The 111,055-nt window shown below is 62.7% G+C and carries 111 protein-coding genes and 3 tRNA genes (2 of these 114 cut by a window edge); 53 read left to right on the top strand and 61 right to left on the bottom strand.

Going from position 1 to position 111,055, the window contains the following annotated elements:
- The 3 genes from LCM24_RS09540 to LCM24_RS09550 all read right to left on the bottom strand — a co-directional run.
- A tRNA-Thr gene (locus tag LCM24_RS09540) sits at positions 1–31 on the bottom strand (it extends 45 nt beyond the left edge of the window).
- A gap of 29 nt (positions 32–60) precedes the next feature.
- On the bottom strand, positions 61–942 hold the full coding sequence (locus tag LCM24_RS09545) for a hypothetical protein (protein ID WP_224803815.1): 882 nt from the start codon (positions 940–942) through the stop codon (positions 61–63).
- On the bottom strand, positions 935–2,251 hold the full coding sequence (locus LCM24_RS09550) for a replication-associated recombination protein A (protein ID WP_224803817.1): 1,317 nt from the start codon (positions 2,249–2,251) through the stop codon (positions 935–937). The genes LCM24_RS09545 and LCM24_RS09550 overlap by 8 nt, the downstream gene beginning before the upstream one ends.
- Before the next feature lie 98 nt (positions 2,252–2,349).
- On the opposite strand from LCM24_RS09550, the gene LCM24_RS09555 reads away from it, so the two are divergent.
- Positions 2,350–3,111, top strand: a complete 762-nt coding sequence (locus LCM24_RS09555; RefSeq protein WP_224803819.1) for a PadR family transcriptional regulator — start codon at positions 2,350–2,352, stop codon at positions 3,109–3,111.
- Between the two features lie 74 nt (positions 3,112–3,185).
- Positions 3,186–3,623, top strand: coding sequence for a hypothetical protein (locus LCM24_RS09560; RefSeq protein ID WP_224803821.1), 438 nt, complete (start codon positions 3,186–3,188; stop codon positions 3,621–3,623).
- A gap of 12 nt (positions 3,624–3,635) precedes the next feature.
- Here LCM24_RS09560 and LCM24_RS09565 read toward each other — a convergent pair whose 3' ends face one another.
- The gene (locus LCM24_RS09565) at positions 3,636–4,805 is read right to left on the bottom strand and encodes a glycosyltransferase family 4 protein (protein WP_224803824.1); all 1,170 of its coding nucleotides are present in this window, start codon (positions 4,803–4,805) and stop codon (positions 3,636–3,638) included.
- A 174-nt stretch (positions 4,806–4,979) separates the two neighbouring features.
- On the opposite strand from LCM24_RS09565, the gene LCM24_RS09570 reads away from it, so the two are divergent.
- From LCM24_RS09570 to LCM24_RS09580, 3 genes are all read left to right on the top strand, one after another.
- A complete protein-coding gene (locus tag LCM24_RS09570) occupies positions 4,980–6,137 on the top strand; it encodes a phosphoserine transaminase (RefSeq protein WP_224803826.1) in 1,158 nt (385 codons plus the stop codon).
- Positions 6,138–6,228: 91 nt separating this feature from the next.
- On the top strand, positions 6,229–7,812 hold the full coding sequence (gene serA / locus LCM24_RS09575) for a phosphoglycerate dehydrogenase (protein ID WP_224803828.1): 1,584 nt from the start codon (positions 6,229–6,231) through the stop codon (positions 7,810–7,812).
- A gap of 28 nt (positions 7,813–7,840) precedes the next feature.
- Positions 7,841–8,953 carry an ATP phosphoribosyltransferase regulatory subunit gene (locus LCM24_RS09580; protein WP_224803830.1) on the top strand — a complete coding sequence of 371 codons (1,113 nt, stop codon included), beginning with the start codon at positions 7,841–7,843 and terminating at the stop codon, positions 8,951–8,953.
- Here LCM24_RS09580 and LCM24_RS09585 read toward each other — a convergent pair.
- Genes LCM24_RS09585 through LCM24_RS09595 form a run of 3 tightly spaced genes read right to left on the bottom strand, consistent with a single transcriptional unit; the run spans position 8,950 to position 11,370 of the window.
- Positions 8,950–9,561, bottom strand: coding sequence for a glutathione S-transferase (locus LCM24_RS09585; protein ID WP_224803832.1), 612 nt, complete (start codon positions 9,559–9,561; stop codon positions 8,950–8,952). The two genes, LCM24_RS09580 and LCM24_RS09585, sit on opposite strands and share 4 nt — an antisense overlap.
- Positions 9,554–10,507: a rhodanese-related sulfurtransferase gene (locus LCM24_RS09590; protein WP_224803834.1), complete on the bottom strand. Its 954-nt coding sequence runs from the start codon at positions 10,505–10,507 to the stop codon at positions 9,554–9,556. The genes LCM24_RS09585 and LCM24_RS09590 overlap by 8 nt, the downstream gene beginning before the upstream one ends.
- Positions 10,508–10,554: 47 nt before the next feature.
- On the bottom strand, positions 10,555–11,370 hold the full coding sequence (locus tag LCM24_RS09595) for an aldo/keto reductase (RefSeq protein WP_221562238.1): 816 nt from the start codon (positions 11,368–11,370) through the stop codon (positions 10,555–10,557).
- A gap of 126 nt (positions 11,371–11,496) precedes the next feature.
- Between LCM24_RS09595 and LCM24_RS09600 the strand changes: the two genes are divergently transcribed.
- Entirely contained in the window at positions 11,497–12,786 is a 1,290-nt protein-coding gene (locus LCM24_RS09600; RefSeq protein WP_224803836.1) for an adenylosuccinate synthase, read from the top strand.
- On the opposite strand, the gene LCM24_RS09605 is transcribed toward LCM24_RS09600, so the two are convergent.
- A complete protein-coding gene (locus LCM24_RS09605; RefSeq protein ID WP_224803838.1) occupies positions 12,761–13,315 on the bottom strand; it encodes a hypothetical protein in 555 nt (184 codons plus the stop codon). The genes LCM24_RS09600 and LCM24_RS09605 overlap by 26 nt on opposite strands.
- A gap of 57 nt (positions 13,316–13,372) precedes the next feature.
- On the opposite strand from LCM24_RS09605, the gene LCM24_RS09610 reads away from it, so the two are divergent.
- Both LCM24_RS09610 and LCM24_RS09615 read left to right on the top strand, forming a co-directional pair.
- Positions 13,373–13,885, top strand: a complete 513-nt coding sequence (locus LCM24_RS09610; RefSeq protein ID WP_224803840.1) for a L,D-transpeptidase family protein — start codon at positions 13,373–13,375, stop codon at positions 13,883–13,885.
- 66 nt (positions 13,886–13,951) lie between these two features.
- Positions 13,952–14,923 carry a MarR family transcriptional regulator gene (locus LCM24_RS09615; protein ID WP_224803842.1) on the top strand — a complete coding sequence of 324 codons (972 nt, stop codon included), beginning with the start codon at positions 13,952–13,954 and terminating at the stop codon, positions 14,921–14,923.
- Here the strand turns inward: LCM24_RS09615 and LCM24_RS09620 are convergent.
- The 4 genes from LCM24_RS09620 to argH form a co-directional block, all read right to left on the bottom strand.
- Positions 14,920–15,693 (bottom strand): bifunctional precorrin-2 dehydrogenase/sirohydrochlorin ferrochelatase, encoded by a 774-nt coding sequence (locus LCM24_RS09620; protein ID WP_224803844.1) that lies wholly within the window; start codon positions 15,691–15,693, stop codon positions 14,920–14,922. The genes LCM24_RS09615 and LCM24_RS09620 overlap by 4 nt on opposite strands.
- Positions 15,693–16,952 carry a diaminopimelate decarboxylase gene (lysA, locus tag LCM24_RS09625; protein WP_224803846.1) on the bottom strand — a complete coding sequence of 420 codons (1,260 nt, stop codon included), beginning with the start codon at positions 16,950–16,952 and terminating at the stop codon, positions 15,693–15,695. The genes LCM24_RS09620 and lysA overlap by 1 nt, the downstream gene beginning before the upstream one ends.
- Before the next feature lie 63 nt (positions 16,953–17,015).
- A complete protein-coding gene (locus tag LCM24_RS09630) occupies positions 17,016–17,252 on the bottom strand; it encodes a hypothetical protein (protein WP_090482005.1) in 237 nt (78 codons plus the stop codon).
- Positions 17,252–18,625 (bottom strand): argininosuccinate lyase, encoded by a 1,374-nt coding sequence (gene argH, locus LCM24_RS09635; protein ID WP_224804930.1) that lies wholly within the window; start codon positions 18,623–18,625, stop codon positions 17,252–17,254. The genes LCM24_RS09630 and argH overlap by 1 nt, the downstream gene beginning before the upstream one ends.
- Before the next feature lie 16 nt (positions 18,626–18,641).
- Here argH and LCM24_RS09640 point away from each other — a divergent pair, with 16 nt between their 5' ends.
- Positions 18,642–19,199: a TlpA family protein disulfide reductase gene (locus LCM24_RS09640; RefSeq protein ID WP_224803848.1), complete on the top strand. Its 558-nt coding sequence runs from the start codon at positions 18,642–18,644 to the stop codon at positions 19,197–19,199.
- Here the strand turns inward: LCM24_RS09640 and LCM24_RS09645 are convergent.
- Both LCM24_RS09645 and LCM24_RS09650 read right to left on the bottom strand, forming a co-directional pair.
- Positions 19,200–19,275: transfer RNA gene (locus LCM24_RS09645), tRNA-Val, on the bottom strand.
- A gap of 55 nt (positions 19,276–19,330) precedes the next feature.
- A complete protein-coding gene (locus LCM24_RS09650) occupies positions 19,331–20,104 on the bottom strand; it encodes a Crp/Fnr family transcriptional regulator (RefSeq protein WP_224803850.1) in 774 nt (257 codons plus the stop codon).
- 158 nt (positions 20,105–20,262) lie between these two features.
- Here LCM24_RS09650 and LCM24_RS09655 point away from each other — a divergent pair, with 158 nt between their 5' ends.
- On the top strand, positions 20,263–21,240 hold the full coding sequence (locus tag LCM24_RS09655; protein ID WP_224803852.1) for an asparaginase: 978 nt from the start codon (positions 20,263–20,265) through the stop codon (positions 21,238–21,240).
- Between the two features lie 3 nt (positions 21,241–21,243).
- On the opposite strand, the gene LCM24_RS09660 is transcribed toward LCM24_RS09655, so the two are convergent.
- From LCM24_RS09660 to fmt, 3 genes are all read right to left on the bottom strand, one after another.
- On the bottom strand, positions 21,244–22,353 hold the full coding sequence (locus LCM24_RS09660) for a zinc-binding dehydrogenase (RefSeq protein WP_224803854.1): 1,110 nt from the start codon (positions 22,351–22,353) through the stop codon (positions 21,244–21,246).
- An 82-nt stretch (positions 22,354–22,435) separates the two neighbouring features.
- The gene (gene truA / locus LCM24_RS09665; protein WP_224803856.1) at positions 22,436–23,185 is read right to left on the bottom strand and encodes a tRNA pseudouridine(38-40) synthase TruA; all 750 of its coding nucleotides are present in this window, start codon (positions 23,183–23,185) and stop codon (positions 22,436–22,438) included.
- Entirely contained in the window at positions 23,182–24,090 is a 909-nt protein-coding gene (fmt, locus tag LCM24_RS09670; RefSeq protein WP_224803858.1) for a methionyl-tRNA formyltransferase, read from the bottom strand. Before fmt ends, truA begins: the two co-directional genes overlap by 4 nt.
- 52 nt (positions 24,091–24,142) lie before the next feature.
- On the opposite strand from fmt, the gene recR reads away from it, so the two are divergent.
- The 4 genes from recR to rmuC all read left to right on the top strand — a co-directional run bounded on the left by recR (position 24,143) and on the right by rmuC (position 27,236).
- Positions 24,143–24,739: a recombination mediator RecR gene (gene recR / locus LCM24_RS09675; protein ID WP_160594405.1), complete on the top strand. Its 597-nt coding sequence runs from the start codon at positions 24,143–24,145 to the stop codon at positions 24,737–24,739.
- A 295-nt stretch (positions 24,740–25,034) separates the two neighbouring features.
- Complete coding sequence (locus LCM24_RS09680; protein WP_090482029.1) at positions 25,035–25,601, top strand: peptide deformylase; 567 nt, start codon at positions 25,035–25,037, stop codon at positions 25,599–25,601.
- Positions 25,588–25,785 (top strand): hypothetical protein, encoded by a 198-nt coding sequence (locus tag LCM24_RS09685; protein ID WP_224803860.1) that lies wholly within the window; start codon positions 25,588–25,590, stop codon positions 25,783–25,785. The genes LCM24_RS09680 and LCM24_RS09685 overlap by 14 nt, the downstream gene beginning before the upstream one ends.
- Positions 25,786–25,838: 53 nt before the next feature.
- A complete protein-coding gene (gene rmuC, locus LCM24_RS09690; RefSeq protein WP_090482035.1) occupies positions 25,839–27,236 on the top strand; it encodes a DNA recombination protein RmuC in 1,398 nt (465 codons plus the stop codon).
- Positions 27,237–27,239: 3 nt separating this feature from the next.
- Here rmuC and LCM24_RS09695 read toward each other — a convergent pair whose 3' ends face one another.
- From LCM24_RS09695 to LCM24_RS09730, 8 genes are all read right to left on the bottom strand, one after another.
- Positions 27,240–28,988 (bottom strand): amidohydrolase, encoded by a 1,749-nt coding sequence (locus tag LCM24_RS09695; RefSeq protein WP_224803862.1) that lies wholly within the window; start codon positions 28,986–28,988, stop codon positions 27,240–27,242.
- A 49-nt stretch (positions 28,989–29,037) separates the two neighbouring features.
- A complete protein-coding gene (locus LCM24_RS09700; RefSeq protein WP_224803864.1) occupies positions 29,038–29,868 on the bottom strand; it encodes a TrmH family RNA methyltransferase in 831 nt (276 codons plus the stop codon).
- Position 29,869: 1 nt separating this feature from the next.
- On the bottom strand, positions 29,870–30,148 hold the full coding sequence (locus LCM24_RS09705) for an HPr family phosphocarrier protein (protein WP_224803866.1): 279 nt from the start codon (positions 30,146–30,148) through the stop codon (positions 29,870–29,872).
- Positions 30,145–30,570, bottom strand: a complete 426-nt coding sequence (locus tag LCM24_RS09710) for a PTS sugar transporter subunit IIA (RefSeq protein ID WP_100260748.1) — start codon at positions 30,568–30,570, stop codon at positions 30,145–30,147. Before LCM24_RS09710 ends, LCM24_RS09705 begins: the two co-directional genes overlap by 4 nt.
- A 69-nt stretch (positions 30,571–30,639) precedes the next feature.
- Complete coding sequence (gene rapZ, locus LCM24_RS09715) at positions 30,640–31,536, bottom strand: RNase adapter RapZ (RefSeq protein ID WP_224803868.1); 897 nt, start codon at positions 31,534–31,536, stop codon at positions 30,640–30,642.
- On the bottom strand, positions 31,533–31,991 hold the full coding sequence (locus LCM24_RS09720; protein WP_224803870.1) for an HPr kinase/phosphorylase: 459 nt from the start codon (positions 31,989–31,991) through the stop codon (positions 31,533–31,535). Before LCM24_RS09720 ends, rapZ begins: the two co-directional genes overlap by 4 nt.
- The gene (locus tag LCM24_RS09725; protein ID WP_224803872.1) at positions 31,988–33,553 is read right to left on the bottom strand and encodes an ATP-binding protein; all 1,566 of its coding nucleotides are present in this window, start codon (positions 33,551–33,553) and stop codon (positions 31,988–31,990) included. Before LCM24_RS09725 ends, LCM24_RS09720 begins: the two co-directional genes overlap by 4 nt.
- Complete coding sequence (locus tag LCM24_RS09730) at positions 33,546–34,310, bottom strand: response regulator transcription factor (RefSeq protein WP_224803874.1); 765 nt, start codon at positions 34,308–34,310, stop codon at positions 33,546–33,548. The genes LCM24_RS09725 and LCM24_RS09730 overlap by 8 nt, the downstream gene beginning before the upstream one ends.
- A gap of 132 nt (positions 34,311–34,442) precedes the next feature.
- Here LCM24_RS09730 and LCM24_RS09735 point away from each other — a divergent pair, with 132 nt between their 5' ends.
- Together LCM24_RS09735 and LCM24_RS09740 are read left to right on the top strand one after the other, a co-directional pair.
- The gene (locus LCM24_RS09735) at positions 34,443–36,083 is read left to right on the top strand and encodes a phosphoenolpyruvate carboxykinase (protein WP_224803876.1); all 1,641 of its coding nucleotides are present in this window, start codon (positions 34,443–34,445) and stop codon (positions 36,081–36,083) included.
- Between the two features lie 171 nt (positions 36,084–36,254).
- The gene (locus LCM24_RS09740; RefSeq protein ID WP_160594417.1) at positions 36,255–36,731 is read left to right on the top strand and encodes a DUF937 domain-containing protein; all 477 of its coding nucleotides are present in this window, start codon (positions 36,255–36,257) and stop codon (positions 36,729–36,731) included.
- A gap of 3 nt (positions 36,732–36,734) precedes the next feature.
- On the opposite strand, the gene LCM24_RS09745 is transcribed toward LCM24_RS09740, so the two are convergent.
- Genes LCM24_RS09745 through LCM24_RS09755 form a run of 3 tightly spaced genes read right to left on the bottom strand, consistent with a single transcriptional unit; the run spans position 36,735 to position 40,653 of the window.
- A complete protein-coding gene (locus tag LCM24_RS09745) occupies positions 36,735–38,366 on the bottom strand; it encodes an FAD-dependent oxidoreductase (RefSeq protein ID WP_224803878.1) in 1,632 nt (543 codons plus the stop codon).
- 23 nt (positions 38,367–38,389) lie between these two features.
- Positions 38,390–40,243: a DUF885 domain-containing protein gene (locus LCM24_RS09750; RefSeq protein ID WP_224803880.1), complete on the bottom strand. Its 1,854-nt coding sequence runs from the start codon at positions 40,241–40,243 to the stop codon at positions 38,390–38,392.
- Positions 40,244–40,281: 38 nt separating this feature from the next.
- Complete coding sequence (locus tag LCM24_RS09755) at positions 40,282–40,653, bottom strand: DUF3597 domain-containing protein (RefSeq protein WP_224803882.1); 372 nt, start codon at positions 40,651–40,653, stop codon at positions 40,282–40,284.
- 117 nt (positions 40,654–40,770) lie between these two features.
- Here LCM24_RS09755 and LCM24_RS09760 point away from each other — a divergent pair, with 117 nt between their 5' ends.
- The gene (locus LCM24_RS09760; protein ID WP_318247367.1) at positions 40,771–40,983 is read left to right on the top strand and encodes a hypothetical protein; all 213 of its coding nucleotides are present in this window, start codon (positions 40,771–40,773) and stop codon (positions 40,981–40,983) included.
- A gap of 19 nt (positions 40,984–41,002) precedes the next feature.
- On the opposite strand, the gene LCM24_RS09765 is transcribed toward LCM24_RS09760, so the two are convergent.
- Both LCM24_RS09765 and LCM24_RS09770 read right to left on the bottom strand, forming a co-directional pair.
- Positions 41,003–41,674 carry an energy transducer TonB gene (locus LCM24_RS09765; RefSeq protein WP_224803884.1) on the bottom strand — a complete coding sequence of 224 codons (672 nt, stop codon included), beginning with the start codon at positions 41,672–41,674 and terminating at the stop codon, positions 41,003–41,005.
- Positions 41,675–41,837: 163 nt separating this feature from the next.
- Positions 41,838–42,494 (bottom strand): alpha/beta hydrolase, encoded by a 657-nt coding sequence (locus LCM24_RS09770; protein ID WP_090482077.1) that lies wholly within the window; start codon positions 42,492–42,494, stop codon positions 41,838–41,840.
- A gap of 126 nt (positions 42,495–42,620) precedes the next feature.
- Here LCM24_RS09770 and LCM24_RS09775 point away from each other — a divergent pair, with 126 nt between their 5' ends.
- The 3 genes from LCM24_RS09775 to LCM24_RS09785 all read left to right on the top strand — a co-directional run bounded on the left by LCM24_RS09775 (position 42,621) and on the right by LCM24_RS09785 (position 45,314).
- Positions 42,621–43,667 (top strand): cysteine desulfurase family protein, encoded by a 1,047-nt coding sequence (locus LCM24_RS09775; RefSeq protein ID WP_224804931.1) that lies wholly within the window; start codon positions 42,621–42,623, stop codon positions 43,665–43,667.
- Between the two features lie 217 nt (positions 43,668–43,884).
- On the top strand, positions 43,885–44,991 hold the full coding sequence (locus LCM24_RS09780; RefSeq protein WP_221562210.1) for a cysteine desulfurase family protein: 1,107 nt from the start codon (positions 43,885–43,887) through the stop codon (positions 44,989–44,991).
- On the top strand, positions 44,988–45,314 hold the full coding sequence (locus tag LCM24_RS09785) for a 2Fe-2S iron-sulfur cluster-binding protein (protein ID WP_224803886.1): 327 nt from the start codon (positions 44,988–44,990) through the stop codon (positions 45,312–45,314). The genes LCM24_RS09780 and LCM24_RS09785 overlap by 4 nt, the downstream gene beginning before the upstream one ends.
- 62 nt (positions 45,315–45,376) lie before the next feature.
- Here LCM24_RS09785 and LCM24_RS09790 read toward each other — a convergent pair whose 3' ends face one another.
- Positions 45,377–45,934 (bottom strand): DJ-1/PfpI/YhbO family deglycase/protease, encoded by a 558-nt coding sequence (locus tag LCM24_RS09790; protein ID WP_224803888.1) that lies wholly within the window; start codon positions 45,932–45,934, stop codon positions 45,377–45,379.
- 97 nt (positions 45,935–46,031) lie between these two features.
- Here LCM24_RS09790 and parC point away from each other — a divergent pair, with 97 nt between their 5' ends.
- Positions 46,032–48,329 (top strand): DNA topoisomerase IV subunit A, encoded by a 2,298-nt coding sequence (gene parC, locus LCM24_RS09795; protein ID WP_224803890.1) that lies wholly within the window; start codon positions 46,032–46,034, stop codon positions 48,327–48,329.
- 77 nt (positions 48,330–48,406) lie between these two features.
- Here parC and LCM24_RS09800 read toward each other — a convergent pair whose 3' ends face one another.
- The 6 genes from LCM24_RS09800 to LCM24_RS09825 all read right to left on the bottom strand — a co-directional run bounded on the left by LCM24_RS09800 (position 48,407) and on the right by LCM24_RS09825 (position 53,350).
- On the bottom strand, positions 48,407–48,937 hold the full coding sequence (locus tag LCM24_RS09800; protein WP_224803892.1) for a hypothetical protein: 531 nt from the start codon (positions 48,935–48,937) through the stop codon (positions 48,407–48,409).
- A gap of 276 nt (positions 48,938–49,213) precedes the next feature.
- Complete coding sequence (locus LCM24_RS09805) at positions 49,214–50,398, bottom strand: CCA tRNA nucleotidyltransferase (protein ID WP_224803894.1); 1,185 nt, start codon at positions 50,396–50,398, stop codon at positions 49,214–49,216.
- Between the two features lie 19 nt (positions 50,399–50,417).
- A complete protein-coding gene (locus tag LCM24_RS09810) occupies positions 50,418–51,011 on the bottom strand; it encodes a CoA pyrophosphatase (RefSeq protein WP_224803896.1) in 594 nt (197 codons plus the stop codon).
- Positions 51,008–51,556 carry a DUF1285 domain-containing protein gene (locus tag LCM24_RS09815; RefSeq protein ID WP_224803898.1) on the bottom strand — a complete coding sequence of 183 codons (549 nt, stop codon included), beginning with the start codon at positions 51,554–51,556 and terminating at the stop codon, positions 51,008–51,010. Before LCM24_RS09815 ends, LCM24_RS09810 begins: the two co-directional genes overlap by 4 nt.
- 37 nt (positions 51,557–51,593) lie before the next feature.
- On the bottom strand, positions 51,594–52,115 hold the full coding sequence (locus LCM24_RS09820; RefSeq protein ID WP_224803900.1) for a GNAT family N-acetyltransferase: 522 nt from the start codon (positions 52,113–52,115) through the stop codon (positions 51,594–51,596).
- A 50-nt stretch (positions 52,116–52,165) separates the two neighbouring features.
- Positions 52,166–53,350 carry a PQQ-dependent sugar dehydrogenase gene (locus tag LCM24_RS09825; RefSeq protein ID WP_224803902.1) on the bottom strand — a complete coding sequence of 395 codons (1,185 nt, stop codon included), beginning with the start codon at positions 53,348–53,350 and terminating at the stop codon, positions 52,166–52,168.
- On the opposite strand from LCM24_RS09825, the gene LCM24_RS09830 reads away from it, so the two are divergent.
- The 3 genes from LCM24_RS09830 to LCM24_RS09840 all read left to right on the top strand — a co-directional run bounded on the left by LCM24_RS09830 (position 53,349) and on the right by LCM24_RS09840 (position 56,252).
- On the top strand, positions 53,349–53,975 hold the full coding sequence (locus LCM24_RS09830; RefSeq protein WP_224803904.1) for a ribonuclease HII: 627 nt from the start codon (positions 53,349–53,351) through the stop codon (positions 53,973–53,975). The two genes, LCM24_RS09825 and LCM24_RS09830, sit on opposite strands and share 2 nt — an antisense overlap.
- A complete protein-coding gene (locus LCM24_RS09835; RefSeq protein WP_224803906.1) occupies positions 53,972–54,892 on the top strand; it encodes an oxidoreductase in 921 nt (306 codons plus the stop codon). Before LCM24_RS09830 ends, LCM24_RS09835 begins: the two co-directional genes overlap by 4 nt.
- Before the next feature lie 211 nt (positions 54,893–55,103).
- The gene (locus LCM24_RS09840; RefSeq protein WP_318247368.1) at positions 55,104–56,252 is read left to right on the top strand and encodes a site-specific DNA-methyltransferase; all 1,149 of its coding nucleotides are present in this window, start codon (positions 55,104–55,106) and stop codon (positions 56,250–56,252) included.
- Between the two features lie 30 nt (positions 56,253–56,282).
- On the opposite strand, the gene LCM24_RS09845 is transcribed toward LCM24_RS09840, so the two are convergent.
- Positions 56,283–56,942 carry an FAD-binding oxidoreductase gene (locus LCM24_RS09845; protein ID WP_224803908.1) on the bottom strand — a complete coding sequence of 220 codons (660 nt, stop codon included), beginning with the start codon at positions 56,940–56,942 and terminating at the stop codon, positions 56,283–56,285.
- A 332-nt stretch (positions 56,943–57,274) separates the two neighbouring features.
- Between LCM24_RS09845 and folP the strand changes: the two genes are divergently transcribed.
- Positions 57,275–58,390: a dihydropteroate synthase gene (folP, locus tag LCM24_RS09850; RefSeq protein WP_224803910.1), complete on the top strand. Its 1,116-nt coding sequence runs from the start codon at positions 57,275–57,277 to the stop codon at positions 58,388–58,390.
- On the opposite strand, the gene LCM24_RS09855 is transcribed toward folP, so the two are convergent.
- A complete protein-coding gene (locus tag LCM24_RS09855; protein ID WP_224803912.1) occupies positions 58,387–59,169 on the bottom strand; it encodes an SDR family oxidoreductase in 783 nt (260 codons plus the stop codon). The genes folP and LCM24_RS09855 overlap by 4 nt on opposite strands.
- A 129-nt stretch (positions 59,170–59,298) precedes the next feature.
- On the bottom strand, positions 59,299–60,714 hold the full coding sequence (locus LCM24_RS09860; RefSeq protein ID WP_224803914.1) for a sigma-54-dependent transcriptional regulator: 1,416 nt from the start codon (positions 60,712–60,714) through the stop codon (positions 59,299–59,301).
- Positions 60,715–60,900: 186 nt separating this feature from the next.
- Between LCM24_RS09860 and LCM24_RS09865 the strand changes: the two genes are divergently transcribed.
- The 15 genes from LCM24_RS09865 to LCM24_RS09935 all read left to right on the top strand — a co-directional run bounded on the left by LCM24_RS09865 (position 60,901) and on the right by LCM24_RS09935 (position 73,412).
- The gene (locus LCM24_RS09865; protein ID WP_143089643.1) at positions 60,901–61,026 is read left to right on the top strand and encodes an aa3-type cytochrome c oxidase subunit IV; all 126 of its coding nucleotides are present in this window, start codon (positions 60,901–60,903) and stop codon (positions 61,024–61,026) included.
- 11 nt (positions 61,027–61,037) lie between these two features.
- Positions 61,038–62,159 (top strand): NAD(P) transhydrogenase subunit alpha, encoded by a 1,122-nt coding sequence (locus LCM24_RS09870; RefSeq protein ID WP_224803916.1) that lies wholly within the window; start codon positions 61,038–61,040, stop codon positions 62,157–62,159.
- A 116-nt stretch (positions 62,160–62,275) separates the two neighbouring features.
- Positions 62,276–62,617, top strand: coding sequence for a hypothetical protein (locus LCM24_RS09875; protein ID WP_224803918.1), 342 nt, complete (start codon positions 62,276–62,278; stop codon positions 62,615–62,617).
- Between the two features lie 10 nt (positions 62,618–62,627).
- The gene (locus tag LCM24_RS09880; protein WP_006833497.1) at positions 62,628–62,912 is read left to right on the top strand and encodes an NAD(P) transhydrogenase subunit alpha; all 285 of its coding nucleotides are present in this window, start codon (positions 62,628–62,630) and stop codon (positions 62,910–62,912) included.
- A complete protein-coding gene (locus LCM24_RS09885) occupies positions 62,912–64,447 on the top strand; it encodes an NAD(P)(+) transhydrogenase (Re/Si-specific) subunit beta (RefSeq protein ID WP_224803920.1) in 1,536 nt (511 codons plus the stop codon). The genes LCM24_RS09880 and LCM24_RS09885 overlap by 1 nt, the downstream gene beginning before the upstream one ends.
- Before the next feature lie 3 nt (positions 64,448–64,450).
- A complete protein-coding gene (locus LCM24_RS09890) occupies positions 64,451–64,792 on the top strand; it encodes a hypothetical protein (protein WP_224803922.1) in 342 nt (113 codons plus the stop codon).
- 56 nt (positions 64,793–64,848) lie between these two features.
- Complete coding sequence (locus tag LCM24_RS09895; RefSeq protein WP_224803923.1) at positions 64,849–66,033, top strand: parallel beta-helix domain-containing protein; 1,185 nt, start codon at positions 64,849–64,851, stop codon at positions 66,031–66,033.
- Between the two features lie 2 nt (positions 66,034–66,035).
- Entirely contained in the window at positions 66,036–67,034 is a 999-nt protein-coding gene (locus LCM24_RS09900; RefSeq protein ID WP_224803925.1) for an SO2930 family diheme c-type cytochrome, read from the top strand.
- Positions 67,031–68,008: an alpha/beta hydrolase gene (locus tag LCM24_RS09905; protein ID WP_224803927.1), complete on the top strand. Its 978-nt coding sequence runs from the start codon at positions 67,031–67,033 to the stop codon at positions 68,006–68,008. Before LCM24_RS09900 ends, LCM24_RS09905 begins: the two co-directional genes overlap by 4 nt.
- A gap of 76 nt (positions 68,009–68,084) precedes the next feature.
- A complete protein-coding gene (locus LCM24_RS09910; RefSeq protein ID WP_224803929.1) occupies positions 68,085–68,780 on the top strand; it encodes an aspartate/glutamate racemase family protein in 696 nt (231 codons plus the stop codon).
- A gap of 112 nt (positions 68,781–68,892) precedes the next feature.
- Positions 68,893–70,053, top strand: a complete 1,161-nt coding sequence (locus LCM24_RS09915) for a deoxyguanosinetriphosphate triphosphohydrolase (RefSeq protein ID WP_224803931.1) — start codon at positions 68,893–68,895, stop codon at positions 70,051–70,053.
- Complete coding sequence (locus LCM24_RS09920; RefSeq protein WP_224803933.1) at positions 70,046–70,744, top strand: NAD(P)H-binding protein; 699 nt, start codon at positions 70,046–70,048, stop codon at positions 70,742–70,744. Before LCM24_RS09915 ends, LCM24_RS09920 begins: the two co-directional genes overlap by 8 nt.
- Positions 70,745–70,754: 10 nt before the next feature.
- On the top strand, positions 70,755–71,195 hold the full coding sequence (locus LCM24_RS09925) for an ABA4-like family protein (RefSeq protein ID WP_224803935.1): 441 nt from the start codon (positions 70,755–70,757) through the stop codon (positions 71,193–71,195).
- Between the two features lie 56 nt (positions 71,196–71,251).
- Positions 71,252–72,808 (top strand): fatty acid--CoA ligase, encoded by a 1,557-nt coding sequence (locus LCM24_RS09930; RefSeq protein ID WP_224803937.1) that lies wholly within the window; start codon positions 71,252–71,254, stop codon positions 72,806–72,808.
- 10 nt (positions 72,809–72,818) lie between these two features.
- Positions 72,819–73,412, top strand: coding sequence for a DUF938 domain-containing protein (locus LCM24_RS09935; RefSeq protein ID WP_224803939.1), 594 nt, complete (start codon positions 72,819–72,821; stop codon positions 73,410–73,412).
- A 61-nt stretch (positions 73,413–73,473) separates the two neighbouring features.
- On the opposite strand, the gene LCM24_RS09940 is transcribed toward LCM24_RS09935, so the two are convergent.
- Positions 73,474–73,605, bottom strand: a complete 132-nt coding sequence (locus LCM24_RS09940; protein WP_090482176.1) for an entericidin A/B family lipoprotein — start codon at positions 73,603–73,605, stop codon at positions 73,474–73,476.
- Between the two features lie 122 nt (positions 73,606–73,727).
- Here LCM24_RS09940 and LCM24_RS09945 point away from each other — a divergent pair, with 122 nt between their 5' ends.
- The gene (locus LCM24_RS09945; RefSeq protein WP_224803941.1) at positions 73,728–73,952 is read left to right on the top strand and encodes a hypothetical protein; all 225 of its coding nucleotides are present in this window, start codon (positions 73,728–73,730) and stop codon (positions 73,950–73,952) included.
- Between the two features lie 7 nt (positions 73,953–73,959).
- On the opposite strand, the gene LCM24_RS09950 is transcribed toward LCM24_RS09945, so the two are convergent.
- Positions 73,960–75,492 carry a CpaF family protein gene (locus tag LCM24_RS09950; RefSeq protein ID WP_224803943.1) on the bottom strand — a complete coding sequence of 511 codons (1,533 nt, stop codon included), beginning with the start codon at positions 75,490–75,492 and terminating at the stop codon, positions 73,960–73,962.
- 190 nt (positions 75,493–75,682) lie between these two features.
- Here LCM24_RS09950 and LCM24_RS09955 point away from each other — a divergent pair, with 190 nt between their 5' ends.
- Complete coding sequence (locus LCM24_RS09955; RefSeq protein ID WP_224803945.1) at positions 75,683–77,404, top strand: hypothetical protein; 1,722 nt, start codon at positions 75,683–75,685, stop codon at positions 77,402–77,404.
- Positions 77,405–77,428: 24 nt separating this feature from the next.
- Here the strand turns inward: LCM24_RS09955 and LCM24_RS09960 are convergent, their stop codons facing one another.
- The 5 genes from LCM24_RS09960 to rfbF are packed head-to-tail and all read right to left on the bottom strand — an operon-like array spanning position 77,429 to position 81,927.
- Positions 77,429–78,328 (bottom strand): NAD-dependent epimerase/dehydratase family protein, encoded by a 900-nt coding sequence (locus LCM24_RS09960; protein WP_224803947.1) that lies wholly within the window; start codon positions 78,326–78,328, stop codon positions 77,429–77,431.
- Positions 78,328–79,554: a class I SAM-dependent methyltransferase gene (locus LCM24_RS09965; RefSeq protein ID WP_224803949.1), complete on the bottom strand. Its 1,227-nt coding sequence runs from the start codon at positions 79,552–79,554 to the stop codon at positions 78,328–78,330. Before LCM24_RS09965 ends, LCM24_RS09960 begins: the two co-directional genes overlap by 1 nt.
- A complete protein-coding gene (rfbC, locus tag LCM24_RS09970; protein WP_318247369.1) occupies positions 79,554–80,147 on the bottom strand; it encodes a dTDP-4-dehydrorhamnose 3,5-epimerase in 594 nt (197 codons plus the stop codon). Before rfbC ends, LCM24_RS09965 begins: the two co-directional genes overlap by 1 nt.
- A complete protein-coding gene (gene rfbG / locus LCM24_RS09975; protein WP_224804934.1) occupies positions 80,108–81,160 on the bottom strand; it encodes a CDP-glucose 4,6-dehydratase in 1,053 nt (350 codons plus the stop codon). The genes rfbC and rfbG overlap by 40 nt, the downstream gene beginning before the upstream one ends.
- Positions 81,160–81,927: a glucose-1-phosphate cytidylyltransferase gene (rfbF, locus tag LCM24_RS09980; RefSeq protein ID WP_224803953.1), complete on the bottom strand. Its 768-nt coding sequence runs from the start codon at positions 81,925–81,927 to the stop codon at positions 81,160–81,162. The genes rfbG and rfbF overlap by 1 nt, the downstream gene beginning before the upstream one ends.
- A gap of 108 nt (positions 81,928–82,035) precedes the next feature.
- Between rfbF and LCM24_RS09985 the strand changes: the two genes are divergently transcribed.
- Genes LCM24_RS09985 through LCM24_RS09995 form a run of 3 tightly spaced genes read left to right on the top strand, consistent with a single transcriptional unit; the run spans position 82,036 to position 84,006 of the window.
- Positions 82,036–82,995: a glycosyltransferase gene (locus LCM24_RS09985; protein ID WP_224803955.1), complete on the top strand. Its 960-nt coding sequence runs from the start codon at positions 82,036–82,038 to the stop codon at positions 82,993–82,995.
- Positions 82,996–82,997: 2 nt separating this feature from the next.
- The gene (locus tag LCM24_RS09990; RefSeq protein ID WP_224803957.1) at positions 82,998–83,627 is read left to right on the top strand and encodes a class I SAM-dependent methyltransferase; all 630 of its coding nucleotides are present in this window, start codon (positions 82,998–83,000) and stop codon (positions 83,625–83,627) included.
- A complete protein-coding gene (locus LCM24_RS09995) occupies positions 83,620–84,006 on the top strand; it encodes a GtrA family protein (protein WP_160594463.1) in 387 nt (128 codons plus the stop codon). Before LCM24_RS09990 ends, LCM24_RS09995 begins: the two co-directional genes overlap by 8 nt.
- A gap of 56 nt (positions 84,007–84,062) precedes the next feature.
- Here the strand turns inward: LCM24_RS09995 and LCM24_RS10000 are convergent, their stop codons facing one another.
- On the bottom strand, positions 84,063–85,286 hold the full coding sequence (locus LCM24_RS10000; protein ID WP_224803960.1) for a glycosyltransferase family 2 protein: 1,224 nt from the start codon (positions 85,284–85,286) through the stop codon (positions 84,063–84,065).
- A gap of 149 nt (positions 85,287–85,435) precedes the next feature.
- Between LCM24_RS10000 and LCM24_RS10005 the strand changes: the two genes are divergently transcribed.
- The 3 genes from LCM24_RS10005 (at position 85,436) to LCM24_RS10015 (ending at position 90,642) form a co-directional block, all read left to right on the top strand.
- The gene (locus tag LCM24_RS10005) at positions 85,436–86,335 is read left to right on the top strand and encodes a DMT family transporter (RefSeq protein ID WP_224803962.1); all 900 of its coding nucleotides are present in this window, start codon (positions 85,436–85,438) and stop codon (positions 86,333–86,335) included.
- A 54-nt stretch (positions 86,336–86,389) separates the two neighbouring features.
- Positions 86,390–88,213 carry a glutamine--fructose-6-phosphate transaminase (isomerizing) gene (glmS, locus tag LCM24_RS10010; protein WP_224803964.1) on the top strand — a complete coding sequence of 608 codons (1,824 nt, stop codon included), beginning with the start codon at positions 86,390–86,392 and terminating at the stop codon, positions 88,211–88,213.
- Between the two features lie 140 nt (positions 88,214–88,353).
- Positions 88,354–90,642 (top strand): EAL domain-containing protein, encoded by a 2,289-nt coding sequence (locus LCM24_RS10015; protein ID WP_263618010.1) that lies wholly within the window; start codon positions 88,354–88,356, stop codon positions 90,640–90,642.
- On the opposite strand, the gene purQ is transcribed toward LCM24_RS10015, so the two are convergent.
- The 3 genes from purQ to LCM24_RS10030 all read right to left on the bottom strand — a co-directional run bounded on the left by purQ (position 90,643) and on the right by LCM24_RS10030 (position 94,591).
- A complete protein-coding gene (purQ, locus tag LCM24_RS10020; RefSeq protein ID WP_224803968.1) occupies positions 90,643–91,320 on the bottom strand; it encodes a phosphoribosylformylglycinamidine synthase subunit PurQ in 678 nt (225 codons plus the stop codon). It lies immediately after the preceding gene.
- Positions 91,320–91,553, bottom strand: coding sequence for a phosphoribosylformylglycinamidine synthase subunit PurS (gene purS / locus LCM24_RS10025; RefSeq protein ID WP_090482207.1), 234 nt, complete (start codon positions 91,551–91,553; stop codon positions 91,320–91,322). The genes purQ and purS overlap by 1 nt, the downstream gene beginning before the upstream one ends.
- Before the next feature lie 128 nt (positions 91,554–91,681).
- On the bottom strand, positions 91,682–94,591 hold the full coding sequence (locus tag LCM24_RS10030) for a M16 family metallopeptidase (RefSeq protein WP_224803970.1): 2,910 nt from the start codon (positions 94,589–94,591) through the stop codon (positions 91,682–91,684).
- A gap of 389 nt (positions 94,592–94,980) precedes the next feature.
- Here LCM24_RS10030 and LCM24_RS10035 point away from each other — a divergent pair, with 389 nt between their 5' ends.
- Positions 94,981–97,215 (top strand): TonB-dependent receptor, encoded by a 2,235-nt coding sequence (locus LCM24_RS10035; RefSeq protein WP_224803972.1) that lies wholly within the window; start codon positions 94,981–94,983, stop codon positions 97,213–97,215.
- 94 nt (positions 97,216–97,309) lie between these two features.
- On the top strand, positions 97,310–98,191 hold the full coding sequence (locus tag LCM24_RS10040) for a diacylglycerol/lipid kinase family protein (RefSeq protein ID WP_224803975.1): 882 nt from the start codon (positions 97,310–97,312) through the stop codon (positions 98,189–98,191).
- Between the two features lie 4 nt (positions 98,192–98,195).
- Here the strand turns inward: LCM24_RS10040 and purC are convergent, their stop codons facing one another.
- Positions 98,196–99,002, bottom strand: a complete 807-nt coding sequence (purC, locus tag LCM24_RS10045) for a phosphoribosylaminoimidazolesuccinocarboxamide synthase (RefSeq protein WP_224803977.1) — start codon at positions 99,000–99,002, stop codon at positions 98,196–98,198.
- A 181-nt stretch (positions 99,003–99,183) separates the two neighbouring features.
- Between purC and LCM24_RS10050 the strand changes: the two genes are divergently transcribed.
- A complete protein-coding gene (locus LCM24_RS10050; protein ID WP_224803979.1) occupies positions 99,184–100,080 on the top strand; it encodes a hypothetical protein in 897 nt (298 codons plus the stop codon).
- A gap of 5 nt (positions 100,081–100,085) precedes the next feature.
- Here LCM24_RS10050 and LCM24_RS10055 read toward each other — a convergent pair.
- The 5 genes from LCM24_RS10055 to infA all read right to left on the bottom strand — a co-directional run bounded on the left by LCM24_RS10055 (position 100,086) and on the right by infA (position 102,204).
- Positions 100,086–100,160 (bottom strand) — tRNA-Phe (locus LCM24_RS10055).
- 92 nt (positions 100,161–100,252) lie between these two features.
- The gene (yacG, locus tag LCM24_RS10060; protein WP_090482216.1) at positions 100,253–100,441 is read right to left on the bottom strand and encodes a DNA gyrase inhibitor YacG; all 189 of its coding nucleotides are present in this window, start codon (positions 100,439–100,441) and stop codon (positions 100,253–100,255) included.
- Positions 100,434–101,384 (bottom strand): ribonuclease, encoded by a 951-nt coding sequence (locus LCM24_RS10065; RefSeq protein WP_224803981.1) that lies wholly within the window; start codon positions 101,382–101,384, stop codon positions 100,434–100,436. The genes yacG and LCM24_RS10065 overlap by 8 nt, the downstream gene beginning before the upstream one ends.
- Positions 101,377–101,952 carry a Maf family protein gene (locus LCM24_RS10070; RefSeq protein WP_224803983.1) on the bottom strand — a complete coding sequence of 192 codons (576 nt, stop codon included), beginning with the start codon at positions 101,950–101,952 and terminating at the stop codon, positions 101,377–101,379. The genes LCM24_RS10065 and LCM24_RS10070 overlap by 8 nt, the downstream gene beginning before the upstream one ends.
- Before the next feature lie 6 nt (positions 101,953–101,958).
- Entirely contained in the window at positions 101,959–102,204 is a 246-nt protein-coding gene (infA, locus tag LCM24_RS10075) for a translation initiation factor IF-1 (RefSeq protein ID WP_007163491.1), read from the bottom strand.
- A gap of 235 nt (positions 102,205–102,439) precedes the next feature.
- On the opposite strand from infA, the gene LCM24_RS10080 reads away from it, so the two are divergent.
- Positions 102,440–105,151: a hypothetical protein gene (locus LCM24_RS10080; protein WP_224803985.1), complete on the top strand. Its 2,712-nt coding sequence runs from the start codon at positions 102,440–102,442 to the stop codon at positions 105,149–105,151.
- 13 nt (positions 105,152–105,164) lie between these two features.
- Here the strand turns inward: LCM24_RS10080 and LCM24_RS10085 are convergent, their stop codons facing one another.
- The 4 genes from LCM24_RS10085 to LCM24_RS10100 form a co-directional block, all read right to left on the bottom strand.
- Positions 105,165–105,953, bottom strand: a complete 789-nt coding sequence (locus LCM24_RS10085; protein WP_224803987.1) for an esterase/lipase family protein — start codon at positions 105,951–105,953, stop codon at positions 105,165–105,167.
- A complete protein-coding gene (locus LCM24_RS10090) occupies positions 105,950–107,560 on the bottom strand; it encodes a WS/DGAT/MGAT family O-acyltransferase (protein WP_224803989.1) in 1,611 nt (536 codons plus the stop codon). The genes LCM24_RS10085 and LCM24_RS10090 overlap by 4 nt, the downstream gene beginning before the upstream one ends.
- A gap of 120 nt (positions 107,561–107,680) precedes the next feature.
- Complete coding sequence (locus tag LCM24_RS10095; protein ID WP_224803991.1) at positions 107,681–108,868, bottom strand: NAD(P)/FAD-dependent oxidoreductase; 1,188 nt, start codon at positions 108,866–108,868, stop codon at positions 107,681–107,683.
- Positions 108,869–108,875: 7 nt separating this feature from the next.
- Complete coding sequence (locus LCM24_RS10100) at positions 108,876–110,150, bottom strand: APC family permease (protein WP_224803993.1); 1,275 nt, start codon at positions 110,148–110,150, stop codon at positions 108,876–108,878.
- A gap of 77 nt (positions 110,151–110,227) precedes the next feature.
- On the opposite strand from LCM24_RS10100, the gene uvrC reads away from it, so the two are divergent.
- Positions 110,228–111,055: the start of an excinuclease ABC subunit UvrC gene (uvrC, locus tag LCM24_RS10105; RefSeq protein WP_224803995.1), read on the top strand. It continues 1,140 nt past the right edge of the window; the window shows 828 of its 1,968 coding nt (coding positions 1–828); it begins with the start codon at positions 110,228–110,230; the stop codon falls past the right edge of the window.

Raw genomic sequence — 111,055 nt, forward strand, 5'->3', positions numbered from 1 at the left:
TCAACTGCTCTACCAACTGAGCTAAGCCGGCCTGTTCACCCAACGACGCGCGCCTTTGGGCTAAAATGCGCCGAAGGTCCAGCCCTCTGTGCGTGCAATTTCATCGGTAAGCCCTGGCGGCGCCCAGCGTTTCCGTTCTCCGGCCACTTTGCGCAGCCATGCGGCCGTTAGCAGCGCGTCGGACGCGTGGTCGTCGATTGCCCCGCTGCCGGGGACCGAAGGCGACCCGAGGACGGTGAGCGCTGTATTCAACTCCTCGACCGTGCGCATCTTTGCTCGCCCTGCGCTGCGGCCTGCCTCCAGCGCGGCGAGGCTGGTGTAGATCTCGACCAGAGCCGAACCGGAGGGGGGTAGCGGGTCGACCGGCCACACGGGCAGGCGACCGCGCAGCTGGTGCAGCATCCGCATGCCGGTGAGGCTGGACTTGCCGACCTGCGCCGCGCCGACGAGGTTGAAGTTGGAATAGGGTTTGCAGCCCATGCTGGCCTGGACCTGCTCGGTCACGCGAAAGCGCCCGCGCCGGTGGTCGGCATTGTCGCAGAAAAAGTGTGCGCCGGTATCGGTGCCATCGCGGAAATAGGGGCGGTAGGACGGGTGATCGACAAAGGCCTGTGCGCCGAGGTTCGCTTCATGCGAGCAGATGTCGTCGATAAGTGCCCAAAGGGCAGGCGCGTGCGGGAGGAGCACGTCGTTCGCAGGGAAGAACGCGCCGCAATCGGAATGGGGGAGCGAGATGCCCAGATCCACCCCGACCAGCGTGTCGTCCGGCAGATCGTCGCGCAGGATGGCGAGCACGTCTTCGCGGCCCCAGCCTTTTCCGCGCTCGACCAGAACCGGCGGGCCGCCTCCTACATCGGCGATGGCGACGGCAATGCCTTTCTGCTTCGCCCCTTTCGCCCCCGACCAGTCGATCGCCACGAAATGGTCGAAGCGGTCAGTCACGTTCGCGCCTTAGCTTATCCCAATAGTCGAGGCGCTTCTTTACCTCGCGCTCGAACCCGCGTTCTACCGGCTGGTAATAGCTTTGCGGCTCCATTTCCTCGGGCCAGTAATTGTCGCCCGAAAAGCCGTCTTCGGCGTCGTGGTCGTAGCTGTAGCCCGAGCCATAGCCGATATCCTTCATCAGCTTGGTTGGCGCGTTGAGGATGTTCTGGGGCGGCATCAGGCTGCCGGTTTCCTTCGCGCTCTTGAACGAGGATTTCTGCGCCTTGTAGACCGCGTTCGATTTGGGCGCGGTGGCGAGATAGGTGCAGGCCTGCACCAGTGCCAGTTCGCCTTCCGGGCTGCCAAGAAACTCGTATGCGTCCTTCGCGGCCATGCATTGGACCAGCGCTTGCGGGTCGGCCATGCCGATGTCTTCCACCGCCATGCGCACGAGCCTGCGTGCAAGGAAGCGCGGCTCCTCGCCAGCAGTCAGCATGCGCGCGAGGTAATAGAGGCTGGCCTGCACATCGCTGCCGCGCACCGCCTTGTGGAGCGCGGAAATGAGGTTGTAATGGCCCTCGCGATCCTTGTCGTAGACCGCGACGCGTCGCTGGAGGAACTTGCCGAGCGCCGCGGGATCGAGCGGTTCGTCGATCTTCGCATTGTAGAGCGTTTCGGCCTGGTTGAGCAGGAAGCGCCCGTCGCCATCGGCGCTCGCCACCAATGCATCGCGCGCTTCTTTCGTCAGGGGGAGGGGGCCTTCCAGCTCCTCTGCCCGGTCGAGCAACTGGCCGAGCGCCTCGCGGTCCAGGCGCTGGAGGATCAATACCTGCGCGCGGCTGAGCAATGCCGCGTTGAGCGCAAAGCTGGGGTTTTCCGTCGTGGCGCCGACCAGCGTCACCGTGCCGCGTTCGACGAAGGGGAGGAAGCCGTCCTGCTGGGCGCGGTTGAAGCGGTGGATCTCGTCCACGAACAGCAGCGTGCGCTGGCCAGCCTCGGCAGCCTTGTCTGCGGCGGCGAAGGCTTTCTTGAGGTCGGCCACGCCGGAGAACACTGCACTGACGCTTTCGAAGCGCATGCCCACGCTGTCGGCCAGCAGGCGCGCGATAGTCGTCTTGCCGGTGCCGGGCGGCCCCCACAGGATCATGCTGGAGAGACGCCCGGCCGCGACCATGCGGCCGATTGCGCCTTCGGGTCCGGTCAGATGGTCCTGCCCGATAACCTCGGCCAAGGATTTGGGACGCAGCCGGTCGGCGAGCGGCGCATCTTCGCGCATGCTGTCGGTCGCGGGGCTCTGGGGGAGATCTTCGGGAAACAGGTCGGCCATTGATCGGATCACATAGTGCGTTCGCCGACAAATTGCAGGGGGCGCTTGCGAATAGGGCAATAAGATATATCTTAGTAATATCTAAAAGGAGATTCGATATGACTTGCAGCGGTGATCGTGACGAGCCGATGGAAGGCGACATTCCCGAACGGCCCGAAGGCGAAGATTTCGATGTCGAGGTGGAGATCGACGTGGATGTCGATCCCGATGCCGACGGCAGCTTCACACGGACCTATGGCGCTTCGGGAGTATTCGGACCCGACGGCATTTTCGGCCGTCGCGGCCCATTCGGCCCTGACGGACCTTTTGGCCCGAACGGTCCGTTCGGCCCGCGCGGCCCCTTTGGCGAGGGCGGAGGAAAATCGGGCCGCAAGCACAGGTCGCGGCGTCGCCGGATGTTCGCGAGCGGCGAGCTGCGCCTTTTGCTTTTGCATCTGATCGCGGAAGAGCCGCGTCACGGCTACGAGCTGATCAAGGCCGTCGAAGAAATGACCGGCGGCACCTATTCGCCAAGCCCCGGGACGGTCTATCCGACCCTATCCCTGCTGCAGGATGAAGGCCTGATCCGCGAAGTCGATGGCGACGAAGCGCGAAGGGCCTATGGCGCGACCGAAAAGGGCCGCGGCGAACTGGCTGACCGCAAGGACGAGATCGAAACGCTCATCGGCCGGATCGAAGGGCAGCGCAGGCACCGCGCGAAGTCGGGCAAGGCCTTTGCTACGCCCGAAATGTTCCGTGCGGTCGGCAATCTCGCCACAGTGCTGAAGAACCGCGCCAAGAGCGGCCAGCTGGACGAGGATACGATGCGCGAAATCGTCGACCTGGTGGACGAGCTGGCGAAGAAGATCGAACGGCTCTGATCTGCCTCAATCTTGCGTCTTTCGGCCCCGACGCTAGTCTGGTGGCCGAGGGACGCGAGAGGGAGGATCATCAAATGGATAGTGCGACAAAGGCACCCTGGCACCTATGGGTGGTCGGGATCGTGACGCTGTTGTGGAACGGCTTCGGCGCGAACGATTACACACAGACGCAGCTGCGCAACATGGATTACCTCAATTCCATGGGGTACCCGCAAGCGGGGATCGATTATCTCGACCAGTTCCCCGCCTGGGCGGAAGCCGGATGGGCACTGGGCGTATGGGGCGCCGTGATGGGATCGGTCCTGCTCCTGCTGCGCAGCCGCTTCGCCGTCTGGTCCTTCGTCATCTCGCTCATCGGGATTGCGCTGACGACGGTCTATGAAGCAGGGGCGGACATGCCTGCCGAACTGGCTGAAATGCAGCCCGGCTGGTTCCCGATCCTGTTGTGGTGCCTAGCCATATTCCAGCTCTGGTATGCCTGGTCGATGAAGAAGAAGGGTGTCCTGCGCTAGGACCAGCACCTGCTATGCGGCTGTGCGCGAGGCGTGCAGCCGCAGATAGGTATCGACCACGGCCTGGTTGATCGCGTCCCACGAATAGGCGCGCGCGGCTTTTTCGCCATTCGCGCCGTGGGCGAGCCGCAGGGCGTCGTCGGTGCAATAGGGCGCCAGCGCCTCGGCGCAGCCTTTCGAGAACGCATCTGTCTTGCTGGGCGGGACGAGTTGCCCGGTCTCGCCCGGCGTGACGAGGCTGGCGGCGCCCGTTGCGCCGGCGGCGACCACGGGCAGTCCGCAGGCCATCGCTTCCAGCGTCACATTGCCGAAGGTCTCGGTGATCGAGGGATTGAAGAAGATGTCCCCGCTGGCGAGCGCACGGCCAAGATCCTTGCCGGTCTGGAAGCCTACGAATGTGCCGCCGGGCAGGGCTTTTTCGAACCAGCCGCGCGCCGGACCGTCACCGATGACCAGCACCTTGTGCGGAACCTGCATACGCCGCAATTCGACGATGGTGTCGGCAAAGACGTCGAGACCCTTTTCCATGACCAGCCGGCCCAGGAAGACGATTGCCACATCGTCGTCCGCAAGGCCGTTGGCGCGGCGCCATTCCATGTCGCGGCTGGAGGGATCGAAAATCTCGCGGTCGACCCCGCGCGACCAGATGGAGATGTCTTCGTGCATCTCCTGCGCTTTGAGTTCGGCGATCTGGCTCTCCGACGGCGCGACCAGCGCGTCGCAGCGATTGTAGAATCGCCGCAGGCCCGCCTCGACGACAGGTTCCAGGAAGCCGAGGCCGTAATAGCGCGGATAGGTTTCGAACCGCGTGTGCACGCTGGCGAGCACCGGGATGTCCTGCGCCCGGGCCCATTTAAGCGCCTTGTGCGCCGACGGATCCGGTGAGGACAAGTGCATCACATTGGGCGCGAAACGTTCGAGATCGGCCTCGACCTTGCTGCCAAGCCTCAGGGGCAGGCGATATTCGCCGCGGCCCTTCACCGGCATGCGCACATTGGGCACGTTGACGAGATCGCCGGTCGCCTCGAAGTCGGGATTGTCGACCACCGGCGAATAGACACGCAGCTTTGCGCCCTGCCTGAGCAGGTAGTCGGCCAGCCGGTTGAGCGCCTGGTTCGCCCCGTCGCGGGTGTAGTTGTAGTTCCCGCTGAACAGCGCGATGCGTAGATCCGTAACGTCCATCAAGGCGGGCTTTAGGCAAGTGGAACGATTTTGGCGAGAGGGCGCTTCATTCAACACAGCCGCCCTTTTCCGACGCATACCTATTTCGCATTGACTCGCCGCACCGCAACATTATTGCCGCCGATGGGCCACGCGGTCCCAACGCCGCGCGAGCTCTCTGCAAGGAGAGAATACATGACTGCCGAACCGACGCTCAAACCCGAGCGCCCTTTCTTTTCGTCCGGACCGACTGCCAAGCACAAGGGCTGGTCCGCTTCCAACCTCAAAACCGAATCGCTCGGACGCTCGCATCGCAGCGCCCTTGGCAAGTCGCGGCTCAAATATGCCATCGACCTGTCGAAGGAGATGCTCGGCGTGCCAGAGGATTACCTCGTCGGCATCATGCCGGCATCGGACACCGGCGCGCTTGAATGCGCGATGTGGACGATGCTGCGCCCCGATCGCCCGGCCACGGTCGCGGCGTGGGAAAGTTTCGGCAACGTCTGGATCCAGGACGCGGTCAAGCAGCTCAAGCTGCCCAAGCTGACCACGCTCGACGCCGATTACGGTGAAATCCCCGATCTCGCCTCGATCCCGCAGGAAAACGACGTCGTCTTCACCTGGAACGGCACGACTTCGGGCGCGAAGATCCCGAACACCGACTGGCTGGCCGAAGGCCGCGAAGGCGTGACCATCAACGATGCCACCAGCGCCGTTTTCGCGATGGAGATGGACTGGGCCAAGCTCGATGCCACGACCTATAGCTGGCAGAAGGTGATGGGCAGCGAAGCCCAGCACGGCATGCTGATCCTCAGCCCCAAAGCCATCGCCCGAATCGAGGAATACGATCCCCAGTGGCCGCTGCCCAAGCTCTTCCGCCTCAAGAAAGGCGACAAGATCAACCGCGGCATTTTCGAAGGCGCGACGATCAACACGCCGTCCATGCTGGCGACCGAAGATTACATCGATGCGCTCGAATGGGCGCAGGCGATGGGCGGGCGCAAGGCGATGTTCGAACGCGCCGATGCCAATGCCAAGATCGTGCTCGACTGGATCGAGGCGACGCCGTGGCTGCGCAACATGGTCTCCGACCCTGCAAAGCGGACCAACACCGGCGTATGCTTCGTCTTCCAGGGCGACTGGTACGATAGCCTGTCCGACGAGGACAAAGCCGGCGTGCCCAAGAAGATCGTCAAGCTGCTCGAAGAGCGCGACGTGGGCTATGACTTCAACGGCTATCGCGATGCCCCGCCGTCGCTGCGCATCTGGTGCGGCGGCACGGTCGAGCAGGAAGACCTGAAGCGTCTCCTGCCGTGGATCGAATGGGCCTACGAGCAAGTCAAGAACGGCTGATCCGGCTGGCGGCCCCACGAGAACGGGCCGCCGCCTTCCCCCCTAATTACTGCCCGGTGCAAAGCCGGGAAAACGACAGGAATATTCCGTCATGAGCAAACCTAAAGTCCTCATCAGCGACAAGATGGACCCGAATGCTGCGCGCATCTTCGAAGAGCGCGGCTGCGACGTCGACGTCATCACCGGTGAAACGCCCGAAGAACTCAAAGCCCGTATCGGTGAATACGATGGCCTCGCCATCCGGTCTTCGACCAAGGTGACCAAGGAAATCCTCGACGCGGCGACCAACCTCAAGGTCATCGGCCGCGCCGGTATCGGCGTCGACAATGTCGATATCCCTTATGCCAGCGGCAAGGGCGTGGTCGTGATGAACACCCCGTTCGGCAACTCGATCACCACCGCCGAACACGCCATCGCGATGATCATGGCGCTGGCCCGCCAGATCCCCGCCGCCGACCGCCGCACGCAGGCGGGCGAATGGCCGAAGAACGATTTCATGGGCGTGGAAGTCACCGGCAAGACGCTGGGCCTGATCGGCGCTGGCAATATCGGTTCGATCGTCGCTGCCCGCGCCCAAGGCCTCAAGATGAAGGTCATCGCTTTCGATCCCTTCCTGACCGAAGAACGCGCCGTGGAAATCGGAGTCGAGAAGGTCGATCTCGACACGCTGCTGGCCCGTGCCGATTTCATCACGCTGCACACGCCGCTGACCGATGAAACCCGCAATATCCTCAGCCGCGAAAACCTCGCCAAGACCAAGAAGGGTGTGCGCATCGTCAACTGTGCGCGCGGCGGCCTTATCGACGAAGCGGCGCTGGCCGATGCACTCGACAGCGGACAGGTGGCAGGCGCGGCGCTGGACGTGTTCCAGACCGAACCGGCCAAGGAAAGCCCGCTCTTCGGCAAGCCCAATTTCATCTGCACGCCGCACCTTGGCGCCAGCACGAATGAAGCGCAGGTCAATGTCGCCTTGCAGGTGGCCGAACAGCTCGCCGATTACCTCGTCAACGGCGGCGTCACCAATGCGCTCAATATGCCGTCGCTCAGCGCCGAGGAAGCGCCCAAGCTGCGCCCCTACATGGGCCTTGCCGAAAACCTCGGGAGCCTCGTTGGCCAGCTTGCCCATGGCAATCTCACCAAGATCAGCATCGAGCGCGAAGGCGCCGCAGCCCAGCTTTCGGGCAAGCCGATCGAGGGTGCGGTGCTCGCGGGCCTGATGCGCCAGTATTCGGACACGGTGAACATGGTCAACGCGCCCTTCCTTGCGAAGGAACGCGGCCTCGATATCCGTTCGATCCGCCACGAGAAAGAAGGCGCCTACAATACGCTTCTGCGCGTGACCGTGGGCACCGACAGCGGCGACCGGTCGGTTGCCGGTACGCTGTTCGGCGCCGATGCGCCGCGCCTGACCGAAATCTTCGGCGTGCGTATCGAAGCCGAGCTCGACGGGCACATGCTCTACATCGTCAACGAAGACGCACCGGGCTTCATCGGCCGGATCGGTTCGCTGCTGGGCGAAAACGGCATCAACATCGGCACCTTCAACCTCGGCCGCCGCGAAGCGGGCGGGGAAGCAGTGCTGCTCTTAAGCGTCGACCAGCCGATCCCGCAGTATGTCGTCGACAAGGCCTGCGCGCTGGAAGGCGTGAAGACCGTAATGCCACTGGCATTCTGATGCGCGATGGGGCAGGGGCGCTGGCCGTATGACACAGCCTGACGATCTCCTGCCCATCGGGCTCGAAGACGCGCTGCCTGCGCGTGCCGCCGCCATCACCAGCGCCATGCGCCAGGTGCTGCAATCGATGGACGCGCATGGTTACGACCGCGTGCGCCCGCCGCTGGTGGAATTCGAACAATCGCTTGCCGGACGCATGGAAGGCGTGGCGACGCGCCGCATGGTGCGCTTCACCGATCCGGAAAGCCTGCGCACGCTGGCCCTGCGCAGCGACATGACCGTGCAGGTCGGCCGCATTGCCGCGACGTCGCTGCGCGACGCGCCGCGCCCGCTGCGCCTGTGCTATGCGGGCGAGGTCGCGACGATCAAGGCGGACCAGCTCGATCCTGCCCGCCAGCGCCTGCAACTGGGTGCCGAACTCGTCGGGAGCGACAGTGTGGCCGCTGCCGCAGAAGCCGTCTCGGTCGCGCTCGACGCGCTGGAGGCAGCCGGTGTCGATGGTCTGTCGGTCGATTTCACCATGCCCGACCTTGTCGATACGCTGGCCGAAGAAGCGCTGCCGCTCGATATGGAGCAGCGTGAAGCGGTGCGCCGCGAACTCGACATGAAGGATGCAGGCGGCCTAAAGGCTGTCGGCGGGGAAGCCTATCTACCGCTGCTTTATGCCGCAGGGCCGATGGAGCAGGCTCTGGAGAAGCTGTCGGCGCTGGATGCCGGCGGCGTGCTCGCCAGCCGCACCGCGGCGCTGCGCGAAGTGGCCGCGATCCTTGGCGACCGCGTGCGCTTGACGCTCGACCCGTCCGAACGGCACGGTTTCGGATACCAGAGCTGGTTCGGCTTCACGCTGCACAGCGACAAGGCACGCGGCGCGCTCGGGCGCGGCGGAACCTATGCGATCAAGGGCAGCGACGAGGCGGCAACCGGCTTCTCGCTCTATATGGAGCCGATCCTCGAAGCGCTCGGCAAGGGCGAGGCGGAGCAGCGCGACACCGTGTTCCTGCCGCTCGGCCATGACCGTTCGGTAGCCGCGTCATTGCGTGCGGACGGCTGGCGTACCCGCGCAGCTGTCAATGCGGAGGACGATGCCGCAACGCTCGGCTGCACGCACCGCCTCGAAAACGGCGAAGCGAAACCGCTTTAAGCCGCTTCCGGCTCCCACTTCGGATATTTGGTCATGATGGCCGCAAAGAGGTCGGACGTCACATGACGTTCGAGCCAGGCGGCGACGTTGGCGATGCCGGCGCCTTCGAACCACTCGCGGTCGTGATTGGCGCATTGCCGCACGAAGGGAAAAATCGCGATATCGGCGAAGCCGCGCTGTTCGCCGCATAGATTGGGCTGGCCCTCCAGCCGCTCATCGAGGCGTTTCAAGTGATCAAGGCACTGCGCGCGGTGTTCCAGCGGGTCGGCATCTTCATACCGCGTATAGTATTTGTAGCGGTCGAGATGGTGCTTGAACGGACCGTCGGTCGCTTCCAGCAGCTCTGTATCCTGACGCTCCAGCCAGCCTTCGGGATCGTTCTGGCCAAGAGCCCAGCGCATGATGTCGAGGCTTTCCTCCAGCACCGTGCCGTCATCGGTGACGAGAACGGGGACGGTCCCCTTGGGGGAGGCTTCCAGCATCGCGTTAGGCTTGTCGCGCAGCACGACCTCGCGGTGTTCCTTCTCCAGCCCGCTGATGTGCAGCGCCATGCGCGCCCGCATCGCGTAGGGACAGCGGCGGAAGCTGTAGAGGATCGGCTCAGCCATTGTCGCCGTCGCGGTCCAGCACTTTGCCGACGTGGGCTTCACCCCGCTCGCGGGCGAGTTTCGACTGGCGCTGGCGTTCGGCATAGCGGGCGCGCTGCTCGTCGGTGCGTTCGGCATAGCAATGGCGGCAGGCGACGCCTTCCTCGTAGGTCTCGTGCGCAAGATCCGCAGGCGACAGGGGCATGCGGCAGGCGCGGCACAACGTATGTTCCCCGATTTCGAGGCCGTGCTTCACGCTCACCCGCTCGTCGAAGACGAAGCATTCGCCTTTCCAGAGGCTTTCTTCTTCGGGCACTTCCTCGAGGTATTTCAGGATGCCGCCCTTGAGGTGGTAGACCTCGTCCAACCCTTCGGATTTGACGAAAGCGGTCGATTTTTCGCAGCGGATGCCGCCGGTGCAAAACATGGCGATCTTCGGCGTCTTGCCCTCGGCCTCGAATTCGGCGCGGCGGGCGCGAAACCATTCGGGAAATTCGCGGAAGCTTTTCGTTTCCGGGTCGATCGCGCCTTCGAACGAACCGATCTGCACCTCATAATCGTTGCGGGTGTCGATCACGATGGTGTCGGGATCGGAAATCAGCGCGTTCCAATCCTCCGGCGCGACATAGGTGCCGACGCCCTCGACCGGATCGAGGTCGGGCTGGCCCATGGTGACGATCTCCGCCTTCACCCGCACCTTGCTGCGATAGAAGGGCATGGTGTCCGCGCGCGATTCCTTCACTTCCAGATCCGCGCAGCCCGGCAGCGCGCGGATATGGTCGAGCACCGCCTGAATGCCCGCATCGCTTCCGGCGATCGTGCCGTTGATGCCCTCATGCGCCAAGAGCAGCGTGCCCTTCACGCCGTGTTTGTCGCACAGTGCGGCAAGGGCAGGGCGCAGGGCTGCCGGATCGTCGAACCGCGTGAAGTGATAGAGCGCGGCAATACGGATGGGGTGCTCGGTCATGATGGCGCGCCTTTAGCAGCGTGCACGCGGCCTCGCACCCCTCCTGTTCAGCAGAATTCGCTGGGATCGGGGCCCATGCGCCCGTCTTCGCTGTCGAGTGCGTCGATGCGCGCCATCTGGTCGTCCGACAATTCGAACGACAAGGCCTTGAAATTGGCTTCGATATGCTTGCGGCTGCTGGCCTTGGGAATGGTCGAGAAGCCGTGCTGGATATGCCAGCGGATGATGACCGCGCTGGCTGGCTGGCCGGTTTCTTCCGCAATGGCTTCGATGGTCTCGTTCGAAAGACCTTCGCCCTGGCCGAGCGGCGACCAGCTCTGGGTGACGATGCCCATTTCCTCGTGCACCTTCCGCAGGGCGCGCTGCTGGAAGCTGGGGTGCAGTTCGATCTGGTTGAGCGCCGGGGTCACGCCCGTCTCTTCGACCAGCTTGCGCAGGTCCTGTTCGCGGAAGTTGGAAACGCCGATGGACTTGGCCTTGCCCTCGTCGCGCAGTTCGATGAACGCCTTCCACGTGTCCACGAATTCGCCCTTGTCGGGGCAGGGCCAGTGGATCAGCAGCATGTCGACATGGTCGCGGCCCAGCCGCTCAAGGCATTTCTCCGCTGCGCGCTTGGCCCGCTCGTAACCCTGGCTCTCGTTCCAGACCTTGGTCTGGAGGAAGATGTCGGACCATTCGCCCACGCCTTTGCCGACGCCCTTTTCGTTCTGGTAGATCGCCGCCGTGTCGATCAGCCAGTAGCCCACGTCGATCGCGGTGGAGACGGCTTCGGGCGCCTTGTCCTCGTCGATCTTGTAGGTGCCGAAGCCGAGCTGCGGGATCTGGCGGCCGTCGTTCAGGTTGAGAGTGGGATAGTCGGTCATAAATTCTCCTTTGCCTGAACAATGGAGAAGTGGCGTCGAAGTTTCCCCGATCTGCCTTGCTCCCTTGGCCGCAAACGCCTAACGCGACGCGCGTTTGTGCATCCCTAGATCGCGAGTAGATTTTCAATGGCCAACGTCACCGTAATCGGCGCCCAGTGGGGCGATGAGGGCAAGGGCAAGATCGTCGACTGGCTGGCCAGCCGCGCCGATGCCGTCGTCCGGTTCCAGGGCGGCCACAATGCCGGCCACACGCTGGTCATCGACGGCAACGTCTACAAGCTTTCGCTGCTGCCTTCGGGCATCGTGTCCGGCACGCTGTCGATCATCGGCAACGGCGTGGTGCTGGACCCTTGGGCGCTGAAGGCGGAGGTCGAAAAGCTCGAAGGCCAGGGCGTTACCATCACCGCCGACAATCTTGCGATTGCCGACAATTGCCCGCTGATCCTGCCGATCCACCGCGATCTCGACGGCCTGCGCGAAGCGGCTGCCGGCTCGGGCAAGATCGGCACTACCGGACGCGGCATCGGCCCTGCCTATGAAGACAAGGTCGGCCGCCGCGCGATCCGCGTGTGCGACCTCGCGCATCTCGACCATCTCGAACCGCAGCTCGACCGCTTGTGCGCCCATCATGACGCATTGCGCGCCGGTTTCGACCAGCCGCCCGTCGACCGCGAAGCATTGCTCGAGGAATTGCGCGGCATTGCCGATTTCGTGCTGCAATATGCACAGCCGGTGTGGAAGCGCCTCAAGAAGGTGCGCAAGGCCGGCGCGAAAATCCTGTTCGAAGGCGCACAGGGCGTGTTGCTCGACATCGACCACGGCACCTATCCCTTCGTCACCAGCTCTAACACCGTCAGCGGCACCGCGGCGGCAGGCAGCGGCCTCGGCCCGAATTCGACCGGCTATGTGTTGGGCATCGTGAAAGCCTACACCACGCGCGTCGGCAGCGGGCCTTTCCCGACCGAACTCGAAGACGAAGTCGGCAAGGGCATTGGCGAACGCGGCCACGAATTCGGCACTGTCACCGGCCGCCAGCGCCGCGTCGGCTGGTTCGATGCGGTAATCGTGCGCCAGAGCTGTTCGATCAGCGGCGTCACCGGCATCGCGCTCACCAAGATCGACGTGCTCGACGGGCTGGACGAGGTGAAGATCTGCACCGGCTATCGCCTGCGCGGAAATGTCTACGATTACTTCCCCAGCCACGCCGCCGACCAGGCGGAGGTGGAGCCGATCTACGAGACGATGGACGGCTGGAAGGAATCGACCGCCGGGGCGCGCAGCTTCGCGGACCTGCCCGCCAATGCGGTGAAATACATCCAGCGCGTGCAGGAACTGATCGAAACGCCCGTGGCGCTGGTGTCCACCAGCCCCGAACGCGACGATACGATCCTTATGCGCGATCCATTTCTCGACTGAGGAACCGCTGATCGAGGAGGCTGGCCAATTGCCGGCTTCCACCCGCGTCTTCGGTAAAAGGAATGGCGATCTCGCCCGAACGGATGCGGTCGACGCCCAGCCAGCGGAACTCGATGCTGTCCACGTCGTCGAACGCCAGATAGGTTCGTTCGCCTCCTTGCGACGGGACGTAGCTCAGGCCGAAACTGTCGTAGCGGATGCGGTGTCTGCGGACGGCGACGATCTTCGCAATCGACGATAGTCCGAAAGCGAAACCGCCCGCCCACAGGAGCATCGCGACAGCGACAATCGGCGAGCGATATTCGGGCAGCCCGTAGAGGACCACCGCGCCAAGAGCGAGGAGCGCGAGCGATCCGATCGGCATCAGCACGGCCGATAGCCACATGCCCACCGTCGGCACGATCTCGACCGCGCCATCCACCGCCTTGCCATAATGGCCGGGCAGGCGGCGGCTGATGAGGTTCCAGCCGATCAGAAGCGCTGCGACGCCGATTGCGGTTGCGACATGGCGAAATTCGAAGAAGTCCATGGCATATTATCCGCTCTTTCGTTGGCGGCGGAAAGAAAAATCGATAGCCTGAGCGCGATGCGGTTCCTTTTTCTCTTTGCCTGCCTATTGGCGACGGCCTGCTCGCAAGCTGTGCCGCAAGCGCGTGCGCAACAGGCGCAGGACGGGGAGCGGGCGGATTTCGTGCTGGTCGACAAGTCGGACAGAACGCTTTGGGTCTACCAGGCGGGCAAGATCATCCGCACCTATGACGGCTTGCAATATGGCGACCAGCCGGTCGGCCACAAACGCTTCGAAGGGGACGAGCGCACGCCCGAAGGCCGCTACACCATCACCTACGGTAACGAGCAGTCGAGCTATTACCTCAGCCTCTATATCGACTATCCCAACGCCGCCGACAAAGCCTATGCCAAGGCGCGGGGGCGCTCGCCCGGTGGGCTCATTTTCCTGCACGGCCAGCCCAATGGAATGCCCTTCGATGCGCGCGTTCCGGGCGACTGGACCGATGGCTGCATTGCCCTTTCCAACCGCGAGATCGCAGAGCTGTGGTCGCTAATCCCGGACGGGACGCCGATCGAAATACGCCCCTGAATTCTTGACACGATCTCTGTTTGTTCTCACAAAGTTCTCCTACAGAGACTCGTGAGAGGTGATTCCATGCAGGCCGATTTCAGTTACGAGCCGGTGTATGACGGGGCCGGATGCCAGCTTGGCGTGACCATATTGGCGGACCGCGATGCCGTGCGCGCGCAGATGCGCGACGATGCCGTTGCGGCGGGCTTTCGCGTGCTGGAATGCTGCCGGCTGGATGAATTTGCCAGCGGCTCGATCGCGGTGCTGGGGGACCTCGTGCTGGTCGACTGCCTTGTGGCCGATGCCGAAACCATGGCGCTGCTCGCCCGGCTCGACATGCGGGCAGGCAAGTCGGGCGCGCAGATGGTGATCTCAACCGGTATGGACGCGCTCGATGCGGTGTTCGGCTGTTTCTCCATGTCGGGCGCGCAGATCCTCGTCGAACCGGGACGTGCGGAGCGGATCATCGCGGTGGGCCGTGTGCTGGCCGATGTGCCGAACTTGAGATTGCGTGAACTGGCGGAAGAAGACCGGCTGATGCTGCTTCGGCTGACCGAACAGGTCGGCAAGATGGCGGAACGGATCGAACGCCTGTCTCCCGGACAGCGGGAAGGCGGGGGCGCTTTCCGGCTGGAAGCGGCGGCACAGGCTTGGCGGGGCCAGGATACCGCAGGCGGGGCGGGCAACGGGGCGAGCCTGCCCGAGGCGGCTGCTATCCGTGCCGTCATTCGCCGCCGCCAGATGCGCGCCAAGTTCTTCGATGCGGACCTGTTTGCCGATCCGGCGTGGGACATATTGCTCGACCTCGCCGCCGCGCGTGCGGGGCGTGAACGTGTCAGCGTCACTTCGCTGTGCATCGCAGCGGGCGTTCCCGCTACCACGGCGCTGCGCTGGATCACGCAAATGGTCGAGAGCGGCCTGCTGCTGCGCATTCCTGATCCGGCCGACCGCCGCCGCGCGCATATCGCGCTGGCCGACAGCACGGCCGATGCGATGGCACGCTATTTCCGCGAAGCCGGTATCGGCTCAAGCCAGCAGATCGCGGCGGTGGCCTAGCCCTTCCTGATCACGACCCGTCGGCCGCTGGTCGGCGGATCGTCGCACGGCAGGAGATGACGCGCCGCATCGGCCCGCGCGCGGATCAGGATTGCTTCCGGAACGCTGCTGTCGTGAAGCACGTGGTCGGCCTCTCCCAGCGCACGCGCCTGCCGGATAGTCAGGTCTTCCGGATCATCGCTCGCCAGCACGATCTCGAGGACCGCGTCTGCTACAGGATCGCCGCCATCCTCTATCCAGCGCTCGACATCCTCTACACTTTTTGCGGCCATTACATCGAGCGCGCCGCCCTGCGAAAGCGCACCATCCAGCGCACGGCGGCGGTCGTCGCCGGAGGGAAATTTCGCCCGGATTTTGTCGCGCGCGTTGGATAATGCCTGGGCCAATCCGCCAAGATTTTGCGGCAGCATTGCTTCCAGCCGCAGGCGCAGGTGCTTTGCCAGCCCGGCCGATGCTCCGCCCGTGCTCACCGCAACCAGCACGGGATCGCGCTCCAGCAGGCTGGGCAGGGTAAAGTCGCACAGGTCCGGCCTATCCGCGACATTGACCAGCAGGCCGAGCCGTTTCAGCCGCAGCGCCGCCGCCTCTGCCGCGCGCTCGTTTTCGAGCGCAACGAAAGCCAGCTTCGCATGATGTGCCTCGGTCTCTGCGCAGGGGATGCCCCCGGCGCGTCCGACAAGCCGTGCCTTCGCCTCCGCCATCTCGCCGCTGCCCACCACCACGACCCGCTGGCTGGAAATGCGATGGAATAGCGGGAGCGAATGCAACATCAGTCGAGCCACTCCGGCACGCGTTCCGCGTCCATGATCGCGCCTGCCGCAATCCGGTCGGCGACAGTCGCGAAACGGTCCCCGTCGACCAGCACTTCGGCCACGAAGCCGCGCGAATTGTAGCTCGAGGCCATGGTCGCGCCATAGGCCCCTGCAGTGCGGAAAACCGCCAGTTCCCCGGCGATCAGCGCATCGCATTCGCGGTCCATCGCGAAGGTATCACCGGTCTCGCAGATCGGGCCGACGATGTGCGCGGTCATGCGCTCTCCGGTAGGCTCCACCGCCTCGAAATCATGCCAGGCGCCGTACATGGCGGGCCGGGCAAGGTCGTTCATGGCCGCGTCGACGACGACGAACGGCCGCTCTATCCCGCGCTTCACTCGCACCACCCGGGTAAGGAGGACACCGGCATTCCCGGCAATCACACGGCCGGGTTCGAACATCAGGCGCACGTCCCAGCCCTTGGACACCCGCGCGACCATCTCACCATAGGCTGCAGGTGAGGGATATTCCTCGCCGATCTTGTACGGCACGCCGAGCCCGCCGCCGAGGTCGGCATGCGTGACCTTGCACCCTTGCGCGCGCAGGTCGGCAATCAGCTGACCGACCTTGCCGAAGGCGGTTTCCAGTGGCTCAAGGTCGGCGAGCTGGCTGCCAATGTGAACGGCCACGCCGCGCATATCGAGGCCGTCTTCGCCTGCCAGCGAAGCGTAGATTTCGACCGCCCGGTCGATCGGGACGCCGAACTTGTTCTCGCGCTTGCCGGTCGAGATCTTCTCGTGGGTTCGCGCATCGACGTCGGGATTGACGCGCAAGGCGCAGGCTGCGGTCTTGCCGAAGCGGCGGGCGATCGCCGCCAGTTCGTAGCCTTCTTCCTCGCTCTCGATGTTGAACTGGCCAATCCCGCATTCGAGGCCCTGCTGTAGTTCGTGATGGGTCTTTCCGACGCCGGAGAACACGATGTCTTCGGGCTTCATCCCGGCGGCCAAGGCGCGGGTCAGCTCTCCACCCGAAACGACGTCGGCGCCGTAGCCCATGTTGGCGAGCACGCGCAGCACGGCGAGGTTGGGGTTGGATTTGACCGCAAAGGCGATGTGCGGATTGTCGAGCGCGGACAGCCCTTCGCGATAGACGCGGGCGTGGCGTTCCAGCGTGGCGCGCGAATAGACGTAGACGGGGGTGCCGACCGCGTCTGCGATCTGGGTAAGCGGCACGTCCTCTGCATGAAGGACGCCGTCGCGGATCTGGAAATGGTCCATGGCCAGCGCGTTTGCCGAATGGCCGTGGCCAAGTCTAGCAAGCCTTGCTTGTCGCGCTGCAACCTACTCGGGCGGAAGGTCGAAGGGATCGTCCTCGCGCTCTTCCGAGCGGGTGCGCAACTCGGTGCTGCGCTCGGGCGCGGCCTGGGGCGCGACCTGGAGCAGGTCGTCGGCATCGGGCTGCACTTCGGCACCGAAGGGGGCAGGCGGCAACGTCTCGCCTGCCAGAGGCTTGAGCTGCGCCTTCTGGCCGCAGGCGGACAGCAGGGTGAGGGCAATAATCAGGGCGCCAAGGCGCATCAGAACTTCTCCAGCCGCTTGCGGGCGTCTTCCACCTGCTGCCTTACCCGCTCCGGCGCGGTCCCGCCATAGGAAGCGCGCGCGGCGACCGAAGCATCGACCGAAAGCGCGTCGAACACGCGCTCGTCGATCCGGCTGTCGATGGCTTTGAGATCGTCGATGGCAAGGCCGTCGAGAGCGACTCCCTTCTCGTCGGCCAGCTTTACGGCGGCGCCGGTGATGTGATGCGCTTCGCGGAAAGGAATGTCAGCCTGTCGCACGAGCCAGTCGGCAAGGTCGGTCGCCGTGGCGTGACCTGCCTCTGCGGCCTTGCGCATCCGGGCTGTGTCGAAGCCGCTGTCGGCCACCATTCCGGCCATCGCGGCGAGCGAAAGGTCCATCAGGCCCGCCGCCTCAAACACAGGCGGCTTGTCGTCTTGCATATCCTTGGAATAGGCCAGCGGCAGCCCCTTCATCGTCACCATCAGCGCCGTGGTGCACCCGATAACGCGCCCCGCATGGCCGCGCACCAGCTCGGCGGCGTCGGGATTGCGCTTTTGCGGCATAATCGAGCTGCCGGTCGACAGCGTGTCGGGCAGTTTCACGAAGCCGAAGGGCTGGCTGGCCCAGATGATAAACTCCTCGGCCAGGCGAGAGAGGTGCAGGGCGCACTGGCTTGCGGCCATGAGGTAATCGAGTGCGAAATCGCGATCCGACACCGCATCGAGGCTGTTGCGGGTTGGCCGCGCAAAGCCCAGCGCCTGTGCAGTCATCTCGCGGTCGAGATCGAAGCCGGTCCCGGCAAGCGCCGCCGAACCGAGCGGGCATTCGTCCATCCGCTCCAGCGCGTCTGCAAACCGCGAGCGGTCGCGCACCAGCATCTCGAAATAGGCGAGCAGGTGATGGCCGAGCGTCACGGGCTGCGCGGTCTGCAAGTGGGTGAAGCCCGGCATGATCGTGTCGGCATGCTCGTCGGCGCGGGCGACCAGCGCGTGCAGCACCGCGTCTATCCCCGCAATCGCGCGTCGATTGGCGCTGCGGACCCACATGCGGAAATCGGTCGCCACCTGGTCGTTGCGACTGCGAGCGGTATGGAGGCGCCCCGCGACCGGGCCGACGATTTCGGTCAGCCGCGCCTCGACGGTCATGTGGATGTCTTCGAGGTCCCAGTCTTCGGGTACGCCGTCCGCTTCGTATTCCCCGGCGATCTGCGCGAGGCCCTTGTCGATCGCGGCGGCGTCCGCCTCGCTGACGATGCCCTGCCTGGCCAGCATGGCGACGTGTGCGCGGCTGCCCGCGATGTCTTCGCGCCACAGCGCCTTGTCGAAGGGGATCGAGGCGTTGATTTCGCGCATGATCGCGCTAGGCCCTTCGGCGAACCTGCCGCCCCACATTGCATTGGAGCCTTGATTGTCCCGCTTATCGCTCACGCTGATCGTCACCTTGGGTCTTGCTGTGTCCGCCTGCGATAGGAGCGCACCCGATGAGGCGCAAGAAAGCGGTGCTTCACAGATCACAACCGGCGAGATCGACCGCACCTATGCCGACAGCCTGATGCCCGCCATCAATGTAAGCGATCCGGACGGGCGACAGATCAACCTGGGCGCATTGCAGGGCACGCCGGTTCTGCTGAACCTGTGGGCGACATGGTGCGCGCCATGCAAGAAGGAGATGCCGCTGCTCGATGCGCTTGCCGCCGACTTGGACGAGCAATTGCATGTCATCACCGTCAGCCAGGATGCGGGCGGCGCGGAAAAGGTCGCTCCCTATTTTGCAGCGAATGAATTCGCCTATCTCGAGCCGTGGATGGACCCGCAGAACGAGCTGGGCCTGCATTTCGACAACACGCCGCTGCCCACCACGATCCTCTACGATGCGCAGGGGCTGGAGGTCTGGCGCGTCGTCGGCGACTACGACTGGGCGAGCGAGGAAGCGCGCGCGGCCGTGAGAGAGGTTGTGGGGGAATAATGGTGGGCGCTGACGGGCTCGAACCGCCGACCCTCTCGGTGTAAACGAGATGCTCTACCAACTGAGCTAAGCGCCCCCTTGTGGGGTGAAGCGCGCATGTAGCGCGGTTTCGCGCCGGGTCAAGCGCGAGATTAGTCCCAGCCCTGATCCAGCTTCAACGCGCCGTCGCCATACAGATAGTCTGCGTTGAAGCGCGCATATCGCTTCAACCGGTCCCAGTCGTCCGTGTAAAGATCGCCGCGGCGGATTTCGGCAACGCCCAGATCGCGCAGCTTGCCGACCGCGCGATTGGCGTGGATGGCGCTGACGCCGCACATGTCGGCAAGGTCCAGCTGGGTGAACGGCGTGCGCAGGGCGCGCGGCACATTGCGACCGATGAGTTCCAGCCGCTTGTGCAGTTCGGCGTAAAGATGCGCGATCCGCTTGGGCGCATCCAGCTGTTCAAGGATCTGGATCCACTTGCGATGGATCGACGCATCCAGCAGCGTGGCAAACCACATGGCGCGCGCGATGTTGGGGCGTTCCTGCATGACGGTGCGCAGGCTCTCGTGGCTGACGCTGCCGATCTTGACCGGGCCTGCCGCCACGATGCTGTGGTCGAGGCGCTTCAATGCGAACCCGTGCAGGTCGATAAAATCGCCCGGCACCTGCACGCCGACAATGTAGCGGCGATCGCCGCTTTCGATCGTGCGGAACACATAGCCTTCGATGAGCATCGTGCTCTTATTGGTCACGTCCCCTCTTTCGAGGAGGCGCGTGCCATCAGCGTGGTCTTCCACGGTCTCGACGAGTCCCTCGATGTAATCCAGGTCGTTCTCGTCCAGATGCTCCCGCAAACGTCCAGCGAGAAACTCGCCGGTCAGAGGGTATCGGACAGACCTTATGTCACCACGAATTGCGTCCATCGCGAGCGGTAAAGCAAGCTGCTCGCACAAGGTCCATTAACGCATGTTAGCTTTATGTTCGTTTCTGCAGATACGACGCATTTTTGATACGGCGAGTTTGTCATATGTTATAAATTCCCGCCGTGACCGGGTGAATTTTTCCCGCTATCCCGCCGCCAATGACGACACGACTGGAAGTCCTCGCCACCGGCGGCACGATTGCGGGAATCGCAGGCTCTGCGATCGCGAGCGATTATCGCTCGGGCGAAATCGGGATCGAGGATTATCTCGAAAAGGTGGGCGGCCTGGGGCTGGAGGCTGAATTGTCGGGCCGCCAGATCGCCAATATCGACTCAGGCGATATCGGCCCAAAGGTGTGGAACGAACTCCATGCGGCGATCTGCGAAAGCCTGGCCGACGATGCGTGCGACGGGGTGGTCGTTACCCATGGCACCGACACGCTCGAAGAAACGGCGTTCCTGCTCGACCTGACCTTGCCGGCGACGAAGCCTGTTGTGGTCGTGGGCGCCATGCGCCCGGCCGATGCGGTAGGCTATGACGGGCTGCGCAATTTCGCCAATGCCGTGCGTGTCGCGAGCGATCCGGATGCTGCGGGTCGCGGCGTGCTGGTCGTGATGGGCGACCGAGTCTTCGGGGCGCGCGACGTGCGCAAGGTCCGAACGCGGGGCACCGATGCCTTCAGGGGCTTTCCGCGCGAATCCGTCGGGCTCGTCACGCCCGCTTCGCTCGAGTGGTTCGGCGCTCCCTGGCGCGAGGACGAGGCGGCTGCATTTGCTTGGTGCGACGACCTGCCGCAGGTCGTGATCGCCTACGCCCATGCGGGCTTGTGTGCCGAGGAAGTTCTTCGCCTCGTCGGCGAGGAAACGCGCGGTATCGTCGTTGCAGGTGTGGGCGAGGGCAATATGCCCGAACGCGTGCGGCAGGAACTGGCGCTGCTGGCTCAGGGCGGCATCGCCGTCGTTCGCGCGAGCCGGACCGACGAAGGGCTGGTCGACCGCGAGGCCGAGGACACGCCGAACGGCTTCGTCGCCGCCCGCGCGCTCAACCCGCAGAAGGCGCGCATCCTGCTGCAACTGCTGCTGGCAAGCGGGACCAGAGATCCCGCCGCCATCCAGCGCGCCTTCGACGGTCGTTAAGCCTTAGCCGTTGGGCAGGACGAGGTATTTCTCGCCCGTCTTCATCTGCCGATAGTCGAGGATCGCTTCCTTGGTCAGCATGCCTTCGAGGTCGACCTTGGTCTTGTAGCTGCTGGCGAAAGTGGTGGTGAGGTTGTCGAGCACGCGCTTCCTCATCCGCATCACCGTTTCCATGCCCGCGGTCTGGAGGAAGGGCGTCAGCAGCCAGCCCGAAAGGGTCCAGCCGAAGCCGTAGGACGGTGTCAGCGTGGTCGGCCCGAAGTCGAGACGGCCGTAGATGAACATCCGCTTCTGCTGGTTCGAACCATAGCGCGAATATTCGGTCATCTTGGCTACGGCGACCTGCTCCATCGCCTTGAAGCAGGTGTCGACCATCTGGCCGCCGCCGATAGGATCGAAGCCGTAGAAAGCGTCGGTTTCGTCGATGGCCGCCTTGAGGTTGGCCATGAAATCATCGTCGGATGAATTGACGACATGGCTGGCACCGAGCCCCTTGAGCAGGTCCACCTGCTCCTGCTTGCGCACGATGTTGACGAGGCCGAGCCCGTCTTCCTGGCAGATCTTGACCAGCATCTGGCCGAGGTTCGATGCGCCGACCGTGTGCAGGATTGCCTTCTGGCCGTCCATCTTCGCGTTTTCGGCGAAGCCGAGCGCGGTCATCGGATTGACGAAGCTGGATGCGCCCGCTTCCGCGCTGTGATCGCCGAGCGGCAGGCACATGGCGGCGTCCGCGATGGCGTACTCGCTGTAGGCATTGCCCGGAACGCAGGCGACGCGCTGGCCCATCAGCGCCTTGGCCATGTCGCTGTCGCCGGTGGCGACGACGGTGCCGGCACCTTCGTTACCTGCGGGAAGGCGCTGGCCGTGGCGAGCCTTCTGGCCCGAATTGAACGGCTCGGGCATTTTCGCGACGACCTTGCCGGGCGAATATTCCGCATTCTCGAAATCGGCAGCACCGGTGAGGATGGCGAGGTCCGATGGATTGATCGGGGCCGCTTCCATCTTGATCAGGACCTGATTGCCGGTCGGTTCGGGGAAGGTGCTTTCGGCGATCTCGACGGTCAGCGTGCCGTCGGATTCCAGAGTGGTGAAAAGCTGTTTGCCGGTGGTCATCCAATTCCCTTTCGTTGCGTTACGAAACCTGTTTGCGGCCTCGCTACGCCTCGAAATCGGGCTTGGCTAGGGTGCCGTTACGTCAGGCGTCGTCCGGATAGGTCGCCGCAACGAAATAGAGGCCGTGCGGCGGCGCATTGAGGCCCAGTTCCTGCCGGTCGCGTGCTTCGAGCGCCTTCTTCACATCGCCGATGGCCCAGCGGCCCATGCCGACGAGCGCAAGGCAGCCGACCATGGAGCGCACCTGGTGATGCAGGAAACTGCGCGCCGCCGCGTGGATCAGGACGTGATCCCCGTCTCGTTCCACATCGAGGCGGTCGAGCGTCTTTTGCGGACTTGCCGACTGGCAATGGGCGGACCGGAAGGTGGTGAAATCGTGATTACCGACCAGCGCCTGCGCGGCTTCGTGCATGGCCCCCTCGTCGAGCGGCTGGGGCACCTGCCAGGCGCGATTTTTCTCCAGCGTCAGCGGCGCGCGGCGATTGGCGATCCGGTAGACATAGCTGCGCCCGGTGCAGGTGAAGCGCGCGTGCCAATCGTCCGGCACCACCTCGCAATGCGTCACTGCCACCGGATCGGGGCGGAGCTTTGCGTTGAGCGCCTCCATCAGGCGGAAGGGCTCGATATCCTTCTCGATGTCGAGATGGCTGCGCATCGCCAGCGCGTGCACGCCCGTATCCGTGCGCCCGGCGCTGGCCAGCCGCACATCCTCGCCGGTCACCGCGAAGGCCGCTTCTTCGACGGACTGCTGCACGCTCGGGCCGTGGGGCTGGCGCTGCAGGCCGAAAAACGGCGTTCCGTCGAATTCCAGGGTCAGCGCGAAACGGGTCACGAAAGGCGGGTGCCTTTCGCAATCGGGTTGCCCCGCAGGAAAGTCTCGAGGTCCATGCGCGGCTTGCCGGCCCGCTGCAGTTCGAGCGGACGGATCGCGCCTTCGCCGCACGCGATGGCGAGGCGGTCGTCCAGCACCTGTCCCGCCTCTCCCGACCCCTCGCATGTCTCTGCGCGAAGCAGTTTCACCCGCTGGCCGTCATGTTCGAACCATGCGCCGGGGAAGGGCGAGAGGCCATGCACATGACGCACGGCCTCATCTGCCGGGCGGGCCCAGTCCAGCCGCGCCTCCGCCTTGTCGATCTTGGCGGCATAGGTCGCTTCGGCATCGTCCTGTTCGACCGCGTGCAGCGCGTCGAGATCGATCAGTGTGCCGACCATCAGCTGCGCACCCAGTTCGGCCAGTTCCTCGGTCAATTCGCCCGTGGTCTTGTCCTCGATCGGGGTGCGCACGGTGGCGAGCATGGGGCCAGTATCGAGGCCTGCTTCCATCTGCATGATCGTGACCCCCGTCACCTCGTCACCCGCCATGATCGAGCGGTGGATCGGCGCCGCACCGCGCCAGTGCGGCAGGATGGAGGCATGAACGTTGAGGCAGCCGTGCTCCGGCGCATCGAGGATCGCCTGCGGCAGGATCAGGCCATAGGCCGCTACCACCGCGATATCGGCATCGAGTGCGGCAAACGCCTCCTGCTCTTCGGCGGATTTCAGCGATTTGGGATGGCGCACCTCGATCCCCAGCCGGTCTGCCCGTTCGTGCACCGCGGTCTTCGTCAGTTCCTTGCCGCGGCGGCCGCCGGGCCGGGGCGGCTGGGTGTAGACGCACACGACCTCATGCGCCGCATCGACCAGCGCCTGCAGCGTAGGCACGGCGAAATCCGGGCTTCCCATGAAGATTATGCGCATGACGTGTTCTATGGCCTTTCTTGGTCGCGCCTGCGCCCCTATCTGTGCATCTATGGCATCGCAAGAGATCGAGACGCTGGCTTCCGCGCTGGCGCGCCTTCCCGGCCTCGGCCCGCGCAGCGCGCGGCGTGCGGTGCTGTGGCTGGTCAAGCGCCGCGAAAGCGCTCTGCCCGCGCTGCTCGAAGCGCTCGCCACCGTGGGCGAGGCGCTGGTCGAATGCGACACATGCGGCAATGTCGACACCACCAATCCCTGCGGCATCTGTGCCGACCCGCGCCGGGACGGGAAGGGGCTGTGCGTGGTGGAGGATGTGGCGGATCTCTGGGCGCTCGACCGGGCGAAGCTGTTCACCGGCAAGTACCACGTGCTCGGCGGCAAGCTGTCGGCGCTCGACGGGATTCGGCCGGAAGACCTCAATATCGCCAGCCTCCTCTCGCGCGTCGAGGCGGGCGGGGTGGACGAGGTGGTCCTCGCCATGAACGCAACGCTCGAAGGCCAGACCACGGCGCACTACATCGCCGAACGGCTGGAGGACTTCCCGATCCGCATCACCCAGCTGGCGCATGGCCTGCCGGTGGGCGGCGAACTGGACTATCTCGACGAGGGCACGCTGGCCCAGGCCCTGCGTGCGCGGCGGCCTTTGGGTTGATCATGGGTAAGATACAAAGATTCTTCCAAGCAATACTGCCCGAGCGCATCGCGGCAGAGATGCAGCGCGAATCCGAATCCTATCGCGGAACCTGCAAGAGCTGCGGAGGCGAGTTTTCGATCTGGGATGCTGGCGGCATTCGTTACAAGGCGTCGAACGCCAAAAAACATAGCTCGGCACGCTGTCCCCTTTGCAAAACTGTGCAGATGGTTCGCTTCGAGCGTGTTGCACCCCGATCAGACTGATCGGCTTGCTAAGCTTGCGGTTGCCGCCAAGCGACACTAAATCGGCACCCATGGCTATCCGTGAAATCCTCGAAGTGCCGGATCCCCGGCTCAAGACCGTGTCCGAACCCGTAACCGAGTTCGACGACGAGCTGAAAACGCTGGTCGAGGACATGTTCGAAACCATGTATGCCGCGCCCGGCATCGGCCTCGCCGCGATCCAGGTCGGCGTGCCCAAGCGCCTGCTTGTCATCGATCTCCAGCCCGAAGACACCGATGCCGAGCCGGAAGAGTGCGATCACGGCGGCCATCACCACCACCATTATCCGACGAAGAAGGAACCGCGGGTCTTCGTGAACCCCGAAATCCTCGATCCGGCGGACGAGCTGGCAAGCTACCAGGAAGGCTGCCTTTCGGTCCCCGACATCTTCGCCGATGTCGACCGTCCGGCCACTTGCCGCGTGCGTTACCAGGACCTCGACGGCAATGTGCACGAAGAAGAGATGGAAGGCCTGATGGCCACTTGCATCCAGCACGAGATGGATCACCTCGAAGGCATTCTCTTCATCGACCACCTTTCGCGCCTCAAGCGCAACATGGCCCTTAAGAAGCTGAAGAAGCTGCGTGAGGCAGCCTGACCGGATCAGCTGGTCGCAGGCGGCAGTCGCCGGACTGCTGTTCGCCCTGATCAGCTGCACCTGGCGCTATCTCAGCGACGGTGCGGGTTTCGACGAGCTCGCAATCCGCTTCGCCGCCTATTTCCTCGCCTTCACGGTGGGGTTCTATTTCCTCTACAACCTCGTGGTGAAACGCCAGCGGTAGATAGCTTTCCGCGCCCTCTGGCGTTCTCTCTCCGTTCCGCCTAATGTCGCGGGATGGACCCGATGATTTTCATACTAATCGCATTGTTCGCCGGCCTCCTTGTCGGAGGGCTTGCCGGCTGGTTTTTCGGTTCGCGCCCGGTGGCGGATTGGAAGGCCCGCCATGCGGAGCGCGATGGCGAGGCGAAGGACCTGTCCGAAAAGCTCTCTCGCATGGCGCCCGAACTGGCGACCATGTCGGATCGCGCCGCTCGGGCGGATGAACTCGCGCGCAAGCTGGACGAAGAGCGCGAGGCGCATGGCGCGCTGAAAGCGCGGGCCGCCGGTTTCGAGGAGCAGAAGCGCCTGCTGGAGGAATCGCGCGCCAACCTGCTCAAGGAATTCGAGAATACCGGTGCGAAAGTCCTCGGCGCGGCGCAGGAGAAATTCCTCGAACGGGCGAGCGAGCGGCTGGGCCATTCGGAAAAAACCTCGGAAGAGAAGATCAAGGCCTTGCTGCAACCGGTCGGGGAACGGCTGGCCAAGTACGAACGCCAGGTCGCCGATCTGGAAGAAAAGCGCACCGATGCCTTCGGGCGGCTCTACCAGCAGATCACCGAAATGCAGCGCGGGCAGGAAGAGGTCCGGCGCGAGGCGCAGCGGCTCGGCAACAGCCTCACCAATGCCCCCAAGGCGCGCGGGCGCTGGGGGGAACGGGCCTTGCAGAACGTGCTGGAACAGTGCGGCCTTTCCGAGCACACCGATTTCATCCTCGAACAGTCGGTCGATACCGAAAGCGGACGCCTGCGGCCCGATGCCATCGTCAACGTGCCGGGCCAGAAGAAGCTGGTGATCGACGCGAAGGTCTCGCTGAACGCCTACCAGGCCGCGTTCGAGGCCGAGGACGACGCAGAGCGCGCCCGGCACATGGACCAGCACGCCAAATCGATGCGCGGCCATGTCCAGACCCTCGGCTCCAAGGGCTACCAGAGCCAGTTCGACGATGCGCCCGATTACGTGGTCATGTTCGTCCCCGGAGAACATTTCGTGGCTGCCGCGCTCGAACATGATCCGGAACTGTGGGATTTTGCATTTCACAACAAGGTTTTGCTTGCGACGCCGACCAATCTCGTCGCGATCGCGCGGACCGTCGCGCAGGTCTGGCGGCAGGACACGATCGCGCAGGAAGCGGTCGCCATCGGCAAGGCCGGGGCAGAGCTTTACGACCGTCTGGCGGTCGCTGCGGAACACATGAAGCGCGTCGGCGGCGGGCTGGAAACCGCAGTCAACAATTACAACAAGTTCGTCGGCAGTTTCGAGCGTAACGTCCTGTCCGCCGGTCGCCGCTTGTCGGAACAGGGCATCGAAATCGGCAAGCGCGAGATCGAGGAAGTGCCCAAGGTCGAGGCGACCCCGCGCTACAATGCGGAAGACGCCGCGCAGATCGAGGATGGCCGCGAAGCCGCGGAATAGGCGCTATCGCTCGTAGACGATCCGGCCATCGACGATGGTCATCACGATCTCTCCGTCCAGCAGCCCCGCAGGATCGCTCCGGGCGAGGGTGAAGGGGTCGATGTCCATGACTGTCAGATCGGCCCAGCGGCCCGGCGCGATCATGCCCGTCTCGTCCTCGCGGAAGCCCGCATAGGCCGACCACGAGGTATAGGCGCGGATCGCTTCCTCGATGGTCACTGCCTCTCCGGGATACCACCCGCCGTTGGGCTGCAGGTCTTTGTCGCGCCGCGTCACGGCAGCGTGGAGACCGTAGAAGATGCTGTGATCGCTGCCCGGATTGTCGGCGTTGAAGGTCATGCGTGCGCCATTTCGTAGCAAGGTGCGCCAGGCATAGGCACCGCGAATACGCTCTGCCCCGAGCCTGTCTTCGGCCCAGGTCTTGTCCTCCACCGCGTGGGGCGGTTCCATCGATGCGATTACATCCAGATCGGCAAAGCGGCCCATGTCCTCAGGTGCGATCACCTGTGCGTGTTCGATCCGGTGGCGGTTGTCGCGCGCGGCCGGGGCCTCTGCAAATACGCGCTCGAGAATGTCCAGCGCCTCGCGATTGCCCGCGTCACCGATGGCGTGGATGCCGGTCTGGAAGCCCGCCTTCATCGCCGCTTCGTTCAACTCGCGATCGAAGCCGTACCCGCTCCCGCTAACGCCGCGATGGCCGGGACGATCGGCGTAGTCCTCCAGCAGGCGCGCCCCGCGCGAGCCCAGCGCCCCGTCGTAATAGGCCTTCACGGACCGTGTCACGAGCATTGAGTCCGTGTCGCTGTCCGGTCCCCTCGCGATCCAGCGGCGCATCAGCGGCTCGTCGCGCAGCGAGAGCATGGCGTAGACGCGGATCGGCAGATTGTCGTACGCCTCCAGCGCAGCGAAGGTCTCCATCGCATGGGTATCCGCGCCCGCTTCATGGACCGTGACGTAGCCGTCGCGCGCCATCTGCATCAGGCCCTTGCGCGTCTGCCGCATGCGGGTTTCGAGTGACGCCGTGGGGATCGCCTCGTCCAGCATGGTCGTGGCGCGGTTGAGGAAGAGGCCGCTTGGCGCGCCATCGTCGCCGAGCCGCATTTCGCCGCCTTCCGGCACCGCGCTCTGCGCCGTAATCCCTCCCGCATCGAGTGCCGCCTGATTGGCCCACAGACCGAAGCCATGGAGGCTGCGCATCACGACGGGATGATCGGGCACCGCTGCGCTGAGCAAAGCCTTGTCGGGATAGGCATTGGCCCAGGCGCCTTCGTCCCAGCCTGCGCCGATAATCCATTCTCCGGCAGGCAGCGTCTTGGCGCGTTCGGCAACCAGCGCAACCGCTTCGGCCTCGGTCGCGACATCGGTGAGATCGACGGCGTCGAGCTTCGCGCCGAATTCGACCACATGGGTGTGGGTGTCGACAAGGCCCGGCAGGACTGTCGCGCCCTGAAGGTCGACTATGCGCGTTGCGGCACCCTGCCACGCAAGCACCTCCTGCGCACTTCCGGCAAACACGATTGCGCCATCGTCGATCGCGAGCGCTTCGGCGTCAGGTCTCCAGTTCGATCCGTCGAACGGCGCGTCGGCTGCCGGATTGCCCTCCCCGTCGGGATCACCCCAGGCGAGCGTATAGACCCGCGCGTTGGTAAGGATCAGGTCAGCCGGATCGGTCTCTGCCAATTCGACAGGGGCAGTGACGCAGGCTAACAGGAGCAAACCTCCTGCTACTCCGGCCATACTCAAGATTTTCATCACTGCGTCCTCTCCCTTGCCGCGTTTTGGCAGCAATTCGGAGGCGGGATCAAGCGCTTCCGCTGTCGAGTGCTGCCAGCACCTCGTAGCCAAGCACTGCGGCTGCGACTGCGGCATTGAGGCTGTCGGCACGGCCTTTCATCGGCATGGTCACGCGAAGGTCGCACGCCATCTCGTATTCTTCGGGCAGGCCCCGGCTCTCGTTGCCGACCATCACGAAGCAGGGCGCGGCATAGGGGGCGGAGCGATAGGGCTGTGCATCGCGCAGCGAGGCGGCGACCAGCTGGCCTTCGCCGCCACGCAGCCATTGTTCGAAATCTGCCCACTCGGCTCGCGCGACGCGGCGCGTGAAGATCGCGCCCATGCTGGCGCGCACCGTCTCGACGCTGAAGGGGTCTGCACAATCGTCGATCAGGATTACGCCGCCTGCGCCAATAGCATCCGCGGTGCGGAGCATGGTGCCCAGATTGCCGGGATCGCGCAGCGCCTGCGCCACTAGCCAGATATCGGCGGAGGTGCGGTCGAGCGCGGCAAGCGATGTGTCGAATTCCGCAAAGACGCCAGCGACCGCCTGCGGGTTGTCCTTGCCGGTGATCTTGGCGAGGATGTCGGGCGAGGTCTCGATGATTTCGCCGCCCGATGCCTCGACCGCGCGTTCCAGTTCGGACAGCAACGGGTGCGGGTCGCGCTTGTCGGAGAGGACGAGGGTTTCGGGGATGTGACCGCTCTCGCGCGCATCGGTGAGCAGGCGGAGACCCTCTGCGAGGAACTTGCCCGCCGCCTTGCGGTGCTTCTTTTCGCGCAGGGCGCGCAGCGCCTTGACCGTGGGATTGGAAAAGCCGGTGATGATCCGGCGCGCGTCGCTGCGCTCGCCCATCATGTCAGGGTTCCCCGAAACCGTCCTCGATCATGGCGGAAAGGTCGGCCATGACGGTTTCAGCCTCGCTTCCGGCAACGATCAGTTCGATCGTGTCGCCCTTGGCCGCGCCGAGCATCATGAGGCCGAGGATGCTGCCGCCTGCCGCTTCATTGCCGCCCTTGGCGACGCGCACCGAACAGCCTTCGGGCACTTCCGCCACCGCGCCGACGAACTTGGCGCTGGCGCGTGCATGCAGGCCGCGCTGGTTGACGACGGTGAGGGTCTTGCGAAGCTCGCTCAACTTGCCTTCCGTTCGCTGTCGATTTCCTGCCCGAGGAATTCGCTGGCTACGGTGATGTAGTTGCGGCCCGCCGTCTGAGCGGCGTTCACGGCATCGACAACGTTCATCGACTTGCGCGCTCCGGCAAGGCGGATCAGCATTGGCAGGTTGATCCCGGCGATAACCTCGATCCGACCGGTATCGAGCAGCGAGATCGCGAGATTGGACGGTGTGCCGCCGAACAGGTCGGTCAGGATGATCGCGCCATCGCCGTCATCGACCTTTTCGATGGCGTCGGCGATGTCCTTGCGCCTGAGTTCCATATCGTCGTTCGGGCCGATGCAGATGGTGGCGACACCTTCCTGGCGGCCAACGACATGCTCCATCGCATCGATAAAATGCTCGGCCAGTTTGCCGTGGGTAACGAGAATCATTCCGATCATGGGAAGTGAGCCGTGCTGTGCTTTCCGAAGGTGTTAGCTTTGTCTGTCGACCATTATGCGGCGAGGGAATCAGCGGCGCTCGAGCGGATCGGCGGGGCGGCTTCCCAGATTTCGGTGAATGACCGTGGGCGAAAATCCTGCCTCGCGCAAGACCTCGGCTGCGCGTTCGGCGCTGTAGACCGACCGGTGGCGCCCGCCAGTGCACCCGAAAGCGATATTGAGGTAGCTCCGCCCCTGCGCGGCATAGTGTGGCAGCAACTCGCGCAAAGTGTCTGAAATACGCGCAAAAGACGGTCCGAAGGCCGGGTCGGACGAGATATGCGCCGCGACATCCTCGTCGAGGCCGGTCTGTTCGCGCAGGCCGTCGATCCAGTGTGGATTATCGAGGAAACGCATGTCGAAAACGAGGTCGGCGAGCGGGGGCATGCCGCGCGCGAAGCCGAAGCTGGACACGGTGATGGTCATGTCGCGCGTTTCGCTATCGGCGAAGCGTTCGCGGACGACCTGTTGCAACTGGTTGGTTGAAAAACCGGTCGTGTCGATCACGCTGTCGGCCCAGCGCCGGAGCGGTTCGAGGAGCTCGCGTTCGGCGGCAATCCCGCCAGCGACCGGGCGGCCGCGTGCCATGGGGTGGGGCCGGCGGGTCTCGTTGTAGCGGCGTTCCAGTTCGGCGGTTGAGCAGTCGATGAACAGGGTCATCAGCTCGATATCGTCGCGTTGCGAAAGCGCCCGGCACTGTTCGATGGTTTCGGACGGCACGAAGCCGCGGGTCCGCGAGTCGAAGCCGATGGCGATCGGGGAGGGATGGTCGCTTTCTGTCCCGACCAAGCCAGAGAGGAGACGGATCGGGAAATTGTCGATCGCTTCCCACCCCAGGTCTTCCAGGACCTGCAAGGCGGTACTCTTGCCCGCACCGGAAAGGCCGGTGACCAACAGTACGCGTTGCTTTTGCGAGTCGTCGCTCATGGCGCCTTCTTAGCACCGCCATCGGAACGGGATGGAACCCTCAGCCCGTGTTTATCCAACGCGTATTGCGCGCGCAGGGCTTGGATGGCGTCTCCCGGCCGGAATTGGATGAGCGGAATCGTGATGCCGACGATCTCGCGAGATCTCTCTTCGAGGGGGTAGCGGGGGGCGTTCTCGGTCAAATCCAGCACCAGCGCGAGCGGGGCGCTGGTCGCGGGCAGATCGACGATACCGACATTGCGGACCTCGATCTTGCCGGCGGTTTCCGGAGGTGGGCTGGCAATTACCAGGCCGTCTTTTTCGTGAAGCGAAACGCCGTCGTCGCCGACAAGCTCCGCTCCGCGGTCGATGAGAGCCAAGGCAAGCGACGTCTTCCCGCTTCCGGGCGGCCCGCTGATCAGGATCGCCCGGCCGCCCAGGCTCACGCAGCTGACGTTGAAGAGCGGCTCGCTCACCGCACGGCGGGCAGGCTGAGCACGAGGCAGGCGCCTTCGACGCCGCCCGGGCGCATCTCGGCATGGAGCGTGCCGTCATGCGCCTCTGCGATGGTGCGCGCGATCGCGAGGCCGAGGCCGGAGTGATTGCCGAAATCCTCGCCATCGGGACGGTCGGAATGGAAGCGGTGGAACACTTTCTCGCGCTTTTCTTCCGGAATGCCGGGCCCGCAGTCCTCGACCGCGAGGTCGACGATACCGTCGCGGCGGGAAAGGTGGACCGTGATCGGCGCATCTTCCGGCGAGAAGGACACGGCATTGTCGAGCAGGTTGTCGATCACCCTTTCGAGGCGCATTGCGACACCCATGACGGCGTAGGATCCGCCGCCTGCATGGATTTCGATCTTGCGGCCCTCGTTCTCTCCGCGCTCTTCGCGGCTGGTGACGATATTGCGCACGAGCATGTCGAGATCGACGCGCTCAAACTCGGCGCGCGAGAGTTCCGCGTCGATCCGGCTGGCGTCGGAAATCTCGGTCACCAGCCTATCGATCCGGCGGACATCATGCGTCGCGATATCGAGCAGCTGGGCGCGCAATTCGGGGTCGTCCACCTTGGCGAGGCTCTCGGTCGCGCTGCGCAGGCTGGCGAGCGGGTTCTTGATTTCGTGCGCCACGTCGGCCGCGAAACTTTCCACCGCGTCGATCCGGTGCCTGAGGGCGGCGGTCATATCCGAGATGGAGCGGGCGAGCATGCCGATCTCGTCGCGGCGTTCAGGCAGGCGGGGCACCTCAACCGCGCGATCGCGGCCCTGGCGGACACGCACCGCCGCCTGAACGAGTTCGCGCAAGGGACGCACGATCGTCTGTGCGAGGAAGAACGACAGCAGGGTCGAAACCAGCAGGAACAGCAGCACGATCACTGCAACCGTACTGCGAGCGGCGCGTACGCTTTCGGTGATGTCGACGGGATTGCGGGTCAGCAGCAAGGTATCGCCATCCAGCCCGACTGGGGCGGCGGCATTGATGACGTGAGTGCCGTCCGGTGCGTCACGCAGGACGATTTGCGTCAGGCTTTCCTCGCGCGCGCGAACCAGCTCGGGCCAGGCCGACGCTTCGTCGCTTTCCGGGTCGACATAGTCGGGCAGGGCGGGCGCGCCGACGATCCGGTCGAACCATCGGTCCATCCGGTAGGCGATATCCCTTTGATCGACCTCGGCCGGTTCGGGCAGGTCGAAGCTGGGTGGTGCCAGCTTGAAGCTGTCCGATTCCAGCTCTCCCCCCGGGCCATAGACCCTGAGGCGCAGGCGCTGTTCCTTGCCGATCTGGATCAGCAGCGCTTCCTGGCGCTGGACCGTGGCACCGGCGAGAGCTTCTGCGGTGATCTGCGCTTCGACCAGCGCCAGCTTGAAACGCTCGTCCAGCAATTGCTTGCGATAGCTGTCGAGATAGAGGACGCCGCCGCCAAGGAGCACCAGCGGCAGGACGTTCACGAACAGGATGCGGCTGGTGAGCGAAAGGCGGCGCGACCAGCGCAGTTTCTCAAGTCGCGGATCGCCCTTGAGGACGCTGCCCTTCTCAGCCATCGCTGAAGCTGTAGCCAGCGCCATAAAGCGTTTCGATTGAGGAGAAATCATTGTCCACGCTGCGGAACTTGCGCCGCATGCGCTTGATATGGCTGTCCACGGTACGATCATCGACATAGGTGTCGTCGGGATAGGCGGCATCCATCAGCTGGTTGCGGCTCTTGATGACGCCCGGATGCAGCGCGAGTGCTTCCAGCAGCAGGAACTCCGTCACGGTCAGCGACACCGGCTTGCCGTCCCATGTGACATGATGGCGGGCGGGATCCATGCGCAGGCGACCACGCTCGATGATCTCGGCGGCTTTTTCCCCGACTTCGAGCGGCAGGGGGCGCCGTGCGTCCGAGCGGCGCAGGATCGCGCGGATACGCGCCAGCAGCAGGCGGAGCGAGAAGGGTTTGGCGATATAGTCGTCCGCACCCATCTGGAAGCCGGCTTCCTCGTCCTGCTCGTCGTCCTTGCTGGTCAGGAAAATGACGGGGAGGGCGGAATTTTCGCGCAGGCGGCGCAGCAGTTCCATCCCGTCCATCTTGGGCATCTTGATGTCGAAAATCGCGAGGTCCGGCGGATTGTCGAGCAGCGCCGCCAGCGCGGCTTCCCCGTCGGAATAGACGCGCGTGGCAAAACCTTCTGCCTGCAGCGCGATAGAAACTGTTGTCAGGATGTTGCGATCGTCATCGACCAGCGCAATGGTCGTGCGGTCGTCCGCCTGCGGTGTGGCGCCCTGCGGGGCGGTGGCCTGTTCGCCTTGGTTTTCCATGGTTTGTGTCGGGTAACGCTTTTCCTTACGCAAGACAACGCACGCCGCACACGTTCTGGGCATTCCTGGCCGATGGTCGTTTGACGTTGCGGCGGGGCCGGACTAAAGGATCGGTAAGGGCGGCGCATTCGTATGCGCCAGCGATTCCCGGACACATTCCGCTCACCAGCGCTGGAGATTTCAGTGACCTTTCCGCTTTCCACCTCGCTTGCCTCGCAGGGCTTCGAGATCGATGCGACGATCCATCCCAATCTCACTTCCGAAGAACTGACCGCAGCCGCGCTCGAGCGGGGCGAAGGCCGCCGCGCGAAGCATGGCCCGCTGGTCGTCCAGACCGGCAAGCACACCGGCCGCAGCGCGAAGGACAAGTTCATCGTCCGCAACGCCGAAACCGAAGACACGGTCTGGTGGGACAACAACGCCTCGATGAAGCCGGAACATTTCGCGGCCCTGAAACAGGACTTCATGGCGGCGCTGGCCGACAAGGAAGAGCTGTTCGTGGCCGACCTGTTCGGCGGTTCGCAGCCGGAATACCGCGTCAACGTGCGCGTCATCAACGAGCTCGCTTGGCACAACCAGTTCATCCGCACCCTGCTCGTGCGCCCGACAGAAGCCGAACTCGAAGGTTTCGTGCCGGAATACACGATCGTCGACCTGCCGAGCTTCAAGGCCGATCCGGACCGCCACGGAACCCGCAGCGAGACCGTGATCGCGGTGAACCTCGAAGAAAAGCTGATCCTGATCGGCGGCACCAAATATGCCGGCGAAATGAAGAAGAGCGTCTTCGGCATCCTCAACTACCTGCTGCCGCCCAAGGGCGTGATGCCGATGCACTGCTCCGCCAATATCGGCCCCGACGGCAAGAGCGCGGTGTTCTTCGGCCTGTCGGGCACCGGCAAAACGACGCTGTCGGCCGACGCCAGCCGCACGCTCATCGGCGATGACGAGCATGGCTGGTCGGACACGGCGGTCTTCAATTTCGAAGGCGGCTGCTATGCCAAGATGATCCGCCTCAATCCCGAAGCGGAACCCGAAATCTACGCCACCACGCGCATGGAGGGCACCGTCCTCGAAAACGTGGTGATGGACGATGACGGCGAGATCGACCTCGACGACAACAGCCTCGCGGAAAACACCCGCGGCGCCTATCCGCTGTCGTCGATCCCGAACACGTCGGACGACAACATGGGCCCGCCGCCCAGCAATGTGATCATGCTGACGGCCGATGCCTTCGGCGTCCTGCCTCCGATCGCGCGTCTCACGCCCGACCAAGCGATGTATCACTTCCTGTCGGGCTACACCGCGAAGGTCGCCGGCACCGAAATCGGCGTGACTGAACCCGAAGCGACGTTCTCGACCTGCTTCGGTGCGCCCTTCATGCCCCGCCATCCGAGCGTTTACGGGAACCTGCTCAAGAAGCGCATCGCCGAAGGCGGCGCGCAGTGCTGGCTGGTCAACACCGGCTGGACCGGCGGCAAGTACGGCACAGGCAACCGCATGCCCATCAAGGCGACCCGCGCGCTGCTCAATGCCGCGCTCGACGGCAGCCTCAACGAAGCGGAATTCCGCAAGGACCCGAACTTCGGCTTCGAAGTGCCGATCGCGGTCCCGGGCGTCGACAGCCAGATCCTCGACCCGCGTTCCACCTGGGACGACAAGGACGAATACGACCGCACCGCCACCAAGCTGGTGCAGCTGTTCGTGGACAATTTCGAACCCTTCGCAGCCCATGTCGACCAGGGCGTGCGCGACGCGGCACCTGCTGCCGCCTGACGGTTCTAACAGTTGGAGAGGAGAGCCCCCGGGCCGCGATCAAACGCGGCCCGGGGGTTTTCGTATGGTGCGCAGAAAATGGCACCGCATGCCGCGCGATTTGAGATCGCCCCTATGCAAATGCCTCGCCGTCTAGCAGGATGCCGTATTGGACATACAAGGAGAACAGCTATGAGCCTCGCCAGGATGCTTCAGGACAGCGGCGCGATTGCCAGCATGGCACGCGAGCTGAATATCGACGAACAGACCGCACGCACGGGTGCGGGCGCCCTGCTGCCGGCCATCGTAGCCGGAATGGGCCGGACCACGGCCGGATCGTCGGGCCTTGGCGGGCTCGGCAGTATTATCGGCGGCCTTGGCGGTGGCGGCCTGCTCGAATCCGTCCTCGGCGGCGGTCCGACCGATACGGGCAAGGGCAACGACATTCTCGGCACGATCTTCGGCGGCAAGGAAACCAGCCGCGGTGTCGCCAGCGAAGTCTCGGCCATCACCGGGCTCGATGAAAACCTGCTCAAGAAGATGCTGCCGATCCTCGCGATGGCGGTCGCCGGTTACATGGCGAAGCAGGCGGGTGGCGGCAGCGCCCAGCAGGGCGGCGGCCTTGGCGGTATCCTGGGATCGATCGTCGGCGGACTTGCCGCGCGGTAATCCCTATCCGGCCGGCTGTTTCCTCGACAGGGCGTCGATATAGTTCCAGATCCGGCTGACCACGACCGAACCTTCGCCGACGGCGCTGGCGACCCGTTTGACGGACCCTGCGCGCACATCGCCGACGGCGAAGATACCGTCCGCGCTGGTTTCGTAAGGAGAGCTGCGTCCGGCATCGCTGCCTGTCACGACGAACCCGCGCTCATCGGTCTGCGCCAGGTCGGACAGCCACTGCGTATTGGGCGCGGCGCCGATCATGATAAACAGCGCCCTGGTGTCGATTTGCTCGTCGCCATCGGGTCCGGATAGAGTAACGCCTTCGAGGTGATCGTCGCCGTGCAGCGCGCTTGCTTCGGTGCGGTAATGGATCGTGATCGCAGGGTCGGCCACCAGCCTGTCGGTCAGGTATTTCGACATGCTTTCGGCGAGGCTGTCGCCGCGCACGACGATATGGACGTGGTGGGCATTGCGGCTGAGGAACATGGCCGCCTGCCCGGCCGAATTGCCGCCGCCGATGACGACCGCTTCGGTATTCTTGCAAAAGCGGGCTTCCATCTCGGTCGCGGCATAGAAAATGCCCCTGCTTTCGAATTCGGCCAGCCGGTCGAGGGGAAGGCGGCGATACTGTACGCCGGTCGCAACCAGCACCGTTTTCGCGCACACCTGGTCGCCATCGTCGAGATCGGCGCAAAAAGTGCCGTCCTCTCGCCGGACAAGCCCGCAGACCTGGCGCGGCATGGCAAACCGGGTTCCGAATTTCATCGCCTGGATCTGTCCGCGATAGACCAGGTCGGCGCCGCTGATGCCGGTCGGGAAACCCATGTAGTTCTCGATCCGGCTGCTGGTGCCTGCCTGCCCGCCAATGGCGGTGTCTTCGACCACGAGCGCCTTCAGGCCCTCGCTCCCGGCATAGACAGCCGCAGCAACTCCGGCCGGCCCTGCGCCAACGATCAGCAGGTCGTAAACCGTCTCGCGGCAGACATCGAGATCGAGGCCGAGATACTGCGCCATCTTGCGCGGGCTGGGATCGTCGATCACGCGGTCCTGGCCAAGGATGACCGCCGGGCGATGTTCCACCAACCGGCACGCCTCGAGCGCCTCGTCGTCATCCCCGTCGAGATCGAGGCTCTGGAAAGGAACCCGATTGCGGCTGAGAAAACGTTCGACCGATTGCACGGCTGCATCCTGGTCGGCGCCGATTAGCTTGATCGCGCTGTTGTTGCCTTCGAACTGCTTGCGCCTGCGGGCGGCGAACACGCTCAGCACGTGGTCCGACAATTCCGGGATGCGCGACATGAGATCCAGCATGTCTTCGCGCGGGACCTCGAGTGTGCGGGTATCCTTCGCGGCCCGCATCGGCAGCGTGTGTGACCCCGCATTGAGGAAGGCGATCTCCCCCATGAATTGCGTGGGCCCGAGCGAGCTATCCATCAACCGCTCTCCGGAAAACGGATCGACGACCTCGATTTCCCCGTCGAGGACGTAGACGAAACGGTCCATGGTCTCGCCCGCCTCGGCCACCATCGCACCCTTTTCGTAGGTCCGCTCGGTGCCGAGTTCGCGCAGGCAGGCGACGTGTTCGTCGGCCAGTGGAACGCGCGGCATCGTCTCCAGGTTTTCGCCGAACTGTTCCATCAGGCCTTCCGTTCAACTCCGCCCTAGGCGGAGGCGGACGCGATATAGCGCTCCACATTCCGCTCCAGCACATCCATCGGCACATTGCCGCCCAGGACCACTGCATCGTTGAACGCCTTGAAATCATATCGGCTCCCGAGTTCACGCTCTGCGCGCGAACGCTGGTCGACGATGCGGCTGTGGCCGAGCTTGTATCCGGTCGCCTGCCCCGGCCAGCTGCAATAGCGGTCGACTTCGCTCTCCACTTCGCCGCGCTTGCTACCGTTGCGTTCGACGAAGAACTGGACGGCGCGCTCGCGGCTCCAGCCCTTGGCGTGGAGGCCGGTGTCCACCACCATGCGGCACGCACGGAAGGCGAGGCTTTGGAGGTAGCCAAGTCGGCCCACGGTAAATTCGTCGTATGCGCCCAGTTCATCGGCCATCTGCTCGCCGTACAGCGCCCAGCCTTCGCTGAACGGATTGAAGGCCAGGATGGAGCGGATGAGCGGCAGGCGATTGGAATATTCACCCTCCCACACGTGGCCGGGGATCGTCTCGTGATAGGTGAGGTCGGCGAGGTCGTATTTGCGGTGCAGATCGGTGTCTCGCAGATTGATCCAGAAGCGGCCCGGGATGGAGCCGTCCTTGCTGCCCGCACCGCCATATGCCCCCGGCGCGCCGACTTCTTCTGCGGGCGGGATGCGCTTCACTTCCATGTTGGGGTCGACCAGCGTGTTGAAGGCGCGCGGCATCTGGCCCTTGATCCAGTTCACCCGGTCCCAGATGAATTCCATGATCTCTTCGCGGCCCGGATCGCCTTCTGCGAACTTGTAGCGCGGATCGTTGCCCAGCTCCTGCATCCGTTCGCCCACCGAACCGCTGGTGTAGCCGATATCGCGCAGGATCGGGTCCATGCGCGCGTGCAGTGCGTCGAGTTCTTCGAGGCCCTGGTTATGGACCTCGTCGGGGGTGAGGCGCGTGGTCGTGCTCGAACGCAGGGCCCAAGCGTAGAATTCCTCGCCCTGAGGGCGCGCGGAAATGCCCGGCGCATCGCTGGCGACGGCGCGTTCGGCACGTAGTTCGGCCAGCTGGCGTTGGAGCGCCTCGGCGATCGGGCCGGTTTCCAGTGTCAGTGCGAGGTTGGCGTGGCTTTCGGGCATGCCCTTGGCATTGAGCTTGGCGCGCAGATCGTCTGCGAAAAGCTCGCCCTTGCCGGCGCTGGCGATGGTCTGTTCCATCTGGCTGATCGCCTTGTCGAGCAGGAAGCCGGGCGGCACGACGCCCATGCCGCGTGCCGCACGAATGCGGGCAAGTTCGCCGTCGAAGACCGAGGGCATCTGCTCCATGCGCTCGATATAGGCGTCGGCATCGTCGCCGTTTTCGACATTGTGGCTCGACTGGATAAAGCGCGGCAGGGCGAGATATTCGCCCACGTTCTGGATGACGACATAGGGCGCGGTGCGCCAGTTGCCGACGGGGGTATCGCCATAGGGCAGGGCAAAGCCGTCGAGCGCGAGTTCGTAGGCGCTTTCGACGACTTCGAGATTGGTCAGGTTTTCGCTGTCCAGGCCTTCGCGCGGGAAGGCGCGGACGCGCTCGAGGTCCTGCTTCAGTGTCGATGCATAAGCCTGCTGGCCCGCAGGCGACTGGTCTTCAAGCTTTCCCCGAAGATGTGCGTACTGGCCGGTATCGACGCCAAGTCCGGTGGCGCGCTCCGGCTCGTGGCCGAGGAGGTTGTAGCCGACGACTTCAAGCAATCGTTCGGCGCCGATGGCCTGGGCCGTCGCAATGCCTTCGGGGCGGGGGATGGCGGCGCATCCGCCGAGGGTGAGAGCGCTGGTCGCGCCAAGTCCTGCGATGAACTGGCGGCGGGTGGTTTCAAAGGTTTGGGTGGTCATGCGCGGCGGTTTGGGGCCGCCGCGCTTACCTTGTCAAATCAATCGAGGAATTCGGGCGGGACGCGGCCACCATTGGCCGCAAGTTCCTGCATGGTGCGGCGGTGCAACCAGATGTTGTCTTCTGCCGTGCCGCTATAGTCTTCGCGGCCAAGCTCCTGCGCCAGTTCCTTGCGGTTCGCATAGCTGGAATCGACATTGATCAGTTTCATCAGGTCGACGATGCTGGTGCGCCAGTTGAGGCGATCCGCGCCGGGCATGGAATCGAGGCTGTTCTCGACATTGACCATGGGCACGGTCTCGTCGCGGGGAGCGGTGGCGGGGGCATTGACGGGCGTGGATGCGGGCGGGGCTTCCTGGGCCTTGGCCTCCTTGCCGAAAATCGCGCTCTTGATCTTGCTGAAAATACCCATCGTATTATCCCCTTTGTGAAAGACGCTGCAGTCAGACCGACTACACATTTGTTAAACGATAAAGACGTCCTGGCGTTCCGCGGCTAAACGCCGGATGAACCAATCAATTTCGGGGAAATGATGCTCGACACTGTTCTATCGCTGACCGTCCTTGCTGCGGCCCTGCTGGTCTTCGGCGCGTGGATGCTGTGGAAGCGGACCGGCAATCTGAAGAATGCTGGCCTGATGGTGCTGCTGGCGATTATCGCCGTCGTCAACGTGATGATCTGGACGGTACCCACCGCAGACGGAGAAGCCCCGCTCGACAAGGTCGAACGGGGCTCTCGCTGACGCTGCCTGATCGGGAGGCTCAGTCGGGCAGCTGCCAGAGGACGGAGCCGGTATAGCTTCCCGCCACCGGCTCGCCCGAGCTACCGCGGGCGGGCTCGAACTTCGCGCGTTTCTGGACGAGCACGCAGGTTGCGGCATCTAGCTCGGAGTGGCCGGTGGAGCGGGTCACCTGGCAGCCCGTTACATTGCCCGTCGCCGAGATATCGAGCTTGAACGTCGCGGTACCGGTCAGATCGCGGCGCGCCCAGCTCGACTTGTAGTCGCGATCGCTCAGCCAGCGGCCCGGGTCGTTGCGCGGCTTGGCCCCCACCGGATCGAAACCGCTCGGCGTGGGCGAGGGCACCGGATCGAGCTTGGTCGGGCCGGGCTTCGGCATGGGCTGCGGCGGCAGGATCAGCTCGGTCGTGGGGATGACCGGCTTGATGTCCGACAGCGACAGGTCGGGCTGCGGCACCGTGATCGGCGGCGTGGTGGCGACTTCCGGCACGGCATCCGTGGCCGGTTCGGGCGGAGGCGGGGCCGGGGGCGGCGGCTCGTCCTTGATGTCCCAGGTGTCGAGTATCTCGGGCTTTTCGACGATGCCTGCCGTGACGGTCAGGCCGGTGATGACGGCGAAACCGATGGCAGCCTGCACGCCGATGGCGGCAACCATGCCGGCCGGCGATGCCCTCCTGGTATCTGCATAGGCCATAGTCTTTCCTCTCCTTGCGACTCTAGACTGCAATGTTACAACATTACACTCAGAATGCAAGGCGCACGGGATCGGAGCCCGGCGCTAGGGGCTTCGCGCAGTTGGAAAGGATGTCGATTTTCAGGCGGTTGAGGGCGCCAAATCAGTGGCGCCCGTCACCGGATCACTTGATTGGGCAGCTCGGATCGAGGCGGAAGTCGAGGTAGTTGTCGACCGACTTCATCAGCTCTTCCTGCTCGTTCTCGAAGAAGTGGTTCGCACGCGGGATTTCTTCGTGGTGCACGGTGATGTGCTTTTGCGTGCGCAGCTTTTCGACGAGCTTGGTGACCGCGCCCGGCTGGACGACCGTGTCCTGCGCGCCGTGGATGAAGATGCCGCTGGCGGGGCAGGGTGCCAGGAACGAGAAATCATACATGCTGGCAGGCGCACCGATGCTGATCCAGCCGCGGATCTCCGGGCGGCGCATCAGCAGCTGCATGCCGATCAGCGAGCCGAAGCTGACGCCCGCAACCCAGGTGACGGATGCATCGGGATGGACCTGCTGCACCCAGTCGAGCGCGCTCGCCGCATCGGACAATTCGCCGATGCCGTTGTCGAAGCTGCCCTGGCTGCGGCCGACGCCGCGGAAATTGAAGCGCAGCGTGGCAAAGCCGCGATTGACGAAGGTCTTGTAGAGCCGCTGCGTGATCTGCTCGTTCATGGTGCCGCCGCCTTGCGGGTGCGGGTGGAGGATCATCGCCACGGGCGCGCGCGGACGCGGTGCGGGGGAGAAACGGCCTTCGAGGCGGCCTTCGGGGCCGGGAAAGATCACGGTCGGCATGGGGAGGTGTACCCTGTCGGAAATTTTCGATGGCGCAGGCCGGATATGGCTTGCGCGAGGTTGCGCGCTATATAGGGTTTCGCTGCGAAATCGCAATTATATTGAGCACGTCCCGTCAAGACACGAATTTATCTCGATCATGCCGCCACTACGCCGCTGCGCCCCGAAGCGCGCGCCGCGATGGAGGAAGGCTTCGACCTCTGGGCCAATCCCAGCAGCCCGCACGCCGAGGGCCGCAAGGCCCGCGCCGCGCTGGAAGATGCCCGCGAGCGCGTGAAACGGGCGCTCGGCTGGGAGGGTGAAGTGATCTTCACCTCCGGGGCGAGCGAGGCGGCGGCACTGGCCCTCGGCCATGCCAAGGCAGGCGCGCGGCTGCTCTCGGCTGTCGAGCACGATGCCATCCTGAAAGCGGCTCCCGATGCGGAGCGCCTGCCGGTCCGGCCCGACGGCGCGCTCGATCTCGAAATCCTGACGGAAGCAGTCCAGCGTGAGCGCCCACTCGTCGCGGTCCAGCATATCAATTCCGAAACGGGTAATCGTCAGGATCTCGCCGCGATTTCCGGCATCGTGCAGCAGGCGGGCGGGCTCCTGCTTGCCGATTGCGCCCAGAGCGCGGGCAAGCTCGCGCTTCCCCCGTGCGACATGGCAATCGTTTCCGCGCACAAGTTCGGTGGCCCGATCGGGATCGGTGCATTGCTGGTGAAGGATTTCGCCATGCTCGAACCGGCAGGCGGGCAGGAGCGTGGATATCGGCGCGGGACCGAGAACCTGCCCGGCGCGGCGGGCATGGCGGCAGCGCTGGAAGCTGCGCATTCTCCCTATCTCGACCCCTTCGTGCTCGATCCGCTCGATGCAATCGTTGCTCACTGCCGCGAAAGCGGTGGCAAGTTCCTGTCCGACCGCCTTTCGGACGCCACGCCCTATATCCGCGCCATCGCCATGCCCAAGATGAGCGGCAGCGCGCAGGTCATGCGCTTCGACATGGCGGGCATCTCGGTCTCGCAAGGCAGCGCCTGTTCAAGCGGGACGATGAAGACCAGCCACGTGCTGCAAGCCATGCAGGTCGCACCCGAGGTGGCCGACCGCACTATCCGCGCCAGTTTCGGCTGGAACACCACCCGCGAAGAAGTGGAACGCTTCTGCGAGGTATGGCTTGAATTGGCGAAGGCATGACGTTCATCGCGACTGCCTGCGCCGCCAATCCCTTTCCTACTCCGGAACGACGGGCCACGATCCGATCCATGACGAATTCAGTTCTCCTGCGCACAAGGCAGCAAGGTGTCACCCCGGTGGCTCGTGCGAAAAATCCCGCAATTCCGGGCGCCTCGAGGCATTCCGGGCGGGTGACAGGGTGTAAACTTCGTCGCCTTTGCCCGGCACGGGTAGCGGCATGATCTACCTCGATTACCAGGCCACGACCCCGCTCGCGCCTGAAGCGCGCGATGCCATGATGCGCTGGCTCGACGGGCCGGGCGGAACCGGCTTCGGCAATCCGCACAGCCCGCACAAGATCGGCCGCGAGGCCAAGGCCGCGATCGAATTCGCGCGCGACCAGGTGGCCGCGCTGTTCCCTGCAGGCGGCAAGGTGATCTTCACCTCCGGCGCGACCGAGGCGCTCAACCTCGCCATTCGCGGCACGCGGGCAAGGGACGGGGGCGGCGGGACCGTCAGCGTGTCCGCCATCGAACATTCCGCCGTCCTCGACACGGCAAAGGACGCGGGCAAGTGCCATGTGCTGAATGTCGCCAAGGACGGGCAGTGCAATACCAAGCAGGACCTGCCGCAGGACACCCGCCTGGTCTGCCTGATGCAGGTCAATAACGAGATCGGCGTGATCCAGCCCACGGTCGAATGGCACCGCAAGGCGAAGGAGAACAACGCTCTCTACCTGTGCGATGCGGTGCAGGCCTATGGCAAGATAGAGGTTACCGGCGCGGACATGATTGCGATCAGCGCGCACAAGTTCCACGGGCCCAAGGGCGTGGGCGCCTTGTGGGTGCGCGACGGGGTCGATCTGCACGAAGTCCAGACCGGCGGCGGGCAGGAATTCGGCCTTCGCTCCGGCACGCTCTCGCCCGCGCTGATTGCGGGAATGGGCGCTGCCGCTGCCGAGGCCAAGGACCGCATGGAGCAGGATGCCGAGCACGTGCAAAAGCTCTGGAAGCGGGCGACCGAGATCTTCGACAAGTGGGAACTCAACGGCAGTGCCGAAGCGCGCTATCACGGCAATCTCAATATCCGCCCGCGCGGCCCCAATGGCGGCGGCCTCGATGTAGGCCGGTTGATGAGCGAGTGCCGCAACGTGATGTTCTCGGCAGGGTCCGCCTGCGCCAGCGGGTCGGGGCGTACCAGTCACGTCCTCGAAGCGATCGGCCTGCCGAAAAAGCTCGCCAAGGCGTCCATCCGCCTCGGCTTCGGGCGCTACACCACGCTCGAGGAAATCGAGGAAGCAGGGCGCATCATCAACGAGGCAGCACAGGCGCAGGGATCGCTATGAAGGTCGTTTTTCACACTACCGAAGGCAATCGGGTGGAAGCCGAAGGCAATGCGGGGGACAGCCTGCTACGCGTGGCGCAGGCGGCGGGCATGCCGCTGGAGGGCACGTGCGAAGGGCAGATGGCCTGTTCGACCTGCCATGTCGTCGTCGATGCGGAATGGTTCGACCGGCTCCCCGAAGCGAGCGAGGAAGAGGAAGACATGCTCGACCTTGCTGCAGGCGTGCGCCGCACCAGTCGGCTTTCGTGCCAGATCGTGCTTGAGGACGGCCTCGACGGGCTGAGCGTGGCGATCCCTGCGGAAAGCCACGATATGAGCGGATAACGAAAAACCCCGCCGCATCGCTGCGGCGGGGTCGTTCTCTCTCCTCGAGAGCGATTTATCGGTTAGGCGCTTTCGAGTTCGCGCTTCTCCACCGTTTCACCAAGCATTTCGATGAGGGCCTTGCTGAATGCCGGAATGTCGTCGGGATTACGGCTGGTGATTAGGTTGCCATCGACGACCGCTTCCTTGTCGACCACATTTGCGCCTGCATTCTTCAGGTCGGTCCGGATCGAGGGCCATGCAGTGACCGTCTTGCCCTTGATGAGGTCGGCTTCGGCGAGCAGCCACGGTGCGTGGCAAATCGCTGCGATCGGCTTGCCGGCCATGTCGAATTCACGAACGATGGCAATCGCACGCTCGTTCATGCGCAGGATGTCGGGATTCATCTGGCCACCGGGAAGGAGCAGCGCGTCGTAGCCCGAACAGTCGGAAATCTCATCGACCGTCTTCTCTACCGCAACGCTGTCGCCCCAGTCCTTCTGGTCCCAACCCTTGATTTCGCCCTTTTCGAGACTCACCACGGTGGTTTCGAAACCGGCGTCTTCCAGATTGGCCTTCGGCTTCATCAGTTCCGACTGTTCGAAGCCGTTAGTGGCGAGGATCATGATCCGCTTTGTCATAGGTAACTCCTTGATTTCGTGTTACCCATGCAACGTGTGGGGACAGCTCTGCGTTCCGTGCTGACAGGCGAGCCGTGGCTCTGGTAGGGCAAGCCGTATGGCCACTACCGATCTCGATGATTCCGGCGTCGATCCGTTCGATGCAATCGTGGATGCACCTTTCGATTCCGCCCTGTCGGAACGCTATCTCGTCTATGCGCTGAGCACGATTACCGCGCGTTCGCTGCCCGACCTTCGCGACGGGTTGAAGCCGGTCCACCGCCGCCTGCTGTGGACCATGCGCCAGCTGAAGCTCGATCCCGCCAGCGGGTTCAAGAAATCGGCCCGCGTGGTCGGCGAGGTTATCGGTAAGTACCACCCGCATGGCGACACCGCCGCTTATGACGCGATGGTCCGTCTCGCCCAGGATTTCGCGCTGCGCTATCCGCTGGTGGAAGGGCAGGGCAATTTCGGCAATATCGATGGCGATAACGCCGCGGCCTACCGCTACACCGAAGCGCGCCTGACCAAGACCGCGATGCGCCTGATGGAGGGACTGGACGCGGGCACGGTCGACTTCATCCCGACCTACAATAACGAGGAAGAAGAACCGGAAATCATGCCGGGCCTCTTCCCTAACCTGCTCGCCAACGGCGCGAGCGGGATTGCGGTGGGCATGGCGACCAATATCCCCTCGCATAACGTCGCCGAGATCGTCGATGCGACGCTGGAGGTGATCGACAATCCGCATGTCGAACACGCGCGGCTGATGGAGCTGTTCAAGGGGCCGGACTTCGCAACCGGCGGGGTCGTGCCCGAAAGTGCGGACACGATCAGCCACGCCTATGAGACGGGACGCGGTTCTTTCCGTGTGCGTGGCCGCTTCCACGCCGCAGAAGCCGAAAAACCGGAAGATCGCGAGGCGGGGATCGAGCGGCTGGGCGGCGGCCAATGGCAGCTGGTCATTTCCGAAATCCCCTACCAGGTCGCCAAGGGCAAGCTGATCGAACAGATCGCACAGGCGATTGCCGACAAGAAGCTGCCGATCCTGGAAGACGTGCGTGACGAAAGCGACGAGGCGATCCGCATCGTCCTCGTGCCGCGCAGCCGCAATGTCGATCCCGAGCTGCTGAAGGAGAGCATTTACAAGCTCACCGACATGGAGACGCGCTTCGGCCTCAACCTCAACGTGCTGGACGCAAGCCGCACGCCGATGGTCATGGGGCTGAAGGAACTGCTGGAAAACTGGATCGCCAGCCAGATCGACATCCTCCAGCGCCGCAGCCGCCACCGGCTCGACCAGATCGCCAAGCGGCTGGAACTTGTCGAAGGCTATATCATCGCATTCCTCAACCTCGACCGCGTGATCGAGATCATCCGGACCGAGGACGAGCCGAAGCCGGTGATGATGGAAGAGTTCAAGCTTACAGACCGGCAGGCGGAAGCGATCCTCAACATGCGCCTGCGCTCCTTGCGCAAGCTCGAAGAAATGCAGCTGCGCAACGAGAAGGACGAGCTGCTGAAAGAACAGGATGAGCTCGAGAAACTGCTCGGCTCCCCGGCCCGCCAGCGCACGCGCCTGAAGCGCGACCTCAATACCTTGCGCAAGGAATACGGGCCCGAAACCGATCTCGGCCGCCGCCGCACGACCATCGAAGAGGCTGCCCCGGCAGTCGAATTCAGCATGGACGCGATGATCGAGAAGGAGCCTGTTACAGTCATCCTCTCGCAAAAGGGCTGGGTACGCGGGGCCAAGGGGCACCTGCCGCTGGACCAGGAATTCAAGTACAAGGAAGGCGATGGCCCGGCCTTCGTCCTCCATGCGCAGACGACCGACAAGCTGTTGCTGGTCGGGGCCGACGGACGGGTCTTCACTCTCGGCGCGGACAAGCTGCCCGGCGCGCGCGGGTTCGGTGAACCGGTCCGCAACACGCTCGACATAGAGGCAAGTACGCAGATCGCTGCGGTCATCGTCCATCGCGAAGGGCAGGAAGTGCTTCTGGCCGCTGATACCGGCAAAGGTTTTGCCGCCACCACCGACGCGATGCTGGCCGAAACCCGCAAGGGTCGCCAGGTCGTCAATCTCAAGGGCGATGCGAAGCTGGTCGTAGCGCGGGCTATCGAGCAGGGGCACGACCACGTTGCGGTGGTCGGCGACAACCGCAAGCTGGTGGTGTTCAACCTCGAAGAACTGCCTCGGCTTGCCAAGGGGCAGGGCGTGAAGCTGCAAAGCTATCGCGATGGCGGCCTGTCCGATGCGACCACGTTCAAGCTGGAAGAAGGGCTTAGCTGGACAATGGGCGGCAAGGGCGACCGGACCCGTACCGAAGGCGATATGTGGCAGTGGAAGGTCGCGCGTGGCGGTGCCGGACGCCTGCCGCCGCAAGGCTTCCCGCGCGACAACCGGTTCGGATAGCAAAAAAGGCCGGAAGCGCTTGCGCACTCCCGGCCCCTTGCGACCCTGAAACTGGGCTCAGGGAATTGGTAAAAGGCTTATTCGCCCGTGCTTCCGGCAGCCGGAGCCGCCTGCGCCATGGCAGCATCGATCTGCGCGTTCGTCAGGCGAGCCATCAGGCCATGGTCCGTCGCGTCGAAATGAGTACGCAGCAGGGTGACCTTGTTCGTTTCGTCACCGCCACGGGCGAGGACGATGTTGTCGCCGTTGATTTCGAGCACGGTACCAAGCGGTGCGTGCGAAGCGTCCATGGCTTCTGCGCCGACCACAAGGGCTGCATCGCGCTTGGCAGCCGCTTCTGCGAGCTGTGCGTCGATCATGCCGTCGAGCTGAGCCTTGGTCACGGTGATGGTCGGGCCTGTTTCGCCCTGGCCGTACATTTCGACGCCCAGCGGAACCTTGTGCTTGCCGGTGTCGAGCACGGCCTGACCGTTTTCGACCGAGACGATGGTGCCGACGGCATTGCCTTCGGGACCGGTCACGGTTGCGCCTGCAGCGACCTGCTCGTTGGCGAGGGCGGGGGTGGCGGCAAGAGCGACGGCAGCGATGGCCAGCTTTGCGATTTTCATGAATGAACTCCTAGACTTGTTCAGATTATGCGTTCCCCATGCGCATCTGCGCGCGCTAAGGGTCCTGCGAAAAATTTGAGCGGCTGCGGAGAACAGAGCCTCACGCCGGTGCCGCATGCCCCCTCCGGGAAGCGGGCGCTCTATGACAAAACGACCGCCGGGAGGCAACCGTGTGAGCCCGTTATGTTGCATTGCAGCTTAAGCGAAGCTGAAGGCTAGGGCGAGCCGAGCCTCATGGGCGATGAAGTGTGCTGATTGCGTGCTGCAGCGCAGCAATCAGGTGTTCGAGCTGGCGGAAAGTTCTTCGTCTAGCAGTTCGGCGACACGGTCGGCGCCGGGGAATTCCTCTTCGACCCAGCGTGCTTCGACCGCTCGCAGGATGCGGGCGACTTCGGGTCCGGCGCCGACCCCGCGCGCGACGATCTCGCCGCCCTTCAACGGCACTTGGGGAACCTCCCACCCGGCCAGCGCGGCGATGTTCGAGCCTGCGATCAGCAAGCGATCGCGCGCGCACTCGATACCTTCGCGATAGGCGAGGGCACGCGGGGCAGCGGCGTCGTCCTCCTTGCGCTCCGCGATGCAGGAGAGGCGCGCTCTCTGCGCCCGGGACAGGCGCAATCGCGCAGCAACGGCTTGGGCGATCGAGGCAATGGGTGGAAGCAACGCCGCCAGGCGGCGGACGGGATCGCCCTCGACACCAAGCCGGGCTTCGTGCGCGATCAGGCTGCCAAAGACCCTCTGCTCGCGCTCGCGTGCCTCCGGCAGGATCACCTCGAGGATGCCGTGCTCCGCCATCAACGCAATCGAACCGCGTGGGTCGGGCAGGGAAAGGATGCCGAGCAATTCCATCGCAACCCGTTCGCGGCTGAGGCCCTTGAGCGTATGTGCCAGCTGCGAGCAGGCCGCGATCGCTTCGTCTTCGGGAGCATCGCCGAAGCGCGCCTGGAAACGGAAATAGCGCAGGATGCGCAGGTGATCTTCCCGGATGCGTTCGCGTGCATCACCGATGAAGCGGACCCGGCGGTCCTCCATATCCTCCAAGCCGCCGAAGTAATCGTCGATCTCGAGCGTTTGGGGGTGCGCATAGAGCGCATTGATAGTGAAATCGCGCCGTGCCGCATCTTCGCGCCATTCCTCGGCAAAGGCGACCGTGGCTCGGCGGCCATCGGTCGAAATGTCGCGGCGCAGGGTCGTTATCTCCACCGGACCGTCCGGCAGGACTGCCGTAACCGTTCCATGGTCGATGCCGGTCGGAACCGTACGGATGCCCGCCTCCTTGCAGCGGTCGATAACGGCATGGGGAACCAGCGTCGTGGCAAGGTCGATATCGTGGATTGCCTTGCCCAGCAGAGTGTCGCGCACCGCACCGCCGACATAACGCGTGTTTTCCGCGCCCAGCGCAGCCACGAGGGAGGCAAGGTCGGCGCGTTTGGTCCAGTCGGTGTCGGGCAGGCGGGTCATGGCAGCGCCTTTAGAACGCTCAGCCCGTCCACGCCAGTCGCCGCGAGAGGTTGATGCAGATCGCGGCGGTCACGCCCCAGATGCGATAGCCCTCATGGTCCATTTCATAATAGCGGCGCATCGCGCCTTTCCAGAACACCTCGTTTTCCTGCCAGTTCTCGGGACGCATGAGGAGCGATAGCGGCGCTTCGAACCAGCTTTCCACCTCGCGCGGGTCGGGACGGATCGGTAGGTCGTGGGGGACCGTGGCCAGAACGGGCGTGATGTCGAAACCGGTGCCGGTCTGATAGCGGTCCGTTGTGCCGATCACGCGCACGTGCTCACGCTCGATGCCCAGTTCCTCCCATGCTTCGCGCAGCGCGGCGTCGACCGCGTGCTCTCCGTCATCCAGCTTCCCGCCCGGAAAGGCGACCTGGCCCGGATGGTCGCGCATGGTGCGTGGTCGCTGGGTCAAGAGGACGGTCGGGTCATCTCGATCCGTCACCGCGATGAGGACGGCGGCATCGGCCGTGCGGTCAAGATCGGCGAAACGTTCGTCGCTCAGCAGGTTGGGCGAGGGCGCGGCGTGGCCCTGCTCGAACAAGTGGGTGAGGCGATCGAACAGTTCGCTCATGCAGGCAGTAGCGAGAACCGCTCTCCGCCGCTGGTCACACTCCAGTCCTCGCCGTTCTCCAGCGCAATCTTGGCGAGCTGTTCGTAGGTCGAGCGATTGAGGCGTGCCTCGCAGCCGCGCCTGACATGGACATAGAGGCGGGGTTTCTCGGCATCGCCAGCCGCGCGGATACGATTGTCCGGTCCCGCGACAACCAACTCATCGGTGTTAATGCGAAAGGCGAGGTTGCCTTCCGTCTCGCTGACGTCGGTGGCGATGAAGCAGGCGTCCTCGACCTCGATGGATAGCTTTTGGAACGGGGTGACGAGCCAGTACCCGCCATCGTCTTCGCGCCTCAATAATCCGGCGAACGCCCGGACCATGGCGGGGCGGGAGATGGGGCTACCTTCATGCAGCCACGTTCCATCCTCCAGGATTTGCATATGGCTTTCACCGGTCTGTTCGGGCGTCCATTGCTCTACGGGAGGCAGCTTGCGTGCCTCGACCTGTTCGGCAATCTGGGCGAGCGACAGTCCGGCAAGTTCCGGGGGAGGGGTATATACCATGCCCGCTATTTGGGGCGGCTCGCGGCTCAGCGCAACTCTATGCGGGCCACGGTCCGAGCATGCCTTCGTTCGGGAGCACGCCGGGATTGCTGGTACGCACTAGCAGCCGCTCCTTTTCGAAGGGGCCGGGGCAGTGCCAACCGCCCGTATGCTGCGCGGTGAAGTCCCAGCGCGCGTAATATTCCGGGTCGCCGATCATGACCTGCGGCAGGGGCATGGCGCCCGTTTCGAACCCGCTTTCGATGGCACCCAGACTTGCCGCCATCAGGGCCTTGCCGAAGCCTTCACCCTGCCGTCCGGGCATGACAGCAACCGGACCGACCATGATCATCGGGTGAGGCCTGCCCCCGGGATCGACGAGGGCGACGGGCCACAGCTGGATGGTTCCGGCGAGGTAATCGTCTTCGTCGAGAGCGGCGAAACTCAGCGCATCCAGCGCATCGGCCCCTTCGCGGATCCGATAGGCGGTGCGCGCGTGCCGCTGCTGCCCGAATGCCGCGTCGAGCAATTGCTCGACCAGCGCAGGGTCGATTGCGGAAAGGGGAACGATTGTCGCCATAGCGGCGCGGCGATTAGGGCCGCGCCGCCATCAAGTCGACCAAGTTTCGCTTATTCGGGGCGAAGTTCCAGCAGGCGGCCCGTTTCCCCGTCTTCGAGGACCCAAAGCGCGCCATCCGGACCTTCGATGACCGAACGGATGCGGTTGCCCATGTCATAACGCGCCACTTCGCGCGCGTTCTCGCCATCCACTTCGACCCGGATCAAGGCCTTGGTCTTGAGGCCGGAAATCATCGCGTCGCCCTTGAGGCCGGGGAACAGGTCCCCGCGATAGAAGATCATGTTTCCGGGCGCGATGACCGGTGTCCAGTTGATCGCGAATTTCTCGAACCCGTCGTCTGCGGTATGATCGGGAATATTGTCACCGTCGTAGTGATCGCCGTTCGAGCGCAGCGGCCATCCGTAATTGGCGCCGCGCTTGACCAGGTTCAGCTCGTCGCCGCCTGCCGGGCCGTGCTCGATCTCCCACAAGCGACCGCTTGCATCGAAATCGATGCCTAGGAGGTTGCGATGGCCCCACGACCAGATCTGGTCGCTGGGGCTGCCCTGTCCGGCCAGCGGATTACCGGCCGCAGGCGTGCCGTCGAGATTGAGGCGCACCACGGTGCCGAGTGCGTTCGAAGTGTCCTGTGCCGGCTCCATTTTCTGGCGGTCGCCGCTCGTGATGAAGAGATATTGCTCGTCCGGGCTGAAGGCGATGCGGTGCGAATAGTGGCCGCGTCCCGTCACCTTGGGTGCCTGGCGCCAGATCACGTTCAAACCTTCGATGCTGCATTCATCGGCCTGCTGGCATACCAGCGTGCCACGACCAACCACGGCACCGCGCGTGTCGCCCTCACCGGCTTCCGCCCAGCTCAGATAGATCGTGCGGCGGTCGGTGCCTTGGCCTGCCTCGCTGGGTAGGAAAGCAATCTCGCCCAAGCCGCCCTGGCCGCCATAATCGACTTCGGGCACGCCGGTGACAGTGCCAAGCCTTCCGCTCGCAAGGTCCTTGAACTTGATGCTGCCTGCCTGTTCGGTGATGAAGATCATCCGGGTGCCGGGAAGGAAGGCCGAAGCCCATGGGTCGGCGAAAGATCCGTGTTCGGTAATCGCGAATTCGCCTGAAAATTCGCCTGCCACCGGGGTTGGCGTCGATGTCGCCGAGCTGCCTCCATCGGTGGAGTACCCGCCTCCGCAGCTTGCGGCCATCAGCAGCGGGGATAGGGTGGCGGCAATAACGGATAGGCGTTTCATGATCTCTTCATCTCCCGAACAAGGTCTGGGCCAGGCCCCGCTCATTATCGGCGTGGACGAGGCCGGTCGCGGACCGCTTGCCGGTCCGGTTGTCGCTGCCGCCGTGGTGTTGTGCAACCCGTGCCCCGAAGGCCTCGACGATTCCAAAAAGCTCAGCGCCGCCCGCCGTTCCGCGCTCGAGCCGCAAATTATCGAGAATTGTGCCTGGGGCCTCGGAATTGTCGACGTGGAAGAGATCGACCGCATCAATATCTTCCAGGCGACGATGCTGGCGATGACGCTCGCCGTTTCCCGTCTGGTGGATGCTTTGGGAGACGAGCCCGAAGCGGTGCTGATCGACGGGAACCAGACGCCGCATGGCCGCTGCGACACGTGGCGCTGGCCTGCGCGTGCAATTGTGGGCGGAGATGGGAAGGAAAAGGCGATCGGTGCCGCTTCGATCCTGGCCAAGGAATATCGCGACCGCGTCATGCGCGATGCGGCAACGCGCTTCCCGCATTATGGATGGGAACGCAACGCCGGTTATGGAACGCCCCAGCATCTCGAAGCATTGCGAACACACGGACCGAGCCCGCTGCACCGCCGCAGCTTTGCGCCGGTATCGCAGATGGAGATGTTCGCGTGACCTTTGCCTATTCCGATATTCCCGACCAGAGCGGCAAGACCGCGATCGTCACCGGCTCCAATACCGGCATCGGGCTGGAAATTGCCCGAGGCCTTTCGCGCAAGGGCGCGCGGGTGATCCTCGCCTGTCGCGATGGGGACAAGGCCAAGGCGGCGATGGACGATATCGCGAGCGGACCGGAGCAGGCCGATCTCGATTACCTTCATCTCGACCTCGGCAATCTCGCCTCGATCCGCGATGCCGCCGAAGAGGCAAAGAGCGAAAAAAAGATCGACATCTTGGTGAACAATGCTGGGATCATGGTGCCGCCGCTATCGCACTCGATCGGCGGCGCGGAATCGCAGTTTGCAGTAAACCATCTCGGACATTTCGCATTCACCGGCCTGTTGCTCGACAAGCTGGCGCAGGACGGCGGTGCGCGGGTCGTGTCGCAGTCATCCATCGCGCATAAGGGCGCCAAGATCGACTTCGACAATCTCGATGCGAGGCACGGCTATTCGCGCACGAAGTTCTATGGCCAGAGCAAGCTCGCCAACCTTCTCTTCGCGCTCGAACTGGACCGGAGGCTGCGCGCCGCAAATTCGCCGGTAGTCTCAATCGCCTGCCACCCGGGCGTCGCGCAGACGGAACTGACACGCCACCTGGGCCTGCTCGGCAGCGTTTTCGGCCCCGTCATCGGGCTCGCCCTCAACTCTGCCGAAGACGGTGCCATCCCGGCCTTGCAGGCGGCCACCGATCCGCAAGCGGAGGGCGGCGACTATTTCGGCAGCTGGGGCTTCCGCGAAATGAGCGGCAAGGCATCGGGCAAGGCCTATGCGACACGCACGGCCCGCGACCCGCTGCTGGCTGCCCGCCTATGGGAGAAATCGATCGACCTGACCGGCGTCGATCCGGGTCTTCCGCCCGCCGATGGCTAATCCGGCCGAAAACACCGGAAAAAAGAGTCTTCCGGGCCACACCGCATCATCTTGAGTCCGCCGAATCCGTGCGGACTCAACATCTTGTGGGGGACTCCTTTCGTTCTCCCTCAGGAGTTATGTGTCGATGCGATATGCAACCCAGAAGCTGCTTGACGTGGACTCGGTTTGGACTCACCCTGTGGATAACTAAGCCAAAGGGGACGGTCACATGGGGGTCATCGAGACCACGAAATCGCGCGTTCAGCGCACCGAGAAGGCGGTCGAACTCCCGCTCGAACTGCCCGTGGGCAAGATCCTCGATGGCGATTGCGTGGAGGCCATGCGCTCCATCCCGACGGCCAGCGTAGACCTGGTCTTCGCCGATCCTCCGTACAATCTCCAGCTTGGCGGCGATCTCAATCGTCCCGACGGCAGCCATGTCGATGCGGTGACCGACGACTGGGACAAGTTCGATACCTTCAAGGCCTATGACGATTTCACCCGCGCCTGGCTGACCGAGGCGAAGCGCATCCTGAAGCCCGACGGCGCGCTGTGGGTCATCGGCAGCTATCACAACATCTACCGCGTCGGCGCGATCCTGCAGGACCTGGGCTTCTGGATCCTGAACGATATCGTCTGGCGCAAGTCGAACCCTATGCCCAATTTTCGCGGCACCCGTTTCACCAATGCGCACGAGACGCTGCTTTGGTGTTCGCAGGGCGAAAAGGCGAAGTACCATTTCAACTACCGCGCGATGAAGACGCTCAACGATGAGCTGCAAATGCGCAGCGACTGGGTTCTTCCCATCTGCAACGGGGCAGAGCGGCTGAAGGAGGGCGGCCATAAGGTCCACCCGACGCAGAAGCCCGAAAGCCTGCTTTACCGCGTACTGCTGTCGACCACCGAAAAGGGCGACGTCGTGCTCGATCCCTTCTTCGGCACCGGTACGACCGGCGCGGTGGCCAAGCGCATCGGCCGCCAGTGGATCGGCTGCGAGCGTGAAGGCGTCTATCGCAATGCCGCGCTGAAGCGGATCGAAAAGGAACTGCCGCTCGACGAAAGCGCACTCACCACGATGCAGGCCGGCCGCAGCGCGCCCAAGGTCGCTTTCGGCGCTCTGGTCGAAAGCGGCTATCTCAAGCCCGGCACCGAATTGTTCGACAAGAAGCGGCGCTGGAAAGCGACCGTGCGCGCCGACGGTTCGCTTGCTTGCGGGAAGCAGACCGGCAGCATCCACGGTCTCGGCAAGGAGCTACAAGGTGCGCCCAGCTGCAACGGCTGGACCTTCTGGCACTACGAAGTCGATGGTGCGGACGGCAAGGACGTGAAACCCATCGACGCCGCGCGCCAACTCTACCTGCTGGCGGTAGAGGACTGAGCGAGCGGCGCTTCGGTCCGGCTTGGAGGCCTACTCTTCTTCGCGAACCAAACGGTCCTCGCTTACACCCCTGACCTTGAGCGCTTCCGACACGTCGTCTTCCATAGGAGGCGGCCCGCAAAGGTAGAATGTGCTGCCGAAATCGAGACCTGCATTGTCGAGGAAATCGCCATCGATCTGGCCATGGTGGATCCCGTCGACGTCTTCGTCGCTCAGCACGAGGTCCAATTGGAGCTCCGGCATATTCTCGAGCTCCTCGCGAAGGATGATGTCCTTCTCCTTGCTGTTGGAGAAGATCAGCCGGTAGCCGTCCAGCGACCCGTGGCTTTTCTGCCGGGCGCGAAGGATGGCGATAAACGGGGTGAGGCCAGCACCACCGGCGATGATCACACCGGGCCCCTTGTCCTCGATCGCGCCCCACGGGTCTTCGATAATGACGCCATCACCCGCCTTCATCATGCCGATCTGTTCGGTGACGCCGTCGTGCGAAGGATAGGACTTGATCGTGAACTGAAGATGGTTCGCGCCTGGCAGCGAAGTGAAGGTGAAGGGGCGCTTTTCGTCCCGCCAGCCGTCACGGTCCAGCGCCAGATCGGTTGCCTGACCGGGGCGGAAGTCGAAGCCGTCGGGCTTCTCAAAGGTCAGTTCATGGACATCGTGAGTGACAGGTCGAATGCTCTGAAGCGTCATTTGATGGGACATTGAAATCTCGTGTTGCTTCCGGAACGTACCCGGGCAGTCTGCAACCCGAGCAATGGGTGAGCGCCCGTCGCAGTTCCCCGAAGTAACCCGGCCACCGAATTTGCCAGACCTCCGTACATAGCCAGATGGACCAATCGTAAGCTCTCTTGCTTCAACGATAGGTCGAGGAGAGCCAGCGTCTGTCCTACTGCTGAAATTGCCTTTATGCCGGGGTCTTCACGTGAGGTAGGGGCGGCTATTTCGTCTCGGTGAAATTTCTTCCCCCAAGACCATGTTCCATGTGTTCCATCCTGTCGGCAATCGGCTAGGACAGTCCTACTATGAGCGATCATGTCTACATCCGCCCCGTCGGCTTCGCGCCGGGTCCCCAATCCGAACATGGAAATGCCATCCGGCTTGCGGGGACCATGGTCTATGCCAGCCGTTTCGCCGTGATCCTGCGGCGCGGCGGGGAGGTTGTCGAACGGCTTCTCGCCTCGGTCGATACGATCGACGAGGTGCTGGGCGCCTTGCCCGACGAGGTCGGAGCGGAGGCAGAGGCGCAATGGGCCAACCTCACCCTGGCGCATCCGCCCATGCAGCTCGGCAGCCGCGCGGTCGCGCTGGACCAGCCGCAGGTCATGGGAATCCTCAATGTAACGCCCGACAGCTTCAGCGATGGTGGCGAGTTCATGGATAAGCCCGACGTCCAGCGCGAGGTTGCTGCCGCCATGCTCGAAGCCGGGGCGGCGATCATCGATATCGGCGGCGAAAGCACGCGGCCGGGTGCGCAGCCGTTGTGGGAAGGCGACGAGATCGAGCGCGTCGTACCGGCGATCGAAGCCTGTTCCGCCATGGGGGCAGCGATCAGCATCGATACACGCAAGGCCGCGGTCATGGAGGCCGGACTGGAAGCGGGCGCTCATCTGGTGAACGACGTCTCTGGTCTCAAGCACGATCCGCGCAGCGCAGAAGTGGTCGCCGCCGCCGGTTGCCCAGTCGTGCTGATGCACGCACCGGGGGCGGGGGGCGAGGATCTCCACGCGAACGGGGACTATGATGCGGTCGTATTCGACGTCTTCGATGCCCTGCGCGCACGCCGCGATGCCGCGCTTGAGGCGGGGATCGAAGCGAAGAACATCATGCTCGATGTCGGGATCGGCTTCGGCAAATCGCTGGCCGACAATCTCGCCCTGATCAACGCCCTGCCGCTGTTCCATGCGCTGGGCCACCCGCTCCTGTTCGGGGCAAGCCGCAAGCGCATGATCGGTGCGCTGAGCAAGGAGGCGCCGGTGGAAGAGCGGCTCGGCGGCAGCGTCGCCCTTGCGCTCGAGGCAATGCGCGGCGGGGCGCAGGTGCTGCGGGTCCACGACGTCCCCGAAACCGTGCAGGCGCGCAACGTCTGGCGCGGCCTCAGGGACGCAGCACTGACCGACTTCAGCGATTTGCCGGGTTAGCTACCCGGAGAAGCTGCCGAGCCTGCCAGCAACCCGCCGTCGAGCGTGAGCTCGCTGCCTGTCATGTAGCCGCTCTCCTCGCTGGCGAGGTAAACGCAGAGCGCGGCAACCTCCTCGACAGTGCCGAAGCGCTTCAGGGGCGTATCGGCAACCAGCGCTGCCATGCGCGCATCGCGATCGGGACCGTCGCCAAGCATCGGCTCCCAGATATCGGTCAGGATGGCGGCAGGATGGATCGAATTGCAGCGGATCGCCCAGCCGTTCTGCGCAGCATAAAGCGCCACGGACTTCGAATGATTGCGCATTGCCGCCTTGCTTGCGGCATAGGCAGCAGCACCCGGAATGCCGACAAGGCCGGAGCGCGAGGACATGTTGATGATCGATCCTGCACCCTTGGTCTTCATCGCGCGAAGGGCATAGCGACAACCCAGGAAGCAGCCGTCGGTGTTGACCGCATGGACGCGGCGCCATTCGGCAAGACTCGCGTTTTCCGGATCGTGCGCGGCGGGGCCGTCCTCGAAGCCGGTGATCCCGGCGTTATTGACCAGAACGTCGATAGACGGAAACGCTTGTGCAAAAGCGTCCCAGTCCGCCTCGCTCGCCACGTCCAGCCTGGCGAATTCGCAGCCAAGCTCCTGGGCTGTTTTCCTACCTTCGGCCTCGTCGATATCGGTCAGCACGACGCGCGCGCCTTCGGCCTTGAAAGCTGCACAAACGGCCTTGCCGATACCGCGCGCGCCGCCGGTGACAACGCACAGTTTCTCAGTCAGTTTTTGCATGGTGTTACCTCGGAAAAATTCAGATGCAATTCGGGCCGCAATTGCAGCCACGTGGACAGTCGTTCCGCCTCAGCGGTGTCCCTTGTTCACCTGAATTACTCCCATTCGGTTCGACCCGCTTCTAGCAGATCACGCAGCGTTGTCGATGCCGAGGTCGGAAAGCTTGCGATAGAGGGTCGAGCGGCCGATTCCGAGACGGCGCGCGACTTCGGTCATGCGGCCGCGGTAGTGACCGATGGCCAGGCGGATGATGTCGGCCTCTATTTCTTCCAGCGGACGCAAATTGCCGTCGTCCTGGTAGAGCAGCACGCCAAGCCCGCGGGCGCGGCTTTCGCCGCGATGTCCGTCGCCGAGCAATTCGGCCAGTTGCGGGAAGCTTTCGGCAGTCAGCGCCTCGCCATCGCAGAACACGGACGCGCGGAAGAGCACGGCCTGGAGCTGGCGAACGTTGCCGGGCCAGTCGTAGGCTTCCAGCAGTGAAAGGCCGCTATCTGCGATCGAGTGGTGCTTGAGACCCGGCTGTTCGGCGATGCGGGAAAGGAAATAGCGGGTGAGGGCGGGGATGTCGCCCAACCGGTCACGCAGCGGCGGGAGATAGATGCTGGTTGCCGACAATTTGTCGCGCAAAGCCTCGGAAAACTCGCCGTTCTCGATGAGGATGTCGAGCGGGACGTCGCTCGCGCCGAATACGCGGACATCGACCCGGAACCCGTGCGATGCGCCGGTCGGCCTGACGATACCGCTCTCGAGCATTTCTGCGAGACGTTCCTGGATCGACAGATCGATACGGTCGATCTCGTCCAGCATCAGTGTCCCGCCGTCACAGAGTTCTATCAGGCCCACCTGCTTGTCGAATGCCCCCGGAAAGGCGCCCTTTTCGTGGCCGAAGAGGAGGGATTCAAGGGAGTTGCCCGGCATGCCTGCGCAATTCACCAGGCGTACCGGCGCCTTGGAGCGCGTCGATGCCTGGTGCATGGCACGCAGCAGCATCTCCTTGCCGGTGCCTGTTTCGCCTTCGACGAGGACGTGGCCGTGACCGCGTGCGGCGGTGGCTGCCTTGGCGAGAGCGGTGCGGAACGGCGCAGCCGTGCCCACCATGGCGTCGAAGTCCAGCACTTCGGAGAGTTTCTCCGTCATGGGCTGCAATTCGTCCTTCGGCGCTTCGCGGCGCGTCGCGCTGCGAAGGGCGGACAGGAAGCGTTCGGGAGCGATGGGCTTGATCAGGTAATCGGTTGCACCCGCCCGCATGGCTTCGACCGCCAGCAAGGGCGAAGTGCTCGCCGTCAGCATCATGACCGGAACCTTGGGGTGATCAGACTTCAGGGTGCGAATGAAGTCGCAAGCATTGTCGCCCGGCACCCACTGGTCGAGCAGGACCGCGCCGATCTGCGCGCCTTCCTTGGAGGCCAAGGTTTTCTGCGCTTCTTCGCAGCTCTCGACGACCAGCGTGCGCCATCCTTCGCGCGCGGCGAGGGCTGTGACGAGGCGGCTTTGCGCCGGCTCGTCGTCGATCAGCATGAGAAGACGGCCTTCCTGACTCGCCATGGTCCCGCATACTCCCTTCGGCTTGCCTGCATGATCGCGGGCCCGCTGACCAAGGGTCTATCGCAAATGGGTAAAGGGGCGATTAAGCCTGAATTTCGGCGGTGGATCGGGGAATTCAGGCACTTGTCGAAGATTAATCAGCGTTCTAGGGGTTCGGGGAATGAGTTAACATTTGAGGGACTGAGTATGGAACCGGGCAACGACATGAAAGCGCATAGCAAGACCTATGGCTCTTTCATCGGAATGCTTAAGTGGGCAATTCCCGTAATTGCGATCATCACTGCGATCGTCGTCATCCTGATCTCCGGTTGAGCGCGCACTAGATGCGGATCGCTGTTCTGGCTGAGAGGGGCGCTGGCGAAAGCCGCGTCGCATTGACGCCGGAAACGGCAAAAAAATTCATCGCACTGGGCGCTGATGTCGCGATCGAAGAAGGCGCAGGGGTAAGCGCCTCCATCACCGACGAAGCCTATCGTGACGCCGGGGTCGAAGTGGCCGCGGCGGCGAAGGTCGTGGATGCCGCCGACATCGTTCTGGGGGTGCAGGCTCCCGACGTGGCGCTGCTTTCCGGTGCGAAGCCGGGTGCGTGGGTCGCCGCGACCTTCGATCCTTTCCGCGAGAAAGCGCGCGTCGAAGCCTATGCCAAGGCAGGGCTGGAAGCGCTGTCGATGGAATTCATGCCCCGCATCACACGTGCGCAAAGCATGGACGTCCTTTCCAGCCAGTCGAACCTGGCGGGCTACAAGGCGGTTCTGACTGCGGCCACTGTTTACGGCCGCGCTTTCCCGATGATGATGACCGCTGCAGGGACGGTGCAGGCGGCCAAGGTCTTCGTGATGGGCGTCGGTGTCGCCGGGCTTCAGGCGATTGCCACCGCCAAGCGTCTGGGCGCGCAGGTGAGCGCGACCGACGTGCGTTCGGCCACGAAAGAACAGATCCAGTCGCTTGGCGCGAAGCCGGTCTTCGTCGAGGACGTCGCTGGCATCGAAGGCGAAGGCTCGGGCGGCTATGCCACCGAGATGAGCGAGGAATACCAGCAGGCGCAGGCCAAGCTGGTGTCCGAACACATCGCCAAGCAGGACATCGTCATCACTACCGCGCTGATACCGGGCCGCAATGCACCGCGCCTGATTTCGGACGCCCAGATCGCCAGCATGAAGCCGGGCAGCGTCATTTTCGACCTTGCCGTGGCGCAAGGCGGAAATGTGGAAGGTTCGCAGCCCGACCAGACGGTCGAGAAGCACGGCGTGAAGATCATCGGCTATTCGAATACGGCCGGACATCTCGCCGCCGACGCCTCGGCGCTATTCGCGCGTAACCTCTATAATTTCCTGTCTGCCTTCTGGGACAAGGAGGCCGGGAAGCCGGTCCTCGACGAGGAAATCGGCGACGCCGTTCGCCTGACGCAGGGCGGCAAGGTCGTGAACGAGAGGCTGGCGGGTTGAAAGCGCTATCCGCAACCGTCTTGCTAACGCTAATTTTTGCACACCCTGCGTCGGCAACCGGCGGAGAATCGACCCCGACAGACGCCCAGGTCCTCGCAAGCGATTGGCGCGGAGATATGGACTTCTACGCGGCCTTCGTCGCCTATGGACGCGCAGAGTGGATGTATCGGGTTTTCCGAAATCGGCACTGTGCGTTTGAGGGCGGAAGGAGAATGTCGCTTTCGCATGTGCTTGATACGACCCGCGAGCGTTTGGATCTTGCAAGGGGTCGCATCGAAGCACTCTGGCCAGGCGGGTTCGCGAATGTGAAAGATATTTTCCGCGACAATGAACCAGAGAAGCGGGAGCTGTGCGACAACGTCGAGGCCGCGGAACTGGCTTTTTCTGCGGCATTGGGAGCTCGCGACGCGCTCGACGTGATCCTTGGGCTTATCGAGCGCGAGCGCGGAATCGAGTAAGGAACAATAGATGGACTTCATTTCGATCCTGTCGATTTTCGTGCTGGCGTGTTTCGTCGGCTATTATGTGGTCTGGTCGGTCACGCCCGCGCTGCATACGCCGCTGATGGCGGTGACCAATGCGATTTCCTCGGTGATTATCGTCGGCGCGTTGATCGCGGCGGCGGCGGCGGATGTGCCGGGGGCAAAGTGGCTGGGGCTGCTTGGTATCGTGCTGGCCAGTGTGAATATCTTCGGCGGTTTCGCGGTGACGGCGAGAATGCTCGCTATGTATAAGAAGAAGGAGAAGAAGTGATGCGTCGCCTTCTCCTCGCCGCGCCGTTCGCGCTGCTGGCCACGCCTGCCCATGCCGCAACCGGTGAAGCGGTGAACCCTTGGGTGGCGCTCGCCTATCTCGTGTCGGGCGTGTTCTTCATCCTCGCGCTGCGCGGCCTGTCCTCGCCCGCGACGAGCCGGACGGGCAACCGCTTCGGCATGATCGGCATGCTGATCGCCGTGGTGACGACGCTGATGACGCATTTCCCCGGCGACGTCATACCGAACGACCTGATCGGCACTGAGCCAAGTAGCTTTTTCCGGCCCGATTGGGCCTCTATGGCTGAAATTCTAATCGCCATCGCCATCGGTGCCATCATCGGTATCACCATTGCCCGCCGCATTGCGATGACCGCAATGCCGGAACTGGTTGCAGCCTTCCACTCGCTGGTCGGGCTCGCCGCAGTGTTGGTAGGCTGGGCGGCGTATCTCAATCCGGGTGCGTTCGGCTTGCTTGTCGATGGAGGCATCGGAGCGGTTTCCAAGGTCGAGATGGGCCTCGGCATCGCCATCGGGGCAATCACCTTCTCTGGTTCGGTCATCGCTTTTGCCAAGCTTTCGGGTCGGATGAGCGGTTCGCCGATCCTGCTGCCTGCGCGCCATGTCATCAATCTCGGCACGCTGGCGGCGATCATCGTGCTGACCGCGCTGTTCGCGATGGCCGGACCTTCGGAGACCATGCCGCTGATCATTGCGCTGACGGTGCTTGCCTTCCTTATCGGCTTCCTGCTGATCATCCCCATCGGCGGGGCGGACATGCCGGTCGTGGTCTCGATGCTGAACTCCTATTCGGGCTGGGCTGCTGCCGCGATGGGCTTCACGCTCGGCAACACGGCGATGATCATCACCGGCGCGCTGGTCGGCTCCTCAGGTGCGATCCTCAGCTACATCATGTGCCGCGCGATGAATCGCAGCTTCATCTCCGTGATTGCGGGCGGCTTTGGCGCCGAGGATGGCGCCGGCGGGGGCGAAGCGCGCGAAGCACGACCCTACAAGCAGGGCAGCGCAGACGATGCCGCTTTCATGCTCGAACAGGCCGAGAAGGTCATCATCATCCCGGGTTACGGCATGGCGGTGGCACAGGCACAGCACGCGCTGCGCGAGATGACCGACATACTCGAAGAGAAGGGCGTGGACGTGAAGTTTGCGATCCACCCCGTCGCAGGTCGCATGCCCGGGCACATGAACGTGCTCCTCGCCGAAGCCAGCGTCGATTACGACAAGGTCTTCGAGTTGGAGGACATCAACTCCGAATTCGCCCAGGCCGATGTCGCCTTCATCATCGGCGCAAACGACGTCGTGAATCCGGCGGCCAAGACCGACAAGTCTTCGCCCATCTACGGCATGCCAGTGTTCGACGTGGACAAGGCCAAGCAGGTCTTCTTCATCAAGCGTTCGATGGGCGGCGTGGGCTATGCCGGCGTCGATAACGATGTCTTCTACATGGACCAGACCATGATGCTGCTTTCCGATGCGAAGAAGATGGTCGAGGAAATCGTGAAGGCGCTCGACTAACCCATGCGCAAGGCAATCATCGGCATCGCCCTGGTGGCAATCTTGGGCTTTTTCGCTTGGGGCTATTTCGGCGGGATCGAACGCGTCACGGCGGGTCGCATCGAAAGCGTGCTGGTCGACAAGGGTATCTCGCAGCCCGTCGCGGCCTGCATGGGTAGCCGCATGGCGGAGCGTCTGTCGCTCAACCAATTGCGCAAGCTGGAAAACCTCCAGGCGCGCGAGGGCGAGAGCGCGGTGCCGCTCACCATGGCCGAATTCCTCGAGCGCCTGCGCCGTGTGGATGATCCCGAAGCGATCGAGGTCGTTGGCACGTCGGCGGCAATCTGCTCGTTCACGACGCGTTAGAGACGCTTGCAATAGCTCCCGATAGCGGCACTATGTGGCGCGAGAGGGAGACACATATGATCCGCACCGCATTCGCCGCGACGCTGCTCGCAAGCACCACTCCGCTGCTGGCCGAAACCCACACGATTTCGCCGGGAGAAGGCGCGCAGGAGCGCTTGCAGGAGGCGTTGATCCTTGCCCAGCCCGGCGACGAGATCGTCCTTGAAGCAGGGCGATATGCGATGAGCGACGGCCTTAGCCTCGACGTAGACGGCGTGACCTTGCGCGGTGCGGGGATGGACGGGACGGTGCTGGATTTCACCGGGCAACAGGGCGCGGGCGAGGGACTTCTCGTCACCTCCGACAATGTCACCATGCGTGACTTTGCCCTGGAGAACCCAAAGGGCGACGGCGTGAAGTCGAAGGGCGCCGACAATATCGTCTATCACCGTGTCCGCGTTACCTGGACCCGCGGTCCCCATGCCGAGAACGGAGCCTATGGCATCTATCCGGTCGAGAGTACCGGCGTGCTGGTCGATGGCGTCAAGGTCACCGGGGCAAGCGATGCCGGCATATACGTCGGCCAGTCCAATCGGATCACCGTGCGCAACTCGATCGCCGAAGCGAATGTGGCGGGGATCGAGATCGAGAACAGCCGCAACGCTCTGGTCGAACACAATATTGCTACCCGGAATACGGGTGGCATCCTCGTCTTCGACCTTCCCAACCTGCCGGTGATGGGCGGCGGCAATGTAATCGTTGCAAACAACCTCGTGGTGGCGAACGACACGCCGAATTTCGCGCCTCCCGGCAATATCGTGGCAGGTGTTCGGCGAGGGACCGGCATCATGGTGATGGCGAACGAGAACGTTCTGATCGAGGACAATATCCTGTCGGGCAACCCGACCGCACCTGTCATGGTGATCGCCTACACGCAGCCTTACGACGACGATCACTACAATCCCCTGCCGCGCGAAGTGGTGGTCGGGCCGAACCAATTCGATGGCGGCGGTTACGATCCGCAACTCGACGGTGCCGAGATGCTGCTTGCGGCATTCGGCGGCGAATTGCCGCCCGTGCTGTGGGACGGCCTTGGCTCGCTCTCTGCCGCAGAGGGAACCATGGGCTGGAGCCTCAACTTGCCCGAAGCGGGTAAGGGGCTGGGCGGTGCGCAGCCTGGCTTGATGGCGGTCGATGCGCCTGCAGATAGCTTCGATCGCAGCGGCATCGGTGCACCTGCGGAACTGGACGCCCGCCTGTAATCATGAAGCACCTCGGCGTCTTTTTCTGCGCATTGCTCGCCTTCGCCTCTGCCGCGGCAGTCGAAGCGCGCAGGATGGCGCCTGAAGTCTCCGATGCGGCAATCCAGGGCAAGGCATTGCCGCGAACCTTGGAGGAATTCGGCTTCTTCATACATGCGGATGCGCAGATACCGACGCTCGGCGTGATCCCCTATCGCCTGAATACACCGCTCTATTCGGACGGAGCGGAAAAGCTTCGCTTCGTCTACGTGCCGCAGGGCACCAAGATGCAGGCGGACGGGGAAGGGCTGATCGACTTCCCGGTCGGCACCGCCCTGATCAAGACCTTCGCATTCGGCGAAGGTGAGAAGCGCCGACTGATCGAAACCCGCGTCCTGCTGCACCGCGCCGATGGCTGGCTCGCGCTTCCTTATGTCTGGAACGAGGAACAGACGCAGGCCCGCCTGGCTATTGCCGGTGCGCGCGTCCCGGTCGCGACGCCCGAAGGCGAAAAAATCAGTTACCGCGTGCCCAACAAGAACCAGTGCAAGGAGTGCCACGGGCTTGACGATGCGGTCGTCCCGATCGGCCCCAAGGCGCGCAATCTTTCGCGCGAATGGCTTGAGGCCAACATCGGAGCCGTTCCGCAGGACGCGGACACGCTTCCTGTGTGGGAAGACCGTTCGCAGGCCGGCACGAATGCCGTGGCGCGCGCATTCCTCGATGTGAATTGCGCCCATTGCCACCGTCCGGGTGCGACTGCGTCGAACAGTGGGCTGGACCTTCGCTGGGAGCAGGACGATCCCCATGCGATCGGCGTCATGAAACGACCGGTTGCCGCGGGGCGAGGAGCCGGGGGTCTGCTCTTCGACGTCGTGCCGGGCAAGCCGCAGGAATCCATCCTGCTCCACCGCATGCTGAGCAACGAGCCGGGGGTGGCCATGCCGGAGCTTGGCAAGGCGACCATTGACCGTGAGGGCGCCGATGCCGTGCGCCGCTGGATCGAGGAGATGCCGCAGTGAAGTGGGTGTTCCGTATTTTCGCCGCTATTCTCGTAATCGGGCTGGTAGCTTTCCTGTTTCTGCGCACGCCGGACACCGATCGTGACGAGATGTGGGCCAAATATGGCGCGGCACCATCGCAGGCTGTGACGCTTGCCGACGGACGCGAGATCCATCTGCGCGACGAGGGGCCGCGCGATGCGCCCGTGATCATGCTCCTGCATGGCTCGAACGCCGATCTGCATACGTGGCAGCCCTGGGCCGAAATTCTCCGGGAAGACTACCGTGTGGTGCGGTACGACCAGCGCGGCCACGGACTGACAGGCGCCGCCCCCGATGCGGAATACACCCGCGAGGCATTCGTTTCGGACGTCGATGCGGTTGCTGACGCGCTGTCTCTCGACACTTTCACCTTGGCGGGGAACTCGATGGGCGGCTGGATCGCGATGGCCTATGCGCTCGAAAACCCGGAACGGCTCGACGGACTCGTGCTGGTCGATGCGTCGGGCGCACCGATCGAACGTGAAGGCTCGGGCAATTTCGCCTTCAAGCTCGCTTCGATGCCCGTGGTCGGAAACGGGCTCAGCCAGATGCTCCCGCGCTCCCTCGTTGCGAAAAGTCTTTCGCAAAGTGTCTCGAACCAGGCCGTCGTCACCGATGCGGCGATCGACCGCTATTGGGAAATGGCGCGCTATCCCGGCAATCGGGCTGCCACGCGCAAACGCTTCGGCACCCCGCGCGAGGGCTTCACCGCTCAGCAGGCCGCAGCAATGACGGTCCCGACGCTGGTCATGTGGGGGAAGGAAGATGCGCTGGTGCCCTTCGAGGGCGGCGAATGGTATGCGCGCCATATCCCGAACGCCACGCTCGTCGCCTATGACGGTATCGGCCATATCCCCATGGAAGAGACCGCGGAGCGCAGCGCTGCCGATCTGACCGGCTGGCTGGCGGAAATTCGCTCGGCCCAGGAAATGGAAACTGAGGAACTGCTATAGCCGACGCCCGTTCTAGGGCGTTGAAACACAAGTCGCATCATGCGGTGCTAACAGGGTAACGGGAAGGAGCGCGTTCTTGCGCAAATTGGGTCTCATCGGGGGCATGAGCTGGGTTTCGACCCGCGCCTATTACGAACGTATCAACAAGGAAATCCAGCGCCGCTCCAATTTCATGTCGAGCGCGCCGCTCTTGATCGAAAGCCTGGATTATTCGCTGATCGCCAAGGCCAAGCAGGACGATGACTGGGATGCAGTCGCTTCCTTGCTGGTGGAAAGTGGCCGCCGCCTCGAGAGTGCGGGGGCTGAGGGGATCATCATCGCGGCCAATACGATGCACAAGGTCTATGACCGCGTGGCAGAGGGCCTCTCCATCCCCGTCCTGCATATCGCCGACAGCGTGGGCGAAGCGATGAAGAAGGCGAAATGCGACAACGCCGCGCTGCTCGGCACGCGTTTTGTCATGACCGAAAGCTTCTACCGCCAGCGCCTCGTCGCGCATGGCGTCGACCTGCTGCCGCCCGATCCGGGCGATGTCGAGCTGGTCGACGGCATCATCTACAAGGAACTGATGCTCGGCCGCGTGACGCGCTCTGCCGAGCGGGCACTGAAAACGATCATCACCAACAAGGACAAGGAAGGTGCAAAAGCCATCGTGCTTGCCTGCACCGAGCTGGAACTGGTGGTCGACACGGATGCAAACGTGCTCCCGGTCTTCGATTCCACCGACATTCACTGCCGCGCCGCAGCGGAATGGATGCTCGCCGACGATTGACCGGCGCCGCCGGTTTTTTGGCACGCAGCGTCGCTTTTCGCCGATAAGCGGTCAGGTTCCCATTTCGTTCACGTTGTCCCGTTGAATCCGCTGACCTAAGCCTTGGCGCTCCATGAACAGAGCTCCTTACGCTGCCGATCCTGCTGCTTCGCGCGGACGCGAATTTTCCGAAGACCGCGACGGGACCCGCGGTCCGCGCAGCGAGTTCCAGCGCGATCGCGACCGGATCGTCCATTCGATCGCCTTTCGCCGACTGCGTTCCAAGACGCAGGTCTTCGTGGCGCCCGACGGGGACCATTATCGAACCCGCCTCACACACAGTATCGAAGTCGCCCAGATCGGCCGCGTCATCGCTCGCGAGCTTGGCCTGGACGAGGATCTGACCGAAGCGCTCTGCTTGGGACACGACATCGGTCATCCGCCCTTCGGACACGCTGGCGAGACGGCGCTTGAAGAGGCGATGGTTCACGCAGGCGGCTATGACCACAATGCCCAGGGCATCCGGACGCTGGCACGGCTGGAAAGCAATTACCCCGATCACCCGGGGATGAACCTGACCTGGGAAACGCTGGAAGGTCTCGCCAAGCACAACGGCCCCGTTTCGGCAGCGAATTGGGCCTTGAGAGAGATCGATGCCGCCTATCCGCTCGAGCTCGGCCAATGGCCTTCGCTGGAGGCGCAGGTGGCTGCTGTCGCGGACGACATCGCCTATGACAATCACGACATCGACGACGGGCTGCGCGCGGGTTTCCTCTCGCTCGACGACCTGATGGAAATCGACTTGCTCGCCGACCAGTTCCGGGCGGTCGAGAAGCGTTTCCCACATATCTCGCGCGACAAGCAGCTTCGCGAACTGGTGCGTAGCCAGATCGGCCTGATGGTGAATGACGTGCTCGACCATACTCGCGAGAACATCGCCGGGCTCGACAGCGTGAGTCAGGTGCGCGAAGCGGGCAAGCAGCTCGCGGGGTTTTCGCCCGGCATGGCGGATCAGGAGCGCGCCTTGAAGAAATTCATGTACCAGCGCCTCTACTACCATCCCGAGCAGTTGCAGACCGCAGAAAGGGCGCGCGACGTCATTGCCCGGCTCTTCGTTGCTTATCAGCAGGATCCGACCACCATGCCCGACGACTGGCTGGAACGCCTGCCTGATTCCGAGCCTGAAAAGAGCCGTCACATCGCCGATTTCATTGCTGGAATGACCGATCGTTTCGCAATCGAGCAGTGCGCAAAAATCTACGGGCGCGTTCCGCAGGGGCTCTCCAATGTCTGACGATGCACTGCGCCTTTGCGTGATCGGCGCAACCGGCCTCATCGGCGGCAAGGTGATGGAAGAGTGTATCGGCCGCGAGGACGTGCGGCTTTCCGCGATTGCCCGACGCGAGGCGAAGCTGCCGCGGGGTATTCGCATGGAGCTGTTTGTTGCCGAACCGGCCAAGTGGGGCGAGGTTCTGGAGGCGCTTCGCCCCAAGGCGGTGATTTGCGCACTCGGCACGACCTGGAAGAAAGCAGGAGAAGACGAGGAGGCCTTTCGTGCGGTGGACCAGCACCTTGTGTTGGATACCGCGCGCGCAGCCAAGGAGCAGGGCGTAGACCGCTTTGTCGCAGTCAGCTCGATCGGCGCGGATACGGCCTCGAAAAACTTCTACCTTCGGGTGAAGGGTGAAACCGAGCGCGAACTGACGAAGCTGCGTTTCAATCGCCTGGATATCCTTCGACCCGGCCTGCTGCGCGGAAAGCGAGAGAATGACCGCAGGATTGGTGAGCGCATTGGTATTGCTGCCGCGCCTGTCGCCAACCTCCTCCTTCACGGCAAGTACCGCCAGTATCGTGCGATCGAGGCCAAGACCGTGGCGCAGGCTGCCATAGCTCTGGCGAAAAGTGCGGCGAGGGGGCGCTTCGTGCACGACAACGACGGGATCGTGCGGGCGGCCAAACGCCTGCCGCAATTGATTACCGACTAGGAGAGCGAAGATGTGGGACACCGTTTTCTCGATAGCCAACGCATTGGCCTTGCTGATGTGGGTGGCGCTGGTGTTCCTGCCGCGCTGGCCAGCTCTGCTTGCGGCTATCCTCTATCTGGGCGTGGGGCTGTTGAGCGCAGCCTACGCAGTCTTCCTGATCGCCGTAGTGGCTGGCATCGTGCCGGGTGGCGAGGGTGGTAATTTCTCGTCGATCGAGGGCGTGCGCCAGATTTTCTCAAGCGACGCCGGTGTCACCATCGGCTGGATCCACTATCTTGCGTTCGATCTCTTCGTGGGGCTCTGGATCGCCCGCGATGCCGACGCGAAGGACTTTTCACGGCTGGTCCAAGCCCCGATCCTTTTCGCCACATTGATGGCGGGTCCGCTCGGCCTCGTCCTGTGGCTCTTGATCAGGGAAAGGCGTGCCCGTGCCGGAGGCCGCTGGCAATAGGACCCTTGCTCCCCGCACCATGCATGGCATGATGGCTGGCGAGGGAGACAATGGCGATGACCGGAACCGGCGAACAGAAGCTTACTTTCGACGAATTCATTACGCACTGGGCCAGTGAACGACCTGACACGGTTGTGCTGGAAGAGGGCGATGACGCTATCACCTACTCCGAATTCGAGCGGCGCAGTCGCAAGATCGTGGGGATGCTGAAACACCACGGGGTGAAGAAGGGCGATCGGATCGCCTGGCTCGGCAAGAATGCGCGCCATTACTTCGAACTGTTCTATTCCGCTGCGCGAATGGGTGCTGTGATGGTGCCGATCGGCTGGCGCCTTGCCGCTCCGGAGGTCGCCTACATCCTTCAGGACACAGGAGCGAAAATCCTTTTCTTGGGCGAGCGGTTCGAGGACATGGCCGCCAAGGCGGTATCCGAACTGACCGAAAAGCCTGAAGTTATCGGTCAAACGGATGCGATCGCCGCCATCGACCAGACGGAAGAAGCCCAATTCGATCCGGCGGGACCGGACGATGCCGTGCTGCAGCTTTACACCTCGGGCACGACCGGTAACCCAAAGGGCGCGGTGCTCACCAATCGCAACCTGTTCTCGCTTCGCATTCCCAGCCAGGAAGAAGGCCAGCCGTGGTCCCTGTTCGATGAGGACGAAGCCATCCTGGTCTGCATGCCTTGCGCTCATATCGGCGGCACGGGACTCGGCGTCATGGCGATGGGGGCGGGTATCCGCTCTATCGTGCAGGCCGAATTCACGCCCGATGGCGTTCTCGACGGGTTCGAACAGGGCATCACCCGCCTCTTCATCGTTCCGGCTGCCTTGCAGATGGTCGTCCAGCATCCGCGCGCCAAGACGACCGACATGTCGGCTGTCAAATATGTGCTTTACGGTGCGGCCCCGATCCCGCTCGACCTTCTGCGCGAGGCAGTCCGCACCATCCCCGAGGCCGGTTTCCTCCAATGCTATGGCATGACGGAGACCACCGGCACCATCGCCGCGCTGCCGCCGGAGGATCACTCCCTAGAAGGCAACGAGCGCATGAAATCATGCGGCAAGGCGGTGGCGGGCGTCGAACTCAAGGTCATCGGCGAAGACGGCGAAGAACTGCCGCGCGGGGAGGTCGGAGAACTCATCTGCAAGAGCCCGTCCAACATGGCTTGTTACTGGAACCTGCCGGACGCGACGGAAAGCTCGCTCAAGGACGGCTGGATGCACACGGGCGACGCCGCCTATATGGACGAGGACGGCTATGTGTTCATCCAGGACCGCATCAAGGACATGATCATTTCGGGCGGCGAGAACGTCTATCCGGCGCAGGTGGAAAGCGCCATTTACGGCCACCCCAGCGTTGGCGAAGTGGCTGTGATCGGTGTCCCCGACGATACCTGGGGCGAGGCCGTGAAAGCCTGCGTGGTACCGAAGCCGGGGACGCAGGTCGACGAGGCAGACATCATAGCCTGGACGAGCGAGCGGCTGGCCAAGTTCAAGGTGCCAAAGAGCATCGATGTCATCGAGGTCATGCCGCGAAACGCGAGTGGCAAGATCCTGCGCAAGGATCTGCGCGCACCGTATTGGGAAGGCCGGGACAGACAGGTCAATTGAGGCGCGCTGTATGAAGCGTCACGCCCCGGCCACCGCGCGCAATTCAGGGGCGCTCGCCCAAGTTCTGGGTCAGGAGCTTCCGGATACGGGGCGGGTCCTGGAGATTGCCAGCGGGTCAGGGGAACATGCCCTGTTCATGGCCCGCCGCTTTACGACCCTGGTTTGGCAGCCGAGTGATATCGATCCCGAAGCTCTGGCCTCTATCGATGCTTGGTCCAGTGAAGCAGGGCTCCAGAATCTTGAAAGAGCGATCGCGCTGGACGCGGCCGATCCCGTGTGGTGCATGGATAGTGTGGACGCGATCCTGTGCGTCAACATGATCCATATCAGCCCCATTGCGGCAACGGTGGGTCTTTTCGCAGGCGCTGCAAAGACCTTGGCAAGCGGCGCCCCGTTAATCCTTTATGGGCCGTTCTTCGAGGAGGATACCGTCACCGCTCCTTCGAACATTGCATTCGACGAGAGCCTGCGCGAGCGCAATTCTGAATGGGGACTGCGGCAGGTCGGCTGGCTGGACACGCTAGCCGGGAAGAATGGGCTATCCCGCTCGGCGAGGCACGAGATGCCCGCCAACAATCTCGTGCTTGTTTATCGCAAGGCCTGATAAGAAAACGCCCGCCGTATTTGCGGCGGGCGATTGGTTCGATATGGCAGCAGAGGAAGGATCAATCGATCGCTTCTTCACCGGCCTTTCCAACCGAAGAGATGTCTTCACCAAGGCCCTGCACGGTGTTGCAGGCAGTGGCGGAGAGGCTCAGCGTGGTGAGCCCGAGTGCGAGAATAAGTTTCTTGATCATGGCTTCCTCTTTCGCCTGAAAGCATGCTTGTGGCAATTTTCAGTTGAAAAATCCATGAACCAAATGAGCCGGCTTTTCGCCCGACCCTTGGAGCGGGGCAGTTCGTCGCCCATATGCGCGCCATGAAAGCATTCCTGACATTCGCGAGCGAAGCGGAGATCGTCGCCTTGTGGGGCTTAGCGTGCCTCTGCGCGGCGATATTCGCGCTTGTCATGGAACGGCGGCGTAGCAAGCGGACCAGTATCGACAACGTCGGCTGGGTGCCCTGGACAGGCCTGTTCCTGACCTTCGCCGTATTGGGCGGAGCGCTTCTCGTCGTATCGATCCCCGGCGTGATCCGGGGCTGAAGCAAGATTATAGGCAGGCTTCCAGGTAGGCTTGGTCGAAGCCGAATTGGCGAGCTTTCTCCAGCGTATAGGGGCGCAGGCCGCTGGAGCGGAATTCGCCCATGATCTTGCCATCTTCGCTTTCGTCGAGATACTCGAACTTGAACAGTTCCTGCGTCACGATCACGTCGCCTTCCATCCCGATCACCTCGGTAATGTTGGTGGTGCGGCGCGAACCGTCGCGAAGACGCTTCACCTGCACGATCAGGTCGACCGATTCCGCGATCTGGCGGGAGATGGCTTCCTTCGGGATCTTGATGTCGCCCATCAGGATCATGTTTTCCATACGTCCGAGGCATTCGCGCGGGCTGTTGGCGTGAAGCGTACACATCGAACCGTCGTGGCCCGTGTTCATGGCGGCGAGAAGGTCGAAACACTCGGCGCCACGAATTTCGCCCAGGATGATGCGGTCAGGACGCATACGCAGGGCGTTCTTCACGAGGTCGCCAATGGTGATGGCGCCCTGGCCTTCAAGGTTCGGCGGACGCGTTTCCAGCGGCAGCCAGTGGGGCTGCTGCAGGCGAAGTTCGGCGGCGTCCTCGATGGTGAGCACGCGCTCGCCCGGGTCGATCATCTTCGACAGGGCGTTGAGCATGGTCGTCTTACCCGAACCCGTACCGCCCGAGATGACAATGTTCATGCGGCAGGCGCCAGCAATTTTGAGCGCCGTACACATCTTCTCGCTCATCGATCCGAAGCCCTGGAGCATGTCGAGCGTGATCGGCTTTTCCGAGAACTTACGAATGGAAATCGCGGTGCCGCGCAGCGAAAGCGGCGGCACGATGACGTTCACACGAGAGCCGTCCTTCAAGCGGGCGTCGGCCAGCGGCGTGGTCTGGTCAACTCGGCGGCCGACCTGGTTCACGATGCGCTGGGCGATCTGGAACAGGTGGCCCTCGTCACGGAAACGGATCGGCGCCAGCACCAGCTTGCCGCCTTTTTCGATGTAGGTCTGGTCGGGCCCGTTGACCATGATGTCGGACACGTCGGGATCGTTCAGCAACTCCTCGAGCGGACCGAAGCCGAGCAGTTCGTCGACCAGCACCTTCTCGAGCGCGAATTGTTCGCGGCGGTTGAGCGTGACCTTCAGTTCGGCCAGCACTTCCATGATGATCGGGCGGAATTCTTCGGACAGCTCGTCCTTGGTAAGCGTAGCAGCCGCTTCGGGGTCGACGCGTTCGAGCAGGCGCGGAAGGACCTGTTCCTTGATCTTGTGGACGCTGGCTTCGAAGCCGCCGACTTCACTGTCGCTCGAATGGGTTGCATTCATGCGCTCGGAGAGGCGGGCCATGGCATCGCTGTTGCGATCATTGCCTGCGCCCTCGGTGGCAGGTGCGCCTTCTTCGGGGAGGGGCGGAAACTGTTCGCCGCCTTCGTCAGCATCGTCGGCAGCAGGCTTGGCGCCTCCAGCGCCACCGCGCATCGGTTTCGCCACGCCAAACTGCGGACGAGCGCCGGAACCCATTCCTCCAGCACCGTTCTTGCGTCCGAATGCACTCATGCCAAACCCCCGAGGCTCACTATCCATATGACGCGCTGTCTTTGCCGAAAGGATGGCAAATCACGCCTTTGCGGTTGTGGTGAATAATTCGGAAACCTTGATTTTTTCCTAATTTGGACAGCCGGGAAAACGGCGGAAAGATCAAGCTTGAGACTTGCTCGAGCTCGCGACTTATCGATAGTCCGAGAGGATGACCACAGGAGCGAACCGCGCGGGACATTGGCGGAATAGGCCAAACGGCGCGCTGATCACGGCCTCGCTCCTGTTGGGCTTTTTCACGCTGCTCTTGAGTGTGATCGATACCGACACTCTGCCTCGGTATTATTTTGTTCATCAGGACCGGTGGATCTCTGCCTATTTCGCTGTCGTCCTGGGACTGCTGGCTTTCTTTCGTGGAGCGCCGTTATCCGGCCTATCCCCTCCTCGCCCCCGCGAGATTGCCTTGGCGGCTTTCTTCGTCGTGCTCGTAAGTTACCTTGGACACCATCTCGTTCTGTCCGGCTATCCTCTCACGCGGGATGAACTGATGGCCGAGTTCGATGCGGAGATTTTCGCATCGGGCGAATTGTCGGCCGGTCTGGCGCCTCAATGGCGTGACTATGTGGTCGCCATGGCGCCCCACTTTCGACTTCCTATCCAAGATAATGCCGCGTGGGTCTCCGCCTACCTGCCTATGAACGCTATGCTAAGGGCGGGTTTCGGGAGCATCTTCGATCCAGCCCTTCTCAACCCCCTTCTCGCCGGAATTGGGCTGGTCGCGATTTGTGATGCGGCCAAGAGACTTTTTCCGGAGAATGCAGCAGCTCAATGGGTTGTCTTGGGCGGCTATTGCCTCTCTGCGCAGGTACTTCAGACAGGAATGACCAGCTATGCGATGACCGGGCATCTTGCGACGAGTTCGGTTTGGCTGAGTTTGTTTCTGCGAGACACCCGATGGTCGCACGTAGGAGCGATGGCAGTCGGCGTTTTGGCGATCGGATTGCACCAGATTGCATTCCATCCGCTGTTCGCGGGGCCTATTATTTTGACGCTTCTCCTACATCGGCGATGGTACCTGTTTGCTGCTTATGCCCTCACATACGGAGCGGCCATCCTCGGATTCACTTCATACCACTCATGGATTGTTGGCGGATATGCAATCCAAGGCTCTACCTCTTCAAGCGGAGGCGGCGCCGCCTTCTTCGACTTCCTCCGCAATCAAGTTTTGCCGCTCTTGCGGATGCCTTCCATTTCTTCCTTCTTATTCACCGAGTGGAATCTCTTACGTTTCTTCTCATTCATGCCGGCTTTCGTTCTGCCGCTCCTGTTGCTGAGCGGTAGAGCCGTGAAATCCAATCGCGGTATTTCGCTGCCTCTCTTGGCTGGCCTCCTCATCACCATGGGCCTGCTGTTTTTCGTAATGCCTTACCAAGGTCATGGCTGGGGATTCCGCTATCTTCATGGTCTTCTGCCAAATGTCCTGCTCTTGTGTGCCTACGGCTACGCATCGCTGAAGGACGACGACAGCGAAGCAAATGCACTGCCGCTAAGAGGCATGGCGTTGGCGACGTTGCCCGCTATCGTATTTCTGATGGTATCATCCCAGAATTTCGTAACTCCCTATGCTGAGGCTTCCGATGTGATCAGTCGGCAGGATAGCGACTTCGTCCTGGTGGATACGACAGGCGGGGATTTCGCAGTAGATCTGGTCAGGAACGACCCATACTTACGAAATCGACCGCTCGTATTCGATCCGAGATATCTCACGCGGCCGAACATCGAAGAACTTTGCGCTCGGGGAACGATCACCACGCTCAGAAAGCAGGATCTGTCGCTTCCAGCAATCAATCCAGAGAGCAGCGACAAGTCCGACTTTGCTGCTCTTTACGAGTGGCTGTCGACTGAAGAATGCTATCGCAATCCGGCGGTGTGATAGCGAGATTGGCCTGGCCCAGCGTTATGAGGGGCTGACGAGACCCTCTTTTTCAAAGGTACGAAGAAGGGCCGCTTCGCGAGTATATTGCGGCAGGAAGCCGACCTCCTCTCGGAGGCGCTTGGTTGACGCAAATAGAGTCTGCGGCTCTCCCGCCTGTAGAGCCTTTTTGCCGAACTCAAGAGATAGAGGCACCTTCACCAGGGTGGCGGCCTGTTCCACGAACTCCCGCACAGACACGGGGGTACCTGATCCGATGTTCACCGGTCCGACAGCGCCGGATGTCGCTAAGGCCCAAAGGGCAGAAGCGACATCCTCAACGAACATGAAGTCACGCTCCTGTGTACCGGATGAGAAGACTGCGGGTCTGTTCTCGCGCGCTGCCGTCATCAAGGTGCCAAGCAGTCTTTCAGGTCGATCACCGGGTCCGAAAGGGAAGAATATACGGCCCCAAGCCAGTTCGAAGCCGAGGATCGGCGATGCTGCGCTGAGAATCTGGAAGAGGGATGCCTTGGACTGGCCGTACAAGGTGCTTGGATTCAGGTTGGTATCGCGTTCATCCAGGCATGGCTCAGTCCAATCGTATTCTGCACAACTACCTGAAACCAGAACTCTTTTTCCGCCGGCCTTCACAAAGGCTCTGACGAGTTCGATCGAGCTCGACACGCAATCCAGGTTTTCAGGCGCCGTCCAGAATTTTCCAGGCTCGGCGTACCACGCGAGATGAATTAGCAAATCCGCTTCGAGATCAGCCAGCGCCGCACGCATGGTGTTGTGATCATGGAGGTCGCACTCTTGGAATCGAACATTCGGCAGATCAATCTTGGTCCTGCCGATGGCGACAACCTCGTTGCCGGATCCGGAGGCTATTTGGGTAACGTGACTACCGATGAACCCGCCGGCCCCGGTGATCGCGATGCGCATCACAGAACCCGCATTTCAGGGACCGCGACAATGAACTTTACCTCCCAGTCGCAGAACTCTTTCAATTGTTCGACAACTTCATCCTTGATGTTCCATGGAAGGATCAGGATGAAGTCGGGCCGGTCAATTTTCAGTTGCGATTTCTCCAGGATCGGAATGCGGCTGCCTGGCATATATTTTCCGATCTTGGAGTGACTTAGGTCGACTACGTATCGCACTTGATCGGGCCGCACACCGGAAAAGTTCAGCAATGTATTGCCCTTGGCTGCCGCGCCGTAACCTACGACTTTCTTTCCGTTGGCCCTGGCTTCAATCAGGAAACTCAGAAGGTCGTCTCTTATCTGCTCGGCCTGCCCTTGTAGCTTCGAGTAAAAGCGCTCCTCATGAACGCCCGCGTCTCTCTCCAGCGAGCGCAGGGTCTCTACATTGCTGGTTTCTTCACGCTCCCTTTCTCCCGCCTGGCAGGCATAGATGCGCAAGCTTCCTCCATGGGTGGGGATCTGATCGACATCGAAAACCTTCAGTCCATTTGCGGCGAAAATCCGTTCGACTGCCAGCAAGGAGAGATAGGAGAAATGCTCATGATAGATGGTATCGAACTGCCGTCCCTGGATCAGTTGGAGCAGGTGCGGAAACTCGAAACAGGCAACGCCGCCCGGTTTCAGCAGGATTGAGAAACCCGCGACGAAGTCGTTGATATCGGGCACATGGGCCAAGACGTTGTTGGCCACCATCAAGTCTGCTGAACGACCTTCGTCCGCCAGAGCCTTGGCGCAATCCACGCCGAAAAATCTTTCGAGCGTTTCAATTCCTTTCGCGCGCGCGGCACTGGCCGTGCTGCTGGTTGGCTCGATACCGAGATTTGGGATCCCGGCCTCTTTGAAGAATTGGAGCAGATAGCCGTCGTTCGACGCGACTTCGACCACATGCGAGTTTGCATCCAGTCCCAATCGCTCGATCATCATTCCGGCGAATTTCTCGCTATGCTTCAGCCAGCCGGACGAGAACGAACTGAAATATGCGTAGTCGGGAGTGAAAAGCGCATCGTGAGCTGCGAAATCTTCTGTCTGTACGAGCTTGCACGCATCGCAAACCAGCACCCTCAGTGGAAACCAAGCCTCTGGCTTATGTAATGCGTTTTCATCGAGATATGCGTTCGACGGCGGGGCGCTACCGAGATCGATAAGCGAGGTAGTGAGAGGCGCGTCGCAATGCCGACATTTCATCAGTCTATACCTTCGAAGTCGTCTTCAATTGGCTTGTGTGTCAGATCCCGCTCCGACATCTGACTAATCGGGATTGGCCAATCGATGCCCAATCGCGGATCAGTCGGCAGAAGGCCGCCTTCGTGGGTGGGCGCATAGTCACGATCATGAAGATACAGCAGCTCTACATTTTCGATAAGCGCTTGAAATCCATGGGCAAATCCGCGGGGGATCAGTAAACTCTTCCGATTGTTGGCGCTGAGGTGTGTGCCGAAAACAGAAAGAAACGTGGGTGAGCCACGACGGAGATCGACGGCGACGTCATAAACCTCGCCCGCCAGACAGGTCACGAGCTTGGTTTCATCATGAGGCGGCAACTGGAAATGCATGCCTCTTACAGCGCCGCGCTGAGCGGTGCAGCTATGATTAATCTGTCGCACTGGGCCGTCCCATCCCCACTCTTCAAAAACGGACGGTTCGAATAACCGACAGAAACTGCCCCGTGAATCCTCGATGGGAGCCCGCTCAATGACCCACAGGCCCTCGACGTCGGTTGGCGATGCTGAAATGCCAGTCACGAGATTTCGTAGTCGCTGATTTGCTTTATGCAGCACTTCTGCATGTCGGCTTGGTCTCGATATTCAGCATACCATTCTAGGGTACGATCAAGGGCTTGTTCGACGGACCAACGTGGATGCCAACCCAGTTCGTCGATTGCCAAGGAACTATCGATTTCCAGTAATTGAGCTTCGTGAGGACCGGAGTCAGTCCCCGCCCGCCAGGAAAAATCGTTATGACGAGAAGCGATATAATCTGCGACCCAGGAGACTGTTCGTTCATCGCCAAGGGCGGGTCCGAAATTCCAGGCTCTGGAGTAACTAGTAGGCTCTCTTACCATTGCCTCGACCAAAGATACATAGCCACCCAGCGGTTCCAGGACATGCTGCCATGGCCGGGTGGATGACGGGGACCGAATGATGAGCGGTTCAGAGCAATCCAATGCGCGCATGGCATCGGGGATCAGCCGGTCGACAGCCCAATCGCCGCCCCCTATTACATTGCCCGCTCGGGCCGATGCAAATTCGATGCCGCTTTGCGAGAAGAAGCTGTTTCGCCAGCTAGTGGTGACCAATTCCGCGCAAGCCTTGCTTGCAGAATAGGGGTCCTTACCCCCCAGAGCGTCCTTTTCAATAAAGCGCCGGCCGGTCTCGTCGTTTGCATAAACCTTGTCGGTAGTCACATTGAGTACGGCCTGAAGTTCCGGTGCCGTCCTCAGGCAATCGAGGAGATTGACCAGGCCAACCACGTTCGTAGCGAAAGTCCCGACCGGGTCATCGTAGGATGTCCTGACCAGAGGTTGGGCCGCAAGATGAAAGACGATCTGGGGCGAGGCTTTTTCAACTGCCTTTGACAGCGAGCTTAGGTCCCGAATGTCGCAGATCAGATGATTTTCCAGGACACTTGCCACTCGAGCCACTTCGAATAACGAGGGTGAGGTGGGCGGGTCCAGCGCGATACCGCTTACTCGTGCTCCGGCATTGGCGAGCATCAAGGACAGCCAACTCCCTTTGAAGCCGGTATGACCAGTTACGAGGACGCGGCGATCCTGCCAAAACCGGTGGTCCATCAAGCTGGCTTCCAAGGTGCGGAACCACTATCCCACATGCGTTGTAGCTGCATCTTGTCGCGCAAAGTATCCATCGGTTGCCAGAAACCGTGATGCTTCCACGTCATCAATTCTCCGTCGGACGCCAAGCCAGTCAAAGGCTCTTCTTCCCAAACCGTGGAATCTCCGGAAATCCTGTCGATCACGGTCGGCTCCAGCACGAAGAATCCTCCGTTTATCCAGCCGCCGTCCCCTTGGGGTTTTTCCTCGAAGTTTCGTACTGCGTCGCCTTCCAGCACCAGAGCTCCATACCGTCCCGGCGGTTGGACGGCCGTGATGGTAGCCAGTCTGCCATGCGAAGTGTGGAAATCCACGGCTGCGCGGATATCGACATCGGACACGCCGTCGCCGTAAGTCATGCAGAATGAACTGTTGTCGAGATACTCGCGAACTCGCTTGAGGCGCCCGCCGGTCATTGTGGCTTCGCCGGTGTCGACCAGAGTTACCTTCCAGGGCTCGGCGTTTCTTCGATGGATGGTACTGGTGTTGCGTGCAAGATCGAACGTCACGTCGGATACGTGCATGAAGTAGTTCGCGAAATACTCCTTGATCATGTAGCCCTTGTAGCCACAGCACACGATGAAATCTGTGATGCCGTGCGCAGCGTAACTATGCATGATGTGCCAAAGGATCGGTCGCCCGCCAATCTCGACCATAGGCTTTGGGCGGACGACGGTTTCTTCGCTTAACCTGGTCCCCAACCCGCCGGCAAGGATGACTGCTTTCACTTTCTGATCCCTCGTTGCCGCACTTTCAGGTCCCTGCTAACCTCCACGCGTTGGATGGGGCAAGTGTGGTTAATATATTGTTGAGTGGTGGGGGTTATTGCGCACAGTATGCAAACTGCGGATAAACCTTGGTTGTCGGTGATCCTCCCGGTCCATCACGGCGAAGAATGGGTCGGTCAAGCACTGGCGTCTATCGCTTCTCAAGCCGATCCCGGAATTGAGATCCTTGTTATCGACACGAGCTCCGACGACGCAACGCGCAATATTGTCGAGAATTACGCCGACAGGCTGAATTTACGTTTCATCGATGCCGGAGATGCAAGCGGTTGTACCGCCAAAACAAACTTGGGTGTACGTCACGCCCAGGCACGGCACGTCTCGTGGCTTTGTCAGGACGACTTATGGCTTGATGGCCGGACCGAGGCCGTGCGGTCATGGATCACCCAGGATCCAGATGCAGTACTTCACCTCGCGCCCAGTGCGATCGTTGATCGTTCCGGAAAAACGTTAGGCGTCTGGAATTGTCCGTTTGACGAGGACGGACTGGCGATCGCCAAGGATGGATTGCTGGAGAAACTTCTTGTCCAGAACTTCGTCGCGGTGGTCAGTCCTATTGTCAGGCGAGACGCATGGCTCGAAGTTGGCGGAATTGACCGGGACCTTTGGTATACCGGGGACTGGGATCTTTGGGTCAAGTTGGCTTGTCACGGAGGCGTTCGATACCATGAACAGGTGACGGGCGGCTTTCGCATTCACGATCAATCCGCGACGAGCATCGGAAGCGTGGACGACAAAGAATTCGAGAGTCAGCATCTGGCCGTGATCGACCGATACTTACATGAGCTACCCGCAGAAAGCGCAGCGCGGGTGAGGTCCATGGCGGAAGCTTCGATCCACGTTAATGTCGCACTCGCTTCTGCTGCGCACGGCGATATCAGCAAGCTGCCAAATGCTGTGTGGGCTGCGATGAAACTGGGTCCGAGTAAGCTGGTCGACTACGTCCACTACTCGCGAATTCTCGAACGATCTCTGCCGCGTGTCAGGGCAAAAATGAGTGGGAGCCTGTAACAATGGCGATTGGACCAACTGTCCGCCGCTTGTTCGGCAAATATGAACCCCAGATCGCGGCATTGTACCGGTCGATCTACATCGACCTCGACGACTACATTGGCCAGATCGAGCGTTGGGTGAAAAACCCGCAACGGATCCTGGAGATCGGAGCCGGGGAGGGGGCGGTGACAGAACGGCTCGCGCAAGCATTCCCGAACGCGTCGATCACCGGTATTGATATCACCGATAATGTCGGTCGCTTATATGCTGGTCCGACTGGAAAGGTTACCTTCGAGCAGAAGACCGTTCAGGAGGTCGCAGCATCGCAGCCCGGTTCGTATGACTTTGTCATTTTGTCCGATGTTCTTCACCACGTCCCCACTAATCTCCGACCCGAAATACTATCCTCTGCCCGACAGTGCCTGTCGAAGGACGGGCTTATGATATTCAAGGATTGGGGCAGGGCACGCACCCCCATCCATTTGATGTGTCTGGCAAGCGATCGATACCTGACGGGTGACGACGTCTCGTTCCTCACAGCTACCGAGGCGGAGAAGCTGCTTGCTCACCATTTCGGAGCTTCTGCGATAGCAGATCGAACTACTATCGCTCCATGGAGCAACAACTACGCTTTCCTCATCAATGGCTGACATCGAGTCTTTGACCAGACATCCACGGCGCTATCTCGTTGTCGGTGTCGTATGCGCTGCGGTTCACAACGGCATTATGTTCGGGATGGATCGGCTCGGCGCCCATTATGTCGCCTCGCTCGTCCTCAGTTTCGCCGTGCTCGCGCCCTTGGGGTACTTCCTGCACAGCATTTACACTTTCGCACGCGAAGTTCAGCCCATCAGATTTGTGCGGTTTGCGACAGGTCTGCTCGCAGGGTTCCCGATCAATCTCGTCCTTATGGTGCTTTTCGTATCGGTCTTGGGGTTAGGTGTGCCCCTGGCTACTCTTGTGTGTACGGCATTGCTTTTCGTCTGGAATTTCGCTTCCGCGAGATGGGCGATCTTCCTGCATCGTTGAAACCAACTCCCCGATAGGATCCGACGAAATTTATGGGGTGGGTTATTGCGCGATATTCAATCCACCGAAGCAAACTGCGATTCATTGCCGGCGATAATCGATAGTAGAAAGCCGCCGATGATGGTTTGGACGCCTATGCCTCCGAGCGTTGCAAAGATGACGAGTGGCAAAGGATTTTCCAGTGCACCAAAGCTTGCATCGATCCATTGGTAGGCGACTGCGGCCAATCCGATTGCGCTGCCGGCGAGCATAACCAGGCCGGAGAGCAGCATCCGCTCCAAGGTGAACCACCGCGAATGGTTTCGGATAACCGGCCGCAGGATGCGGTAGCCGTTCCTGACACCGTGGAAGTGCGCAGCAAGCGCCATGATCAATCCCAAGTGCCCGCAAGTTGCCATGAAACCTGCAACGATGTTCCAGCTGACACCGAATACATTGGGCCCGGATAGCGCTCCGACATACGTCATTGTGGAATAGAAGAAGATCGCAAGAGCTGCGACCAGCGCCGCTGCACCTGGCAGTCCAAACACCCAGGTCGGGCTGAGCATGAAGAGGTAACGCAGGTGGCGCCAGCCGTCGCGCCAGGGCCGCAGGTGGGGTTCGCGGTCGCGCAGGTCGGGGCTGAGCGTTGCCGGAACTTCGACCATGTCCAGCTTTAGCAGGGAGGCCTTGATGACCATCTCGCTTGCGAATTCCATCCCGCTGCCCGTCAGCCTGAGCCGATTGAAAGCGTCTTTCGTCAGTGCCCTAAGCCCGCAATGCGCATCGCCCATGCCCGTGCGGAAAAACAGGTTCAGGATGCCGGTGAGTGCGGGATTGCCGATATGACGGTTCTTCCAGGGCATGGCGCCAGCTGAAATTCCGCCCCGGAACCGATTGCCCATGCATACGTCGTGGCCGTCCTGAAGCTTGGCGACCATCGCCACGCCTTCGGTGAAATTATAACTTCCATCGCAATCGCCCATGACGATGTAGCGGCCCCATGCGCCGCGACAGCCGCCGATAAGGGCTGCGCCGTACCCTTTCTCCTCAACCGGAACGACCCGAGCACCGAGCTCGGTCGCGAGCGCCTGGCTGCCGTCAGTCGAACCATTGTCGGCGATAACGATCTCGCCCGATAGGCCGAGCTCCGAACTCATTCGAGCCAACGCCTCGAGTGCATTGCCGATACAATGAGGGAGGGAATCCAACTCGTTAAGGCATGGCATGACAATCGTGACGTCCGGACGTTCCTGATCCGGACCGACCGAGAATTCTTGCGATTGTATGGCTTCTGACATCTCCGCCCCCCCAAGCACCCTATAAACGCATTCCCGCTTTCCTTGAAGAAGTTTGGTAAACGCTTGGTAAAGATGCCGCTGTCTGGCAATGGCGAGCTTCGCGGTTTAGCGATCCTCTTCCGAGCGAACTTCCCAAGGCAATTCCTCCCATGCACCATTCCGAACGTAGCGGCATCCTGCTCGCCCTGTGCGGTTTCGCGCTGCTCAGCGTCGGGGATGCGGTGATCAAGACGATGGCCGGGCAATGGTCGCCGCTGGCGGTGGCGAGTGTGCGGTTCGCGATCGGGGCGACGGGGCTTTCTGCCTTGCTGGCCATGACCGAGGGGCCGAAGGCATTCAGGCCGGCCAATCCGAAGCTCCAGTTCGCCCGGGGCGTGTGCCTCGCGGCAGCCTCGCTGATGTTCTTCTCGGCGATTTTCGTGATGCCGCTGGCGACAGCCATGGCGCTGGCATTCGTATCGCCCGTGATTGTCGCGGTACTATCCGGGCCCTTGCTGGGCGAAAAGGTCCGCCCCGCAGTCTGGATGGCTTCGGCCGTTGCGCTTATAGGGGTGGCGCTTGTCCTGCGGCCTAATCTGACGGCGCTCGGCCTTGTTGCCCTGCTGCCTCTGGCGTCCGCTTTCTTCTTCGCGCTCATGGTCATCGCCAATCGCGCCAGTGCCGGGCAGGGGAGCGCCCTGTCGATGCAGGTGTTCATGCAGGTCGGCGCTATGCCCGTTCTGCTTCTGGCGGCCTTTGGGGGACACTTTTCCGGTGTCGAAGCACTCGAGGTCACAATGCCTGACTGGACGGTCATTGCCCGCTGCGCGGTCGTTGCCGTGACTGCCAGCAGCGCGCATTGGCTGGCTTATATGGGCACTCAGCGCGCTGGTGCTTCGACCATTGCGCCGACAACCTACGTTCAGATGCTGGTCGCTACAAGCCTCGGCTGGTGGTGGTTCGGCGATGTGCCCGACCTGATGACGTTGGTGGGCGCGGCGGTCATCATCGGCGCGGGATTGATCCTGTGGTGGAGCACGCCGCGCGGCCCCTCCGCCAACAGCCGTTGATCATGCGTCAAAAACGACTAAGTCACCACCGCATCTTTCTCTTGGAGCTTCTTTATGTGCGGAATTATCGGGATCGTCGGCAAGGAACCGGTTGCGGAGCGACTGGTCGACGGCCTGAAGCGCATGGAATACCGCGGTTACGACAGCGCCGGCGTCTGCACCATCCATGATGGAGCGCTCATCCGTCGCCGCGCAGAGGGCAAATTGTCCAACCTCGTCAGCGTCTTGGCAGAGAATCCTGCGGCAGGCGAAGTAGGCATCGCCCATACGCGCTGGGCCACGCACGGCGCACCCACCGCCAAGAACGCCCATCCGCATGCGACCGATCACGTGGCACTGGTGCACAATGGCATCATCGAGAATTTCAAGGAATTGAAGGCCGAACTGATCGCGGACGGTCGCACGCTTGAGAGCGATACCGACAGCGAGGTGGTTGCTCACCTCGTTTCGCGCCGGGTCGAAACCGGCGAAACCCCGAGCGAAGCGGTAGCAAATGTCCTCCCGCGCCTGCGCGGTGCGTTCGCGCTTGCCATCGCATTCCGCGATCATCCCGACATGCTGATCGGCGCGCGTCGCGGTTCGCCGCTGGTGGTGGGCTATGGTGACGGAGAAACCTATATCGGGTCGGATGCTCTCGCTCTGGCGCCGTTGACGCAGCAGATTACCTATCTTGAAGAAGGCGATTGGGTCGTCGTGACGCGCGACGGTTCCGAGATCCACGACGAGGACGGCAACAAGGTTGAGCGGGAGGTGAAAACCTCTGGTGCGTCCGCTGCTTCGGTCGAGAAGGGCAATTACCGCCACTTCATGCAAAAAGAAATCTTCGAACAGCCGACCGTGGTCGCGCAGACGCTCAGCTCGTACCTGCGCCAGTCCGACAACTCGGTGGCGCTTCCCCAGTTCGATTTCGATATTTCATCGATCCGCCGCGTCACGATCGTTGCGTGCGGGACGTCCTATTACGCCGGCATGGTCGCAAAATACTGGTTCGAGCAATTTGCGCGCGTGCCGGTCGATATCGATGTCGCGAGCGAATTTCGATACCGCGAGCCCGTTCTTGAAGACAACGGCCTGTCGTTGTTCATTTCCCAGAGCGGCGAGACAGCCGACACGCTGGCCGCCTTGCGCCATTGCAAGGAGCAGGGCCAGACCATCGCCGCCGTCGTGAATGTGCCGACCAGTTCCATGGCGCGGGAAGCCGATCTCTTGCTGCCCACCCATGCGGGGCCGGAAATCGGCGTTGCGTCGACAAAGGCGTTCACGTGCCAATTGGCAGTTCTGGCCGCGCTTGCCGCGCATATGGCTGTGACCAAAGGCTTCATGAACCGCCAAGAAGAGCAGGAGGTTGTGGAGCATCTGCTCGAGGCGCCGGCGTGCCTCAACGCTGCGCTCGACCACGACGACGATATTGCGTCGATGGCCCATTTGATCGCCCCGGCGCGCGATGTCCTCTATCTCGGACGCGGACCAGATTTCCCGATGGCGCTCGAAGGCGCCCTGAAACTCAAGGAAATCAGCTACATCCACGCAGAAGGCTACGCCAGCGGAGAGATGAAGCACGGTCCGATCGCGCTGATCGACGACGAAGTTCCGGTCATCGTCCTGGCCCCGTCAGGACCGCTGTTCGAGAAAACCGTTTCGAACATGGAAGAGGTCCGCGCCCGCGGCGGCCAGATCGTGCTCATCTCCGATGCCGAAGGGCTGGAAGAGGCGGGTGAAGGCTGCATGGCTACGATCGAAATGCCGAAGGTGCATCCGCTGATCGCGCCCCTCGTATACGCCGTTCCGGTTCAATTGCTTGCCTACCACGTAGCTTGCGTCAAAGGCACGGACGTCGACCAGCCCCGCAACCTCGCCAAGTCCGTGACGGTCGAATAGAACCTCGAAACGAGAAAATTCTTTTCCGGCTTAGGTTTACGCGCGGCTAACCTTTCAAGGTTAATCGTGCGGGTGTGAGCCAGACGACAGAGAATCAAACGATCAACGCAGAGGACCTGACCGCGCGTCAGGTGCTTGGCATGTCGAGCGTGGAAGGCTCTGACTGGTCCCGCATTCACGGCCACCAATATTCGCTCGTAGCGCGCCGTGCTTTCGTGCGCGCGCTGTTCCACGCGATCGCATTCGCTCTGGTTGCCTACGCCGTATTCTCGGCGGTTCCTGCGGTCATCCTTATCGCCTGGGGGTGCGCGCTTGCTCTTAGCATCGCTCACTCTTTCATTCTCGATCGCAAGCTCAGGGTCGCAGAGGCTGGTCGCTTCGACCCGGAGAACGTGCGCGCACATGCCATGTCCTCGGCGAACAAGGGCGCAGTCTGGTCCTTGGGGATCGTGGCCTTGGGCGCATTGGGGGCGGCTGGCGAGCTGATCACGATCTGGATCATCCTGTGCTTCCTCGTCGTGTCGACCGTGACGAGCCGCTACAGCGTGCCGCTCAGCACGATAACGTTCCTCCTCGCAGCATCGGTCGGACCGCTTTTGGTAGCCCTGATGAACGGCGACGGACTGCTCGCGGCGATGATCGGGCTGACCATGTTGATCGGCACGCTCGGCACCTTCGAGATGGCCCGGATGCGGGTGGGCGCGCGCCTGTCCGAACTGGTCATGCAGGAAAAGAGCGAAGTGGTCTCCATGCTCCTGCGCGAATTCGAGGAAGGCGAAGCCGACTGGCTCTGGCACATCGATACCGCCCGCAAACTGCGCAATGTCAGCCCCAGGCTCGCATTTGCGCTCGGCAGCACGCCAGCGGCAGTCGAGGGCCAGTATTTCCTCAAGCTGATTTCGGGCGACAATTGGGAAGCGGGGAATTTCCCCGCAAGCCTGCGCGACTTCTCCGAGAAGATCAAACAGCGCGAAAGCTTCTCCAACCTGACCGTCAGCGTCGTCATCAATGGCGAGCGGCGATACTGGGAAATCTCCGGTACTCCGGTCCTGGACGAAAAGGGTGTCTGGCGCGGTTTCCGCGGGGTCGGGTCCGACGTCACGGTCAAGCACGAGAGCAGCGAGAAGATCGCGTATCTGGCGCGTTACGACACGCTGACGCAGCTTCCGAACCGCTTGATGCTCAACGAGACCCTGCGGGACGCCTTGTCGTATGCGGAAAAGTGGCGTTCGCGCTGCGCATTCCTGATGATCGACCTGGACCGCTTCAAGGCAGTGAACGATTCGCTCGGCCACCTGATCGGCGACAAGATGCTGGCCGAGGTGGCGGGCAGGCTCGCGCCGCTCATGGATGAAGGCGAAACCTGCGGCCGTCTTGGCGGGGACGAATTCGCAATCGTCGTCCGCGATGCGTCCGACAGGCGCCGCATCGATACGCTCGCCAAGACAGTGATCGCGGCGCTCTCTGCACCCTACCACGTCGAGAACCATGTGCTCTACGTCGGCGCCAGCGTCGGTTCGGCGCTTGGGCCGCGCGACGGGAAGACGGTCGAGGAATTGCTCCGCAATGCCGACCTCGCCCTCTACCGGGCCAAGGATGAGGGTGGCGGTATCCACTGCGAATACCAGCCCGAACTCCACGCCATTGCCGAAGAGAAGCGGCAGCTCGAGTTTCCGCTGCGCAGCGCGCTCGAAAACGAGGAGATGGAGGTCCACTACCAGCCCGTCGTCGATGCGACGAGCGAGGATGTGGTCAGCTTCGAAGCGTTGCTGCGCTGGAACAGCAAGGTGCACGGGTTTGTAAGCCCCGCCAAATTCATTCCGTTGGCCGAGGACACCCGGCTGATCGTCCCGATCGGCACCTGGGTACTCAACGAGGCCTGCCGCGAGGCTGCAAACCACTGGCCATCGCATGTGAAGGTGAACGTGAACGTTTCGCCCGAACAATTGCTCGAGCCCGATTTCGTCGGAACGGTCGTAAGGGCGCTGTCACACAGCGGACTGTCTGCAGAACGGCTCGAGCTGGAAGTGACCGAAAGCATCTTCCTGCGTGACGCGGGGGTCGTGAGAAAGGCGCTCGAACAGTGCCTGGCGCTGGGCTGCTCGGTCGCGCTGGATGACTTCGGGACAGGCTATTCCTCGCTCGGTTACATCCGCAAGATGCAGTTCACGACCATCAAGGTCGATCGCATGTTCGTGCAGGGAGCGGCGCAGAACAGCCCCGAGAGCCTCGCCATCATTCGCGCTGTCGTAGCCATGGCCGACAGTCTCGAAATGACCACCACCGCAGAAGGCGTGGAGAACGAAGAGGAAGCGGAACTGATCCGTCGCCTGGGATGCACCAAGATCCAGGGATACCACTTCGGCCGACCGATGCCGGTTGCCGAGGTGCGCAAGATTTTCGCCCGGGACGAAGCCCGGTCCGCGTGATCAGGCGTTCGCGAGCGAGCGGATAGCCGATTCGAACAAGGCCAGCCCGTCGGTCCCGCCGTGGGCGGCATCTACCGCGCGTTCGGGGTGGGGCATCATGCCGAGCACATTGCCCGCAGCATTCAGCACGCCAGCGATATCGCGCTGCGACCCGTTGCAATTTTCCATGTAGCGAAACGCCACGCGGCCATCGCCTTCGATCCGGTCGAGGGTTTCGTTGTCGGCGAAGAAATTTCCGTCGTGATGGGCGACGGGGATGTTGATTTCCTGTCCTGCCTCATAGCCGGACGTGAAGATCGACTGCGTGTTTTCGACCTTCAGGCCGACATTGCGGCAGATGAAGGTCTGGCCTGCATTGCGCATGAGCGCTCCGGGCAGGAGCCGCGCTTCGGTGAGGACCTGAAACCCGTTGCAAACGCCAAGCACGGGCACACCGCGTTCGGCAGCACGCACGATTTCGCGCATGATGGGACTGTTTGCCGCCATTGCGCCGGAACGCAGGTAGTCGCCGTAGGAAAAGCCGCCCGGCAGGGCGATGAAGTCCAGCCCCTCGGGAAGCTGCGCATCGCCGTGCCACACACGGACCGGTGCGGAGCCGGACACCTGTTCGATGGCAACCGCCAAGTCGCGGTCGCAATTTGATCCGGGAAACGTGACGACAGCTGCGCGGAAGGCCATCAGTCGAGCTTCTCGATGCGGTAGTTTTCGATCACCGTGTTGGCGAGAAGCTTTTCGCACATTTCGGTGAGCGCCTCGTCGCTTGTGTCATCGGCTACGTCGAGGTCGATGGTACGACCGATCCGGGCGCTTTCGACGCCGGAGAAGCCGAGCCCCTCGAGCGCGTGGTGAACCGCACGGCCTTGCGGGTCGAGAACACCGGGCTTGAGGCTGACAAGGACGCGGACTTTCATGGGCAGTGCCTTTGATCGCAAGGATTGGAGATCTTGCGCGCGCCTATGCCGTGCCCCGGCCAGCGAAGCAAGTCGCCGACCGGGGTTTCGGGCAGATTATCGGGCCGGGAATTGGCCGCCGCCTGTCGTCATTCGGCCGGCTTGGGGACGATGGCGATCTCAAGCGCTTGGTCTGCATCGAGATAGCGCTGCGCAAAGGCGCGGATATCTGCCGGTGTGACCGAACGAAGGATCGATTCGTATGTGCGCACCCGGTCCAGGCGATCGCTTTCCAGTTGCGCCGCTTCGAGCGAGCCGAGCCAATAGCCATTCTCGCGCTTGTCTTTCGCCAGCTTCTCGAGTTGCGGATTGCGAGCCCGGGCGAGAAGATCGTCATCGACAGGAGTAGCGCGCATTTCTCCCGCAATCTGGGAGATCGTTTCGAAGACGAGGTCTTGGTTTTCCGGGGCGACAATTGCTGCGGCGATCAGATATCCGAAGTCGTCGAAGGTATCCGACATCTCCAGCCCGGCAATGGGCGTGTAGGTCGCCCCGAGTTCTTCGCGCAGCGTCTCGAGCAGGCGAAGGCGGAGCGCTTCGGCAGCCAGCGTGCCGACCACTTCTTCCCGGAAATCTCCGTCATCGGTGGTGGGCCAGTAGACCTGTACCATGCCCTGATCGGCCGCGCCTGAGTGATAAAGCGTGCGCTTGCTGCGATCCTGCGCAAAATCCACCAACCGCGCGCTGGCGAAGTTGTTCAGCTCCATCGGACGTTCGGGCAGGGCACCGAAAGTCTGCGCCACGGCATCGATAATCGCTTGTTCGTCGATGTCACCGACTACGGTGATCTCGATCGGCGAGTTTGTGAGGTTAGGCGAAACGGCAGCACGCAGGTCCTCGAGAGTGGTGCCGAGCAGGACGTTTTCGCTTTTCGCACCGAACCGCATGTCGCCATTGGCGACGATACGCGGCACTGCAGAGCCTGCTACCGCCTGCGGGTTAGCATCGAGACGAGCGATATAGGGCGGGATCAGCGCTTTCCATTGCGCCTCGGCTTCCGGGCGATAACCCGGAGCAGTGAGGAACGCCGCAGCGGTCTGCATCTGCATCAGGAAATCCTCTGCCTTTGTCGAACCGGGAACATGGAAATGGTCGTTGGTGACAAACATGCCCGTCCGCACATTTCGTCCGGCAAAGATGCGCTGCAATTCATCCAGGTCATGCGCTTCAAGCGCCGCGGTCGAGGAAATCGCGTTCAGCATCGTGGAGGCTGCAGGCTCTGCTTCGCCGAATGCAAGCTCACCCGACCCGATCCGGACGTGGAAGAGGATTTCCTTGTCCTTGAAATCGGTCTTCTTGAGGTTGAGCATCACGTTGTTGTCGAACCGCAGCTCCCGATAACCGAGGTCTTCCACCATCCGGTCGGCAACTACCGATCCAGGCGCGCCGAAATCGTCATAGGCAAAAGCAGCCGTGACTGTCTCTTCGGGAGCCGCGACGGCAACCTGTGAGGAGGCATTGTAGGCCGCGAGGATCGCATCCTCGCCACCCTCGATGTCCTGCTTGCTGGCAATGTGGATCAGCGGAGCAGAGCCGGTAAAGGTTTCACGGAAGGCTTCGTGGACTTTCTCCGGAGTGAGGTCGGCGCGCACGCTTTCGAACACGGCGAGCCGCGTTTCAGGCAAGGCGAAAATGCGCTCGTCCCTGACCGTCGCGAGGATACCGTCTGCCAGAGCTTGGCTGGGGCGCGTGCCCTGGCGCTCGGCGCCGTTGCGAAGACTGGTCTCGAGATTGTTCAGTGCCTCGTCGAGTTCGCTCTGCGTGAAGCCATGCAAGGTCGCGCGGCGGATTTCCTGTTCGGCAGTCGCAAGTGCCTCGCGCCACTGGCCATCCTTGGCGACCAGCTGGATGTTCGATTGCGTGGCTCTGTCGAAGTAGTCGGAGGTCGCCAGACGGCCTCCCAGGATGGATCCTTCAGGGTCACGCGCCAGGGTCTGAAGGCGACGATTGACCACCATGGCTGCCAGTTGCAGCTGCAGAGCCTTGCGGCCTTGCGCCACGGTGCTGAGCTTGCGCTCGTACGGCGCGAAACGGTCGATCTGGACGATGTAATTCACTGCCGGGTCGACGAAGTAACCGGCCTGGGCGGGACGATCGAAATCGATCGCGCCGCGCTCGGTCTCGGTCAGCGGGGCGGCTGGCTTCTCCCAATCTGAGAAGCGTTCGCGCACCATGGCCTCGATGCTGTCAGGTTCGACATCGCCGACCACGATAAGCGTCGCATTGTCGGGCCTGTAGAAACGCTCGTAGATGCCGCGAAGTTCTTCGGCGGTGATCGACGCGGTGACTGCGCTTTCGCTCGGATGGCTGATGTTGGTCGCGAATGGCGTGCCCGGTGCGATGAACTTCTGATAGTCCATCGCGAGCCGCCGGTTGAAGGTGTTGCGGGTCTGGATCTCCGATTGCAGGATACCGCGCTCGCGATTGACCGCTTCGGGGTCGAAGGTCAGTTCCGAGCCGACTTCGCGCATCAGCATCAAACCGGTGCCGATCAGTTCGGCGTCGTTGCGCGGCAGGCTCAGCTTGTAGGTGGTGTCCTCGAAAAAGGTGCTCGCGTTGGTGTCGGCGCCGAATTTCAGCCCTTCACGCTCGAGGAGCTTGACCATTTCGCCTTCGGGAATGTTCGTCGAACCGTTGAACGCCATGTGCTCGATGAAGTGCGCAGCGTTGAATTGGCCTTCCTTCTCGTCGATCCACCCAATATCGAAATTCATGCGCAGCACGACTTCGTCCTGCGGCGTTTCATTGCGCAGGATCGCGTATTTCATTCCATTGTCGAGAATGCCGTACCGCACGGCCGGATCGGCCGGCACATCATACACCGGGAAGTTCCAGCCCGTCAGCCCGGTCCGCGCGGGAAGGCCCAATTCCACGCTGGATGCGGTTGCCGTGGTCGAAGCGACAGGAGCCGTGGTGTCGGAGTACGTGGTGCATCCAGCCAGTGTCAGCGCGATCAGCGGCGTGGCGACCAGAATCTTGCGAATGGAAGAATTTCTCATAGTGCGTCCCTGTTTTTCCGCCGCACCAAGCGGCAGTCCCGACGCCAACTGTAACCGGTCGTCTTCAAATCAGAAGTCCCCGTTCCAGCGAATTCTATTGAATTTCGTGGAAACGCGACAAACGGCCGAAAAACATCTACGAACTGCTGGACTACAATAGTAATTGTCCGACGAGATGCTGTATTGTCCTGGTATGGCACCGCGTCGCAAGAGGCTTTCTCGCCTGCGAACCGTCTGTCACCGCATTGCAACATGGCGCTGAAACCCGCAGGCATCTGCGCTTTTGCGACTCCCATTCGCTCCCGCATGGGCTAATGGCGCGCGGTCAATTCCCTTTTTCCATCCCACCAACCCGCGCCGGCAAGCGCTGGGCCAAAAGGATCATCCCCATGATTGACCGCTCCCTTACTCTCCGCCTTCTTTCTGCCAGCACGCTGGCCCTCGCATTCGCGCAGCCCGCTCTGGCGCAGGACGTCGACAGCTCGGACACCGAAGCAACCGGTGCCGAGGAGGCCGATAACGGCCAGCTCGACATGATCGTCGTGACCGCCAATCGCCGCGAGGAAAACCTGCAGCAGGTGCCTGTGTCCGCCGCCACCTTGTCGGCCGACGCGACCCGCAGCATCTTCGACGCCGGTGCCGATATCACCGCGCTGTCGGCCCATGTCCCGGGCCTGTTCGTTGAAAGCTCCAACGGTCGTGCGGCGCCGCGTTTCTACATCCGCGGCCTCGGCAACACCGATTTCGACCTTGCAGCTTCGCAGCCGGTCTCGGTCGTCATGGACGATGTCGTCCATGAAAACGTAACGCTCAAGAGCTTCCCGATCTTCGACGTCGAGCGCGTCGAAGTGCTCCGCGGCCCGCAGGGCACGCTGTTCGGCCGCAATACGCCCGCCGGTATCGTCAAGATCGACACCGTGAAGCCGGGCGACGATTTCGCCGTGACCGGCTCGGCCAGCTACGGCAGCTTCGGCTCGGTCGCCATTGATGGCGGCGTGACCATTCCGGTCGCCCCGGGTCTCGCTTCGGTCCGCCTGTCGGGCATGTGGCAGCAGCGCGACAACTGGGTCGATAATGGCTTCACCGGTGAAGAAGACGCATACGGCGCCTACACCGACATCGCAGGCCGCGCGCAGATCCTGCTTACGCCGAGCGATCGCCTGTCGATCCTGGGCAGTTACTCGATCCGCGATCTCGACGGCACTTCGACCCTGTTCCGCGCCAACATCCTCGGCCCCGGCGACAACGATCTCAACGAGAATTACGACCGCGACACCGTGTTCTACGATGCCGGTGCCGGTAACCAGGCGCAGTACAAAGCCGAAATCATCACCGGTAAGGTCGATTACGAAGCCGACTTCGCAACCTTCACCTCGATCACCAGCTGGGCCGACAGCGAAGGCTCCAGCCGCGGGGACATCGACGGCGGTTTCGGCGCGAGCTTCCTGCCCGTCATGGGCCCGGGCTTCATCCCGTTCCCGTCCGATACGCAGGACTCCATTGAACTCGACCAGTTTACGCAGGAAGTCCGTCTCGCCAGCAATGGCGGCGGCGCTTTCGACTGGCAGGTCGGCGGTTTCTACTTCGACAGCGACTTCGACGTGACCACGGTCGGGTTTGACTTCCCGCCTTCTGTTACGGTCAACCACAGCAACGAAAGCTGGGCGGTGTTCGGCCAGGTTACCTCGCAGCTGACGGACACGATCAAGCTGACGGGCGGCCTGCGCTACACCGAAGACGACAAGGCGTTCTTCGTGCGTGATGCGGCGGATCCGCAGGCCCGCGAAGTGTCCGACGAGCGACTGAGCTGGGACCTGGCGGCGTTCGTGGACCTCACCGCCGATGCGAGCGTCTATGCCCGCGTCGCCAGCGGTTTCCGTGCTCCGACGATCCAGGGCCGCGACGTGGCATTCTTCGCTCCGCCGTCGATCGCCACGAGCGAGAAGATCATGAGCTATGAAGTCGGCTTCAAGTCGGAACTGGCCGATCGCCGGGTCCGCCTGAACGGCGCTGCGTACTTCTACAACATCGAAGACCTGCAGTTCTCTGCGGTCGGCGGTGCCGGAAACCTGGTGCAGCTGGTCAATGCAGCCGACGGCCGGGGCTGGGGCTTCGAGCTGGACAGCGCGTTCCAGATCACCCCGAACTTCCTCGTGACGGCCGGTGCCAGCTACAACAACACCGAAATCCGCGACGAGAACCTGGCGGTCGGCATCTGTGCGCAGTGCACCGTGCTCGACCCGATCGTGAACCTGTCGGGCACCGACCGTGCGCTGGTGGACGGCAACCCGTTCCCCAACGCGCCCGAATGGATTGCCGACCTGACTGCACGCTATGCGATCCCGCTGGGCAATGTGGGCGAACTCTTCGCCTACACCGACTGGACGTATCAGGGAGAAACTAGCTTCTTCCTCTATGACAGCGCGGAATATGTCGTCGACAACCAGATCGAAGGCGGTCTGCGCGTCGGTTACGCCAAGCAGGACGGCACCTTCGAAGTCGCTCTCTTCGCCCGCAACATCACCGATGCGGACAATGTGAAGGGCGGTATCGACTTCAACAACAACACCGCGTTCGTGAACGATCCGCGCGTGATCGGCCTGTCGGTTCGTTTCGACTACTGAGCGACGCGATAAGCGATGGAATTGGGGCCGGGAGGGATGACCTTCCGGCCCTTTTTCGTGGCGCAGCATCGCGCAGATGCCTAAATGCGATCCGATGGCTGCGCTCGATCTTGTCTATAACCCCGTTTCGGGCAGTTTCAGCCAGTCGCATCTCGACTCCCTCGTGAGCGCGCTGGAAGGGCAGGGCTTCGCCGTGACGCCGATGCCGACCACGGCTGAAGGTGCGCAGTTGTCGGGTTCGGCCGATCTGGTGTGCGTACACGGCGGTGACGGCACTCTGCGCGATACAGTTCAGGCGCTGGGGGAAAAGGCAGGGAAGACGCCGCTGTGCGTCGCGCCCTCCGGCACGATCAATCTTGTCGCGCGGGAACTGGGCTATGCGCGCAAGCCTGCGGCCTTCGCTGCCGACTTGCGTGCTGCATGGGAGCGGGGCCGGGATACTTGGGTGCATTCGCCCCTGTACCGTTTGGGCGAGATGCCAATCGTCTCGTGCCTGTCCATCGGCCCCGACAGCCATGCCGTGGCACGCGTCGACGGCAAGCTGAAGAAGCGGATAGGGCGTTATGCCTACGTCGTTGCGCTGGCGCAGCAGATGCGGGACTGGCCGCGCGATACGATGACCATTCGCGGAGCGTTGGCGAGTGGAGAGCCGTTCGAGTACGAAGCGGAAGCCGCCATCGTAAGCCACGCGGCGCTTTATGCCGGTCCGTTTCAGGTCAGCCCGGAAGCGGCGCTGGCAGCAGATTCGGTCGAGCTGATTACGCTCAAGCGCTCCACCCGCATGGGCACGATTGCGCTCAGCCTTGCGGTGATGCTGCGCCTGCCGGTGGCAAAGCTGGGCATTGCCGAGATCCGTTCGTGCCGCAGGATCGAATTCGACCGCTGCGTAACGCCGGTACAGGTCGACGGCGACCACATGCCCGACTGCGCCTACGCAATCGGGCCGAGCGGCATGACTCTGAGCTACGTGGTCTGAGCGCTTACTTCTTGGTCGGCTTGGCAGGCGTGCGAAGACGCCCGCGATGGGCGTTCATGTCGAGCACTTCGCCCGGACCATTGTCTTCGTTCTGCAGCAGGCCGAGACGACGCGCGACTTCCTGATAGGCTTCGCTTTCACCGCCGAGATCGCGGCGGAACCGGTCCTTGTCGAGCTTTTCGCCGGTGTTGATATCCCACAGGCGGCACCCGTCGGGGCTGATTTCATCGGCCAGGATCACGCGACTGAAATCGCCGTCCCAGATCCGGCCGAATTCCAGTTTGAAGTCGACGAGGCGGATGTCGATGGCGCTGAACATGCCGCTCAGGAAATCGTTGATGCGAATGGCCATGCTCGACATGTCCTGCATCTCTTCGTGGCTGCACCAGTTGAAGCAGGCGATTTCCTCTTCGGAAACCTTGGGGTCGCCAAGGCCGTCATCCTTGTAGCAATATTCGATCAGCGTGTGCGGCAGCACCTCGCCTTCCTCGATGCCGAGGCGCTTGGACAGCGAACCGGCAGCGACATTGCGCACGACGACCTCTAGAGGGATGATCTCGACCTGGCGGACCAGCTGTTCGCGCATGTTGAGGCGGCGAATGAAGTGCGTCGGAATGCCGATGTGCGACAGGCGCGTGAAGACATATTCGCTGATGCGATTGTTGATCACACCCTTGCCGTTGATCGTGCCCTTCTTCTCCGCGTTGAAGGCGGTCGCGTCATCCTTGAAGTACTGGATGATCGTGCCGGGTTCGGGACCTTCGTAAAGGATCTTGGCCTTGCCTTCGTAAATCTGGCGGCGACGTGACATGGGCGGATTTTCCTTCGCGCTCAAAAAACTGCCGCCCCGGCAGTGCGATCGGCGTTGGTCCGATTGCCCCGGGGCGTCGAGCCTGCGCCTTTACCGCGAATGTAAGGGGGACGCAATCATACCCCGCGCTGGATGCCCGAAGGCTTGCGGCTTCGTCCTGTGAGGGGCAGCAAGGCAACCCATGGCGACGCACCGACACTATTTCCACTCCGGACTCGCGGTTGCGTCCGACCTGGCGCTGCCCGAATGGGAGGATTTTGCAGGGGGCGAGGGTGGCGACGTGAGGATCATCCTCTCCGACGCCGCCATGCCCGGGTGCCGCGAGGCGGACGGAACAATCATCGATGGCGACACGATCCGATTCGCTATCGACGGCACCGGGGTCTGGGAAATCACGGGCGGACACACGATCCGCATTTATCCTGACGCCCATGCCCAAGAGTTCGAATTGCGCCTCTTCACCCTTGGCAGCGCTTGGGGCGCGCTGGGGTACCAGCGCGAGTTAGCCATGTGGCATGGGAGCGTGGTCGAAAAGGACGGCCAAGCCATACTGTTCTGCGGCGAGGCAGGCTTGGGGAAGAGCACGACAGCGGCAGCAATGCTTGCCCGGGGCTGGGCGCTGGTATCGGATGACCTGAGCCGGATTGATGCGCAATCCGAAGGCGCACGCGTCCATCCTGCGAGTGCGCGAATCAAGCTGTGGCGCAATGGGATCGAGGCTTTCGACTGGGAAGAGCGCATCATCCAGCGCGACTACTTCCGCGACGACAAGTTCCATCTGAGCGCGCCGGATCATCATGGCGGGGCGGACCCCCTGCCGCTTGCCGCGATACTCGTCCTGGCCGAGGGCGATCGGATCAACATCGAGAGGCTGGACGGCCACCGGGCCATGCAAGCCGTGCTGGCCGGAACGGTCTATCGCCCGGAGATGCTCGAAGCGCTTAATGGCTGGGTCAAGCAAGCGCATGTAGCAGCGCAGATCGTTGCCCGCACACCGGTCTACACACTGCGAAGGCCGCGCGATCTCTCTGCATTGGGCAAGCTTGCCCAAACGTTGGAGGATCATCTGTCTGAGTGAGAAGGTGGTGCCCAGGGGCGGAGTCGAACCACCGACACGACGATTTTCAGTCGTCTGCTCTACCACTGAGCTACCCGGGCACACTGCTTCGGCAAAAGAGGCTTAAACCAGCCCCGTGAGCAATGAGAGCGCGCCTATGGCGAAGCTGGCGCGCCTTGGCAAGGGGGGAATTTCACTCTTCCTTGCCGCCGACCACTTCTGCGGCGATTTCTTCGGGCAAGGCGGGCCGTCCGGGCACGGCATAGCCATCGCCGAACCATTTCGACAGGTCGCGGTCTCGGCAGCGCGAGGAACAGAAAGGCGCGTGTTCCTGCGTGCGCGGCTTCTTGCAGATCGGGCAGGGACGGTTCTTGCTAGTCATGGGCAACGATTTGGGCAGCGGCGCTCTCGATGGCAAGGCCCGGGTCGGTCTCTATCCTCACCGGGCGACCTGTCCGGCGCTCCAGCTCTGCAATCCATTCCGGCCTGAGCTTCGCCTTGAGGGCGGGATGGATGGTCAGAAGCGTTGTTCCAGCCCCTTCGACGCGCTCGGCCCGGCGGATTGCCATGCGGGCAGCCATGCCGGTGCGGGAGGTGGCAAAGCGGTGCAGTAACGAAGGCCCCTCCAACCGCGCGACCAGCTGGACGAAGCCGAAGCCGTTCATGGCGGTCCTTTCATGAGGCCAATCGTCGAGCGCATCGTCCAGGGCGGCGTCGACGGCCTTGCGGTCAGACTTGGCTTCCAGGGTCGGGAAGTCGATCCCGATGGAGCCGCCGAGATCGAATTGGCGCAAAGCGGCGGCGATCGCCGGAACCGCTCTCAGGGCGAGTTCGCGAGCAGGCAGATCGCCATCGATGTCGACGAGCGTCATCGCCGGAGTGACACAGAGCAATATAGAGCCGCCATCGAACTCGACCTGGCCGCTCGATGCCGCTTCCCAGATTTCTTCCCAGCTTCCAGCGGGGAAGCGGTGAACAACCTTGGCACTGGAGAATACGTCGGGTGCTGGGTTTTGCATCACCTCGACCGGACGCGCTCCGGGCAGCTTGTAACGTCCGCGTTCGGTCATCGCGGCGCGGGTGATGACGCAGGCTATCGTCGATCCCTCGCTTGCATCGCGCGGCACCTTGTCGAGAAGGATTTCGCGCCCGTCCTCGAGCAGTCCGGTGCCGCGTGTCCCGCGTTTGGTGGCAAGCTTGGCAGAGACGTTCTGGCCTGCATGAAGTTCGCCATGCCAGCGGCATTTCGCTGCAATTACCGTATCGCCGTCGAGCAGGATCGCACGCGTCTCGCCGATCCCTTCCTCGACCAGCCAATCAGGCAATTGCGAAGCCCGCCGCTTTCAGCAGCGCCCGTGTCTCGTAGAGTGGCAGTCCGACTACGCCCGAATGGCTGCCCTGGATGCGCGAGATGAGCCCTTCCGCAAAGCCCTGGATGGCATAGCCCCCGGCCTTGCCGTCCCATTCGCCGCTGGCGATATACGCGTCGATCTCTTCCGCAGAGAGGCGCTTGAACATCACGATCGTTTCGCTGAGCCGTTCACGCAGCGAGCCGTCGGGTGCGCGCAAGGCGATGGCCGACAGGACGCGGTGGCGGCGGCCCGACAACAGCGCCAGGCATTCCCGCGCCGTTGCCTCGTCCTCCGCCTTGGGAAGGATCCGGCGACCGGCTGCAACCACAGTGTCCCCGGCCAGCACGAAGCCCTCGTCCGAAGCGGCAGCTTCGGCCTTCTCGCGGGCCATGCGCTTGGCATAGTCGCGCGGGAGCTCGCCCTTTGCGGGCGTTTCGTCGATATCGGCAGGGGCGATGGCATCGGGCGTCAGGCCGAGCCGCGCGATCAGTTCGCGGCGGCGCGGGCTGGCGGATGCTAGTATGAGAGTGGGCTTGCCCACGACGGCTTATTGCGGGCCGGGGCCGCCGCGTCCGGGCATGAAGCGGTAGGTGATGCGCGCCTTGGTTAGATCGTAAGGCGTCAGTTCACACAGCACCTCGTCGCCCACCAGCACGCGAATGCGGTTCTTGCGCATCTTGCCTGCCGTGTGGCCGAGCACCTCATGGCCGTTCTCGAGCTCGACGCGGAACATAGCATTGGGCAGCAGCTCCACAACGCGCCCGCGCATTTCGAGAAGTTCTTCCTTGGCCATTCGTATCCTTAGTCAAAAATGCAGTTCATCGGTTTGTGTCGCGCGCCCATAGCGGCAGGCGGGATAAAAGGGAAGCTTTAGGCATTAAGCGTTCAAGACGTAGTCACGCGACAAACCGATACACAGTGGCTGTTTGATCGACCTTGCGAGCGCTCTATGCCCGGGAAGGGATTTGGGCGGAATGACCAGACAGGATTAGTCTTTGATAAATTTACGTTCCCGCCAATCCGCGAGTGTGCTTGCGCTTGTCCTGGCCGGCTTGCCTGTCATCGCTGCAGCAGACGAGCAGGAGCCGCAATCTCTGCCCGATCCCGACGAGATCGAAGCAAGCGTGCCTCCGGCCGCGAACGATACCATCGTCGTGGAGGGCACCCGCATCCGGGGCCAGCTCTTCGTCGAGGAGAAACCGATCGCAGAGTTCGACGAGGCGGACATCGCCTCTTTCGGCGCGAGTTCGATCGCCGACGTAATCGCCGCCATCGAACCTGCTACCGGTAGCGGCGCTCGCGGGGGACGTGGAGGCGGCCGTCCCGTCTTCCTCATCAACGGCATCCGCGTGTCGAGCTGGCGCGAATTCCGCAGCTATCCGCCCGAAGCGATCCGCAAGGTCGAGGTTTTCCCGGAGGAGACTGCCCAACGGTTCGGCTATTCACCGGACCAGCGGGTCGTGAACATCCTTCTCAAACCCGACTTCCGCAGCGTGACCGCCGAAGTCGAATACGAGGGGCCCGAAAGCGGCGGCTTCACGCGCAACGAGCAGGAGCTCACCTTTTTGCGGATCGGCGAGAAGGGGCGCTTCAACATCAATGTCGACATCGAGGATTCCAGCCTGCTCACCGAGGCAGAGCGGGGTCTGACTGTCGCAAACGGTGCGCCCGGCGAAGCCGCATTTCGCAGCCTGCGGCCCGACACGATGAGCGCCGAGGGCACGATCAACTATGCGCGGGCTTTTCAGGAATCCGGCCTGTCGCTCAGCTTGAACGGAACGGTGAACCATTCGGAAAGCCGCAGCCTCTCTGGCCTGTCGAGCGACGGCATCGTGCCACTCGAACGACGCAGCGATATCGATACGGTTTCGGTCGGCGGCACAGTGTCGCGGCCGCTTGGCGACTGGAACGCGGTCCTTACGAATAATTCGGTCTTCACCGACTCCCGCACCGAAATCGACAGTTTCGACGGCAGCGGTTTTGACGTTGCGAACAACCGTACTTGGCGGCTGGACAACGCTCTGACCCTGACCGGCTATCCGATCAGCCTGCCCGCAGGCGATGTCAGCGTGACGGTCGATTACGGGTTGGACTGGGTTCGTCTCGCGAGCGACGACACGAGGACCGATCTCGAAACCGAGCTTACGCGGCGCAGGTTCAACGGCGGGACGAATCTCTCCATCCCGATTTCGGAGCGGGGTGGCCACTGGGGTGCCATTGGCGGCGTGAGCCTCAATTTCAGCTCCGGGTTCGAGGATCTTTCGGATTTCGGGACCCTCGCAAACTGGAGTGCAGGCATCAATTGGAGGCCGACGGACACGCTCGGATTCAGTGCCACGCGCATATGGAGAGAAGTCGCACCCGGTCTCGCAAGTCTCGGCGACCCGCGCATCGATGAATTCAATGTCCCCGTGTTCGACTATGCGAGCGGCAAAACCGTGCTTGCGACGCTGATAACCGGCGGCAATCCCGACCTTGCCGAAGAAACGCAGGCCGACTGGAAATTCACCGGTAACTGGGAATTGCCGTTCTGGGAAAACGCCCGGTTCCAGGTCGATTACGGCATCAACCGTTCGCGCGATGTCACGGCTACGCCGGGCTTCAGCGCTGCTTTCGAAGAGGCGTTTCCCGATCGCGTCACGCGCGATTTCACGGGTGACTTGCTGGCGATCGATCGTCGGCCTTTGACGCTTTACGAGACGCGCAGCAGGATCGTGTCTTTCGGCCTCAACGCGCGTGGCCAGATCGGCAAGCCACCCGAACGGCCCGAACGCGGCGAGCGCGGTCGAGGTGGTCCCCCCGCCGCTGCCGGACGTAGCGGACGAAGCGGTGGCGGTTTCGATCCGGCAAGGATGGAGGCCATGCGCGAGACCTTCTGCAAGACGCCCGAAGGCGAGATGCCTGACCTGTCCGGCGTCCCGGAGATGTTCCGTTCACGGCTGCTCGACGAAAACGGCAATCCCGATCCCGAAAAGGTCGCGGCTGCCCGCGCGCGGTTCTGCGGCGAGGATGCCGAACGGCGTAGCGAAGAGTTCGCTGCCATGCGCACGGCGATCTGTGCCGACCCGCCGCAGCTCGATGGCCTACCGGAACAGGTGCTCGCCCGCCTGCGCGGAGAGAACGGCGAGATCGATCCCGAGAAGGTGAAGACGATGCGCGCGCGCATGTGTTCGGCCTCGGCCGACGGTGAAGGCCAGCAATCCGGAGAGCGCCGCGGAGGAGGTGGCTTCGGCCGAATGTTCGGTGGCAATTCGAACGATACCCGCCCGCGTTACTTCCTCAGCCTCAATCACAATATCGCGCTCGAAAACGAGGTATTACTGGCCGAGGGCGGTCCCCTGTTCGACCAGCTTGCGGGCGATGTCCTGCAGGGCGGCGCGATTTCCGAGCATACTTCGCGCCTGGAGGCAGGCCTGTTCTGGCAGGGCTACGGCCTTCGCCTGTCCGGCCGCTATACGGGCGAGGCGACACTTCTGGGCGGAGATACCCCGGGATCGAGCGACCTCTTCTTCGGCGATCTGGCCACGTTCGACATGCGTTTGTTCGCCAACCTCGGCGAAATCTTCAAGAAGGACGAGGGCTGGATGAAGGGCCTGCGGCTCGCTTTCGTGGTCGACAACGTGTTCGACGCCCAGCGCGAGGTGCTGGACGAAAACGGCGAAGTGCCGGATGCGTTCGCGCCCGAACGGATCGATCCGGTCGGGCGCTATTTCGGCATCGATATCCGCAAAGCCTTCTAGGCCGCTACCGGCCTCAATGCAGCGAGCGCTGGGGGAAGACGATCCGTGCCCATAGGGGGGCGTTGAACGGCTTCCACCCGCCTTCCTTCTGGGCGAGGCGGTCGGCGATCGCGTAGACGGCGGCCGGATTGACCCCGAGGCCGCAATGGCTGGCCAGAACTTCGATGTTCTCGCAATCCTCGCGGTCGCCTTCCTGCACCGAACCGCGCCAGTGTACGACACCGTCAGTGCGCGTAAGGATCGACGTAGTTGGAACGGGCGGCGCTTCGGCAAGCTTCTGGAAATTTTCGCCTTTCATGACCTCCGGCTCCTTGCCGTTGAGGTATTCGAACAGGCGGCGGGCATTGGTGTGGTTGCGATCGTCGGAGATCGGGCTGCCGAGGCTGATGACCTGGCGGACCTTCTCCGGTGCAAGCTTGGCCAGTTCGCGCGCGAACACGCCGCCAAGGCTCCACCCGACGATGCTGATCGGGCGGCCGGTCCGCTCGTAGACTTCGTCGACACAGCCGAGCATCGCTTCGATGCGGGCCTGGTCCACCTTGATATTGCGCCCGAGGTTCCAGCCGGCACAGTCATATCCCAGATCGCACAACAAGCGGCGCAGCGGTCCGGTGGAATAGTCCGACGCCATGAAGCCGGGCAGCACCAATACGCCATGCCCGTCCCCGCGCGGTAGCAGGCTCATGAAGGGGCGCAGGGCATAAAAGCTGGCCAGCTCTCCCATGGCGCGGCCAGGTTCGGCCAGCGCCAGGATGCGACTGGGAGGACGCGCGTCGACCCGTGCGGCGGTTGTTTGTGTCACGATTTGGTTGTTCCTTTCCCTTTCGGGGCAGCCTTTGAACGGCTGACGACCCTTTTGGTGCCCTTCTTGGCGGGGGCCTTTTTCGTTGTCGTTGCGGCCTTCTTGGCCGGTGCCCGCTTCTTGGCGGCGGGCTTCTTTGGTGCAGGTTTCTTCGCCGAGGGCTTCTTCGCTGGAGCAGCCTTTGCACCGCCCTTGGCGGCATCGCGCAGCTCTTCGTAGGAAGCGCGGATGCACTCCACGTAGAATTCCGGATCGGGCATCATTTCGCGGTCGGCAGTGAAAGCGATTGTCGCTTCATCGGTATAGGACTGCACGACATGGCCGAGGCCGAGGCCATCGGTAAGGCAAAGCAGCCCCATCATGCTCTGCATTTTCGCACCGGCGGAATAGATCGGGATGGGCGGTCCGGGCACATTGGTCACGACCGTCGTGAAGATCGGCCCGACCCCGCGATTGGCAAGGCTGAGGCGGCTGTAAAGCTGCGCGCCGAGGGCCATGAACAAGGCCGGGCTCGCCTTGCTCATCTCCGTCATGTTCCGCGCGCCCAGCGCATCGGTCATGGCCTTGGAATTCTTCGTGCGGTCGTGGACCCACTCGAGGCGCTCGATCGGGTCTGCGATATGGGTGCCGAGCGGCGCGATCATGGCCGCTACCTGGTTGCCCATCGTGTCCTTTTCGCTGCTCGAACGGACCGAGATCGGCGCCATCGCGGTGAGCGTTTTCTTCGGCAGTTCGCCCTTTTCTTCGAGGTAACGCCGCATCGCCCCGCCGATGATGGCGAGGAAGACGTCGTTGACCTTGGCGCCTTGGGCCGCGGTACGGATCGCCTTGATCTCCGCCAGCGGGACGCTGACCCCTTCGACGACGCGGTGGGGGGAGATCTTCTTGTTGAACCGCGTCTTGGGGGCGATCATCTCGCTCGAGACATCGAAATCCTTTGCGGCCAGTCCCTTCAGCGCCTTGGCGAGACCGGGCGCAGCCTTGGCGGCAACTTCCAATTGCTTGAGCGGATTGGTGATGGCGTTGAAATAGCTCTTGCCCAGCAATTCGACCGGGTTGGGCACCTTCTCGGGCTTCCAATTGTCCGGCGTTTCTGGCGGTGGCTGGTCGGGGCGCAGCGTGTGCGTCGCCTCCATCAGGTCGATCCCGCTCATCCCGTCGATTGCGGCGTGGTGGACTTTGGTGATGTAGGCGTAGCTGCCCTTCTTCACGCCCTCGACGCCATCGAGCCCTTCGACGACCGTAATCTCCCAGGGCGGGCGGCTGAGGTCGAGCGGGCGGGCGAAGACGCGGGCCGCTTGGATGCACAGCTGGCGCCAGTCGCCCGGAGCAGGGAGGGCGACGTGCCGGACATGGTATTCGAGATCGAAATCGGGATCCTCTATCCAGTAGGGATAGTCGAGATCGAAGGGCACGCGAACGAGGCGCTGCCGCATGGTCGTGGAGAGTTGCAGCCGGCTTTCGATGAAGCCGAGAATGTCCTTGAAGCGTACGAAACCGCCGGGCGCGGTACTGGGATCGTAGATGAGGATGGAGCCGATATGCATCGGCGAATTGCGCGTCTCGAGCGCGACGAAACTCGCGTCCATGCCCTGCAGTTGCTGCATATGTTCCTTTCCGGCCACCGCAGCACATGAAAGCGCTCGGCAACTCTCCCCTGCACGGCCGGCTTTTGCCGGTCCGAAAGAAGGAAGCTAGCAGCATTGTGCAGCGCGTCAAATCGCGCGTTACAGCGCTTCCCCGGCGGCAACGCCGCTCGCCCAGGCCCACTGGAAATTATACCCGCCGAGCCAACCGGTTACGTCGACCGCTTCACCGATTGCGTAAAGTCCGGGGACGTTCTTCGCCGCCATCGTTTTCGACGACAATTCATTGGTCGATATACCCCCGACGGTCACTTCGGCCTTGGCGAAACCTTCCGTGCCATTGGGGCGGAATTCCCAGCGCTTGAGCCGTTCATTCGCAGTGCGCAGCGCCTTGTCGGATGCATTGCCGAGATCGCTTTGCACCCCCAGCTTTTCCGAGAGAATGTCCGCCAGCCGATCCGGCAGTTCATCGCGCAGGACGCTGCGGACCGTGGCCTGTGGCGTTTCGCGCTTGCGTTCGAGCAGCCAGTCGGCGTCGCGCCCGGGCAGGAAGTCGATCAGAACCGGATCGCCGGGTTTCCAATAAGATGAAGCTTGCAGGATCGCGGGGCCTGACAGGCCGCGATGCGTGAAGAGAGCAGCTTCCGGAAAACTCGCGTTGCCGGCGCGTGCCACGACCGGGGCGGAGACGCCCGAGATTTCTCGGAAAAGCACCTCTTCGCCGCCTAGCGTCAGCGGGACGAGGGCAGGGCGGGGCTCGACGATCTTCAGGCCGAACTTGCGGGCGAGGTCATAGGCAAAGCCGCTCGCGCCCATCTTGGGTATCGATGGTCCGCCGGTCGCGAGGACCAGCGAGGCGCCATGATAAGCCCCGCTGTTCGTGACGACCCTGAAGCCATTCTCCTGATCGACCGTCTGCACGTCCTCATGGCAGCGAACTGTCACTTCGCCGCCGAATTCAGAGGCTTTTTCGCACTCTGCCAGCAGCATGGCGACGATCTGCTTTGCCGAGCCGTCGCAGAACAGCTGGCCAAGCGTCTTTTCGTGCCATGCGATGTCGTGGCGTTCGACCAGTTCGAGGAAATCGCGCGCCGTGTAACGGGCCAGCGCGCTCTTGGCGAAATGCGGATTGGCGGAGAGGTAATTTGCCGGACCAGCGCCGATATTGGTGAAGTTACAACGGCCCCCGCCGGAGATCAGGATTTTCTTGCCCGGCCTGTCCGCCTTTTCGAGCACCAGCACGCGCTTGCCCCGCTGGCCTGCGCGCGCGGCGCACATGAGACCTGCGGCCCCCGCACCGAGGATGATGGCATCGTAGCTGTCCGGCATGTTGGCCTCAGGCTTGCTCTGTCGGCTTCTGGCGCGCCGCCACGAAATAGAGGACCGTGCCGACGACGACGAGTACGCCAAACATCGTCCACGCCTGCTGGTCCGCATGGCTGGCTATCCAGACCGAAGCGGCGAAAGCGAGCACGGCAACCACTAAATGAAGCGGGTTTATCCGGCCCTCGCGATGCTCGATCATCGGCAAGGCTGCTGCCGTAATCACATAGGTCAGCAGGCGGGATAGCGTGCTGGCCGCTGCGAGCGCGAGGAAGCCGCCCCACACGGCGAACAGGGCCGACGCGACACCGTAGAACAGGATCGAGTTCGCAGGCGTCAGGAAACGCGGGCTGACACGCTCGAACCACTGGGGCAACATTCCTTGTTCAGCCATGCCGTATGCCATGCGCGGCACGACGATCAGTCCGCCGAGGCTGTTTGCGGCGATCGAGAAACCTGCGCCCACGACGATGACGAGCGCTCCCCATTGGCCCAGCGCCACTTCCGCCGCCGCTGCGAGCGCGTTTTCATTGGCGCCTTCTTCGGGACCGATGGTGAGATAGGCCCAGATGACCAGAGCATAGAGGATGGTGACACCGGCCAGGACCGTGACCAGTACGCGCGGGATATCCTTCTTAGGGTCGCGCACCTCCCCTGCCGGGACGGTCACGCCCTCAAACCCGATGAAGGCGTAGAACAGCAGCAGGACGACGGATTCGACCTGGCTAAACTCGGGCAGGACCACAGTTTTGTGCGTGAAGGCGCCGAAGATCGCCACGCCGATGATAAGGACCAGCGGCGTCAGCTTCAGCGCCGTCAGCAATCCCAGCGTATTGACCGAACTGCGCATGCTCAGCAGTGTCACGCCCGTCAGCGCGAGGATCGTAATTACCACTGTGGCCGTCGCTGCAGTGCTATTCTCCAGCCACGGGAATACAGCCGCGAAATAGGCGATCATGACATGGGTATTCGCGGCCATCGCAACCGCGCCCGATGCATAGCGACCCCACCCGGCCTGGAAGCCTGCAAAGCTGCCGAATGCGGCCTTCCCGTAGAGCACCGGCCCACCGCTCCCGTCGAAGCGTGCGGCAAGCCATGCGAAGGTCAGTGCCAGCGGCAGGAACATGATCCCGCCGATCACCATCAACCACGGTGCGAAGCTGCCGACGGCCGCTACCAGTACGGCGGGCAGGGCGAATATTCCCGACCCGATCATTCCGTTGATCTGGAACAGCGAAGTGCCCCAGAAGCCGACTGTGCGCGGCGGCGCTATCTTGTTCCCGTCCATGCCGACAATCCGTGCCCTCTATGGCCTTTGTGCGCAAGCGATTGAGTATGGCGCGTCCACCGCCTATCTCCCTCCTCATGTCGCGTAGCAAGGCCGGTTCCCCCAACGATCCCAGAGGCAAGGAGCGTTTCCACGAGGAACGTGCCACCAAGACCGTGGCCAGTGCACAGCCGGACCTGGAAGCGGGGATCACCGCCATTCGCGAGACGGTGAAGACACTGAAGCCCCGGCCGGGCGTCTACCGGATGCTCGATACGCGCGGCGACGTGCTCTACGTCGGCAAGGCCCGTAGCCTGAAGGCGCGCGTTGCCAACTACACCCAGATCAACGGCCTTTCGAACCGCATAGTGCGCATGATCAGCCAGTGCCGCGCGATGGAGATCGTGGTCACCAATTCGGAAGCAGAGGCGCTGCTGCTCGAAGCGCAATTGATCAAGCGCTACCGCCCGCCGTTCAACGTGCTGCTGCGCGACGACAAGAGCTTTCCGTTCATCCTCCTGCGGGCCGATCATGCCTTCCCGCGCATCCAGAAACATCGCGGGGCGCGGCGGGCAAAGGGCAATTACTACGGGCCCTTCGCCAGCGCAGGTTCGGTCAACAAGACGCTGAATGCGCTGCAGAAACTGTTCCTGTTGAGGAGCTGCACCGACAGCTTCTTCAACAATCGCGACCGGCCCTGCCTGCTCTACCAGATCAAGCGATGCAGCGCGCCATGCGTCGGCCGCATCGACGAGCAAGGCTATGCCAGCCTCGTGGACGAGGCGAAGGATTTCCTGTCCGGCAAATCCTCCGCCGTGCAGGCGAATATCGAAAAGCAGATGGCCAAGGCCGCCGAAGATCTCGACTTCGAGACCGCGGCGATCCTGCGCGACCGGCTGCGCGCGGCGACTTTCATCCAGGGCTCG

The organism is Qipengyuania aquimaris, assembly GCF_020171965.1.
In the GTDB taxonomy this organism is placed as follows: domain Bacteria; phylum Pseudomonadota; class Alphaproteobacteria; order Sphingomonadales; family Sphingomonadaceae; genus Qipengyuania; species Qipengyuania aquimaris_A.

Coding starts and splice junctions, on each gene's coding strand:
- LCM24_RS09550 (WP_224803817.1), bottom strand. CDS start 2,251: ATGGCCGACCTGTTTCCCGAAGATCTCCCCCAGAGCCCCGCGACCGAC.
- LCM24_RS09555 (WP_224803819.1), top strand. CDS start 2,350: ATGACTTGCAGCGGTGATCGTGACGAGCCGATGGAAGGCGACATTCCC.
- LCM24_RS09560 (WP_224803821.1), top strand. CDS start 3,186: ATGGATAGTGCGACAAAGGCACCCTGGCACCTATGGGTGGTCGGGATC.
- LCM24_RS09565 (WP_224803824.1), bottom strand. CDS start 4,805: ATGGACGTTACGGATCTACGCATCGCGCTGTTCAGCGGGAACTACAAC.
- LCM24_RS09570 (WP_224803826.1), top strand. CDS start 4,980: ATGACTGCCGAACCGACGCTCAAACCCGAGCGCCCTTTCTTTTCGTCC.
- serA (WP_224803828.1), top strand. CDS start 6,229: ATGAGCAAACCTAAAGTCCTCATCAGCGACAAGATGGACCCGAATGCT.
- LCM24_RS09580 (WP_224803830.1), top strand. CDS start 7,841: ATGACACAGCCTGACGATCTCCTGCCCATCGGGCTCGAAGACGCGCTG.
- LCM24_RS09585 (WP_224803832.1), bottom strand. CDS start 9,561: ATGGCTGAGCCGATCCTCTACAGCTTCCGCCGCTGTCCCTACGCGATG.
- LCM24_RS09590 (WP_224803834.1), bottom strand. CDS start 10,507: ATGACCGAGCACCCCATCCGTATTGCCGCGCTCTATCACTTCACGCGG.
- LCM24_RS09595 (WP_221562238.1), bottom strand. CDS start 11,370: ATGACCGACTATCCCACTCTCAACCTGAACGACGGCCGCCAGATCCCG.
- LCM24_RS09600 (WP_224803836.1), top strand. CDS start 11,497: ATGGCCAACGTCACCGTAATCGGCGCCCAGTGGGGCGATGAGGGCAAG.
- LCM24_RS09605 (WP_224803838.1), bottom strand. CDS start 13,315: ATGGACTTCTTCGAATTTCGCCATGTCGCAACCGCAATCGGCGTCGCA.
- LCM24_RS09610 (WP_224803840.1), top strand. CDS start 13,373: ATGCGGTTCCTTTTTCTCTTTGCCTGCCTATTGGCGACGGCCTGCTCG.
- LCM24_RS09615 (WP_224803842.1), top strand. CDS start 13,952: ATGCAGGCCGATTTCAGTTACGAGCCGGTGTATGACGGGGCCGGATGC.
- LCM24_RS09620 (WP_224803844.1), bottom strand. CDS start 15,693: ATGTTGCATTCGCTCCCGCTATTCCATCGCATTTCCAGCCAGCGGGTC.
- lysA (WP_224803846.1), bottom strand. CDS start 16,952: ATGGACCATTTCCAGATCCGCGACGGCGTCCTTCATGCAGAGGACGTG.
- LCM24_RS09630 (WP_090482005.1), bottom strand. CDS start 17,252: ATGCGCCTTGGCGCCCTGATTATTGCCCTCACCCTGCTGTCCGCCTGC.
- argH (WP_224804930.1), bottom strand. CDS start 18,625: ATGTGGGGCGGCAGGTTCGCCGAAGGGCCTAGCGCGATCATGCGCGAA.
- LCM24_RS09650 (WP_224803850.1), bottom strand. CDS start 20,104: ATGGACGCAATTCGTGGTGACATAAGGTCTGTCCGATACCCTCTGACC.
- LCM24_RS09655 (WP_224803852.1), top strand. CDS start 20,263: ATGACGACACGACTGGAAGTCCTCGCCACCGGCGGCACGATTGCGGGA.
- LCM24_RS09660 (WP_224803854.1), bottom strand. CDS start 22,353: ATGACCACCGGCAAACAGCTTTTCACCACTCTGGAATCCGACGGCACG.
- fmt (WP_224803858.1), bottom strand. CDS start 24,090: ATGCGCATAATCTTCATGGGAAGCCCGGATTTCGCCGTGCCTACGCTG.
- recR (WP_160594405.1), top strand. CDS start 24,143: ATGGCATCGCAAGAGATCGAGACGCTGGCTTCCGCGCTGGCGCGCCTT.
- LCM24_RS09680 (WP_090482029.1), top strand. CDS start 25,035: ATGGCTATCCGTGAAATCCTCGAAGTGCCGGATCCCCGGCTCAAGACC.
- rmuC (WP_090482035.1), top strand. CDS start 25,839: ATGGACCCGATGATTTTCATACTAATCGCATTGTTCGCCGGCCTCCTT.
- LCM24_RS09695 (WP_224803862.1), bottom strand. CDS start 28,988: ATGAAAATCTTGAGTATGGCCGGAGTAGCAGGAGGTTTGCTCCTGTTA.
- LCM24_RS09700 (WP_224803864.1), bottom strand. CDS start 29,868: ATGATGGGCGAGCGCAGCGACGCGCGCCGGATCATCACCGGCTTTTCC.
- LCM24_RS09710 (WP_100260748.1), bottom strand. CDS start 30,570: ATGATCGGAATGATTCTCGTTACCCACGGCAAACTGGCCGAGCATTTT.
- rapZ (WP_224803868.1), bottom strand. CDS start 31,536: ATGAGCGACGACTCGCAAAAGCAACGCGTACTGTTGGTCACCGGCCTT.
- LCM24_RS09725 (WP_224803872.1), bottom strand. CDS start 33,553: ATGGCTGAGAAGGGCAGCGTCCTCAAGGGCGATCCGCGACTTGAGAAA.
- LCM24_RS09730 (WP_224803874.1), bottom strand. CDS start 34,310: ATGGAAAACCAAGGCGAACAGGCCACCGCCCCGCAGGGCGCCACACCG.
- LCM24_RS09735 (WP_224803876.1), top strand. CDS start 34,443: ATGCGCCAGCGATTCCCGGACACATTCCGCTCACCAGCGCTGGAGATT.
- LCM24_RS09740 (WP_160594417.1), top strand. CDS start 36,255: ATGAGCCTCGCCAGGATGCTTCAGGACAGCGGCGCGATTGCCAGCATG.
- LCM24_RS09745 (WP_224803878.1), bottom strand. CDS start 38,366: ATGGAACAGTTCGGCGAAAACCTGGAGACGATGCCGCGCGTTCCACTG.
- LCM24_RS09750 (WP_224803880.1), bottom strand. CDS start 40,243: ATGACCACCCAAACCTTTGAAACCACCCGCCGCCAGTTCATCGCAGGA.
- LCM24_RS09755 (WP_224803882.1), bottom strand. CDS start 40,653: ATGGGTATTTTCAGCAAGATCAAGAGCGCGATTTTCGGCAAGGAGGCC.
- LCM24_RS09760 (WP_318247367.1), top strand. CDS start 40,771: ATGATGCTCGACACTGTTCTATCGCTGACCGTCCTTGCTGCGGCCCTG.
- LCM24_RS09765 (WP_224803884.1), bottom strand. CDS start 41,674: ATGGCCTATGCAGATACCAGGAGGGCATCGCCGGCCGGCATGGTTGCC.
- LCM24_RS09770 (WP_090482077.1), bottom strand. CDS start 42,494: ATGCCGACCGTGATCTTTCCCGGCCCCGAAGGCCGCCTCGAAGGCCGT.
- LCM24_RS09780 (WP_221562210.1), top strand. CDS start 43,885: ATGATCTACCTCGATTACCAGGCCACGACCCCGCTCGCGCCTGAAGCG.
- LCM24_RS09785 (WP_224803886.1), top strand. CDS start 44,988: ATGAAGGTCGTTTTTCACACTACCGAAGGCAATCGGGTGGAAGCCGAA.
- LCM24_RS09790 (WP_224803888.1), bottom strand. CDS start 45,934: ATGACAAAGCGGATCATGATCCTCGCCACTAACGGCTTCGAACAGTCG.
- parC (WP_224803890.1), top strand. CDS start 46,032: ATGGCCACTACCGATCTCGATGATTCCGGCGTCGATCCGTTCGATGCA.
- LCM24_RS09800 (WP_224803892.1), bottom strand. CDS start 48,937: ATGAAAATCGCAAAGCTGGCCATCGCTGCCGTCGCTCTTGCCGCCACC.
- LCM24_RS09805 (WP_224803894.1), bottom strand. CDS start 50,398: ATGACCCGCCTGCCCGACACCGACTGGACCAAACGCGCCGACCTTGCC.
- LCM24_RS09810 (WP_224803896.1), bottom strand. CDS start 51,011: ATGAGCGAACTGTTCGATCGCCTCACCCACTTGTTCGAGCAGGGCCAC.
- LCM24_RS09815 (WP_224803898.1), bottom strand. CDS start 51,556: ATGGTATATACCCCTCCCCCGGAACTTGCCGGACTGTCGCTCGCCCAG.
- LCM24_RS09820 (WP_224803900.1), bottom strand. CDS start 52,115: ATGGCGACAATCGTTCCCCTTTCCGCAATCGACCCTGCGCTGGTCGAG.
- LCM24_RS09830 (WP_224803904.1), top strand. CDS start 53,349: ATGATCTCTTCATCTCCCGAACAAGGTCTGGGCCAGGCCCCGCTCATT.
- LCM24_RS09825 (WP_224803902.1), bottom strand. CDS start 53,350: ATGAAACGCCTATCCGTTATTGCCGCCACCCTATCCCCGCTGCTGATG.
- LCM24_RS09840 (WP_318247368.1), top strand. CDS start 55,104: ATGGGGGTCATCGAGACCACGAAATCGCGCGTTCAGCGCACCGAGAAG.
- LCM24_RS09845 (WP_224803908.1), bottom strand. CDS start 56,942: ATGACGCTTCAGAGCATTCGACCTGTCACTCACGATGTCCATGAACTG.
- folP (WP_224803910.1), top strand. CDS start 57,275: ATGAGCGATCATGTCTACATCCGCCCCGTCGGCTTCGCGCCGGGTCCC.
- LCM24_RS09855 (WP_224803912.1), bottom strand. CDS start 59,169: ATGCAAAAACTGACTGAGAAACTGTGCGTTGTCACCGGCGGCGCGCGC.
- LCM24_RS09860 (WP_224803914.1), bottom strand. CDS start 60,714: ATGGCGAGTCAGGAAGGCCGTCTTCTCATGCTGATCGACGACGAGCCG.
- LCM24_RS09865 (WP_143089643.1), top strand. CDS start 60,901: ATGGAACCGGGCAACGACATGAAAGCGCATAGCAAGACCTATGGCTCT.
- LCM24_RS09870 (WP_224803916.1), top strand. CDS start 61,038: ATGCGGATCGCTGTTCTGGCTGAGAGGGGCGCTGGCGAAAGCCGCGTC.
- LCM24_RS09875 (WP_224803918.1), top strand. CDS start 62,276: ATGGACTTCTACGCGGCCTTCGTCGCCTATGGACGCGCAGAGTGGATG.
- LCM24_RS09880 (WP_006833497.1), top strand. CDS start 62,628: ATGGACTTCATTTCGATCCTGTCGATTTTCGTGCTGGCGTGTTTCGTC.
- LCM24_RS09885 (WP_224803920.1), top strand. CDS start 62,912: ATGCGTCGCCTTCTCCTCGCCGCGCCGTTCGCGCTGCTGGCCACGCCT.
- LCM24_RS09890 (WP_224803922.1), top strand. CDS start 64,451: ATGCGCAAGGCAATCATCGGCATCGCCCTGGTGGCAATCTTGGGCTTT.
- LCM24_RS09895 (WP_224803923.1), top strand. CDS start 64,849: ATGATCCGCACCGCATTCGCCGCGACGCTGCTCGCAAGCACCACTCCG.
- LCM24_RS09900 (WP_224803925.1), top strand. CDS start 66,036: ATGAAGCACCTCGGCGTCTTTTTCTGCGCATTGCTCGCCTTCGCCTCT.
- LCM24_RS09915 (WP_224803931.1), top strand. CDS start 68,893: ATGAACAGAGCTCCTTACGCTGCCGATCCTGCTGCTTCGCGCGGACGC.
- LCM24_RS09920 (WP_224803933.1), top strand. CDS start 70,046: ATGTCTGACGATGCACTGCGCCTTTGCGTGATCGGCGCAACCGGCCTC.
- LCM24_RS09925 (WP_224803935.1), top strand. CDS start 70,755: ATGTGGGACACCGTTTTCTCGATAGCCAACGCATTGGCCTTGCTGATG.
- LCM24_RS09930 (WP_224803937.1), top strand. CDS start 71,252: ATGACCGGAACCGGCGAACAGAAGCTTACTTTCGACGAATTCATTACG.
- LCM24_RS09935 (WP_224803939.1), top strand. CDS start 72,819: ATGAAGCGTCACGCCCCGGCCACCGCGCGCAATTCAGGGGCGCTCGCC.
- LCM24_RS09940 (WP_090482176.1), bottom strand. CDS start 73,605: ATGATCAAGAAACTTATTCTCGCACTCGGGCTCACCACGCTGAGCCTC.
- LCM24_RS09945 (WP_224803941.1), top strand. CDS start 73,728: ATGAAAGCATTCCTGACATTCGCGAGCGAAGCGGAGATCGTCGCCTTG.
- LCM24_RS09950 (WP_224803943.1), bottom strand. CDS start 75,492: ATGAGTGCATTCGGACGCAAGAACGGTGCTGGAGGAATGGGTTCCGGC.
- LCM24_RS09955 (WP_224803945.1), top strand. CDS start 75,683: ATGACCACAGGAGCGAACCGCGCGGGACATTGGCGGAATAGGCCAAAC.
- LCM24_RS09960 (WP_224803947.1), bottom strand. CDS start 78,328: ATGCGCATCGCGATCACCGGGGCCGGCGGGTTCATCGGTAGTCACGTT.
- LCM24_RS09965 (WP_224803949.1), bottom strand. CDS start 79,554: ATGAAATGTCGGCATTGCGACGCGCCTCTCACTACCTCGCTTATCGAT.
- rfbG (WP_224804934.1), bottom strand. CDS start 81,160: ATGGACCACCGGTTTTGGCAGGATCGCCGCGTCCTCGTAACTGGTCAT.
- LCM24_RS09985 (WP_224803955.1), top strand. CDS start 82,036: ATGCAAACTGCGGATAAACCTTGGTTGTCGGTGATCCTCCCGGTCCAT.
- LCM24_RS09990 (WP_224803957.1), top strand. CDS start 82,998: ATGGCGATTGGACCAACTGTCCGCCGCTTGTTCGGCAAATATGAACCC.
- LCM24_RS09995 (WP_160594463.1), top strand. CDS start 83,620: ATGGCTGACATCGAGTCTTTGACCAGACATCCACGGCGCTATCTCGTT.
- LCM24_RS10000 (WP_224803960.1), bottom strand. CDS start 85,286: ATGTCAGAAGCCATACAATCGCAAGAATTCTCGGTCGGTCCGGATCAG.
- LCM24_RS10005 (WP_224803962.1), top strand. CDS start 85,436: ATGCACCATTCCGAACGTAGCGGCATCCTGCTCGCCCTGTGCGGTTTC.
- glmS (WP_224803964.1), top strand. CDS start 86,390: ATGTGCGGAATTATCGGGATCGTCGGCAAGGAACCGGTTGCGGAGCGA.
- LCM24_RS10015 (WP_263618010.1), top strand. CDS start 88,354: ATGTCGAGCGTGGAAGGCTCTGACTGGTCCCGCATTCACGGCCACCAA.
- purQ (WP_224803968.1), bottom strand. CDS start 91,320: ATGGCCTTCCGCGCAGCTGTCGTCACGTTTCCCGGATCAAATTGCGAC.
- purS (WP_090482207.1), bottom strand. CDS start 91,553: ATGAAAGTCCGCGTCCTTGTCAGCCTCAAGCCCGGTGTTCTCGACCCG.
- LCM24_RS10030 (WP_224803970.1), bottom strand. CDS start 94,591: ATGAGAAATTCTTCCATTCGCAAGATTCTGGTCGCCACGCCGCTGATC.
- LCM24_RS10035 (WP_224803972.1), top strand. CDS start 94,981: ATGATTGACCGCTCCCTTACTCTCCGCCTTCTTTCTGCCAGCACGCTG.
- LCM24_RS10040 (WP_224803975.1), top strand. CDS start 97,310: ATGGCTGCGCTCGATCTTGTCTATAACCCCGTTTCGGGCAGTTTCAGC.
- purC (WP_224803977.1), bottom strand. CDS start 99,002: ATGTCACGTCGCCGCCAGATTTACGAAGGCAAGGCCAAGATCCTTTAC.
- LCM24_RS10050 (WP_224803979.1), top strand. CDS start 99,184: ATGGCGACGCACCGACACTATTTCCACTCCGGACTCGCGGTTGCGTCC.
- yacG (WP_090482216.1), bottom strand. CDS start 100,441: ATGACTAGCAAGAACCGTCCCTGCCCGATCTGCAAGAAGCCGCGCACG.
- infA (WP_007163491.1), bottom strand. CDS start 102,204: ATGGCCAAGGAAGAACTTCTCGAAATGCGCGGGCGCGTTGTGGAGCTG.
- LCM24_RS10090 (WP_224803989.1), bottom strand. CDS start 107,560: ATGCAGCAACTGCAGGGCATGGACGCGAGTTTCGTCGCGCTCGAGACG.
- LCM24_RS10095 (WP_224803991.1), bottom strand. CDS start 108,868: ATGCCGGACAGCTACGATGCCATCATCCTCGGTGCGGGGGCCGCAGGT.
- LCM24_RS10100 (WP_224803993.1), bottom strand. CDS start 110,150: ATGGACGGGAACAAGATAGCGCCGCCGCGCACAGTCGGCTTCTGGGGC.